We start from the raw sequence: 115,343 nt of genomic DNA, 5'->3' as shown, positions 1-115,343 counted from the left end.
AAGGTGGTGGACGTCTGGACCAAGGCCACCCAGGACATCTCCAACGAGATGACCAAGGAGATCTCGCACGAGGTCATCGTGGACCCCAGGACCGGGAAGGAAGAGATCAACAGCAGCTTCAACCCGATCTACATGATGTCCACCTCGGGCGCGCGAGGCAACCAGGACCAGATGCGCCAGCTTGCGGGCATGCGCGGCCTGATGGCCAAGCCCTCGGGCGAAATCATCGAAACGCCCATCACCTCGAGCTTCCGCGAGGGCCTCGACGTGTTGCAGTACTTCAACTCCACCCACGGCGCGCGCAAGGGCCTTGCCGACACCGCGCTGAAGACGGCGAACTCGGGCTACCTCACCCGCCGCCTGGTGGACGTGGTGCAGGACGTCATCGTCAGCGAGCTTGACTGCGGCACCGTGGACGGCATCGAGATCGGCCACTTCATCAAGGGCGGCGACATCAAGGTGCGCCTGTCCGACCGCGTGCTGGGCCGCGTGCTGCTGTACCCCGTGTTCGACCCCGAAACCCGCGAACTGCTGTTCCCCGAGAACACGCTGATCGACGAGGACGTGGCCCAGACCCTGGAGGCCGCGGGCATCAGCACCGTGACCATCCGCTCGGCCCTGACCTGCCAGAGCGAACGCGGCGTGTGCGCCCGCTGCTACGGGCGCGACCTTGCGCGCGGCCACCTCGTCAACATCGGCGAGACCGTGGGCATCATCGCGGCCCAGTCCATCGGCGAACCGGGCACCCAGCTCACCATGCGCACGTTCCACATCGGCGGCACCGCGTCGCGCGAAATCGAGCGGTCCAGCATCGTGGCGCAGCACCCCGGCCGGGTGATCCTGTCGCGCGTGAAGGCCGTGCGCAACCGTGACGGCCAGATGATGGTGCTCGGCAAGAGCGGCCAGATCGCCATCGTGGACGACCAGGGCCGCGAACGCGAAAAGTACATCCTGCCCAACGGCTCGCGCCTGAACGTCACCGACGGCACCGAGATCAAGAAGGGCGTCGTCCTGGCCGAATGGGACCCGTTCAACGAGCCGTTCGTCTCGGAAGTGGAAGGCACGGTCAAGTTCACCGACATCATCGAGGGCAAGACCTACCAGGAAAAGATGGACGACGCGACGCGCATGACCACGCAGTCGATCATCGAATACCGCACCACCAACTTCCGCCCGTCCATCTCCATCTGCGACGAGAACGGCGAACCCAAGATGCGCGGCGGCAACCTGCCCGCCACGTATTCGCTGCCCGTGGGCGCGCTGATCATGGTCAAGGCCGGGCAGGAAGTGCAGGCCGGCGACATCATCGCGCGCAAGCCGCGTGAATCGTCCAAGACCAAGGACATCGTGGGTGGTCTGCCCCGCGTGGCCGAGCTGTTCGAGGTGCGCAAGCCGAAAGACATGGCCGTGGTGTCCGAAATCGACGGCACGGTCACCTTCGCGGGCGAAACCAAGGGCAAGCGCAAGCTGGTGGTCACCCCCGAAACGGGCGAGGCCAAGGAATACCTGGTGCCCAAGGGCAAGCACATCACCGTTTCCGACGGCGACTTCGTGGAAGCCGGGGAACTGCTGACCGAAGGCCATCCGGAACTGCACGACATCCTGCGCACCAAGGGCGAGAAGTTCCTGGCCCGCTATCTGGTGGACGAAATCCAGGAAGTGTACCGCTTCCAGGGCGTGGGCATCGACGACAAGCACATCGAGGTCATCGTGCGCCAGATGCTGCGCAAGATCACCGTGCTCGATCCGGGCGGCACCAGCTTCCTGGTGGGCGAACAGGTGGACAAGGGCGAATTCCGCCAGGAAAACACCCGCGCCATGGGCGAAGGCCGCACCCCGGCCACGGCCGAACCGCTGGTGCTCGGCATCACCCAGGCCTCGCTGACCACCTCGTCGTTCATCTCGGCGGCGTCGTTCCAGGAAACCACCAAGGTGCTCACCGAAGCGTCCCTGCGCGGCAAGATGGACTACCTGCGCGGCCTGAAGGAAAACGTCATCGTCGGCCGCCTGATCCCCGCCGGGACCGGCTACCGCGAGTACGTGCATTCCGACATCTCCGTGCCGGAACAGAAGGAACGCCCGGACAAGTTCCTGGAAGACCTGGAAGAGAATCCGCTGCTGGTGGATATTTTCTAGGGGTTGCCGCAGGCTGGGAAGAGAAAGAAGAAAAAGAAGAGAAGACAGGGCCTCCGCTTTCGGGCGGGGGCCCTGTTTTGTTGTGCGATGGTAAGGGGGGAAGGGGAGGGGATATGTTGTGCCTTGTTGCACCCGGCTTCTACGAAGACAGTCGTGCCCTTTTGACCACGCCCGATTTCGTTATGCCTCCGGCGGGCAAGGGGCCATTAAGCGATGGCCCCTTGCATCCCCGCGCTCCAGGGGGGCTTCGCCACCCCTGGACCCCCAACGTATCCTGCACCGCATTCCTTTGCCGGGCAGCTTCCCGTCGGCCAAAGCGCCTCCGGGCGATCTGCCCGGCGGAATGCGATGTGCGCCTGACTCTCGTTGGCTTGGCGGAGCTTGGGCGCCTCTCCCACGCCCTCGTTGCGACGCATGTGCCGCCGTCAAGGCCCGGCGTCACACGCTTCTACGCGCGGAACACGGTCGATGAGCAGCCGAATCAATTCCACGGTCGCCTGCCTGTTTCAACAAAAAAAGCAACCCCTTCGCTTAAGCGCGGGAAACCTCCGTGCGGCGATACGCATCCGTAGCCGGAGATCGCCGCCGAGGCTTTGCGAGGCGGAAGCTCCGGCGTCGCGGATGCGCGCCGCAAGAAGAGTGGAGTAAAAGGCACCCAAGCTCTGCCATGCCTGCGGGAGTCATGTGCGCATTGGCGGCACCGGCGGCAGATCGCCCGGAGGCGCCCAGCGCCGGAGGGAAGCTGCCGCCGAAGAGACGCCGCGCGTGATACGTCGGGGGTCCAGGGGGCGGAGCCCCTTGGAACGCGGGGGTGCAGGGGGTGTTCGTTACAACACCCCCTGCCTGCCGGAGGCATAACGAGATCGAGCGTGGACTTGGTGGCTGACGTGTATTCGTAGAGGCCGCAGCCAACCGCGCGGCAGCCTTTCATCACCCCGCCGGGGGCATAACGAAATCGAACGTGGTCAAAAGGGCACGACTGTCTTCGTAGAAGCCGGGTGCAACAAGGCACAACATATCCCATCCCCTTCACCCCGCCGGACGGCGCCCCCCCGCCCCCTTCCGCCTGTCCAGTTCCTCGGTCAGGTCCTGCGTGGGCACGCAGCGCAGCATGTCGCGCAGGACGACACCGGCATCGGGCCGTCGACGGGCCTCGGTCTCGTTCTCCCTTGCGGCCGGCGCATGCTCGGCGAAGACAGGCCCAAGGCCGGTGACGATCCAGTAGGTATTGATGCCCAGCCGCGACAGCCGTATCAGCCAGTCCGCCGGGATACGGCCGTGCTTTCCGGCCTCGACGATGGCGGACAGCCTGAGGCCCAGCAGTTCCGCCAGCGCGGCCAGCGTCCGGCACCCGGTAGCCTCAAAGATACGGGCCAGTTGCGCCCTGGCATCTGGCCCGTAAAAGGAAGGAATCTCGCTCATGGCACGCTCCGGCATTGCGCGGTTGGCAACTGCCCGGAGCACGGAACGCCCGAAGGAACGGACGCCCGGCCGCAAAGGATTCCCGGAAGAGCAATTGCCGGGAGCTCGTAGCCGCCACAGGACGGTGGGATTATTCCCCCTTGCGGGGTATTGTATTCTCCGCACTCCCGACACGCGTGCATGAAGACGGCCGTGCCTGCTTGCGCATGCACAACCCCGCAGTGTCGGCGGCGGACCGCCTGTGGATAAAGGTGCTACGTACACCCGCCCGCACTATGCGGCACCCGGACGGGCGGCGTCAAGTGCCCGGAGCCGTTGGGAGATATGGCCGCGACAGCGAAAAAGAAGCGGAAGGAAAAGGAAGGGAACGGGAACGCTTCAGGTGGGAGCCAGGCAGGATGTCAGGTGGGATGTCGGGGGGGGGGATGCCAAGGGGACACGTTCAGGAGAGCGCCCAAGGGGGGATACCCCTGCCCCCCAGCGCAGCGTCCCCCCCACCCTAACCCCTGTCACCGTCTTGCCATCATTGCCCGGCTGTGCGAAAACGTGGTGCCTTGAGCGGGCATCCAAGACAAGGACACCGAATGCCGCCGCACTCCCAGCATCGCCGTTTCCGCCCCCTGCCGCACCGGCCCGCCCCGGTCCGGCCCTTCGACGCTGGCGTCCGGCCCGTGTCCGGCGGCCTTGCCGCGCCGCTCGTCCTGCTGATCCTGCTCGCCCTGTTCCTGCTGCCCGCGGCCAACCCGGCCCAGGCCGCGCCCCCGCGCCAGTTCGTGCTCGACACCTTCGCCATCGAAACCCGCGACGACACCCTGGTGCTGCGCCTGGGCGTGGGCGTGGACGACCCCGACGGCCTGCGCGACCTGCTCAAGGACGGCGCCGAAATGGAACTGCGCGGCACGGCCACGCTCACCCGCCGCCGGGGCGTGCTGCCCGACGTGACCCTGGCCGAAAAGGTCTTCGCGTGCGTGCTGCGGCACGACACCCTGACCCGCGAGTTCGAACTGCGCCTGGAAGGCCGCGAGTCACCCTGGCGCGACAAGAACCTTTCCCGCCTGCTGGAGGCCACCTGGAAACGCCTGGTGCTGCCCCTGGCCCCCATCTCCACGCTGGAAAAGGGCGAACCGCACCGCGTGTCGCTGGGCCTGTCCCTGCGCCACACCGACGTGCCGCCCTGGCTCTCGCGCACCCTGTTCTTCTGGTCTTGGGAGGTCGTGCCCGACGCGACCTTCACGCAGGACTTCACCTACTGACCCCCCGCCGCACCATGGCCCGCCGCACCGTGACGCCCGACCAGCCCTCCGGCCGCCCTCCAGACGGGCAGCGGCCGGATGACGGGCACCCTGCGGACAGGTACCCGCACGACGACCCCGCCTTTCCTCGCGTCATCCGGGTCAACCCCACGGACACCCGCGAACGCAAGCGCCGCCAGCGCGAAATCTACGTGGCGGCGGGCGTGCTGGTGGCCATGCTGGTGGCCACCTGGGTCGAACTGAACCTGTTCGGCGTCGATTCGTACATCTTCCTGGTCCTGCTGAACATCAACTTCATCCTGCTGCTGGTGGTGCTGTTCATCGTGCTGCGCAACGGGGTGAAGCTGATCCTCGAACGCCGTCGCCGGGTGTTCGGCTCGCACCTGCGCACCCGGCTGGTGCTGGCCTTCATGGCCCTGTCGCTGGTGCCCACGGTGATCATGTTCCTGGCCTCCAACCGGGTGGTGGGCACCTCGGTGGACTACTGGTTCAACAACCAGGTGGAGGTCTCGCTGGACAGCGCGCTGGACGTGGGGCGCAGCTTCTACACCGCCTCGGCCGACCGGCTGCGCGCGCGCGGCGAATCCATCGTGGCCGAGATCGCCGACCGCCACCTGACCTGGGGCGGCCAGGCCATGGACACGCTGCTGGAGCGCAAGCGCAAGGAATACGGCCTGTCGCTGGCCGGGGTGGTCACCCCCGGCCGGGTGGAGCAGAACTGGCACGCCCCGGCGGACCTGACCCCCACGTGGAAGGAGGCGCGCCGCAAGATCGCCTGGGACCAGGCGGCGGCGCAGCAGTACGTTTCCCTGCTGTGGAAGGGCGAAAGCGCGGACTACGTCTTCGGCGTGCTGGCCGTGGACGGCGGCCGCACCGGCTACCTGGTGGTGGCCGAATCCATCGGCGAGGGGGTGATGCTGAAACTGGAGCGCATCGCCCAGGGCTTTGACGAGTACAAGAAGCTGAAGACGCTGAAACGACCGCTGAAGGTCTCGTTCCTGTTCATCCTGGCGGTGCTCAGCGTGCTGATCATCCTGGGGTCCATCTGGTTCGGCTTCCGGCTGTCCAAGGAACTCACCGCGCCCATCCTGGCCCTGGCCGAAGGCACGGAGCGCATCGCGCGCGGGGATCTTGCCTTCCGGCTGGAGGACGCGGCCACCGACGAACTGGGCCTGCTGGTGCGTTCGTTCAACCGCATGGCCGAGGACCTTTCCGTCAGCCGCACCCGCCTCACCGACGCCAACGACATGCTGGCCCTGCAGAACGTGGAAATAGGCGAGCGCAGCCGGTACATCGCCACGGTGCTGGACAACATCGCCGCCGGGGTGGTCTCGTTCGGCCCGGACGACCGGGTGGCCACCATCAACGCCGCCGCCTGCGCCATGTTCGGGGTGGAGCCGGGCGACATCGTGGGCCGCGACCCCCGCGAATACCTTTCGCCCGAAGACGCGGCCATGAACCGCCAGATGCTGGACGAAGTGCGCGCGCGGCCCGGCCGCCGCTGGCAGAGCCAGGTGGACTCCGGCCAGGGCGACCACGCCCTGAAGCTGCTGCTCACCGCCGTCAGCCTGACCACGCCCGAGGGCGAGCACCGGGGCGCGGTGGCCGTGTTCGAGGACATCACCGAACTGGAACGCATGCAGCGCATGGCCGCCTGGCGCGAGGTGGCCCGGCGCATCGCCCACGAGATCAAGAACCCGCTCACCCCCATCAAGCTTTCGGCCCAGCGGCTGGAACGCAAGTTCGCCGACGCGGTGGGCGACCCGGTGTTCGGCCAGTGCACCGACCTCATCGTGCGCCAGGTGGAACACCTGCAACAGATGGTGGAGGAGTTCTCCGCCTTCGCCAAGCTGCCGGAGGTCACCCCCCGGCCCGGCGACCTCACCCCGCTGCTGGAGGAACTGACCGCCCTGTTCCGCAACAGCCACAGCAACATCTCGTGGACGCTGGACATCCCCGCGCCGCTGCCGGTGCTGCCCATGGACCAGGAAGCGCTGCACCGGGCCTTCCTGAACATCCTGACCAACGCGGCGGAAGTGTTGCAGGGGCGCGCTGACGGCGCGGTGACCATCACCGCCGTGCACAACACGGCCCTCAACCTGGTGCGGGTGGACGTGGCCGACAATGGTCCCGGCCTCACGCCCGAGGAACGTTCGCGCCTGTTCGAGCCCTATTTCTCGCGCAAGAAGGGCGGCACCGGCCTTGGCCTGACCATCGTCAAGTCGGTGGTGTCGGACCATCGCGGCTACGTGCGCGCCCACGCCGCCCCCGCCGCGCCCTCCGCGCCCGATCCGTCCCATGTGCCGGGCATGGCCGGTGCGGCTGCCGGAAGCGGTACCCCCGGCAGAGGCGCCCCCGGCAGCGGCACCGTTGTCACCGTCGAGCTTCCTGTGGCATAAGGGAATATATACCGGCGCCCCCTGTGCCGCGCGGGGCGCCTTTCCCTTTCGCGGCCCGGCGGGGTCAGTGCAATCCGGCCACACGCCACGGGAGTTCCCGCATGCACGTCGTCATCCTTGGTGGAACGGGATTCATCGGCTCGGCCCTCACCCGCGCCCTGCTGGCGCGCGGCGATGCCGTCACCGTGCCCTCTCGCGCGCCGCGTGCGCCAGGTACGCCCGGTGCGGGAAACGCGGGGGGCTTCAGCACCGCCACGTGGAACGGGCGCGACCCGGAACCGCTTATCCGCCTGCTGGAGGGCGTCCATGCGGTGGTCAACCTGGTGGGCGAAAACATCGCGGGCGGCCGCTGGACGCCGGAGCGCAAGGCGCGCATCGTGGACAGCCGCGTGGCGGCCGGGCAGGCCGTGGCCGCGGCGCTGGGGGCCATGAACGGCGCGGGGCTTCCGGCGGTGCTGGTGCAGGCGTCGGCGGTGGGGTATTATGGCTGCTGGCCCGACATGGCCGCCGCGCCGCGCTGCGGCGAGGGCGACCCGCCGGGGGCCGGATTCCTGGCGGAAACCTGCGCCCGGTGGGAGGCGTCGTCCGCCCCCGCGCAGGCCATGGGCGTGCGCCGCTGCATCATCCGCAGCGGGGTGGTGCTGGGGGCCGGCGGCGCGCTGGCGCGCATGCTGCCCGCGTTCCGGGCCTGGCTGGGCGGCCCGCTGGGCAGCGGCAGGCAGCCTTTTTCGTGGATTCACCTGGCGGACGAGGTGGGGGCCATCCTGCATCTGCTGGACACCCCGTCCTGCTTCGGCCCGTACAACCTTGCCGCGCCGCAGGCCGTGGACAACGCCGGATTCGCGGCGGCGCTGAACCGCGCCGTGGGCCGCCCGGCCTGGCTGCCCGCGCCGTCCGCGCCCGCCTTCGCCCTGCGGATGGCCCTGGGCGGACTGGCGGAAGAAGCCCTGCTGGCCGGGCAGGTGGCCCCGCCGGACCGGCTGGCCGACTCCGGCCATGCATTCCGGTTCCCCACGCTGGACGCGGCCCTGGCGGACCTGCTGGCCGCCTGACGCACCCGCGCCCCCGCGCGGAACCATACCCCGCACCGGGCCGGAGCCCGCCGCGCGGGGACGACACACCAACGCTCCGGAGCGGGCATGGCATATTGCAAGATACTGCTGGTCGAGGACGAGGCCGTTTCGGCGCTGGACATGCGCCGACGGCTGCGCTCGCTCGGCTACGGCGAGCCGGTGCTGGCCACCAGCGGCGAGGAGGCCGTGGAAAAGGCCCGGGACGAAAAGCCCGACCTCGTGCTGATGGACATCGTGCTCGGCCAGGGCATGGACGGCATCGACGCCGCCGGGCGCATCCTGGCCCACCATGCCGTGCCCGTCATCTACATGACCTCGCACGAGGACCCGGAAACCCTGCAACGCGCCAAGATCACCGAGCCGTTCGGGTACCTGCTGAAGCCCTTCGAGGACCGCGACCTGCGCACGTCCATCGAGATGGCCCTGTACAAGCACCAGATGGACCACGAAACCCGGCGCAAGGAACGCTGGTTCGCCACCACCCTGCGCTCCATCGCCGACGCGGTGCTCACCGTGGACCGCCACGGCCGCATCACCTACATCAACGCCAGCGCCGAAGCCATGACCGGCGCGGACCACCACGCCTGCATCGACCGCCATTTCGCCGAGCACGTGGACATCCGGCCCGATGGCGGCCACCGCCTCCAGGACCCCAACGACCTGCTGGGCCAGATGCCCCAACTCGCGCAGACGGCGCAGACGGCGCAGGCCACCGGGACAGGCTTCGGCTTCGCCGCCTCTTCCTTCTCCCCCCCGTCACACCTGTCGCACCAGCCGTACCTGTCACACCTGTCGCCGACGCCACCCGCCGCGCGGCCCGCCCTCCCGATCCAGCCGACTTCCCCGATCCAGTCCGCCCCCGCAGGGCAATCGGCCCCCGCAGGTCAATCGGCCATGACCGAAGCCTTCGTGCACGGTCCCGACGGCGCGGCCCACCCCGTGGAGATGAGCGCCTCGCCCCTGGCCGACCCGGACGGACGCCGCGTGGGCACGGTGCTGGTGTTCCGCGACATCACCGAACGCCGCCAGTCGGAAGAGGCCTTGCGCCGCAGCGTGGAAGACCTGCGCCGCACCCTGCGCCAGACCGTTTCCGCCCTGGCCACCGCATCGGAAAAGCGCGACCCGTACACGGCCGGGCACCAGTCGCGCGTGGCGGAACTGGCCCACGCCATGGCCGTGCGGGTGGGCCTTTCCGGCGAACGGCTGGAAGGACTGCGCGTGGCAGGCATGCTGCACGACATCGGAAAGATCCACATCCCTGCGGAAATACTGGCCAAGCCTACCCGCCTGACGGACCTGGAAATGGGCATCATGCGCACCCACAGCCAGGTGGGCTACGACATCCTGAAGGAAATCGAATTCCCGTGGCCGGTGGCCCAGATCGTGTTGCAGCACCACGAACGGCTGGACGGTTCCGGCTACCCCGAGGGCCTTTCCGGCGAGTCCATCCTGCCGGAGGCGCGCATCCTGGCCGTGGCCGACGTGGTGGAGGCCATGTCCTCGCACCGGCCGTACCGCGCCTCGCTGGGGCTGGGCCCCGCCCTGGCCGAGATAGCGGCCGGGCGCGGCACTCGCTACGACCGCAACATGGTGGACGTGTGCGTCAGCCTGTTCCACGACGGCTTCATCCTTTCCTGACCGCAACCTTCCCGAACCCGCCACCGGACACGCCATGCACGCCCGCATCCTGATCATCGACGACGAAGACGGCATCCGCTTCTCCCTGCGCGGCATCCTCGAAGACGAGGGCTTCGAGGTGCTCGAAGCCCCCAGCGGCGAGGACGGCCTGGCCCTGCTGGCCCGCGAGACCCCCGACCTGGTGTTCCTGGACATCTGGATGCCCGGCATGGACGGCCTGGCCGTGCTCGACCAGCTGCACGCCCAGCGCCCCGGCCTGCCGGTGATCATGATTTCCGGGCACGGCACCATCGAGACGGCGGTCAACGCCATCCGCAAGGGCGCGCACGACTTCATCGAAAAGCCGCTGTCGCTGGAAAAGGTGCTCATCGCCGCGCAACGCGCCCTGGAATACGGCGACCTGCGCCGCGAGAACGAAGCCCTGCGCGACAGCCTGCCCACGGCCCACGCCGACGAGATGAACGGCCGCTCGCCGGTGATGGAAACCCTGCGCGGCCAGATCGCCCGGGTAGCTCCCACCGACGCCTGGGTGCTCATCACCGGAGAGAACGGCACCGGCAAGGAACTGGCGGCCCGGGCCATCCACGCGGGCAGCCGCCGGGCCAGCCGGCCGCTGGTGGCCGTGAACTGCGCGGCCATACCGGAAGAACTCATCGAAAGCGAGCTGTTCGGGCACGAGAAGGGCGCCTTCACCGGGGCGGACGCGGCCAAGGCGGGCAAGTTCGAAATGGCCCACAAGGGCACGCTGTTCCTGGACGAGATCGGCGACATGAGCCTGAAGACCCAGGCCAAGATCCTGCGCATCCTGCAGGAGCAGCAGTTCGAACGGGTGGGCGGCCACCGCACCATGCGCGTGGACGTGCGGGTCATCGCCGCCACCAACAAGAACCTGGAGGACGAAATCGCCGCCGGGACCTTCCGTGAAGACCTGTACTACCGGCTGCGGGTGTTCCCCCTGCTGCTGCCCCCCCTGCGCGAGCGCGAGGGCGACGTGCCCCTGCTCATCGACCTGTTCGCCCAGCGCCTGGCCCGCGACTACGGCGTGCGCCCGGCCACCTTCGCGCCCGACGCCATGGAGGCGCTGGCGCGCTACCCGTGGCCCGGCAACGTGCGCGAACTGCGCAACTTCGTGGAACGCATGCTCATCCTGCACGCCGGGCTGGAAGTGACGCGGGCCATGCTGCCCCCGGAATTCCTGCCCCGCCGGGGCGCGGGCGTGGGCGGAGTCGCGGGAGGCGGGGCGGGAGCCGGGACCGCGTGCGCCGCCGGGGCGGCAGCCGGGCCAGGCCATTCACCGGACCAGTCACCGGACCAGTCTTCCGGGGGGGACCACCTGCCCGACATGGCCGCGCTGCTGGCCCCCGGCATGGACCTGAAGGCGGCCCGCGCCGCCTTCGAGGCGCACTACCTTGCCGCGCGCCTTGCGGAGTGCGGCGGCAACGTCACCCGGCTGGCCGAGGCCGTGGGCATCGAGCGCAGCCACCTGTACCGCAAGCTGAAGGGCTACAACATCCAGACGGCCGACTGACCGGGCTCCCGCCACGGGCACGCACGGCGGCGGCTCCGTCCACACCGGCCACATCGGGCACAGACGGGAGGCAACATGCACACGCTGGTACTTCTGCGTCACGGACAAAGCGCGTGGAACCTGGAAAACCGCTTCACCGGCTGGACCGACGTGGACCTTTCGCCCGAGGGCGAGCAGGAGGCCCGCGACGCCGCCCGCCTGCTGGCGGACGAAGGGCTGACCTTCGACGTCTGCCACACCTCGGTGCTCACCCGGGCCATCCGCACCCTGTACATCGTGCAGCACGAGATGGGGCTGTGCTGGCTGCCGGTGCACAAGCACTGGCGGCTCAACGAGCGCCACTACGGCGCCTTGCAGGGGCTGGACAAGGCGGAAACCGCCGCCCGCTTCGGCGAGGACCAGGTGTTCCAATGGCGGCGCAGCTACGACATCCCGCCCCCTCCCCTGCCCGCCGACGCCCCACGCAATCCGGCCGGGGACGCCCGCTACGCGGACCTCGCGCCCGACGTGCTGCCCGCCAGCGAAAGCCTGAAGGAGACCGTGGCCCGCGTGCTGCCCTACTGGCACGACGTCATCGCGCCGCAGGTGCTGGCCGGGCGGCGGGTGCTGGTGACGGCGCACGGCAACAGCCTGCGCGCCTTGGTCATGCACCTGGACGGCATGACCCCGGAGGCCGTCACCAAACTGAACATCCCCACCGGGCTGCCGCTGGTCTACACCCTGGACGCCCGGCTGCGCCCGCTGGGCCACCGGTACCTTGGCGACCCGGCCGTGGCCGAGGCCAAGGCCAGGGCCGTGGCGGCGCAGGGCGCGGCGCGGAAGTAGCGGGCGCAACGGAAGGAACGGGCGTCGACCGCGCGGGGAGCGGGCGCGCACGGCTCGCCACGTCCCGCAGACCGTGCCATGCTTGCGGGCGGAGCATTCCGGCGGGCCATCCTCGCCCATCGCTTACATTGACAAGCCCCGCACGCGTACCTACCGTTCCACACCGCGCACGGCGCGAAGACACACTCACAGGCCAGCGCCCTCGGCGGGGGGAAGCATGCCGCAAGGAGCACGCATGGCGAGCAACATCAACCTCAAGCTCAAGCAGAAGCAGTACGAGAGCACCGTCGTCGAGTTCATCAACGAGAAGAAAGGCTACTTTCTCGTGGTGAGCGACGACCAGAACTTCATCTCCCTGCTGCGCAACACGGTGGCCAAACATCTCGCCATTGCCACGGATGCCCTCTCGGTGGTCACCAATACGGACTACATCATCAAGTCCATCCGCGACGTCTCCCTGCGCAAGAAGAACGTGCTGGTGTTCATGGAGCGCATGCTGGAAGGCCGCGACACCGGCATCCTGGTCCGGCAGGTCAAGAACGCCTACTCGGACGTGAAGATCATCATCCTCACCGGCGAGACGGAGCGGCAGCGCCTGGTGCTGCTGCACGAAATCGGCGCGGACAACTTCATCAGCAAGCCCATCTCGGTGAACACGCTTATCGAGAAGATCGCCTTCACCATCAAGCCGCAGGGCAAGCTGGGCCAGCTCATCGACACGGCGCGGGCCATGGTGCAGCAGGGCTCGCACGAAAGCGCCCTGAAGGTGTGCCGCAAGATACTGGAACTGAAGCCCAACAGCGCCGCCGGGCTGCTGGTCATGGGCGACGCCTACCAGGCGCTGGGCAAGATGGACCGCGCCCGCGAATGCTTCGAAGAGGCCAGCCGCAACGCCGACCTGTACCTGGAACCGCTGAAGAAGCTGGCCGACCTGAACAAGCAGATCGGCGACAGCGAAGCCCAGCTGGGATACCTGGAAAAGCTGGACCGTCTCTCGCCCCTCAACGTGGAACGCAAGGTGGACATGGGCGAAATCCACGTGGAGATGGGCAACCAGGAAAAGGCCGAGGAACTTTTCGAACTGGCCGTCACCCAGGCCACGCGCGAGGCCATGGCCTACATCGGCGACATTTCCGAACGCATCGCCAGCATCTACAGCGAGCGCGACCCGGAACGGGCGGAACGCTTCCTGCGCAAGGCCCTGGACGCCAAGGGCGACATGCTGGACCGGGGGGACCTGGGCACCTTCAACCGCCTGGGCATCGCCCTGCGCAAGCAGGGCAAGTGGCGCGAGGCGACCATCGAATACCAGAAGGCCCTGCGCATCGCGCCGGACGACGAAAACCTGTACTACAACATGTCCATGGCCTTCGCCGAGGGCAAGGAATTCCGCGATGCGCGCGCCAACATGCTGAAGGCCATGACCATCAACCCGGAACTGCCCCGGCGCGACAAGACCATCGCCTTCAACATGGGCCTGGTGTTCATGCGGGCGGGCGGGCGCGACTATGCCGAACGCTGCCTGCGCGTGGCGCTGGAGATGGACCCGGATTTCGACCTCGCGCGGCAGGCCCTGGCACGATTGGGGCAATCATCCTGATGGATTGCCCGGTCAATCCGCGTTCGACCCACGGATCGATCCACCGATTTCATGGGGGGCCTGCAAGGGTCCCCCTTTTTGCGGGTTGCAATCCGGACTGCTTTTCCATATGCTGATATCCTGATTTACTGAAACGGCGCACCGCGCCACCAACGGAGGATAGCAAGATGGCGAGTTTCAAGGTGAACAAGACGATCGCGGAAATCAACGAGCGCATCCGCCAGGGCAAGGCCGTGGTTCTGAATGCCGAGGAGATGACCGAGGCCGTCCGTCGAATGGGCAAGGAAAAGGCCGCCCGTGAAATCGACGTCGTCACCACCGGAACGTTCTCGCCCATGTGCTCCTCCGGGCTGCTCTTCAACATCGGCCAGCAGGATCCGCCCACCCTCAAGACCGCCAAGGTCTGGATGAACGACGTCCCCGCCTATGCGGGCCTGGCGGCCGTGGACGCCTACCTGGGCGCCACCGAACCCACCGAGGACGACCCCCTGAACAAGGTCTACCCCGGCCGGTTCAAGTACGGCGGCGGGCACGTCATCGAAGACCTGGTGCGCGGCAAGGCCGTGCACCTGCGGGCGGATGCCTACGGCACCGACTGCTACCCGCGCAAGTCGCTGGACAAGAAGATCACCCTGGCCGAACTGCCCTACGCGCACCTGCTGAACCCGCGCAACTGCTACCAGAACTACAACGCGGCCGTGAACCTGACGAGCCGCATCATCTACACGTACATGGGCCCGCTGAAGCCCAACCTGCGCAACGTCAACTTCGCCACGGCGGGCCGCATCTCGCCGCTGTTCAACGACCCGTTGTTCCGCACCATCGGCCTCGGCACCAGGATATTCCTGGGCGGCGGCACGGGGTACGTCATCGGGGCGGGCACGCAGCACGTGGCGGCGCCCAAGCGCAACGAACGCGGCCTGCCGCTGACCCCCTCGGGCACCCTGATGCTGAAGGGCGACCTGAAGGGCATGAACGCGCGCTTCCTGCGCGGCCTGTCCTTCCTGGGCTACGGCTGCTCGCTGGCGGTGGGCGTGGGCATTCCCATCCCCATCCTGAACGAGGAAATCGCCTGGTTCACCGGCGTGGACGACAGCGACATCCAGATGCCGGTCAAGGACTACGGGCACGACTACCCCAACTGCCTGCCGCGCATCATCCAGCACGTGACCTACGAAGACCTGAAGAGCGGCGAGGTGGAAATTATGGGCAAGAAGGTGGAAACCGTGCCCATGACCAGCTACCCGCTGTCGCTGGAAGTGGCCGACATCCTGAAGTCGTGGATCGAGAAGGGCGAATTCCTGCTCACGGAGCCGGTGGAGTTGCTGCCTTCCGCCTAGGGGCTGCCTCCAAATTGCCCTTTCGCCCGTTGGCTACGTCAAACTTCGCCTGCCATGTCGGTCGAATACGATAAGAGTATACTCCCTCATGGCAGGCTCGTTTTCCTTGCCAACGGACGAAATGCCTGCTTTGGAGACACCCCCCTAGTTACGCATACGAACTGAACAGCCCGCCGGGTGCGCGCCAACGACGCGCATCCGGCGGGTTTCGTTTTCCGGCCTCGCAAGGGCTTGCCGCGCGGCGTGGAAGCACTACCTTCTGCCTTGCCCAAGCCATCCTATCCCCCAGGCACGCCGCATGACCACCACCCACACCCCACGCCCCGACACCGCCCCCGACGCCCGGCCGGACGCCCGGCCCGACGTCCTGCCCCACATCCTGCGGGACATGCTGGCCGCCATGCCGGAACTGGCCGTGGCCCTGTCCGGCGGGCTGGACAGCCGCTTCCTGACCCATGCCGCGCTGCTCGCCGGGTGCCGCGTCACCGCCCTGCACGTCACCGGCCCGCACATGCCCCCCCGCGAAACGGCGGAGGCCCGCCGCTGGGCCACGTCGCGCGGGGCCGCCTTCATCACCGTGGCGCTGGACCCGCTGACCATCCCGGCCATCGCGGCGGGCGACCGCGACCGCTGCTACCACTGCAAGCATGCGGCCTTCACCGCCCTGCTCGCCCAGGCCGCGCCCCTGCCCCTGTGCGACGGCACCAACGCCGACGACCTGACCGCCCACCGTCCCGGCCTGCGCGCCCTGCGCGAACTGGCCGTCCGTTCGCCCCTGGCCGAGGCGGGCCTGTCCAAGGCCGACATCCGCGCCCTGGCCGCGCGCACCGGCATGGACCGCCCGGACCAGGCCGCCCGGCCCTGCCTGCTCACCCGGCTGGCCTACGGCATGCGGCCCGACGCGGCCACCCTGGCCCGGCTGGCCGCCGCCGAAGGCGCACTGGAAGACCTTGGCCTGTGGGACTTCCGCCTGCGCCTTGCGCCGGACGCGCCGCCCCGCCTGCAAATCGGCCCGGCGCACGCGGAGCGCGTGGAACCGGCGGGCGACGGCAGGCGCGACGACCTGCTGCGGGTGCTGGCCCGGCACGGCTTCGGCGATGCCGCCATCGACACGGGCGGCCCGGTGAGCGGCTACTTCGACCGCTGACGCCCCGCCTGTCCGCATGCCCTGCCCCGGCCGCATGTCCCGGCCGCGCAGCACTGGACAAAACCCGTGGTTCGCGGTAGGTGGTCCCTCTTATCTCACGCGATTTCACGGAGGAGTCCCATGGCCCACAAGAAGATCGAACGCAAGAAGGAACTGGACCGTCGCCGCCAGCGCCGCGAAAAGCGCCTGAAGCAGCGCGTGCGCGAAGCGAAGGCCGCCGCCAAGTCCTAGGCATCCAGGTTTTTCGTTCCGCCGCAAGAACGCCCCGCGCTTCGCGCAACGTGCCCATGGTGGCGCGTCGCCCGAGGCGCGTGTGCTTCCTGCGGTGCGGCCCGCCCCACGTGCCCGCGCCTGCCCGCCGCATTGCAAGCGGCATGCACCGGGACGCCGTGGCGGTTCATGCAGCATCCGGAACATATACCTCGCCATGCATGCAGCACCAGGCAGCGGGCATGGCGGTGACCACGCCCCGCCCGCCGCACGGCGCCACGCCGCCGTGCATGCCGCCCGTGCTCCATCGCATGGCCTTCCCGTTTGACAAACGCGTACGACGCTGTTTAGGCTCGTGCATCACGCGTAGGTTCTGCAAGGAGGGTAGCATGCCCATCTACGAATATCGTTGCAGCGACTGCGAGCAGATCTTCGAGGAATGGCTGAAGACCTTCGACGAAGCCCCCCGCTCCTGTCCGGTGTGCGGCGGCCGCGCCGACCGCATCGTCTCCAACACCAGCTTCGTGCTCAAGGGCGGGGGCTGGTACGTCACCGACTACGGCAACCGCTCGTCCGCCGATTCGCATGCCGGGACGGGGGCGGAAGCCTCTGCCGGCGATGCCGGGTCCAATGGATCCAATGGTTCCGGCGGGTCCAATGGATCGGGCGGGTCTAACGGATCGGGCGGCAGCCCGGACAACGGCGCCGCGTCGAGTACGGCCGCGTCGTCGGGTGAAAGCCCGGCCAAGTGTGCCTCGGCCGCCCCGTCGGGCGGCTGCGCCGCCGCGTCGGCCACGGGCTCGTAGCAACACCGGGGCAGCCAGCAAGGCTGCCCCTTTTCACGACCGGGGCACGGCCCGCGCCGCGCGTCACCGCACGCCGTTGGAGCGCCCCCGGCGTCGCACGCCGCACGCCGACAACGGACATTCCGGCCGCCCCGGCGGCCCCATGCAACCGCACCAGCACAGCACCAGCAAGGAAGCCGCGATGATCGACCGTTATTCCCGCCCCGAGATGGCCCGCATCTGGACCCTCGAAAACCGCTTCCGCGCCTGGCTGGACGTGGAACTGGCCGTGTGCGAGGCTTGGCACCGCCTGGGCGTCATCGGCGCGGACGACATGCGCGCCATCCGCGAAAAGGCCGACTTCGACGTGGACCGCATCCTGGAGATCGAACAGGAAACCCGCCACGACGTCATCGCCTTCCTCACCGCCCTGGAAGAAAAGGTGGGTCCCTCGGCCCGGTTCATCCACCTGGGCTGCACCTCGTCGGACATCGTGGACACGGCCAACGGCCTGTTGCTGGCCCAGGCCGGCGAACTGATCCTCAAGGGCTTCGAACGGCTGCTGGGAACCCTGGAAACCCTGGCCCTCGCCAACAAGGGCCGCCTGTGCATGGGCCGCACCCACGGCATCCACGCCGAACCCACCAGCTTCGGCCTGAAGATGGCGGGCTTCCACGCCGAGTTCCAGCGCCACGTGGCCCGCTTCCGCGACGGGCTCGCCAGCGTGCGCGTGGGCAAGATTTCCGGCGCCGTGGGCACCTACGCCATGCTCGACCCCCGCGTGGAGGCCATTGCCTGCGAAATCCTGGGCCTGGCGGTGGACCCCATCTCCACCCAGGTCATCCAGCGCGACAGGCACGCCCACTTCTTCACCGCGCTGGCCCTGGCCGCCGGCGGCGTGGAACGGTTGTGCGTGGAACTGCGCCACCTGCAACGCACCGAAGTGCTGGAGGCCGAGGAAGGCTTCGCCAAGGGGCAGAAGGGCTCGTCGGCCATGCCGCACAAGAAGAACCCCATCTCGGCCGAGAACATGACCGGCCTTTCGCGCCTGATCCGCTCCAACTCGCTGGCCGCCATGGAAAACATGGCCCTGTGGCACGAACGCGACATCAGCCATTCCTCGGTGGAACGGGTGATCATGCCCGACTCCACCATCCTCATGGACTACGTGCTGCACCGCCTGTCGGGCCTGCTGTCCAACCTGCGGGTGATCCCCGGGAACATGGACCGCAACCTGGCCGGTTCGTACGGGCTGTACTACTCGCAGCGCGTGCTGCTGGCCCTGGTGGAATCGGGCATGGCCCGCCAGGAGGCCTACGTGATGGTGCAGCGCTGCGCCATGCAGAGCTGGGAAACCAGAAAGCCCTTCCCGGACATGGTGCGGGCCGACGCGGACATCGCCGCGCGCCTCGCCCCTTCCGTCCTTGATGAACTGTTTGATCCCGGCTACTATCTGCGCCACGAAAACCTGATCTTCCAGCGGGTGTTCGGCCGCAGTTGAGGTCCGCGCGGCCGCCCGGCTCCGGCCCTGCCGGATTCCGGCGCCATGCCCACCCGCCACCACCAAGGATATCCATGAACGACCTTCGCATCCGCCTGGCCCGCCTGCTTGTGGAAAAATCATATCGTGAGGGCGATTTCACCCTTACCTCGGGCCGCAAGAGCGACTACTACTTCGACTGCAAGCAGACCGCCCTGCACGCCGAGGGCTCATGGCTCATCGGCTCGCTGTTCAACGATCTTTTGCGCGACGTGCCGGTGGTGGGCGTGGGCGGCATGACCCTGGGCGCCGACCCGCTGATTTCCGCCACCACGGTCATCTCGCACGAGCGGGGCCGCCCGCTGGCGGGCTTCATCGTGCGCAAGCAGCCCAAGGGGCACGGCACCGACCAGTACGTGGAGGGCCTTGCCAACTTCGCCCCCGGCGACCCGGTGGCCATGCTGGAAGACGTTGTCACCACTGGCGGTTCCCTGCTAAAGGCTTGCGAACGGGTGCAGGCCGCCGGCCTGCGCATCGTGGCCGTGTGCACCGTGCTCGACCGCGAGGAAGGCGGCCGCCAGGCCATCAGGGATGCGGGGTACGACCTGATCTCCATCTTCACCCGCAAGGAACTGGTGGAAGCCGCCCGCTCCTAGACGGATTTTCCGCCCGGGGCGTCCGGCGCATCCGGCGCGTCCGGCTCATGTCCGGTTCATGTCCAGCCCATGTCCAGACAACCCGGCCAGCCCGGTCCACACCGGCAGTTCCGGCAGAACAGCGAAAGGCCCCGGCGGCCAGCCCCCACCGGCACCGCGCCACCACGGCGGCCGCCGGTCGTTCCCAGGGGGGCACGCAGCATATCCGCCGTCCCGACGGATCACCGCGCCCCCGCACGGGGCGCACAGCCCGCGCACCGAGATGCATCGAAGCACCATCCGCACCCTCCACCGCCTGCTGCCCGCCGCTGCCCTGCTGCTTTCCCTTTTCTGTCCCCTTTCCGCCGCCGCCGACGGCTGGCGCGTGCGCATCCCGGACGACCCCGGCACGCCGCGCCGCCTGGTGGCCGTGGACAAGGAAGACCAGAAGCTGCACATCTACGAACGCCACAGCCCGCTCAAGCTGGCCGCCAGCTACGTCTGCACCACCGGGCAGGCCGCGGGCGACAAGCAGACCGCCGGCGACCTGAAGACCCCCGAAGGCATCTACTTCGTGGTCAACAGGCTGTCCGCCGGGCTGGACATGGAGATGTACGGCGGCATCGCCTACACCCTGAACTACCCCAACCCCGTGGACAAGCTGCGCCGCAAGACCGGTTCCGGCATCTGGATCCACAGCAAGGGGCACGACATCGTCCCGCGCGAGACCAAGGGCTGCATCGCCCTGAACCGCGCGGACATCGACAGGGCCGGCAAGCTGTTCGCGCCCGGCACCGCCGTGGCCGTGGCGGGCGACGTGGGCACCGACGCCTCCCCCTCCAGGGAGGACAAGGCCACCGCGCGCAAGCTGGAGGACAAGGTCAAGGGCTGGGCCAGGGCGTGGGGCTCGCGCTCGCCCGCCATGTTCGACTATTACGACGCCGACGCCTACACCGCCGCGCAGGACGAATCGTTCGCCGCGTTCCGGGGCCAGAAGGAACGCCTGTTCAAGCAACTGGCGTGGATCCAGACCTCCGTTTCCGACGTGCAGGTGATGCAGGGCCCCGGCTACTGGGTGACCTGGTTCAACCAGTACTACCGCGCCCCCAACATGACCACCGAAGGCATCCGCCGCCTGTATTGGCAGCCCGACAGAAAGGGCGAGTACCGCATCGTGGGCATGGAATGGGTGCCCGCCGACGTGGGCATGGAAGCCAACTATCTTGAAACGGTATCGCCGCAGGTCACCGCCTTCGTCGAAAAGTGGCGCAAGGCGTGGGAACGCGGCGACGTGAAGGGCTACATCGCCTGCTACGCCAACGACGCCGAACAGGCCCCGCGCAAGGGCGCATCGTCCATCCGCCAGCAGAAGCAGGAACTGTGGCGCAAGGCCAAGCCCGCCAGGGTCCAGTTGAAGGGCCTGCGCATAGAGGCCGTGGCCGGCGGCGTGCGCGCCGACATGACCCAGGACTACCGCGACGCCACCGGCTACTCCGACCGGGGCGTGAAGACCCTGCTGCTGCGCCAGGACGGCCAGGGCTGGGAAATCGTCAAGGAAGAATGGAGTCCCGCCGCCCGATGATGACCGACGAGAAATACAGCCTGCTGCTCATGCGCGACGACTGCCGCGTGCGTCGCCTGCGCGTGAGCCCCCTGGCCCTGCGGCTGCTCACCATTTCGCTGGTGCTGCTGCCGCTGCTGGCGGCCTTCGGGGTGTGGGCCGGTTTCTCGTTCTGGCAGGCCAACCGGGCGCTGGTGGGCCAGAACCAGTCCCTGGACCGCGAGTTGAAGGAAGCGCGGGTGGAACTGGAGCGCCTTTCCAACCTCGAATCCCTGCTGCGCGGCAGCGACCCCGAGGAACTGCGCGCCCTGCTGGGCAGCGCGGCCCTGGCCTCGCCCCCCGCTCCCGCCCCGACCCCCGCCAAATCCGGCGACACCAACGGCGCGGGCGACGGGGTGGTGGCCGCCCCCGGCCAGACATCCGCCCAGACGTCCCCCCAGATATCCGGCCAGCCGGGGGGCGGCACCGCCGACGCGGCCCCCGCCCAACCCGCTTCTCCCGCCTCTCCCGTCTCCCCAAACGGGGCCGACGCCCGCGTGCCCGACGCGGCCAGCCAAGCCGTGGCCGCCGCCGTGGCCGACACCCCCGGCGAGGCGCGCGAGGCCCTGAGCACCGGCGAGGCCCGCGTGGACAACCTGGCCGTGCGCCACGGGTCGGGCAAACGGCTGCGCATCAGCTTCGACCTGACCAACCCGGACCCCAAGAAGCAGCTGACCGGCCAGGCCATGCTGTCCGTGCAGGCCGCCGACGGGCGCACCCTGCCCCTGAAGGTGGAACCGGACACCACCCGCTTCCAGATCTCGCGCTTCAAGAAGATCGTCACCTCGGCCCCGCTGCCCGAAGGGGTGGCCCCCACCGACGTGCAGACCCTGGTGGTGGAACTGGAAGCCGAAGGCCGGATCATCTACCGCGAACAATACCCCGTGCCCGCGCCCGAAAAATAGTCCGCCTACAGTCCGCCTGTCGGGCCCCCGCCCGCATTCCCGCATCTGTCCATCGGCCGCCCTCCTGGCGGCCGTTTGCGTTTCCGGCCGTGGCGCGTGCCGCCCCGGTTTTCCGTACCCGCGCCATCGCGTGCGCGGCCACGCGAGCCCTGCCCCCGCCGGACGCACGACCGCCCGGCATGCGCGGGGCATGCCGGGCGGCCATCATCTTCATTCCGTATGCGTGTTGCGGCCCGTGCGGGTCACTCCCGCAGGGGGGCGTCCCCGCCGTCCGGCCCCACCAGCGGCTGGCGGGCGCCGGGCTCGGCGTCCCGGTCGCGGAACCCCGGTTCCCCATGCCCGTTGCCGTTGCGCCCTTCCGCCGGGCGCACCGCGTCCAGCACTTCGCGCACCGTGTCCAGGGCCTGGCCGCGTTCCTGCGCCAGGCGCTGCCACTTCTTCTTCTCCTTCTTCAACGCCTCCACGGTCTGCAACAGGTCGCGCACGGTGTGCGCCGGGTAGCCCGGCGTGGCGTGCGCGCCCCGGCGCAATTCCTCGTCGTTGCGCTGGCGGATGGCTTCGAGCTGGGTGGCGTTCAGGATCACGGGGTCACGGGTGGAACCGTGGGCGGTTCCGGGTTGGGGCCGGTTGCGGGCCGCGCGGCCCCCGCGTGAACGGGACGCCGCGCGGCGCTGGTCGTCGTTTGCTACTCCACGGTGGCGGGCTCGGGCAGCCTGGTATCCGCTTCGGTCGCGGGCGCGCCGCAATCGCAGAACGAGCCCATGCCGTATTCCACCCGCTCCCTGTATTCCTGCTGCTTGCCCAGGTTCCAGCGGCTCACCGGACGGTAGTAGCCCACCACGCGGGTGTACACTTCCGCCTCTTCCCCGCACTCGGGGCAGTTCAGGTGTTCACCGCGCAGGTAGCCGTGGGTCTGGCACACCGAGAAGGTGGGCGTGACCGAGATGTACGGGATGCGCGTCTTCTGCATGGCCTTGAGCAGGTAGTTCTTCACCGAGGCCTCGTCGGGCGCGGCCTCGCCGAGGAAGGAGTGGAACACCGTGCCGCCGTTGTACAGGGTCTGCAACTCGTTCTGGTGCTCCAGCGCGGCGAACACGTCCTCGGTGAAGCCCACGGGCAACAGGGTGGAGTTGGTGTAATAGGGGGTGTCCCCGCCCGAGGTCATGATGTCTTCGTACAGGGCGCGGTCGATGCGCGCAAGGCGGTAGCAGGTGCCTTCGCCGGGCGTGGCTTCAAGGTTGTACATGTGCCCGGTCTCTTCCTGGAAGCGCACGGTCAGTTCGCGCAGGTGATGCAGCACGCGCTTCATCAGGCGCAGCCCGGCCTCGGTCTCGATGCCCTTGCCCAGCAGGTTCAGGCACGCCTCGTGCCCGCCGATGAGCCCGATGGTGGAGAAGTGCCCCGCGTAGCCGTTCTTGAGGTAGCGGCGCGAGAACGGGAACATGCCCGCCTCCAGCATCTGGGTGCACAGCTTGCGCTTGAATTCCAGCGCGTCGCGGGCCATTTCCGCGTACTCGGTGATCATGTCCAGGAAGTCTTCCTCGCCCTGGGCCAGGTACGCGAACTTCGGCAGGTTCAGGGTGACCACGCCGATGGAGCCGGTAAGGTCGCCCGAGCCGAACAGGCCGCCGGTGCGCTTGCGGATTTCGCGCAGGTCCATCTGCAGGCGGCAGCACATGGAGCGCACATCCTCGGGGTTGAGGTCCGAGTTGATGAAATTCTGGAAGTAGGGCGCGCCGTACTTGGCCGTCATGCGCAGCAGCATCCTGCCGGTGTCGGTGTCCCACGGAAAGTCGGGGGTGACGTTGTAGGTGGGGATGGGGAAGGAGAAGATGCGCCCGTCGGCGTCGCCTTCCAGCATCACCTCGATGAAGGCCCGGTTGAACATGTCCATCTCGGCCGCGTACTCGCCGTAAGTGGAGTCCTGGTATTCGCCGCCGATGATCACCGGCTCGTTGGCGATATGCCTGGGCGGGGCCATGTCCAGGGTGAAGTTGGTGAACGGGCTCTGGCCGCCCCAGCGCGAGGTGGTGTTCAGGTTGTACACCAGCTTCTGCACGCCCTGCTTGACCTCGTCGTAGCTCAGCTTGTCGTGGCGGATGAACGGGGCGAGGTAGGTGTCGATGTTGTTGAAGGCCTGCGCGCCCGCCCATTCGTTCTGCAACGTGCCCAGGAAGTTGACGATCTGCCCGCAGGCCGCGTCGAAGTGGCGCGCCGGGGACGCGCAGCAGCGCCCCTTGAGGTTGAAGCCTTCCAGCAAGAGGTCGCGCAGGCTCCAGCCCGCGCAGTACCCGGCCAGGCCGAAGGACAGGTCGTGCACGTGGAAATAGCCGTGGGTGTGGGCCAGGCGGATTTCCTCGGGGTACTTTTCCAGCACGTAGCGCGCCTGCACCGACCCGGCCATGTGCAGGATGAGCCCCTGGAACGAATGGCCCATGTTGGAGTTTTCGTTGACGCGCCAGTCGGACCGGTCGAGGTAGCTTTCGATCATCCGGGCCACGTCCAGGTAGGCCTCGTTCTGGCTGCGCAGTTCGCGGCGCTTTTCGCGGTAGATGATGTACCGCTCGGCCACGGCGTACAGGCGGGCTTCCATCAGCACGCGCTGGACCAGGTCCTGCACCTGCTCCTGCTCGGGCATGTCCACGCCGTCGAGCTTGGCCTCCACCCGCTGCGCCAGGCGCTTGCCCAGCAGGGGGTCCTTGATGCCGCTGGCTTTCAGGGCCTTGTTGATGGCGTGGCCCACCCGGTCCACGGACCAGGTTTCCACGCGGCCGTCGCGCTTGCGAATATGTTGGGGCATGGGCAATGGCTCCCGGACGGCGGGCCGACGGATTTCCGCGCGCCAATGGCGCACGGCGGCGGGCCGCCCGTGGTCGGGCGCGTCGCGGGGGTACGTCGGTAACGTCCCCCGGCGCGCGGCGTGTTCCGTGAATCTTCTTGAGTCCGTTCCGGGCATCCGCGTGCCCGTGGCGGCAAGAAGCGCTCCGGCCAGGTCTTCTGGCTCTCCCCCGTCCGGCCCGCCTTCCCGGCGCGGGCGGAACCCGGTGCCAGTGGCGCTGCGGCGGCGGGGCGGCGAACGGCGGGGTTCGCGCGCCCGGCCCCGTGGGCGGACGTTGCGCGCCAGGCGCGCGGGGATCACAGCGGCGGGACCGCTCCGGTTTCGCACCGGATTCCCTTTGCCGGAGATCCTTGAAAATCTTCGTGACTGTTTTTTGCGGGGCGGCGCGGCCCTGCGGCGCGCGTCGCCAATGCCTTCAGCATGTAGCAAAACCGGGTGCCGGGTTCAACAGCCGAACGCGCCGCCGGTGGTCCAAAGCGGCCCCCACATGGCCCGCAGCCCTTGCCGCCCTAGGCGGAAAAAAAGCTCCCCGCCGGGGTGCGCGCCCCGCCCAACCCGGCCTGCCCGCCACGGGGTGCGCCCCCGCACGAAACGGCGACCAGCCCGGAACCAACCCTAAAGCCCACGCGGAATCCGCCGATAGGCGTCATGAGGCGTGGTGCTTCCACCCGCCGGGGAGCGGACGTGGCCCACAAGTCGCTGAACACCATGCTGGTGGAATATTCGCTGCAACTCTTGCAGCAGGACATGCTGACCAACTCGCTGTTCATGGGCGGGTCCGTCGGCAGGTCGCTGCGCGACATGCTGCTGACTGAAAACCAATCGCGGAAGGTTACGGATCCCACCGCCGCCGCGCTCACCGGGCGGTTGCGCTCCGACGCGGCCATGCTGCGCCAGGCATCGAACAACGTGTCCGAGGCCAAGTCCATCGTGGACCTGGCCAATTCGGCCGCCGCGACGATCAACACCTCCCTCGCCCGCATGAAGGAACTGGCCAACGGCGTGGCCACCGGCACCATGACCTACGCCGCCGTACAGGCGGAATACAATTCGCTGGCCTCGCAGATCACCCAGACCGTGGCCTCCACCTCGTACAACGGCATCGCGCTGCTGGACGGTTCGGCCTGGGCCTCCGACGACCGGGTCACCGCGGCCGGCGGTTCGGGCAACATCGCGATCCAGTCCGGCACCGGCAGCTTCACCCTGGCCCTGTACGACTTCTCGTCGTTCAAGAACGCCTTCGCCAGCACCCAGATCGACACCGTGGGCAAGGCCGCCGCCATGGTCACCACCCTGTCCGGGCACATCACCACCGTGGGCACGGTGGCCGCCAACTACGCCGCGCGCTCCACCAACCTGGACAGCCAGGCCGCGGCGCTGGCGGCCCAGGCCGACATCATGGACACCGCCGCCGCCACCCGCGCCAAGGCCAACGAAAACCGCTCGCTGGAAGAACTGGTGCTGGACCTCCTGCTGCGCGAAACCGGCACCATCACCGACAAGGAGGCCTGAGCCGCACGCTCCCCGGATTGCCGCGTCCTTCTCGGGCAGGCGGCCCGGCGCCATCGCCCTCCCGTCATCGGCAGCGCCACTCTCGCCCGCAACATGGCCGGAGACTCCCCGGCCTCCCGGCCCGCGCCACTCCTTGCGAACCGCCTTGATATCCTAGGCAGCCCCCACCGTTCCGTTATCGCCGCGCTACATGATGTTACGAAATGTAACTTGTGGGCCGCCGCCGTTGACTTCGCACGGCTTCGGCGCGATATGCGCCTCGAGTGCCGGTATGTCCGGCACGTGCGGCCCCGTCGCGGATCCCGGCCACTGCCGGAACCACGCGGGACCGCATGTTCACCGACTCCAGCCGCCCTGTCCGCGGCGTACCCACGGTTTTCATGAAGGAGACCGACATGCTGAAGAAAACGACCTCCCTGTTCGCCTCGCTTGCCCTTGCCGCCGCCGTTGCCCTGCCCGCCCTTCCCGCGTTGGCGGACGACGCCACGCCCCCCGACGGCCGCCCCGACCTGCGCAAGGAACACAAGGACGACCGGCGGAACCACGGGCCGGACAACCGGCAGGACCAACGCATGGAACGCAAGGACGACCGCAAGGATCACCGTGACGACCGTCGGGATGATCGGCGCGACCAGCACATGGAGCGCAAGGACGGCCGCCGGGATGACCGCATGGAACGCAAGGACGACCGGCGCGGCCAGCATGACGGCCGCAAGGACGACCGCCACGATCAGCGTGATCAACGTGACCGGCGTGACGACCGCAAGGACGGCCCCGACAATCGCCCCGACGCCCACAGGGACGATCGCGGCAACGACCGTCCCGTGCCGCCCGCTGCCGCCCAATAGCGCCCGGACGTGCCGTTCCCTGAACGGCACATGTTGACGACGGACAGGGGCCGCCGACCTTCACCGGTCGGCGGCCCCGCATCGTTGCATGATCCCCGGGCCGCCCCCGTCGCGTCCCCCGGCCCGGTCCCGCGCATCCCCCGCCGCCACGCCCCCTGGCGGACGTCTTGCCAGCCGCCGCGCACCATGCGAAAAGGCGGCGGCCATGCGGGGCGCGCCCCCGCGCACCTCCAACCGGAGCCTTCCCATGCCCGCGCCCTTCGCGCTGCCCGTGCCGGTGGTCACCGTCGGCCTGCTGCTGCTCTCCAACGTGTTCATGACCTTTGCATGGTACGGCCACCTGAAGTTCAGGGCCACGCCGCTCATGGTGGCCATCATGGCGAGCTGGGGCATCGCCTTCTTCGAATACTGCCTGCAAGTGCCCGCCAACCGCGCCGGATACGGCCATTTCAACGCGGCGGAACTGAAGACCATCCAGGAGGTCATCTCGCTCTCCGTGTTCATGGTCTTCTCGGTGCTCTACCTGGGCGAGCCGATGAAGTGGAACTATCTTGTGGGGTTCGGGATGATCGTGCTGGCCACGTTCTTCATCTTCAAGGAATGGTGAGCAGGGAATCGGCGGCGTCGCCCGTTTCGCGGGCGCCCGACAGCTCACCGGACAGGCCACCGGGCAGGTCGCCTGACGGCTCGGCGGCCCACTCCACCCGGTTGCGGCCGCCCGCCTTGGCCCGGTAGAGCGCCCTGTCCGCCTCGCGCAGCAGTTCGTCGGCCCCATCACAGGGCGGGGTTGCGGCCACGCCCAGGCTCAGGGTGACGGAAAGCGGCCCGGCGGCGGTCAGCAGCGGCGCGGCCTGCACGGACACCCGCAGCCGTTCCGCCACGGCCATGGCCTCTTCCGGGGCGGTGTCCGGCAGCAGCACGGCGAATTCCTCGCCGCCGATGCGCCCCACGGTGTCCACGTCGCGCACCTCTGCCCGACAGATGGCGGCCAGGGCGCACAGCACCTCGTCGCCCACGGCGTGTCCCCAGGTGTCGTTGACCCGCTTGAAGCGGTCCACGTCGATGGAGACCAGGGCCAGCGGGGTGCCGTAGCGGCGGTGGCGCTGCACCTCGTGCTCCAGCGCCTCCAGGAACCGCCTGCGGTTGGCCAGCCCGGTCAGCCCGTCGGTGGTGGCCAGTTGGCGCAGCCGTTCCTGCGCCTCGCGGTGTTCGGTGGTGTCGGTGATGATGCCGCAATAGACGATGCCCGGCCCGTCGACGCACCCGTCGGGCAGTTCCGAGCATCCGGCGGGCAGTTCCGGGCCTCCGGCGGGCAGATCGGGGCACCCGGCGAACGCCCCGGCGCGGCGGTCGGGCAGGCCGTCCGGCCCGTCGGCGTGCACGGGCCTGGCCTCGCCCCGCCACCAGCGCACCTCGCCGCCGGGCAGCACCAGCCGCCCTTCGAACATCCAGTCCCCGCGCCGCTCCGCCGCGTCGCGCAGCGAAAGTTCCCACACCGTGCGGTCCGCCGGGTGCACCGGCAGGGTCCGCCAGTCCCGCAGCAGCAGTTCGGGGTCAAGGCCCAATGTCTCGCGGCTGCGCGGGCTGACGTAGGTGAAGCGCCGGTCGCCGGGCGCCTCGCGCCATTGCAGCACCACCCCCGGCACCGTGGCCGCCAGGGCCCGCAGGCGCGTTTCGCTGGCGCGCAGTTCCTCCACCATGCGCCGGGGGGCGGTGACGTCGCGCCCCACGCCGTAGATCAGCCCCTGTTCGGGCACGAACGCGAAATTCCAGGCTATCCAGCGCCACGAGCCGTCGCGGCACAGGTAGCGGTTCTCCGCGTTGGTGATCACGCCGCGCTCGCGCAGCAGGTCCATCCCCTGCATGGTGGCGGCCCGGTCCTCGGGGTGCACCAGCGACACCCACGGGCGGTCCAGCAATTCCTCCTTGGACCAGCCCAGCACGTCCTGCCACGCGGGGTTCATCTCGCGGAGGTAGCCGTCCATGCCGCCCACGCACATCAGGTCGGGCGACAGGCTGAACAGCCGCCGCCGGTCCTCCTCGGCGCGCCTGCGGGCGGACACGTCGCGCACGATGCCCGCCACCCGCAGGGGCAGGCCGTCACCGGCGCGTTCCACCACCCTGCCGGTCTCCTGGATCCAGCGCCACGCGCCGTCCGCGCCCCGCACGCGGTACTCCGTCTCGTACCGGGGCGAGAACCCGGAAAGATGCCGCCGCCGCGACCGTTCCAGCCCCGGCAGGTCGTCCGGGTGGACCAGGGCCCGCCACGACTCCATCATGGGGGCGCACTCCACCCGGCCAAGGCCCAGCACTTCGCCCCAGCGGGTGTCGCAGCCCACCTCGTCGGTGACCGCGTGCCAGTTGAAGCTGCCGATGCCCGCGCCGTCCATGACCATTTCCAGGTGCTGTTCGCTGCGGCGCAGGGCTTCCTCGGCCCGGGTGCGGTCGGTGATGTCGTGGATGATGGTGTACAGCAGGACGCGTTCGAACAGCCGCACCGGCACGGCATGGGCCTCGATCTCGCGCACCTCGCCCGAAGCCAGCCGGTGGCGCGAGACGAAGCGCGTCAGCCGCCCCGCGCGCAGGTCGGCCAGCCGCCGGGCCTGCTCGTCGCCGGGCAGCGTGCTGATGGCGTGAATGGTCATGCCGCACAGCGCCCCGTCCGGGTAGCCGTAGAAGGCGGACGCCGCCGGGTTGGCCTCGATGATGCAGCCCGTTTCCGCGTCCACCAGCAGCATCACCGCCGAATGGTGCCGGAACAGTTGTTCGTACAGCGACACGCCGGGAGACAGGGACGCGGGAAGGCCGCAGGAGCGGGTCGTGGAAGGGCCGCCGGGAACAGGCGAGGGGGCGCGCCGGGACTTCCGTCCCCCGCCGCTGCCGATCCCGGACGTGCCGGGTGCCTGCCGCCTGTTGCCATGCGCCATGTGCCGCCCTCCCTCTGCTCCCGTATTCCATGACCTTTCCGGGGAAGATGCGCAAACCCGTTAGAATGGCGCCTGGCGCGGGCAGGCGCCGGATGCGGGCCGGGCGGGGCGGGACACCCCGGAACGCAGGGCGCGCGGGAAAGGTCCCTCCCCCGCGCGCCATGGTATCGCGTTGTTCCGGGCGACGCCTATTCGACCATCACGAATTTGCCACCCTTCACCTGCAACATGACCATGGAATCCTCGCCCAGTCCGTTGTGGTCCTGCGGCCCCAGGTTGAACACGCCGCTCACGCCCACCAGGCCCCTGGTGGCCTCCAGCGCGTCGCGCACCTTTGCCGGTTCCGTGCCCACCGTGCGCATGGCCTCCACCAGCAGCAACAGGGCGTCCCAGGCGTAGCCGGAGTGGGTGTTGAGGGGGTATTGCGCGTCGTACTTGTACTCGTCGCGGTACAGGCGCACGAATTCGGCGATGACCTTCTTCTGCGGGTCGCTGTCGGGCAGGGCTTCCCAGGTCATCAGCTTGGTGGCGGGCATCAGGTCGCCTTCGGCCGCCTCTCCCGCCAGCCTGATGTAGGCCGGGTCGGGCAGGCCATGGCATTGCAGCAGGGGCATGGTCAGCCCCAGGGCGTGGTGGTTCTTGGACACGATGGACCCGGCGGGGCCGATGGTCCAGCAGATCACCGCCTGCGGCCCCTTGCCCGCCAGCGCGGTGAGCTGGGTCTTCATGTCCACGTCGGTGGGCTTGAACTGCTCGGCGCCCACGATCTCGATGCCGTATTCCGGGGCCAGCGAACGCAGCCAGCGCTCGCCGTCCTGCCCGAAGTTGTCGCCCGAAAGCAGCAGGGCCACCTTGGTCAGGTCATGCTTCTTCAGGTGGCCCAGCACCTTGCGCACCGCCGTGGACGACCGCTGGGGCGACTTGAAGACGTGGCGGGCGCTGCCGAAGTCCATGTTGCCCACCTTGCCTTCCATGATCACCGGGTCGCCGCCCACGGTCATCACCGTGGGAATGCCGGCGGACTCGATCTGGCGCTTCACGGCCATGCCCTCGTCGGTGCGGGTGGGCCCGATGACGGCCACCACCTTCTCCTCGCTGACGAAACGCTTGAAGGTCAGCACCGCCTTGGTGGGGTCGCCCTCGGTGTCGCCCAGCACCAGTTCGATGGGCCGACCGTTGATGCCGCCTTCCTTGTTCACCTTGTCCACGAACATCTGGGCCACCAGCTTGGTGGGGGCGCCCACGGGCGCGGTGGGGCCGGACAGGGCGAAGAACGCGCCGATCTTCACCGGCTCCGCCGCCTGCGCGACGGCGGCGGACAGCGCGGCAAGAGACAGCGCGAGAGGGGGCAGGGCGGCCACGCCCAGGCGGCGCGCCGCGCGGAACATGCGTGCGAAGGTCATGCGAATCTCCTCTCCCATGCGACGTATGGGGCGGCGCACGGGTGCATGGTTGCGCGCCGTGCCGGGATCACGGAGCCCCGGCGGCGCGAAGGGAATCATTGCTTCTTCGGGGCGGCCTTGCCCGCAGGGGACCGGACCGGGGCGATATCGGGGGCGATACCGGGGGCGATACCGGGCGCGGCATCCGCCCCGCCGTCCGCCCCGCCATCGGCCCTACCATCCGCCCCGCCCTCAGGCTGACGCAGGGTGTCCAGCACCGCCTCGCCGCCGTGCAGCACGTGGGCGCGCATGGCCTCGGCGGCTCCAGCGGCGTCGCCCGCCTCGATGGCGGTCACGATGCGGGCGTGGTCGTGGTCCGACCATTCCCCGGCTTCGCGCAGGGGCACCAGCGCGCGGATGATGCGCTCCACCACCCCTTCGATCTCGTCCAGCAGGCGGGCCAGCAGCATGGAGCCGCCCGCAGCCCGCAGCAGCAGATGGAATTCGGCGTTCAGCTCGGCCAGCCGGGCCACGTCGCCCCCGGCCGCCGCCGCGCGAAAGGCGGCAAGATTGGCGCGCAGGGCTTCCACCTGTTCCGGCCCGGCCCGGCGCGCGGCCAGCGCGGCCACGCGCGATTCCAGCAGGGCGCGCACCTGCACCGCCTCTTCCACCTCTTCCGCGTCGAAGGGACGCAGCACGTAGCCCCCGGCAGAGCGCTTCTGCAACAAGCCCTCCTGCTCCAGCCGGTGCAGGGCCTCGCGCAGGGGGGTGCGGCTGATGCCCAGTTCCGCCGCCAGGCGGTCTTCCACCAGCCGCTGGCCGGGCTCCAGTTCGCCGTCGATGATCATGCGCTTGAGCATGCGCGTCACTTCCTGCCCCAGCGACTGCTTGACCAGTCTCGCCATCAGTTGCCCTCCTGCATGACGCTGCCGTCCGCCATCCCGGCCGGTGTCCCTGCCTCCCCGTTGACCGGGCCAAGGAACGCCTCGCGCAGCAGTTCGTCGGAAAGTATCTCGGCGGAAGTGCCGGAAAACCGGATCTGCCCGCTGGTGATGATGTACCCCCGGTCGCAGATGGCCAGCGCGCCCAGCGCGTTCTGCTCCACCAGCAGCACCGAGCAGCCCATGGACGGCAGGTCGCGCACCACCCGGAAGATGGCCGCTGTGACCTTGGGCGCAAGGCCCAGGCTGGGCTCGTCCAGCAGCAGCAGGCGCGGCCGGGCCATCAGGGCGCGGCCCATGGCCAGCATCTGCTGCTCGCCGCCGGAAAGATTGCCCGCGGGCTGGCCGATGCGCTCGCCCAGCACCGGAAACAGGTCCAGCATGCGGGCCAGGTCGTCGGCCACGGCGGCGCGCCCGGCGCGGCCGCCCTTCTTCAGGCGCAGGTAGGCGCCCATTTCCAGGTTTTCGCGCACCGAAAGCTGGGTGAACACCCGCCGCCCCTCGGGCACCTGCACCACCCCGGCGGCCACGATGTCCGCCGGACGGGCAGGCAGCGGCGCGCCGTCCAGCAGGATGGACCCCGACGCGGGCCGGGCCAGGCCGCTGACCAGCGAGAGCAGCGTGGTCTTGCCCGCGCCGTTCATGCCCAGCAGGCACACCGCCTCGCCCGCGCCCACGGAAAGGGACACGTCGAACAACACCTTCGCGCCGCCGTAGGAAAAGGAAACGTCGCGCAACTCAAGCATGCAGGCCGAACTCCTCGCCCCCGCCAAGGTAGGCGTTGACCACTTCCGGGTTGCGTTTCACCGCGTCGGGCGCGCCCTCGGCGATCTTGGCGCCGGAGCACAGCACCACCACGGCGTCGCTCACGCGCATGACCAGCGACATGTCGTGCTCGATGAGCAGCACCGCCACCCCGCGTGCGCGCAGGGCAAGGATCAGGCCGCCCATCTCGTGGGTTTCCGCCGGATTCAGACCCGCCACCGGCTCGTCCAGCAGGATCATGCGCGGGCCGCCCACCAGGGCGCGGGCCAGCACCAGCCGCTTCTGGTCGCCGTAGGGCAGCAGCCCGGCGGGTTCGTCGGCCCGGCCGGAAAGGCCGGTGAAATCCAGCGCCTGCATGGCCGCGTCGCGCATGGCCCGCTCGGTGCGGCGCACCCCGGGCAGGCGCAGCATGCTGGACAGCATGCCGGTGCGCACGTGGCCGTGCAGCCCCACCATGACGTTTTCCAGCAGGCTCATGGAACCGAACACCCGCAAATGCTGGAAGGTGCGCGCAAGCCCCAGGCGCGGCAGACGGTGGGCGGCCATGCCGGTGATGTCCCGCCCGTCGAAGGCCACCCGGCCGGAACCGGGGCGCACCATGCCGGTCACGCAGTTGACCAGAGTGGTCTTGCCCGCGCCGTTGGGGCCGATGAGCGCGGTGATGGCCCCGGCTTCCGCCGTGAAACTGGCCGTGTCCAGCGCGCGGATGCCGCCGAAGGCCACGGAAAGGTCGCGTACCTCCAGCAGGCTCACGGCCGGGCCTCCCCGTTCCGGGGCGCGCCCGGTGCATCGGACGTATTGGGCGGCGCACCGGGCCGCTTGCCGCCCCCCGCGCCCTTTTTCAGCATGTCCCGCAGCCACGGGGAAACCCCGCGCGGCATGAAGATGAGCATGAACAGCAGCAGCGCGCCGAAGATGAGGTCGTGGTGCTCCTCGAACACGCCCAGCATCTGGGGCAGCACCGTGAGCAGAAGCGCCCCGGCCAGCCCGCCCCACAGCGAGCCCATGCCGCCGATGAGGCACATGGTCACGAACTCCACGGACTTGAAGATGTCGAAGGTCTTGGGCGCCACGATGCCCAGGTAGTGCGCGTGCAGCGACCCGGCCAGCGAGGCGAACACGGCGGACAGCACGAACACCTGCACCTTGTAGCTGGCCGTGGGCACGCCGCAGGCTTCCGCCCCCGGCTCGGAATCGTGGATGGCCCGCAGGGCGCGGCCCACCGGCGAATGGACAAGGTTGCGCGCGGGGATGAGCAGCAGCAGCGCCACGCCCCAGGCCAGCCAGTAGAACGAGCGGTCGGTGTCGAACGAAATGCCCGCCACGGCCAACGGCGGCACGCCCACGAAGCCGCTGGAGCCGCCGGTGACCTCGCTCCACTGCACCAGGATCACGTCCACGATAAGGTTGAAGCCCAGCGTGGCCATGACCAGATAGTTGCCCTTCAGGCGCAGGGTGGGCACGCCCACCACGGCGGCGGCCACGGCCACCCCGCAGGCGGAAACGCCCATGGCCAGCCACGGGTCCACCCCGTGGGCTGCGGAAAGGATGGCGCTGCCGTAGGCCCCCATGCCGAAGAACGCGGCATGGCCGTAGCTGATCTGCCCGGCATAGCCCATCAACAGGTTGAGCCCGGTGACCACGATGAGGTTCACCGCCACCACGTTGAGCACGGTGAACTGGTAGCCCGACCGCAGGGCCAGCGGCAGCAGGGCCACGGCCACGGCCAGGGCCAGCCATCCGCGCGCGAAGCGCCGGGCCGGGGGGGTGAGCAGCGGATGGCGGCCGGGGTGGGCGGCGGGGCCGGTTCCGAGAAAGGTCATGCGCGCCTCCCGGTGGTGCCGAACAGCCCCTGCGGCCGCACGAACAAGACGAGGATGAGCAGGCCGAACACCAGCACGTCGCGGTAGGCGCTGGTCACGTAGCCAGCGCCGTAGCTTTCGAACAGCCCCAGCAGCACCCCGCCCGCCACGGCCCCGGCGAAGCTGCCGTAGCCGCCCAGCACGGCGGCGGCGAAGCCCTTCAACCCCAGCATCAGTCCGATGTCGTACGAAAGCGACGTGATGGGCGTGATGAGCATGCCCCCAAGGGCGCCCAGCGCACCGGCAAAGGCGAAGGACAGCGTGGTCAGCCGTTCCACCTCCACCCCCATCAGCCGGGCGGTGCGCGGGTCCGCCGCCGCAGCGCGCATGGCCTTGCCGGTCACCGTGGCGCGGAAGAACCACGCCAGCGCCGCGATGCCGCACAGGGTCATGCCCATCACCCACAGGTTCTGCGGGGTCAGCACCGCGCCCAGCAGGCGGAAGGGCACGTCGGGCGACAGGGGCGGCAGGGCCAGGGGCAGCTTGCCCCAGCCCTGCTTCATCAGGCCGCGCATGAGCGTGGACGCGGCCATGGTGATGAAGATCAGGATGATCATCTGGCGGCTGCGGGCCGGGCGCAGGCACACCCGCTCCACCAGCGCGCCCGCCAGGGCCACGACGGCGATGGTGGCGGGAAAGGCCGCGAGGACGGGCAGCCCCTGGCTTGCCAGCAGGGAATACAGCACGAGCCCGCCAAGGCTCAGGAAGTCGCCCTGGGTGAAGTTGACGATGCCCGTGGCGTTGAAGATCAGGCTGTAGCCCAGCGCCAGCAGCGCGTAGACCGACCCGGTGGTCAGCCCGCTTGCGGTGTACTGCGCGAGGGCGTTGATGGCGTCTGGTGGCATGGAGATATGCGTCCGGTTACGGGGAGGGGGAGGCGGCGTGGGCCGGAGCTAAAAAAACGGCCGCGCGCACGGGCGCGGCTGTTGCTGCATACCGTATACAAAATACGAAACAGGGTCAATCCGGAGCCGCACCATCCGCGCATTGACATGGCAATCCAATGTGGACACACAGAAAGCAGGGTCCCGTCCGCGCGCGGCGCGGCCGAGCCGACAGGGAGCCCTTCCGCCGCGTTGTCGCCGGTGCCCCCCTTCCCCCAAGGTTCCACCCGCCAAGGAGCCGACCATGCCGTCACCGCTGCCCCCGTCCCCTTCCCGGCCCACCCGCCAGCCCTCCTCCCGGCCACCCTCCCGCCCCGCCCTCCGGCTGGCCCGGCGCGTGGTGCGCACCTCGTGCCGGGGGTGCCACGGGGTGTGCCAGGTGCTGGTGCATCTGGACAAGGCGGGCAACCCGGTGCGCGTCACCGGCGACCCGGACAGCCCCACCAGCCGGGGCTACATCTGTCCCAAGGGGGCGGCGGGGCCGCAACTGGTCGCCCACCCGGACAGGGTGCGCCGTCCCCTGCTGCGCACCGGGCCGCGCGGCGCGGGCCAGTGGAAGGAAATCGGCTGGGAGGCGGCGCTCACCCTCATGGCCTCCACCTTCGACCGGGTGCGGCGCGAATCCGGCCCGGAATACATCGGGCTGTGCCAGGGCACGGGCCGCCCGTACACCGAATTCACCGGGCGGTTCATCCATGCGCTGGGCTCGCCCAACTTCGTCACGCCGGGGCACAACTGTTTCCTGCCGCGCGTCATCGCCTCGTCCATCACCATGGGCTGGCTGCCCGTGGCCGACGTGTACGGCCACGGCGGGGCCATGCCCGCGTGCGTGCTGGTGTTCGGGGCCAACGCCATGGAAACCGGGGCCGCCGACGGCATGTGCGGGGCCATGATGCGCCGCGCCCTGCGCGGGGCGGAACAGGTCATCGTGGCCGACCCGCGCCGCACTTCCGCCGCCCGCGCGGCCACTCGCCACCTGCAACTGCGCCCCGGCACGGAAGGCGCGCTGGCGCTGGCCCTGCTGCACGTGATCATCGGCGAAGGGCTGCACGACGCGGACTTCGTGGACCGGCACTGCACCGGCTTCGCCGAACTGGCCGACCACGTGCGCGCCTTCTCCCCGGAATGGGCAGCGCCCGTCACCCGCGTGCCCGCGGAAGACATCCGCGCCGCCGCCCGCACGCTGGCCACGGTGAAGCCCGCCTGCCTGCTGTGGGGCAACGGCATCGACACCAGCGTCAACGCCTTCCAGACCGGGCGCGCCCTGCTGCTGCTCATGGCCGTCACCGGCAACCTCGACGTGCCGGGCGGCATGGTCCACTGGGTGCCCCCGCCGGACATCCGCTGCAAGTCCCCGCTGGAAAACAAGAAGGTGTTGGGCATGCACCTGCTGTCGCCGGAGCGGAAAGCGCGCATGATCGGCGCGGGGCGCTTTCCCTTCGGGCCGGGCTGCCACCAGCCCAGCTTCTGGCAAGCCTGCGTCAGCGGCGAACCGTACCGCCCTCGCGCGGTGTGGCTGGTGGGCACCAACCCCATGCTCACCGCCACCCGGGGCGACGTGATCGAAGCCGCCCTGCGCGACCACGTGGAATTCAGCGTGGTCTCCGACTTCTTCCTGACGCCCACGGCCCAGCTGGCCGACCTGGTGCTGCCCGCCGCCCACTGGCTGGAGCAGGACGACGTGGTCTACTTCCACAAGCTGTGGTGCGTGCTGGCCCGGCGCAGGCTGGCCTTCGGCCCGCATTCCGGCGAGGTCCGCGACGACCGGGCCGTGATCCTGGACCTGGCCCACCGCCTGGGGCTGGAAGAAGCCTTCCCGTGGCCGGACTGGGACGCCTACCTGGCCTGGCTGCTGGAACCTTCCGGCATGGATTTCCGCGCCTTCGCGGAAAAGGGTCTGGTGCTCGGCCCCATGCGCTACCGCAAGCACGAGACGGACGGCTTTCCCACCCCCAGCGGCAAGGTGGAACTGCGCAGTTCGGTCATGGCCGGGGCGGGCCGCCCGCCCCTGCCGGTGTACGTGGAGCCGCCCCTGTCGCCCGTGTCCACGCCGGAGGTGGCGGCCGAGTACCCCTTCATCCTCATGTCCGGGTGCAAGGTGCTGCCCTTCTTCCATTCCGAGGGGCGGCAGATCGACGCGTTGCGCCGCCTGCGTCCGGAACCCCGCGTGGCCGTGCACCCCGATGCGCTGGCCCGCCTCGGCCTTGCCGACGGCGATGCGGTGCGCGTGGTGTCTCCCTACGGGCAGGCGCGCTTTCTGGCCGCCGCCGACGACGCCCTGCCGCCCGACGTGGTGCAGGCCGACCATGGCTGGTGGTTTCCCGAACGGGCCGGGCCGGACCACGGCTGGCGCGAAAGCTGCGCCAACCTGCTCTACGGGCACGACCACTTCGACCCGGACAGCGGCGCGGAACCCCTGAAGTGCGGGCTGTGCCGCATCGAGCGGGCCTGACGGGCGAGGACACCGGGAGCGGACGGCGGACGTGATGCGGCGCGGGGGGCATCAGCGCGGCGTTAGAAAACGGCGCGGCCCGTTGCGCACGCGGCGCGTCCCGCGCTACACTGGCGGCAATCCGCCCCTGGCGGCCGCCCCGCAACGCGCACCCCACGGACCGTTCCATGCCCACGCCCGGCCACAGGCTCTCCGCTCCCCTCGCCGTCACCCTGGCCGTGGCGGCCGCCGCCCTGCTCATGCTGCTGGGGCTCTGGCTGGCCGCCCGCGAATTCAGCGAGCGCACCGTGGTGGAGCAGGGGCAAAGCCTGCGCGAACGGCTGCTGCTGCGCGTGGCCCCGGCCATCACCGCGCTGCAACTCACCGGCGACCTGCTGGCCTCGGCCGCGCCGGACCGCCCCACTCCGGCGGACGCCAGGGAGCTGGTGCTTTCCTCGCTGGACAACAACCCCGGCGTGGACGCGGCCACGGTATGCGACGGCGCGGGCCTGCTGGCCACGGCCGTACGCGCCAACGGCGGCATGCTGCTGCACGTGCGCGGCCCGGTTGGGCCGGTTGGGACGGACGGCGCGCAGCCCGCCCGCTGGCAACGCATCCACACCGACGCCACCCCGCCCGGCCCCGGCACGCCGGTGGACCCCGCCATGGGCGAACTGTGCCAGCGCATGGCCATGGCGGCCACGCACCCGCCCCGCGGCGTGCCCGACGCTTCGGACGGACAGGTCCCCGCCCGGCGAGTAGCCCCCGCCTGGACCGACGTCCACCCCCTGCCCACCACCAAGGGACAACAGACCATGCCGGACGGCCAGGCCGGGGAGACCGCCGGGCCCGCCCCTGCCACTGCCCCGGCCACTGCTCCGGCCATGGTCATGACCGCCGTGGTCGACGCGAGCGGCCGGCAGCCCGGCGCGTCCCCCCGCTACATGGGCTACAGCTTCCGGCTGGACGGCCTGCTGGCCTCCATCGCCCTGGGCCTGCCCGGCGATACGCGGGTGCTGGTGATTTCGCCGCGCGGCGTCGACAGCGGGCCGCACGACACCATGACCCTGGCCGACGACGGCGACCCGGTGCGCAAGGTCGCCCTCGACACCTGGCGCCAGGCGCACATGCCGCGCGACACCGCGTTTTCCTTCCGCGTGGACGGCACCCTCTGGCAGGCGTCCCTTTCTTCCCTGACCTCCGCCGACACCCGCACCTTCGCCGGGGTGGCCATGCCGCAAGGGCTGCTGTTGCGCATGCTGCTGCGCGACGCCACCATCCCCCTGCTGTTGGCCTGCGGCGGGCTGGCGCTGCTGCTGGGCGCGTGGTGGGTGCATGCCCGTCGGCGCACGATCGGCGCCGGCGAAGCCCCCCTGTCGGACGAGGCCCTGCGCGACCTGCTGGCCGGGGGCGAAAGCGACCGCCTGGAATTCAAGTCCACCCTGCGCCACAACCTTTCCAGCGGCAAGCACGGCAAGGAGATAGAACTGGCCGCCCTGAAAACCGTGGCCGCCTTCCTGAACACCGACGGCGGCACCCTGGCCGTGGGCGTGGACGATCAGGGACAAGTGCTGGGCCTTGCGCCCGACGGCTTCGAGGACGCCGACCACCTGCTGCGCCACTTCAGCGCGCTGCTGGCCCAGCACATCGGCGTGGAGCACCAGCCCCACGTGCGCTTCACCGTGCGGGTGCTGGACGGCAGGCAACTGCTGCTGGTGGAATGCGGCAAGGCCGTCGAGCCGGTCATCCTGCACACCGGCAAGGAAGAGGAATTCTACGTCCGCATGGGCCCCACCAGCCGCAAGCTGGCCCTCTCGCAGGTCATGCGCAGGCTGCGCGGCAACGGCTCGACGCAGGAATGACGCCCGGCGGCCCGCGCCCCTGCGCCCCCTCCGGCGCACGCAGCCGTCCCCATCGCCCGAATTGACCGCCCACACCACTTCCCGTATCCTGCCGCATCTTTCTTCGCGTCCCGGACGGACCGCCTGAACGGCCGCCGGAAAACCCCCAGCAGGAACGCACGATCATGAGCGATCACAACGCCAGCGAGCCCGACCGCAAGGCCGAGCCGGGTCTCGATTTCATCCGCGCGCTGATTACGGCGGACAACGCCAGCGGCCGCTTCGACAACCGGGTGCACACCCGCTTTCCCCCGGAACCCAACGGCTACCTGCACATCGGGCACGCCAAGTCCATCTGCCTCAACTTCGGGGTGGCGCGGGAATTCGGCGGCAAGTGCAACCTGCGCTTCGACGACACCAACCCGCTGAAGGAAAGCCAGGAATACGTGGATTCCATCCGCGAGGACGTGAAGTGGTTGGGCGGCGACTGGGAAGACCGCGAATTCTACGCCTCCGACTATTTCGAGCAACTCTACCTGCACGCCGAGCAGTTGATCCTGGCGGGCAAGGCCTACGTGGACAGCCTGTCGGCCGACGAAATCCGCGAGCATCGCGGCACGCTCACCGCCCCCGGCACGGAAAGCCCCTACCGCGACCGGTCCATCGAGGAAAACCTGGACCTGTTCCGGCGCATGCGCGCGGGCGAATTCAAGGACGGCGAACACGTGTTGCGCGCCAAAATCGACATGGCCTCGCCCAACGTGGTCATGCGCGACCCCACGCTGTACCGCATCCGCCATGCCCATCACCACCGCACCGGCGACGCGTGGTGCATCTACCCCATGTACGACTACACGCACTGCATCTCGGATTCCATCGAGGGCATCACCCACTCCATCTGCACACTGGAGTTCGTGAACAACCGCGAACTGTACGACTGGACGCTGGACACCCTGGGCATCTACCATCCGCAGCAGCTGGAGTTCGCCCGGCTGAACCTGACCTATACCGTACTGTCCAAGCGCAAGCTGATCCAGCTTGTGGAAGGCGGCTACGTGAACGGCTGGGACGACCCGCGCATGCCCACCATCAGCGGGCTGCGCCGCCGGGGCGTCACGCCGGAGGCGTTGCAGGACTTCTGCGCGCGCATCGGGGTTGCCAAGGCCGATTCGGTGGTGGATTTCTCGCTGCTGGAATTCTGCATGCGCGAACACCTGAACGCGGTGGCCCCGCGCGTGATGGGCGTGCTGGACCCCATCAAGGTGGTTATCGAGAACTACCCCGACGGGCAGGTGGAAACCTTCGACATGCCCTACCACCCGGAAGACGCCGCACACGGTTCGCGCACGGTGCCCTTCTCGAAGGTGCTGTACATCGAGCGCGACGACTTCCGCGAAGACCCGCCCAAGAAGTACCACCGCCTAGCTCCCGGCGCGGAGGTGCGGCTGCGCTACGCCTACTACATCACCTGCCGCGAGGTGGTGAAGGACGCGAATGGCGACATCGTGGAACTGCGCTGCACCTACGACCCGGCCACCAAGGGCGGCTGGTCGCAGGACGGGCGCAAGGTGAAGGGCACCATCCACTGGGTGTCGGCCGCGCACGCCCTGCACGCGGAAGTGCGCCTGTACGACCACCTGTTCTCGGTGGAAAACCCCAACGCGGCGGAAGACGGCAAGACCTTCGTGGACTACCTGAACCCCGATTCGCTGAAGGTGGTCACCGCCATGCTGGAACCGGCCCTGGCCAACGTGGCCCCCGGCACGCGGGTGCAGTTCGAGCGCATCGGCTACTTCTGCGCCGACAAGGACGGCGCGCCCGGCAAGCCGGTGTTCAACCGCACCGTGGGCCTGCGCGACAGCTGGGCCAAAATAGAGAAGAAGGAAGGCGCGTAACCAGCGCCGACCGAAGACAGAAGAATACACGACACCCCGGCGGGAGCCATCCCGCCGGGGTGTTTCTGTTTGGAAGCGAGGAGAACGGACGGATGGCGCGGGACGCGCCCGCGCTAGGGGCTGTTGCTAACTTAGGATTTTCGTTCGTTGGCAAGGAAAACGAACCTGCCATGAGGGAGTATGCGGCAGCCGTTATGCGAGTTTTCGAGCATTACGGATGGCGACCGCATCGCGCTCTTATCGTATTCGACCGAGCCTTAGCCGTTAGGTGAGCGAAGCGAACCTTACGGATAAGGACAGCAGAGCTATGGCAGGCGAAGTTCGACGAAGCCAACGGGCGAAAGGACAATTTAGAAACAGCCCCTACGCCGTCTCCGCGAAGGCCGCGTGGGCGGTGATGTCGCCCTGCGGCAGCCGGTCGCCAAAGCGCACGGCCAGCACGTACTGGCCGGGCACGCCCGGATAGCCAAGGCCCGGCACGCGGGCGAAGCCGAATCGGGCGTAGTAGCCGGGGTCGCCCACCAGCACCACGCCCAGGGCTCCGGCCTCGCGCAGGCGGCGCAGCGCCTCGCGGATCAGGGCGGAGCCGATGCCCCTGCCCTGCATGGGCGGCAGCACGCCCACCGGCCCCAGCAGGTACCATCCAGCGGCGTCCGCCCCCACCACGGCGGGGGAAAGAGCCACGTGGCCCACGGGTTCGCCGTCTACCTCGGCCAGCAGGGACAGGGTCAGGTCGCCGCTGGCGCGCAGCCGTTCGACGATGCGATGTTCGGTGGGTTCCGCGCCGGGGGCGTGCATGGGATGGCCCTTGAAGGCCGTGTATTCAATGTGGATGATCGCCCGGCTGTCCTGTTCGTTGCCGGGGCGTTCGTCTCTGATGTGCATTGCGTCACTCCTGAAGTACGGCGCGCGACATGACGGACGCGGGCCGGGCAGGCTGCCCGGCTGGCGCACGACCGCCATGCGGCGCGCATGGCGAATGATCGGCCTGGAAACGTCGGAAGGATGGTTGCGGGACGAAAGCAAAGACCACCACCCGATGGCATCGGACGGAATCGGCAGGGCGGGATGGAGCGGAGCCGGGTGACGGCCCCGTGCGGGCAGCCCCCCCCTCAGACGGGGGACGGCATGCCGTCGCGCCTACCGGGAACGGCTTTCGCCAGCGATTTGCCAGCAATTTACCCGCAACCGGGGGGCGACATTCTCTGGTGCGAATCTCTGCAAAAAAACCTCGGCGCGTGCGCCAATCAACATGAGAACGTGTGCCGGACGGACCACGCCGCAGCCGCCGGGGCAGCGCGCGGAGCAATCCGCCGGGTGTCCGATGCGGACGGGCGGAGCATACCGCGTATTGCCCGAGCGGCAAAGCCCATTCGGGACGGGGCGGCGCAGCCCTTCAGGCATGCGGACGGGAGGCTCCGGCGCGTTGCCGGCATCAATTCCCCGTGCATTTTTACGACATTGCGCGCAAGGAATAAAAAGTGCGCCACCCTCGCGCATTTCTCGTTGACATCCGGGGGCCTGCCGGATAGATACACAACCTCGTTGTTGGGCTGTCGTTCAATTGGCAGGACGGCGGATTCTGGCTCCGCTAATCTAGGTTCGAGTCCTAGCAGCCCAGCCAACATGCGTTCCCATCGTCTAGCCTGGCCTAGGACAACGGCCTTTCACGCCGTCGACGGGGGTTCAAATCCCCCTGGGAACGCCACCACGCCATCAAGGGGTCACGGTTCGCCGTGGCCCCTTTTCGCGTATCCCCCCGTAGCGCACGCCGTATCGCCAGGCGACGCCAACGGGCGTGCACGCAACAGACGCCCGCACACCGCGCGGCATGCCGGAATCCGCTCCCCCTCTCCTCCCGGCCGCCCGCGCACAAGCAGGAGGCCCCATGGTGTCCCGCGCCAACCAACCCGAGATTCCTTGTCAGGCAACTTGGACAACGCGCCGTCCCGAGGACACATGTCGGCACGCTCGTTGCTTGTGGCACCACCTATCTAGAGCTCCAGCTTCGCCAGCAACCAGGCAGCCACGACGTTCGGCGTTGTCTGGCCGCCCCCTTGTGCGGCAGCCCACAGTATCTCCGCATCCGCCACGGTGATGGTGTCCGACGCTATGACCACCGGCGGCGCGTCCTGCGCCGCTGCCGCATCCTCCTGGGCCAGCAGCGCGTACACCGCATCCAGTTCCTCCTGCGCGGGCGGCGGGCAGGTCAGGTTCCACACGGCAATGGCCACGTCCCAGTCGGTTTCGTCGTCGCACCCCAGTTCCCACGCCCCTTCGGGGGCATCGGGGAACAAACGGCACAGCGCCTCGTGCATGCGTGCATTGTGCATCAGCGTACCCTCTCCATGGTCAGCCTGGTTTGCCCAGCAGCGCGCAGCAGCGTGCCCGCGACCGAACACGTGACATACACCGTCACGACGGACCCGGCCGCCAGCGTCTGGATATGATCGACAGCCACCTGTCCGATACTGGGGCTGTAGCCGGTGGCGACGGTTTCACCGTCAATACGGATTTGCATCGTCCACGTTCCACCCCCGGTTGCGGAGGCGCATGCCGCCCCGATGCGGTATGTCCCGGCCTCCGGAACCGTCATCTGGAAAACATCCGAGCCCGAACGCCAGTCCATTGCCCCCACGGACAGGGTGCTGGCTCCCGCCAGTTGTGTTGCCGTGGCCGCCGCCAGTGATTGCGTGGTGCCGTCGGTGGATGACATGCAGCAGAATTTCCCCGCGCTGGGACTCATCACGGCGGCCAGCGCATCAAGGTGGTCCAGCACCTCCGTCAGGTCCACCGGCTCGGCGGCCATGGGCGCGTGGTACGCCTTGATGCACGACACCACGGCCACGTTGCGGGGGCGGTTCTCGGAACCGTTTTCCGTATCGCCCGCATAGTTGGTATTTACGGTAATCTGGGTCCGGTTCGTACTGAGTGCGGACCATCGCGGCGTCGAGGAGGTGTTGTCCGAACCGGTAACGGTGTAATACGGACCAATGGAATGCCTGTGGTATTCCATCTGGTCGGCCTGCGCGCTGCCCGGCTCGCGCCCGGCGTCCACGCCGCGCCCAAGGTCCGCCCCGCGCCGGAACTCGCCGCGCAGGTCGGGCAGCGTGGCGGTGAGCGCCTCGGGGTCGCCGGTCAGGTAGGTCACCAGGTCCGGGTACGCCTCCCGCGTCACGACTTGCCCGGCGCAGACCAGAAAGCCCACCGGCACGGTGTTCACCGGAAAGTCCAGAATGGCCCCGATGGGCACGAACGCTGCGGAGGCCAGCACGTCCTGCCGTGCATCCGCCACGGCCTGAGCCACGCCCTCGGCGGCGGCCTCGGCAGCAACGCGGGCTGCCTCAGCCGCATCCCGCGCCGCCCCAACTCCAGCCTGCGCTTCCTCGGCGGCCGCCTCCGCCTCTTCCGCCCCCATTCTGGCCGCCTCCGCCTCCTCGGCGCTGGCCGCAGCAGCCCCACGGGCCGCCAGCAGTTCCTGCACCAGGTCATTCCGGTCAATGGAATCGTCCGGCGGCGTCTGCACGCATCGCCCCACCTCTTCGGTCAGTTCCTGGGCGATGGCCACCAGTTTGTCGAAGTCCGTCTCCACGGTACGGCTCGGAAACTTCCCACCTTCCGGATACCGCGTCTCCTGCTTGCGCGCCGTGCGGCGGCGCAGCACCAGCTTCAGCCCGGCGGCCGGTGGCGCGGCAAACGTGGCCGTCCCGCCGTCTTCGTCCTGGGCGCCGGACACCGCGTAGCCCGTCGTGATCTGCGTCTCCACGCCGAACTGGTCCACGGTGCTCACAGCCACATCGCCCTGGTCGAAAAAGAAGAACGGCAGGGGGAATTCGGTCTGTGTCCCGTCCGTCAGGTATACGACCTTCGTCTGCTGCCCGGTAATCATCTGAAACCACCTCCGCGCCGCACCACCTTGCTGGGCGTCAGGTCCACCGGCCCCAGTTGCAGGTACGTCTGGTTGTATTCTTCCCGCAGTTTCCGTTCCGACCGGGCCAGCGTGCCCGGCGAAAGCGCCTCGCGGATGTGGAACAGCAGCAGGTAATCCAGGGCTCCGCGCGTGTACCACAGGTTGATGAATGGCGTGCTGTTGATGCCCAGCCGTAGCGCGTCTTCCCCGGCCCCCTCCAATTCACCCCGCACCAGTTGCCCGGAAATGGGCAGCACCTGCGAGGCCAGCGTGGGCAGCGGCCCCAGCAGGGCGCTGGCCGCCTCGGAACCGAACCGGTTCTTCACGCCCAGGGCGTAGTCGCCGAAGATGCCCAGCCCGCCGCTCTGCACGACCGCCGCCATCCACGTTTCCGGCTTCATGGGGTCACGGGGCTGCCGTCCCTTGGCCAGGTCCTTGGCGGTTATGGCCACATAGCCCATGAGCACCGACCCGGCCACGGCGTGCACCATACCCGGCATGTCCGCCAGGATGCGCTGCTCGTGCCCGGCCCGCTGCCAGCGCATTTCCCGCAGAAAGCGCTGGCCGTACACCGCGCTGAACGACTTGAACTGAAGCACGCTGCGCAGCACCTCGCCCACCACCGTGCCGGGCCGCGTGCCCTGGTACATCAGCGCCCGCGTCTTCTCGTCCGGCTCCAGCACGGCGTACCGGGTCTCATCGGCGTAATAGCCCATCACGTCGGTGGCCAGGTCGCGCCGCAGCCGGTCCAGTTCCCGCGCCCGCCCGGCCTCCCACGCGGCCACCGCATCGGCATGCCTGGCCTCGGCCAGCGCCGCCCGCGCGGCAAACTCCGCGTCGCTCTCCCCGCTGGCCTTCCTGGGTTCCCTGTAGCCCGGCCTGCCCGACTCGTCCCACGCCCCGCGCAGCAGATGCTCCACGTCGGCGTCGCCCAGATCGAACGCCCGTTCGGGCACCACGTAGCGCCTCCCGTCCGGACCAACCTGCACCAGGCGGCGCATCAGGTCCCAACGGTCCTCCAGGCCGTGCCTGCGCAGGTTCGCGGCCATGTGCGCGTCCAACTCGCGGAACGGCGTCTCCGCGTGTTCCGCCAGCCGGTTGGACAGATAGTGCGTGTAGGCGGCCTTGTGCCCCTCGGTCCACGCATCCAGGCCGGAGTACCGGAAGAACGTGTTCATCCAGCGGGTCATGCCCCCGCCGGGGTCGCCCTCCAGCATGCCGAAGCGGTCGTGCAGGTTCCGCACAAAGCCGTCCGCGTACACCCCCAGCGCCCGGCCCAGTTCCTTCTGCTCCGGGCTTGCCAGGCGTTCCAGCCGCATGTCGAACGCCAGCCGCCACGCGGACAGCAGGTTCTCCCCGTTGTGGCGCAGGTTCGCGGCCTTCACGAACACGTCAGCAAACGCGGAAAGCACCGCGCCACCCAGCTTGGCCATGCTGATGACGCCGCGCGCCCCGGCGGCCATCCTGGCCATGCTCACGTTGACGGGGCCGTCCAGTTCCCGCGCCAGTCGCACCGTGTCGCGCTTCATCTGACGCACCCGCTTGTTGGCGGCGGCCACGCTGTCCATGTCCAGCTTGTCGCCGAAGTGCTTTGCCAGCGGGTTCAGGCTGGCCACGGGCCGGGCCGTGGCGATGTAGCGCCCGTCGTCGTACAGTCGCACCTCCGAAAGGTCCGACCACGCGAACATGGCCGTCAGCCGCTTGTTGACGCCGTACAGCGCGTCCGACTCGAACTCGACGCCCGCGATGGTGATGCGGCAACGCCTGGGGGTGACCTCCCGCCGCCACAGGAAATGCCGGTCAAGGTCGGCCTGTTGCGCCTCGCTGAACCCCGGCCCGCGCCCCTCGTCGAACACCTCGCGGATGCTCCGACCGGGCCGCGTGGGGTGCTCGCGCCGGGCGTGCCATTCCACGTACAGGGCAAGAATGCGGCCCACGTCGTCCACGGTGGGCACCCATTCGTTGTGGCGGGCCTTGTGCCACCGCTCGTTGCGGTGCAGGTGCGCGGGCTGGTCGTCTATGCAGCGCCCCCGGTAGCTCGGCAGGATGCGGGCGCACTCCTCGTTGAACGAACCCCAGAACCGCTCGATGACCTTGGTGCGGCCCTGGTAGGGCAGCGAATGCACCACGTCGATGCCCAGCCGCACGTACAGCCCGTCCAGTTCCGCAAGGTCGCTGCGCTCCGAAAAGAACTTGTTTTTGAACGCCTTGCCGTTGTCCAGGTAGACCACCTGCGGGCACTTCCCCAGGTTCAGGATGCTCATGCGCAGCGCGGCGGAAACGGCCACGGTGTTCTCCGTGGGCATGATCTCCCAGCCCACCGGCATGCGGCTTGCCCAGTCCTGCCAGCCGATCAGGGTCATGCGGCAGGGCTTGCCCGTTTCCGGGTGCAGCACGTCGAAGTTCAGCACGTGCCCGTCGGCGAACAGCACGTCGCCCACGCGCAGAATGCGGTCGTCACGGTTCAGGTACGCCCCCACCTTGTCGGCCAGCGCCTTTTCCCCGTCGCGCCGCAGCACCACCAGGTCGTGGTGGTAGCTGTCGAACCGCTCGAAGAACCGCCGCACCGACGCATAGCTGGGCACGTCCAGCCCCTGCCGTTGCAGCACCAGTTCCATGGCCCGGTAGGCCAGCGTCATGGATGGCCGGTTGGGCGTCAGGTACGCCGCCAAAAACGCCGCCTCCGCGTCCGGGCCTATCTGCCCCAGTCCCTTCTTGCGCCCGTTGGCCCACCCGCCGCGCTTGTCGGCCAGAACCTCCATGTCCTCGCCCGCCTCGCGCAGGGCCTTGTCCCAGCGGTACAGGGTGGGGCGGCTCACCTCGCCCGCCGCCTCCATCACCTCGCGCGGCAGCAGCGTGCCGCTGCGGTAGGCCGCCAGAAATGCCTCCGTCGCACCCTTGCCGCTTATCCCGCGCACTTTCTGCCGCACAATGGTGGCCCGCCACTCGGCAACAACCCGGTACCGGGCGCGCGCCACGCGCCATGCCCAGTCCGGCACCACCACATCGCTCACCCGCGCCACGGGCGGCGCGGCGGCCTCCGCCTGCCGGGCCAGCGCCACGGTCAGCGCCGCCCGCGTGGCCTCCGGCATCGACGCCACCAGCCACTCGTGCCCGCCGCCACGGCCAGCGCGGGGCCGTGATGCCCACCCCTCGCGCTCGGCGCGCATTTGTATTGCGCGATCTGTGCGAGAGAGGAGTTGGGCCAACTCCTGTGCGGTGAATGTCTCTTTCAGTGCTGCCATATTCATTGCCGCCGTGGAGGTCTCTGCCCGTGCCCCACGGTGCAGTTAGTAAACGTCGTCAAGACCGGGGCCGAAAATCGAACCGTCCGGGTCAACAATGGCCTGCAACAACATCCTGTAGTTGTGCGGAATGTTGTACTTTTCCATGGTTTCGTGTATGGCGCGAAAATGCTTCTTCATCGTGGCGTCAGCATTCAGCATTTTGCACATGTCGTCTGTCCGGGGGCCTACCCATGAGCGAAAATCAAGAGCCTGATCCGTACAACCTTGATCAGTATTTTCCGCCCACTGCACAACGGGACGCGACGTTTGACCCCTGCTGCTCCGAACACCTTCCCCCCTTTCTGGGGCGGAAGAGGATTCCGACGGAATTTGGCCCCCTGTGCATCCGCAAGGCGTATCTGTGCCTGCGTTGTGGCAAGCGCACCGTGTTTGCACTGGAGAAGCACCAGGCATTTTCTGCGAAGATGGAAGACCATCCCAATGGGCGCATCCAGCCCGACAAATGCATAGACAGCATGGCGCACAGTGCGGGGTGGGTCGTGACGCGCGCCGAACTGCGCGGCGAATCCGTCTGTTACATGCTCTGCCCGGCCTGTGTTCGGTCGGACATTGTGCGCTTTCAGCGCCTTGAGCAGCTTTTCTGCGGCAAGTAGCCATCACGCCACCCTCCCTTCCGTTGCGTCCGCCCCGCAGACCTTCGCGGGGTCGAACAGGTACTTCTCCGGCACGCCCGCGTCGCGCAGCGCCTGCAACACCTTCGGGCTGTGCAACCTGCCGTTCACCGTGTTGGAAACGGCCTGGTTGCAAACGCCGATCTGGTCGGCCAGCGCCGTCATGGTCAGGTTGCGCCGTTCCAGTTCCTCGCGGATGCGGAAACGCACCTGCGCCCGTGCCGCTCCGCACTTCCGCCGCATCTCAACACTCATATGTCGCCCTCCAACTGCCTCTTGCGCTTGCGGGCCGCCCGCTCTTCCAGGCACGCCCGACCATAGTCCCGCAGCCGTCTGTCCTCTTCCGTCATCACGTCCAGCCCCATGGCGCGCAGCAGCACCCGCAGCGCCCCCGCGTCGCCGGTCGCCCGGCAAAACGCCACCACCGCCAGCAACGACGGGGTGTGGTCCCGGTCGCCTGGCGCCAGCCACTTGTCCAACGTGTCCTTGCTGATGGCCCTGGTGTTGCCAGCGGTCAGCCGAATCCCGGCGCTTGCCGCGATCTGGTTGATGCGGTCCACCAAGCGCTTGCGCCCGTCCTCGTCCTGACCGGCGGCAACGTTCATGGCCGCGCGCACGGCAGGCACAAGGCCCGCCAGCGCACTGTCGTTGCCGCCATCAAAGAGGGAACATTGCCGCATGTCGTTCGCCGTCCGCTGGGGTGGTGGGCCAACGTCCAATCACTATCTGTTCATGGACGTTGACCCTTGGTTGCGGGCGGTTTAGGTAGGGTTAGCGATAATCTTTCCTACGCCCGCAAGTCCGTTTTATAGACTTTAGCTAGGCACGGCAAGCCAAAAAGTACTTCGCAGTTCGATTTTTGCGCTATTTTGGCTAACTCGACGTGTTTTATAGCTATTTTAGCTATGACGGACTTCGGAGTTAGTTTCGGAGTTCTCAATGGACAACGCGAAATTGTTTGAAGAGAAGTTAGCCAGAATATTTGCTGCTACCCAAGCTAAAGGGGATACGGCGTTAGCTAACATTCTTGGGATAAAGCCACCGTCCGTCGCTGCTGCAAAAAAACGCCAGCAGATACCCACCGGATGGGTTGAAACCATTGCGGAAAAGTTCAATGTTTCAGCAGACTGGCTGTTCTTCGGTCGCGGGCCAATGCACCCCGGAGAGCCGTCCGGCCAGGCAACCCTGCCCGGCGCGGAGGTCGCGCGCAGACTGCTGGCGTCCCGCGCACAGCCCAACGCGCTCGATGCGCGCCCCCTGTTCGAGGGCACGGAACCCGACTGCGACATGGTGCTCGTCACCAAGGTAAAGGCGCGCCTCTCCGCTGGCGGCGGCAGCCTGGAGGTCAACGGGGAATCCGTGGGCCGCTATGCGTTCCGCTCCGACTGGCTGTGCCGCAAGGGTTCACCAGCCCAGATGGTGCTCATGGATGTGGTCGGCGACTCCATGGCCCCCGACATCCAGAACGGGGACATGGTGCTCATTGACCAGGGCAAGACCGAGATCATCCCCGGCGCGATCTACGCTGTGGGCATCGACGAGGGTGTGTTCGTCAAACGGTTGAGCCTGCTGCCGGGCCGCCTGGTCATATCCAGCGCCAACCCTGCCTACGCCCCCATAGAGGTTCACCGCGAAAGCCAGGACATGGAAAGCATCCGCGTCATTGGCCGCGTCCTCTGGTGGTGCCGCGAGGCGCACTAGCACCGCATTTTTCAGGCTGTTTTTGTGTCGAATCAGACACGCAACACACGTGCGCCAGGCAACGCCGGAACGGACGGGAAAAACGGAGCCGCAGCGGGCAGGCGAGCCGCGAGAAATCTTACCTTGCATGAAAAAACCGGGCCGAAGTCCGCGATGAAATCTCATCTTGGAATTCGACCCGGTTTTCGCGCGACAATCCGACGAAACCCGCACCAGTCCTGCTTTCGTCGCGCATTCGTCCTATTCGATCAAGGCGCTTCCTCGTGTCTCAACTCTCCTGACCCCTAACACATGGACATCGCCGCCTTTTTCGCCGCCGAAGTAAAGCCCGCCTTGGGCTGCACCGAACCAGGGGCAGTGGCCCTTGCCGCAGCCACCGCCGCGCGCCATCTGCCCGCCCCGCCGGAGCGCATCCACCTGCGTCTTTCGGCCAACATCTACAAGAACGGCCAGTCCGTGGGCATTCCCGGCGCGCAGGGGTTGCGCGGCAACATGCTGGCCTCCGCACTGGGCGCCCTGGCGGGCGACGCGGGCATGGGCCTGCAATCGCTGGCCGCCGTCACCCCCGGCGACGTGGCCGCCGCCCGCGCCCTGACCGAACGCGGCGCGGTGACGCAGGAGATCGTGCAGGACGTGCCCACGGTATACGCTGAGGCGGAACTGTACCGGCCCGGCCATCTGGTGGTGGCCGTGGTGGCGGGGCGGCACGACCGCGTGGCCGAGGTGCGCCACAACGGACAGGTGGTCTACCGCGCGGAAGACGCCCTGGGTGGCGACAGCCTGCCCCCGTACATGGCCGACCTGCAACGGGCCGCCTTCGACGACCTGTGGGCCTGGGCCGACGGAATCGACGACGCCCTTGCCCGCGACCTGCTGCGCGGTGCGAAGATGAACCTGGCCGTGGCCGAACAGGGCCTGACCAGCCCATGGGGCCTCGCCGTGGGGCACACCCTGGGCCATGCTCTGGGCATGCCCCTGCGCGACGGGGACTGTACGGACACCTGCGCGCCGGATATCGGCGCGCGGGATTTGGGGGCACGCGTGAAGGCCACCACGGCTGCCGCCGCAGACGTGCGCATGGCCGGGGCCAACCAGCCGGTCATGAGCAGCGCCGGTTCCGGCAACCACGGGCTTACTGCCATCATTCCCCCGGCGCTGGCCGCGCGCGCCTGGGGACGCAGCGATGCGGAACTGGCCCGCGCGCTGGCCCTGTCGCACCTGGTCACCGGCGCGGTAAAGGCCCGCACGGGCCGCCTCACCCCGCTGTGCGGCTGCGCCGTGGCCGCCGGGGCGGGCGCCGCCGCCGCGCTGGTGCGCCTTGCGGACGGCACGCCCGCGCAGGCCGAACAGGCCGTGGCGCTGGTGTTTTCGTCGGTCATGGGCATGATCTGCGACGGGGCCAAGGGCGGCTGCGCGCTCAAGGTGGGCACCGCCGCCGCCGAAGCCTGGAGTGCGGCGCAACTGGCCCTGCACGGGCCGGGCATGACCGGGGCCGAAGGCATCGTCTCGCCCGATTTCCGCGCCTCGCTGCGTTCGCTGGGCGAGGTGTCCAGCCTGGGCTTCGCCGCCGTGGACGTGGCCATCATCCGCCTACTGGAGCGCGGCGTGCAATAGGGCGGTACCCCGACCCGCATCATGGAAACATCGCAAGATCGGCCCGACGCATGGCGACGGGCCGATCTTGCGTTTGGTCATGACAGGGGGGTGTGGCGGTTCGGCAAAAGACCGGCCCGCGCACCACGTCATTCCGACCAGTGGGCCGCCCTTTCCACCTTGATGATGCGGAGTTTCCCGTTCTCCTTCCCAAGAAACACAAGAAGGGGCGTGTATTCCGGCTTGTCTCCGGCGAAGTTCACGGAGACGACCGTGACGGAATCGTTGATGGCTATTGCCTTGTAGACGTGAATAGTTTCGAGCCACTCCTCATTGGGGTCCTGGGAATCCAGGAAATAGTCCACCCAGTAATTTCTCCTGTCCAGTTCGATGAGGTTCCTGCGTACCGTACTACTATATACATACCGATATATTTCATTATTCTTCAAAGGATCATTGCTGAACAGTATTGCTTCCCGCATATACCACTGATAAAAATTGTAAACAAATTTTTCAGGGCTACCTGGCAACTCGCCTTCACTCTTGCGCAATGATGCACAACCGAACATCAAGGCAACTACAACTACAATTACGTATTTTCTCATTTACCTAGTCCATTGATATATTATACAAAATAAAACGGAACAACACTTCAAGCCCCGCGTACACTCTGCGCTACATCACCTTCAATGCCTTTCACATAAAAGGATATACATCCATAACCTTGAATATTTTCAATGCACCCCCATATCGCTTCACCAAAGCAACGACATTTCGCCTCTCTCGCTCCAAAACAAACTCTACAGGCACCATAAAAACGCCACCGCCAATTTCTACCGCCTTCTTCACCTCGGTAGCAGCACCGTCCCACCACGCCCCATAGCTGCCAACCTTCGTGAAATAATATATTCCTGACGTATCCTTGCGGACATCATCAACCAGCATTCTTGCTACATATTTATGGATTTCATCCCTTCTCTCCGCCATATCACTGCCACTATTTTTCGCAAAATACCACTGATAGAAATCATGTACCAGTTGTTCTGGCGTCTTCTCCGTGCAGTAGCCATCGACTGCATGAAAAATCAGCATCGATACCAGCAGAGCAATACAATATATCCATCTCCACGTCTTCATTTCATCCTCCGATAAGCTCGCACATCCCCCATCAACACAACAGATACTTTCAGGATAAGGTGCGTACTCCTGAACATACTGCATCAACCCGACAGAAATACCACAGGCCGCCTTTTCGCCGGAAGCGAACGAAATCCAAGGGCGCCATGAGAGAACACAAGGCCGAGCCATGGCGGGGAGCACAGCGGATTCCGCCAGAGCGTGTCGAACATACCGCAAAAGCTCAAGGATAGTCTTGACACGACCGGGCAGAAGAAGGACACAAGGCGCAATGTCTGCCAGGACACCAACACTAATTCAGCATAATCACATGACTATCATGATGTAGTCTCAGCTCCCCCCTCATGTACACCCCTTCTACTCCAGTCATGGATCTTATTATGACGATCACTGATAACACAAAAAAAATCATCACTATACTATGTATATTCTTGTCTGAAATGTTTATCTGGTACTTTTTGGATATTTTTAAAGATGTAAGTATTTTTTATACATACATATTCATTATTTTTTGGACATCAATACTTCTTACCACAGCAGTAAATACAAAAAAAGAGAATTACATAAATAAAATTATTTCATGCATAATGATATATTCTGTTTTTTTATTTATGGCATTTATGTTTACGTCATGGTCACACAACATCACCGGTGGCGACAATGTGAGGCCAGATTTATTTCTATTTAAAAAGAATGAACATACAGAAATAGGTTTTCGAGGTTATTTTTCTGGATACATGCAATGCATCTATTTACTTATACTGTACAATCGAATAAAAAAACAGACACGCTAAAAAACGACTGTGGCTACTTGCACAGCACCAGAAACGGCACGCCGACATCGTTGCCCCCCCCTCCGCCTCTCCCTCCGCCCCTCACACAACGACGAAGGGCGCCCCCGATGGGCGCCCCCCTGCCAGTTCTGGCTGTCATGTCCTGTGAAGGATATCCAAGGCGAAACCATGTCTGCAACGCGCCGCGCGGGCGGTGGCTTCGGGCGTCGGGCCCCCGGAAAGGGATTCGCCTGTCCGGAACATCCCGGACGGCCTTTCCCGGCCCGGCGGGCGCGCCGTGGGAAATCGATCCGGCGCGCGCCGCATGCCGCCCGCGCGGCACGTCATGTCCTTCTCGCGGGCGGGGACCTACCCGGCCCCCGCCTTCCATCCATTCCTCTCCATCCGCCCTACTGGGCGGCGGAAACCAGCTTCTTCTGGCCGTCCCACACCTTGTCCGCCTTGGGCAGGACAGGGATGTACCTGAACCAGACGTGCGTCTTCATGTGCTCGGGGTCCTGTTGCAGCTTGCGGCTGTGCTTCAGGATGGGCGGCACGATCTTATGGATGTCGCCCGCCAGGTCCTTGGAGATGGCGAAGCCGGTGGCCTCGCTGGCCAGGTCCACGGCCTGCTGGCTGTACTGCTGCGAAGAGGCCAGCGTATCCAGCGCCTTGGCCGGGTTGTGGAAGCCCACGCTGTTCTCGGCCGATACGTAATCCCAGAAGAACTGGCCCTTGCGCACCATTTCGCGCGCCTGGATCATCAGTTCGTCATAGTTGGCGGGCTTGGCGCCCTGGAATTCCGAGGCCAGGCGCACGGCCTCGTGCGCCTTCACGGACAGGTCCTGGGCCTTCAGCAGTTGGTCGAAGGTCCGCTGCTGGCTGAACAGCACGCGCGAGCGCAGGTAGTCGGGGCTCTTGTCCGAATGGCACTGGCGGCAGGCGCGCAGGTCCGGGTCCTTCAGGGGCGAGGTCCACCAGTGGCCCGAGATCTTCTTCTTGTCGTCGGTGCGGGTGTAGCCCATGTGGCAGTCGGCGCAGGAAACGCCCGCCGCGCCGTGCACGCCGTTCTGCCACATTTCGTATTCGGGGTGCTGGGCCTTGATCATGGGCGTCTTGGACACCGGGTGCGTCCAGTCCACGAAGTTGCCCTCGAAGCCCTTGGCCTGCGAATTGCCCGCCGTCTTGTAGTAGGCGTACATGTCCTGCGGGTCGTAGCCGTCCGCCCAGGGGAACACGGGCTTCTTGGCGACGCCCTTTTCCTTGTCCTGGAAGTAGTATTCCACGTGGCACTGGCCGCAGACCAGCGAACGCTTCTCGTTGCGGGTCAGCGTCGCCCAGTCCTTGCCCTGCGCCTTCAGCTGGTCCTTCAGCGGTTCGCTGTACAGGCGCAGTTCCATGGTCTGCGGGTCGTGGCAGTTGGCGCAGCCGATGGTCTCGTCCTTCATGTCGATCTTGTCGCGGAACTCGTTGACGTCCTTGGCCCAGAAGTCGTCGCCGTACTGCTTCACCCAGCCCATCATCTTGGGGGTCTTGCAGTTCCAGCAGGTGGCGGGCAGGCCGCCCTTCTCGGCGTAGGTGTTGATGCGGTCGATGTGCAGGAAGTCTTCCAGCGCCTTGGTGTGGCCGCGCGCGTTGCGGTACTCGTAGCTGAACGGATAGCCCAGCCACAGGTTCTTCAGGTACGGCTGGGCGTGCTTGTAGCCTTCGGGCAGCGGATCGACGTTGTCGTTCTTGTTGAACGGCACCGACCCGTTGAATTCGGTCATCACGGTGCTTTCGTCGTTGCGCTCGTAGCTGGCGTACTGCTGGGGAAATTCCGCCTTGAACGCGCTGCTGCGGGTTTCTTCCACCGCGATCTTGGTCTTGAACACCGGGGTCTTCAGTTCCGGAACGTCGGAACAGCCCGCGAGAACGAAGGGGACCAGCGAGACGGCAAGCAGCAGGGCCCCCCTGCGGGCCATGCCGCGCACCGTGCGAAGCGACAGCTTGTCATTCCTCAGATTATCCATCGGCGACCTTCCTTGTGCTGATCGGCGTCATGCGCATGTGCTGGACGTTGCGGTGGCAGTCCACGCAATAGGGTTTGGTATCCATGCTGGCCACCTGCGTGTTGGTCATGGTGTGGCATGCCTTGCAGTTGGCGTTGACCACGTCCTTGGTGGACTGGCCCGAATGGATCACGTCGTCCGGTCTGCCCAGCGTGTTCATGTAGACGTCCCTGGCCCCCGCCGCCGCCTTGAAGGGCAGCTTGGCGGCAAGGTTGTGCGGAGCGTGGCACTCGTTGCAGTCGAGCTTGGCGTGCGTGGACGCCTTGTGGGTCAACGCCGCCTCCTGCATGATGTGACAGCTCGCGCAGAACGGACGCCGGTCCGTGACCTTCATGCCGAAGCCCGCCCCCGCCGCCAGCACGACCCCCAGGGCCGCCCCGACGACGATGAGCCGCAGCCCCGTTCGTCCGTTGCGAGGTGCTTCCTCTGACATTTCCGCCTCCTTGCTGTGGAGGGCGCCCACCCCGTCCGCATGCGGCCGGGGGTTCGCACCTCCGGGTGCATCCGTGCCCGCGCCCGTTCAGCCCGACGGACGCGCACGGCACTTGGTGAGGCCCGGTCTTCAAGACCCGTGCCGTTACGTGAAATCCGGCACATCCGCCTGTTCAAAAATAATTTCAGTGTGTTGTCCGTTGCTGCAAAATCATCGACGGTGAAATGGGCCTTGCGCTTGTCATATTTACATGACAAGTAGACAGAAAAATCTGACCGAGTCAGACTTTTCAGACTGTTCCGACTCCGCACAGGGGGACGCCCCATGACGCAACACCAGGCACAACCCGCGCCACGACCCGCCAGCGAAACCTCCGCTGCCTCGCCGGGCCGGACGGCAAGAGGCCTGCGGGCCCGGTTGCGCCGCAAGCGCCCGGCCCTGCGCTGGAACATCCAGACCTTCATCGGCCCGGCGGTGCTGGTGGCCCTGTGGGGCGTGCTGCTGCTGGCCCTGTACCAGTGGAACGCCCGCAACGAGGCGGCCCACGTGCGCGAACTGGCGCTGCTGCAAGCCCGGGCGTTCTTTTCGCAGATCGTCTCCACCAGGGCCTGGAACGCGGCCCACGGGGGCGTGTTCGTGCAGACCAGCGAACTGGGCCAGCCCAACCCCTGGCTGCCGCCCGACCAGCGCACCCTGATGGCCGCCGACGGCGCCCTGCTCACCCGCATGAACCCGGCCTACATGACCCGCCAGATCTCGGAATTCCTCACCACCAGCCAGGGGGTGAGCTTTCGCATCACCAGCCTGCACCCCCTGCGGCCCGAAAACGGAGCCGACCCGTGGGAGGCCGAGTCGCTGCGGTCCTTCGGCCTGGGCGAACGGGAAACCTTCACCCTGGTGCAGCCCCCGAGCGACGAACACCCCCACGCGGCAACGGCAGGCGCCGCCGGTGCGGACACCCGGCACGGCCCCAGCTTCCGCTACATGGCCCCGCTGATGACCGACCAGACCTGCCTGGGCTGCCACCGCACCGCCGACGACACCGTGGGCGGGTTGCGCGGGGGCATCAGCGTGTCCATCGCGGCCACGCCGCTGCTGGCCCTGGAGCGCCAGCGCCTGGACCAGATGGGGATGGCCTATGCCATCATCGGGGTGGTGGGGCTGCTGGGCATCGGGGGGGCGTCGTTGCAGGTCAGCCGCAAGAAGGCCCTGGCAGAGGCGGCCAACCGCATGAAAAGCGCCTTTCTGGCCAACATGAGCCACGACATGCGCACCCCGCTCACCGGCATCATCGGCATGGCCGAACTGCTGTCCGGCTTCCAGCCCGGGCAGGAGGCCGACGCGGACGACCGGGAACGCCGGACGGACCGGGGGGCCGGAGTCCGCGCCGCGCCCGCCGCGCCGCCTCCCGCCGGTGCATCCATATATGAGGATACCCCCGCCGCCGAACGCCAGGCCCGCTACAACGAATACCTGGGACAGTTGCGTTGCGCGGCCGCCAACCTTCTGGAAATCGTCAACGACATCACGGACTTCTCGTGCCTGGAATCGGGCCGGATGCGCCTTGCGCCGCGCACCTTCCGGCTGCGCCCCGCGCTGGAGGCGTGCCTGGGGCTGTTCCGCTTCGCGGGCGAACGCAAGGGGCTTTCGCTGTCGCTGCACGTGGCGGAAAACGTGCCCGACGCACTGCTGGGCGACGACTTCCGGCTGCGCCAGGCCCTCGGCAACCTCATCGGCAACGCGGTGAAGTTCACCCGCGCAGGGGGCATCGCCGTGGTGGTGAACCTGGTGCCGGAACCCGCGCCGCACCGCCCCCCCATGCCCGCCGGACCGGCCTCGGCCGGGGCGGCTCCCCGCAACGTGCTGCTGCGTTTCGCCGTGGTGGACACGGGCGTGGGCATTCCGGCGGAGCAGCAGGAATCCATCTTCGAAAGTTTCGTGCAGGGCGAGGCGGCCAGTTCGCTGTGCCTTGGCGGCACCGGGCTGGGCCTTGCCATCTCGCGCGAGATCGCCCGCATGCTGGACGGCGACATCGGCGTATCCAGCTCGCCGGGCACGGGCAGCGAATTCTGGTTCACCGCCCGGTTCACCGTGGCGGGTCCGCCCGCTGCCGACGGCGACGCCACGGACGGTGGCGGCTCCCCCGGCATGGGGCTTGCGGCGTGGACCGGCACCCCCGAGGCGCGGAACGCCTGCCTTGCGGCCCCAATGGCGGCGGAAGCCGACACCGGGCGGCGGGGCCAGACCGGGCCTGCGGAACAGCCCGGCCCGGCCGCCGCACCGCTCCGGCTGCTGGTGGCCGACGACAACCCGGTGAACCGGCTGTTCATGCAGGACGTGCTGCGCGGCGCGGGGCACCAGGTGGCCGTGGCCGTGGACGGGACGCAGGCCCTGCGCCTGCTGGAGGAATTGCGGCCGGACCTGGCCCTGCTGGACGTGCGCATGCCCGGCTGCGACGGCACCGAGGTGGTGCGCCGCCTCCGTACCGGCGAAGTGCCGGGGGTCGCGCCGGACATGCCGGTGCTGGCCGTCACCGCGTCGGCCGTGGGCCGCGAGAGCGCCGCCCTGCTCGGCGCGGGCATGACCGGCTGCGTGTGCAAGCCGCTGACCGCCGCCATGCTGCTCGCCGCCGTGGCCGACGCCGCCGCCGGGGGCGCCCCCCTGGAATGCCCCGGAACCGGCGGCTACGCGGCGGGCATGCACCACTGGCGCGAACCTGCGCCCCAGGACGAACCGGCGCCGCCCGCCGACACCGCGCCCACGGCCAATGCCCTGCCGGGCGGACCGGCGGAAAAGGCGATGGATGGTCCGGGCGCGCCCCCTGACGGAGCCCCAGACAAAATCCCAGACGAAATCCCGGACGAGATCCCGGATGAAATCATGGACGAGGCCGCCGCGCTGGAGGCCCTGGACGGCAACCTCCCCCTGTTCGTGAAACTGTGCCAGGCATTCCTGGACGAGGTGAACGCCCGGCGCGTCGCCCTGGTCACCGCCGTGCGCGAGGACCGGCGGCAGGACGCCCTGCGCGAGGCGCACGCCCTGCGCAATTCGGCGGGCATGCTGCGCCTTTCGGCCCTGCACCGCCTGTGCGACGCCATGGAAAGCGCGGCGGGCCGCCCGGCCGGATCGCCCGGCGGGCACCTCGGCGGCCTGCTGGATCAACTGCTGCCGATGCTGGACGCGGGCGTGGCCCGCGTGCGCGCCGTCACCGCCGCCGGGGCGCACGGCACGACCGACAGCACCGGAACCACCGGCACGTCCGACAAAACCGGCACCGCAACGCCGGGGACCGCCCCGGTTAAGGAGACGCACCGCTGATGGCCCGCATACTCGTGGTGGACGACGAGGCCATGGTCCGCACCATGCTGCGCGAGGTGGCCGTGGGCATGGGACACGAGGCGCTCACCGCCGCCACACTGGACGAAGGGTTGCGCCTTGCCGCCACCGCCGACCCCGACGTGGTCTACCTGGACGTGCTGCTGCCCGACGGCAACGGCCTGGCCCACGTGACCACCTTCGGCCGCCTGCCGTGCGCCCCGGAGATCATCGTGGTCACCGGCTTCGGCGATGCCGACGGCGCGGAAACCGCCCTGCGCCACGGGGTGTGGGAATACCTGCAAAAGCCCCTGCGCGTGCAGGACATCACCCTTTCGCTGTCCCGCGTGCTGGCCTACCGCACCGGCCGGGCCCGGCGCGGACTGGGCAACGGCCACGGCGCCCCCCCTGCGGCGCACGGCGGCAACGGCCGGGACGCGGCGGCCCAGACCACGCCACCGGCCGCCCCGCAGCCTTCCCCCCTCTACCGCGAGGGCATCGTGGGGAACAGCCCGGCCCTCGACGCCGCGCTGGAACTGATGGCCGAGGCGGCGGCCAGTTCGGTCAACGTGCTGGTGCTGGGCGAAACCGGCACCGGCAAGGAACTGTTCGCCCGCGCCGTGCACCGCAACAGCGCGCGCGCGGCGGGGCCGTTCGTCACCCTGGACTGTGCGTCGCTGACCGAAAACCTGGTGGAAAGCCAGTTGTTCGGCCACGTGCGCGGGGCATTCACCGGCGCGGACCGCAGCCGCGACGGGCTTCTGCGCCTGGCCCACGGGGGCACGCTGTTCCTGGACGAAATCGGCGACCTGCCCCTGTCCATCCAGGGGGCCTTCTTGCGGGCGCTGGAATTGCGGCGGTTCCGCCCGGTGGGGGCCAGCAGGGAGGTGGAGAGCGACTTCCGCCTGGTGGCCGCCACCAACAAGGACCTGCACGAAATGGTGCGGCTGGACATGTTCCGCAGCGACCTGCTGTACCGGCTGCGCGGCCTGACCATCACCCTGCCCCCGCTGCGCGAGCGCGCGGAAGACCTGCCCGGCCTGTGCGCCTGGGCGGTGGACCGGTTCTGCCAGCGGCACGACCTGCCCCCCAAGTTCCCGGCCGAAGACTTTCTGGAGACCGTGGCCAGCTACCCGTGGCCGGGCAACGTGCGCGAACTGGTGCACGCCGTGGAGCGCGCCTGCGCCGCCGCCCGTGACGAAACCACCCTGTACGCGCGGCAACTGCCCACGGAAATCCGGGTGCGGGTGGCCCGCGACAGGATGGACGGTCACGCGGCGTCCGCCCCGCCAGCCCCGCCAGCCCTGCCAGCCCCGCCAGTCCCGTTAGTCCTGTCCGCCCCCCCAATCCCCCCAATCCCGCCAGCCTCGCCAATCCCGTCAGCTCCGTCCGCCCCCGCGCCGGGTGCCGCCCCCCCGACCCTGCGCGCCCACAAGGCCGACGCGGAGCGCGCCTACGTGGCCGGCATGCTGGCCCACTGTCGCGGCGACATCCGCGAGGCGGCCCGGCTGGCGGACGTCTCGCGCGGGCACTTCTACGAACTGCTCAAGAAGCACGGCTTCGGAAAGGCCGACTGACGGGCAGGGGCCGGGCGCCCGTCCGGCCTCCCGCACCCCGCCCCGGCGGGGCTTCAGCGTGCCCGCCCCGCCCCATCATCGTGTCAGCCCACGCTTTTTACCTATCTTGAAGATATTTTTTTCCACCCCTCCATGACGGCAAGCCCCCCTTCCGGCGCGGAGCGGGCAACCGGAAAGGGGGCAATACGGAGCCTGCCACGAGTGGGGGGGAACCCGTGACGATTGCCACGTTACGCCCCCCAGAGTCAGGTATCCATTATTTTTGCATCTTTCCCATGAAATGACTTTTCATGCGAAAATCACGTAAAAATTCTCGCGTTATCCACCTTTCTTCCTGCATATCGGAATTGTGACACGGTTTATGTGTTCTTCACCGCCCTGTTGCATGGCCATCGGCATACCCGCAGACCGTGCAGCATGGCATGCCAGCACAGTGCATGCCCCCCTGGCGCATCCCGGCATGCCTTTCGGCCCTCCCCTCCCTGCCCCGCCCGGCTCGGCGAAACCGCAAAATTTCCCTCAAAAACCTGTGGGCGTTGTAACTAACCCTATTGCGCACGACGGCCAAAACAATGTAGTGTTGTATGCAGTATTGCCGTAAAAGCAGAAAGTGCGGGCAGATCCGCGCCGAATTTTCGGAATCAATACGCGCTCTCCGTTCCGCGTGCACGGTGGGGGGCCCAACGAGGAGGACTGTCATGAAGGAAAGGAAATCGCAAAAACGGCGCTGGCTCGCGTTCTGCGCGCTGGCCGCCGTGCTGGGGCTTGCGCTTGGGGGGCCGGCGCAAGCGCAGGAAGTGACGCTGAAGGATTCAGTCGTCAACACCCTTGAAACGCATCCCCGCCTCAAGGCCTTCCAGGAAAACCGCCAGGCCGCCGAACACGACGTTGACCGCGCGCGTGCCGGCTGGTTCCCGCGCCTTGACGTGCGCGGCGGCGTAGGCGTGGAGCAGTACAACGACGTCTCCACCCGCAACTCGGGCCACGAAAACGACTGGTACGACCGCAGCGAAGGTTCGGTGACCCTCAGCCAGACCATCTGGGACGGCCTGGCCACCGCCAGCCGCGTGGACATCAACAAGAACAAGCTGGGGTCGGTGGACAACCGCCTCATCGACAACGCCGAAGCCCTCGGGCTGGACGCCGTGCTCGCGCACATCGAAGTGCTGCGCCAGCGCGAAATCGTCCGCCTGTCCGAGATCAACGTGCAGCAGCACGAGTCCATCCTGGGTTCGCAGCAGGAACGTTCGCGCATGGGCGCGGCCAGCGTTTCCGACGTCACCCAGACCCAGGGCCGTTTGGCCCGCGCGCAGTCGACCCTCATCGAAGCCCGCAGCGCGCTGCAGGTGGCCGAAGCTGCCTACTTCCGCCTGACCGGCCAGATGGTGCCCGAAACCCTGGGCCCGGCGGAAGCGCCCACGGCCACCCCGCCCAGCGTCGACGCCGCCCTGGCCGACAGCCAGTCCAGCAACCCCAAGGTGCAGGCGCTGATCTCCGACGTGCGCACCTCGGAAGCGGAAATCGACCTCGCCAAGTCCGGCTACCACCCCGTGATCTACGCGGAAGTGGGCCCCACCTACAAGGACCAGGTGGAAAGCAGCCGTACGTATGAATGGGGCACCGCGGCCATGCTGCGCATGAACTGGAACCTGTTCAACGGCGGCGCCGACATGGCAGCGGTGAAGGGCGCCTCCGCCCGCTCGCGCCAGAGCCGCCAGGAACTGCAGAACCAGATCGACGAACTGGGCCGCGAAACCCGCTCCACCTGGACCCAGATGCTGTCCGCCCGCGAACAGCAGCGCTACTTCCTGTCGGCCATCGACTACAACGTGCAGACCCGCGACGCGTACATGCAGCAGTTCCTGGTGGGCCAGCGCAGCCTGCTGGACGTGCTGGACGCCGAAAACGAACTGTACAGCTCGTCCATCCAGGAAGTGACCTCGCGCATGAACGATGCCGGGGCCCAGTACCGCCTGCTGGCCCTTGGCGGCAAGCTGCTGGACAGCCTGGGCATCGACCGCGACGCCCTGCGCAAGAACACCGAGCAATAGCCGCTCCCGCAGAGAACGGCATACCCGAAGGGGCCGGTCCACAGGACCGGCCCCTTTTTGCGTGGGCAAGGAACCATGCGGGCCGGAAGGCAAGGGACCTGTCACGGAAGGAGCGAGAGAGGCTCCGCGAAGTGGGACGCCGGGCGTCGCGCCCCTGCGGGGCAGCGGGCCGCGTAATGCTGCCACACTCTTGACTGGTCCATATGCAAGGCCCGCATGCAGCATGGAGAGCCTTGCGCGCACCTTTAAAAAGTGATCAATACTTGACTTTTTGGCATAAAAATCTATTTAAGTCAAAAATACATCACTTTTCATTGGAGCACACATGGATGCCTTCGAGATCGGCATGGCCATCAGAAACGCCCGGAAGGAGCGACGAGTCACCCAGGCAGCCCTCGCGCAGGCTGCGGGACTGTCCCGCGAAACCCTGATCCGGCTCGAAAAGGGAACCATCCACGACCTCGGGTTCAGGAAGCTGATCCGCGTTCTGGAGGCCATGGATTTCGAACTGCATGTCCGCCCTGCCGGGCACCTGCCGGTCCTTGGCGAAACCATGGAGGACGACCATGCTTGACGTCTGGGCCGGAGACGCCCCGAGCGGCATACTGAACCGCCATGGGCAGCGGGAGTGCTCCTTCACCTACCGGCCGGGAACCCAGCCCGGCGGAGCCGTATCGGTCATGATGCCGCCCCGGCCGGAAAGCTGGCTGCACCACGGGCTGCACCCCATTTTCGAGCAGAACCTGCCCGAGGGAGCGCTGCGACTCTGGTTCGATACCGTGGTCGCGAAGACCCTGCCCCGGTACGACGACCTGGAACTGCTGCGGCTCACCGGGCGTTCCCAGATCGGCCGCCTGCGCTACACCACACCGGGCGAGCCGTTGCCCGGACAGCCGGAACAACCGGGTCAACCGGACCGGGGGGACGACATGCCCGCCGTCAGCCTTGGCGACATCCTGTGCGCCAAGGGCACGGAAAACCTCTTCGAAGACCTGATGCGCATGTACGCCCTGCACTCCGGGCTCTCCGGCGCGCAGCCGAAGGTCATGGTCCGGGCGGCGGAGGCGGATCGCGCGGGGGCCGAACCGGCCCGGCTGACCGTGCGGATGCCCACCCACATCGTGAAGACCTGGCAGCCGGGGGAGTTCCCCGAGCTTGCGCTCAACGAAACCCTGTGCATGCTGGCGGCCGCCCGCGCCGGTCTGCCCGTGGCCCGCACCGAGATGTCCGATGACCGCCGCTTCCTCGTGGTCAGCAGGTTCGACCGCAACCCTGACGGCAGCTTCAAGGGGTTCGAGGATTGCTGCGTCCTGCTCAACAAGTCGGCCCGGCAAAAGTACACGGGCTCGTACGAGCAGGCGGCCAGGGCGCTCCGGACCTTCGTGGTGGCAAGAGCCCGCCCGGCGGCCCTTGCGCAGTTCTTCAGGACGGTGGCGCTCTCCGTGGCCATCCGGAACGGCGATGCCCACCTGAAGAACTTCGGCATCGTCTATGATTCGCCGGCCACCCGCCAGGGGACCATGGCTCCGGCTTTCGACCTTGTCACCACCACGCCATATCTCCCGCAGGACGCCATGGCGCTGGCCATGAAGGGCACCAAGCGCTGGCCGGACAGAAAGACCCTTGAGGAGTTCGGGCGCACGGCGTGCGGGCTGAATGCACGGGAGGTGGGCAGTTGCCTTGAGGATGTCGAGCACGGGGTTTCCCGGACCATGGAAGACCTGAACGTCCGGATACGGGATGAACCGGCGTTCCGGCATGTGGGGCGCGCCATGCGCGCGGCATGGGAGGCGGGATTGCAGGCTTTGACCCTGCATCCCGGCGGAAATGCCTCCTCCCCGTCTGCCTGAACACGACGGCAGCCTTTCCGGGCACGGCGGCGGAAAGGTACGGGCGTATCACGCAATTGCCACGCCCCGCACCAGCCCACCCCGCCCACCACACGCCACACCACGCAAGACGCCCCGGCCGAGGCCGGGGCGTCCGTGTGTTTCATGGTCTGCCGCCGGGTGGCGGCGCGCCGGTTAGCTGTTTTCGGTGACGATCTTGTGGTTCAGGATGTGCTGTTCGATGGCCTGCAAGGTGTCGTGCACCTGGCTGGCATCCATGCCGTTGAACACGTTTTCGATGACCACGGTCTGCGTCTGCGCGCCATGGTGCAGCGTGAGTTGGGCGTTGTTGCTGTCCGCACCGCTCATCTGCACCAGGTTCAGCTGGATACCGGCGCTGCCGCCATCGCTGTCGAGCAGCACGTCGGCAAATCGCAGCACGTCGCCGTCGCCGATGCTGAAGTCCTTCACCACATCATGGACACCGGCGGTGAAGTCTTCCGCGTTCCACACGAAGGTGTCCGCGCCCGCACCGCCGTACAGGGTATCCTCGCCCTGTCCGCCCACGAGGATGTCGTTGCCGGCATCGCCGTAGAGGGTGTCGTCACCGGCATTGCCGTGCAGGATGTCGTGCCCGGCGCCACCTTGAATGGTGTCGTTGCCGTAGTTGCCGAAGATGACGTCGTCGCCGCTGCCGCCGGTCAGGGTGTCGTTACCGGTACCACCGAGGTGGAAGTGGTCACTGGAGCTGCTGTGCACATCCCACGTTTCATTGCTGGCCGAGAGCTGCGTGCCCGCGTCGCCGATATGCACGTTGAGGGTTGCGTAATCGCTGTCGGAGGTGCCGGTCAGCTTGTACACGAAGGCGTCGTCGTGCCCGGCCGCCGTACCCGCGTTGGCGTGGTACTCGTACTGGCCGTAGGCGTTGATGCTCAGCGTGCCGTAGTCGCCCGTCACGGTATGGAACGCGCCGTCGTTGGCGATGGCCACACCGTTCACTTCGGTGATGAAGGCGGTCTGCCCGCCGATCTGGTCGGCGAATTCCGCCGCCGAGGCGTCGGTGACCACGTTGCCCACGATGGAAGCAGCGGCCGAGACCAGCATCACGTCGTCGATGAACACGTTGAGGCCGCCACGGTTGCTGCCGGGGCCGCTACCACCGGATCCATCGGCCACACGGATCGTGACGGTGTAGTTGCCGGACTGGGTGAACGTGTGGTTGAAGGTCTGGTTTCCGGAGCCGGCAGCATTAGCCGGAGCGGTGAAGATCGTGGTGGAGTAGTCGCCGCTGGAACCGCCGCTCCTGTTGATCACGATTTCGAAGTAGTCCTGGTCGTGAGTGCCACTACCGGAGGTAGGCACGGCACGCCAATCGAAGGTCAGCGTCTGGCCTGCGACAATCCCATTGAAGGTACGCTCGGCCGTCGCGTCATCGGCACTGTTGCTGGTGCCGAGCGTGAGCTTGAGTTCGCCTCCTTCGATGCTCACGTTTTCACGGTTGGTCCATCCGTCCCAATCGCTGCCGCCGCCGTTGAAGTCGCTGATCAGCGTCGAGGTCGGAGCCGGCGCATTGACGTAGTTGTCGTGCGCATCCAGTTCGGCGGGCCGCAGGTTCAGGGTCAGAGCCGCATTGGCCAGCGAACCGTCGGCGTCGCTCACCTGGTAGCTGACGATCTCCGTTCCGGTCGGGGTTGCGCCCGGCGCGAACACGTAGCTGCCGTCGTCGAAGTCCACGGTCAGGATGCCCTTGCCCTCGCCAAGGTTGATGGCGACCTTGTGGTCGGCGTCGGCATCAGCGATGGTGTAGGTCTTGTCTATTCCGTCCTCGGTCACGGTCACGCTGTGCAGATGCAATCCGCCGTCCGCGCCCACCGTGTTGCCGGCGACCTCGTTGGTCAGCAGACTGCCGATAACCGGCACAGTGGCCAGCAGGTAGTCGGCCAGGTCATCCATGTCCGTGATCAGGTCAACCACGTTGGCGTTGCTGTTCGTGCCACGTTCCCAGCCCACGGGGTTCAGTTCCGTGGTGCTGGTGATGCCGGTGCCCATGCCGAAGGCGTACACCATGTCGATGGGCGAGCTTTGCAGGAAGGCCTCCCACGCCGCCTGCTCGGTGGAGTTCACCGCATTGCCGCTGGGGTACGGTTCGCCGTCGGACAGGAAGTACACCACCGAATTGTCCGCCGGCGGCAGGCCGCTGGACAACTGGCTTGCCACCAGAGCGAGCGCGCCGTCGTAGTCGGTGTTGCCGCCGTCATCCAGACCGTTCAGGATGTTCAGGGCCTGCGTCAGCGCCGTGGGACCGGTCAGCCAGCCCTCATGGCTATGGGCGCTGCTGTCGAACCACACCAGCTTCACGTTCATCGCGCCAAGGGAGCCGTAGGCCTCAAGCAGTTGCTCGATGGCGTCCTTGGCAAGGTCGAGGCGACTGGCATTGCCGGGGGCGCTGCCGTTGGCGTCGTCGCCCATGCTGCCGGACACGTCGAGCACGATCACCACGTTGTTGGTCATGCCGCCGGTGTAGTCGTCCACTTCCGAGATGGCCGACGGACCGTCGTCGTTGATGGTCAGGTTCACCGTGCCGGTGGCCGGGGTAGTCACGCCGTCGTTGGCCACCACATGGATGCCGTTCACGGTAACGGGCGTCGAGCCGTCCGCATGCGCCAGCGGGTCGATCAGCTTCGCGGTCACGTCCACGCCGGTGGCGCCGCCGCCGGACAGCGAGAGTTCGATGGCCGAAACGCCGCCGATCTTGCCGATGAGATGGCCGCTGCCGTCGATGCTCCACACGATGTCGCCGTTCAGACCCGTCACGCTCGGCGGCGAGGCGAGGCTGAAGCTGTAGTCGTCCGCGTCCAGCCCGGCGGACCCCGGCGTGAACGACAGGTGCGCAAAGGCGCTGTCGGTGGCGCCGCCCTCCGCGTCCACGTCGTCAAGGCCGAGGCTGATCGCCTCGCCGGCGCTGGGTGCGGTGGACGCGAGCACCGAGATGTCCAGTTCCTTGGTGATCACGTCGCCGTCGCCGTCGATGACGCTGAACTGGAAGTCCAGCTTGCCGTCGGAGAGGTTGAGCTGCTTGTACTGGATGAAGTCATATTCACCGGTGGTGGGCGTCAGGTGCAGTTCGAAGGCCAGTTCCGCACCGGGGCCCGTGCCCACGTAGCCGTGGATGGAGGTATCGGTGATCACGAGGTTCACCGCTTGGCCCGCTGCCGTCATGATGGCGGTTTCGTCGGTGCCGCTCAGCCACATCTTGCCGGGGCCGTCCGCGCCGAACACCACGTCCAGTTCCCCGTGGCCGTAACCCACCGGAGTGGAGTCCACGGAGTCGAAGGTGATGGACTTGATGTAGTAGTCGCTGTTGTCGCTGGGGCTACTATTGCCGTTGTCCAGCGCCGTGAACACCATTCTGTCGAACGGGCCTTCGGAGATGTTGAACACCACGTCGGCCTCGCCCGAGCCGCTCACAGCCGAGAAGGTGCGCGTGGCTACCAGGTCTTCGCCCCGATAGAACTTGACCACGCCCAGTTCGGTGGGCTCCTCACCGTAGAACTTGCCGAGGTTCACGGTTGCGCCCAAGGCCAACTTGCCGCCAAGATCGATCGTCAGCGTTTCCGAATTCCCGTTGATGTAGTCGATTTCGGGGAAACGGCCGCCCGCCACGCCAGCGCCGTCGCTGCCGTAGTGCACGGCGGCATCGTCGCCATTCGCGTCCTTCGCGGTGATGGTGACGCCCCACGCGGAACCGGGTTCAGCGGTCAGGTCCAGCGTGCCTGCCTGGATGAAGCCGGGGATGTCGGTCCCCGTGATCACTTCACCCGTCTCGTCGGACGCCATGGGCGCGTCGTCCAGCACGTTGACGTGCAGCGTGCCGCTGGCCGGGGTGCCGAAGCCGTCGGTGATGGTGTACGGGATGTCGAGTTGCAGCATGTCCTCGACGCCGCGGTCGGAACCGGTGGTCCCGCGGACGTCGTTGTCCGGGTGGTCGATGGGACCGGACAGGGTCACCTTGTACGCGCCGTTGTCGATGTCGGTCAGTTCGACGCGGATCACTTCCTCGCCGCCAGCCTTGCCGATGAGGGTATGGCCGCCGTCGGCCAGTTCCCACGCCAGGGTTTCGCCGCCGGACTTCAGGTTCCACAGCACGTTGGTGGTCGACGCATCGTCCACGTCGGTTTCCGAAGCCTGCGCCCCGGGCAGGTTCCACGTGAACCCGCCCTGGCCGCCGTTGCCGAAGCTGTAGGTCAGATGGCCTTCGTGGAGGGTATCCACGGGCACGTCGTTCACGTGCGTGCCGTCGTACAGCGGATTGACGACGTCCAGTTCGTCCTCGGCCACCTGCGCGAACTCGTTTTGTGCCGTGGGAGCCTTGTCGTTGATATCGACGGTTACCGACGCGGTGGATTCCGCGTGGTTGTTGCTGCTGTCAAAGCCGCTGCCGGAGAAGTTGGTTTCATCCGCGGTGGCCTTGACGCCGAAGGTGGCGGTGCCGGAATCGGCCTCGCCCTTGTAGGTGAAGGAGATGTCCTTGCTGAACGAGCCGCCGGTCACCGTCCAGGTGATGGTGTTGCCGACGACCGTGCCGCCATGGCCGGGATCCACTACGAAGCCCTCGGGGATGGTCACGGTCACCTTGTGCGTTTCGGAACCGTCGGCGGTGTCGCCGAAGGTCGCTTCCACGCGCACCTTGCCGGGCTCGCCGTACTGGTACGACGGGTCGATATCATTGGGGTTGGTGTCGGAATCGATGTGCGTGATGGACACCACGGGCTTGTCGGCCACGGCGTCGATGACCACGGTGCCGGTCACGGTCTTGCTGCCGGTGTCGCCGCTGCTGGGGTCATGGAAGTTGGCCGTGACCTTGACCGGGATGTCCGCGTCGCTGTTTGGCGCGGTCTTGATGTACAGCTTGCCGATGTCCGACGCCTTCACGGTGACGGAATCGCCCCAGCCATCGATCACGTATTCCTTCGCGCCGGGGCCGTTGCCCACCACCAGCGTGAACGCCACGCCGTTGAACTTCACCACCACGTTGTCGAGCACTTCGTTGTCGGCGGGGTTGAAGTTCACGGTGAGCCTGGTCGGCTCGATGGTCGTGTCGCCCTGGTGCGCATCGGGCATCCAGTCTTCGTAGCCCTTGCCAGACACCTTCACGGTGCCGTCCGCGCCGTCCACGATCACCTTCACCGAATCGAAGGTGTAGGCGGTGTTGTTGGTCGGGTCCCATTCCACGCCGCTGGTGTTCACTTCCTTGGCGATGGCCACGGTCTTGAACCAGGTGGTGTAGCGGTCGTCGGTGTCGGGCACGCCAAGGGTAAGGTTCTTGACGGCATTACCCGCATTGTTCGGGTCCACCTCGTAGACCATGTACTTCACGCCCTCGATCCACTGGACCTTGCCGCCCGGAGGGTAGTCCCAGCCGGACTTCATCTCGATGCCGAGGTAGTGCTTTTCCGAACCGTCCAGCACGTCGCCGAACGTGGCGGAAAGCTTCACGTTCATCGTGCCGTCGGGATCGGCCGCCGAGGGATTGTGGATATGCGGCCCGCCCGGTTCGTCCACGTACTTGACGGAGGCGTCGAGATTCACCGGCTTGTCGGCCACCGCGTCGATATACACGGTGTGGTGCACCGTCTTGGTGGCGGTGTCGCCGCTGTCCGGGTCGTGGAAGAGGGCGGTGACGGTCAGCTTCACATCCACGTCGCTGTCCTTCTTGGGCATCAGCGTGACGCGGTCGATGTCTTCCGCATCGATGGTGTAGACGCGCTTGCCGTCGACCCACTCGAACTCGGCTTCTTCCCCGCCCACCAGAATCTTGGCGCCCTTGGTCCCGACCATGATCTGGACCTTGTCGAGCACTTCGTCGTCATCGGGGGTGAACTTGAAGTTCAGGTCGATGTCCTTGAGCGACGGCCACGAATCGTTGACGAACGCCTGCGGGTCTTCGTAGCCGATATGCTGGCCGGTGACCACGAAGGAACCGTCGGCCGGGGCCACTTCCACGGTGACGGAGCCGAGCACCAGCGAGGTGTCGTTGACGGTGGTCAGGCTGCCGTCCGCGTCGGTATCCACGGCCAGCGCGCCGGTGGTGAAGTGTTCCTGGTAGTCGTGGTTGTTGCCGTCGTACTTGTCACCGCCATGGCCGCCGCCGAAGGACGCGAGGGAGGGAACCGGTTCTTCGCTGCCCTGGCCCGGCTGGTAGGCTTCATCCGGCGGATACATGACCAGGGTGACCGACTTGGTGGCGGTCTGATGGGTCAGGCCCTGTGCGTCGGTGTAGAAAGACGTGCCGACGATGCTCTCGTCGCCCGCCGGGAACACGTAGTAGGTGGCGCCGGGATCGATGCTGCTGCTGTCGATGGAGGCGTAGTTGTCCAGCAGGAACTGGCCGGTCACCTCGTAGCTTTCCAGCACGGTCAGGTCGGTTTCGTCGCCGGAATCGGGATAGATGACCTTTTCGTAGGTCCAGCCAGCCTTCTTCTCGATGATCAGGTAGTGCTGCTCGGAACCGTCCTGATAGTCGCCGAAGGTGGCGGACAGGGTGATGTTCACCGCACCCTGGCCGTCGTCGGGAAGCTCGGGGTCGCCGGGGTTGCCCGCGGTCAGCCCGTCGCCGTTGGGCGCATCATGGCTGCCGGGCCTGCCAAACCGGGCGAGCATTTCCATGGCCTCTTCCTCGCCACCGGGAATGCTTTCGAACGGACCGTAGGTGACGGTGGAACCCAGTTCCAGGGGCTGGTCGGCCACCGCGTCCACCACCGCCGTGAAGCCGAACGGCACGGTGCCGGTCAGGCCGGAGTCGGGGTCGGTGATGCTGGCGAAGCCGGAGAGCGGAATGTCGGTCCCGCTGTCCGCGTTGGGCAGCAAGGTGACGTTGCCGATGTCCGCCGCGGCGATGACGTAGTTGCCCGCGCCGTTGGGCAGCACTTCCACGCCGCTCACCAGCAGGTGGCCATCGATGGGACCGATGAAGGTGATGGAATTCAGCACTTCGTTGTCGTCGGGCGTGAAGGTGAAGCCGAACGCCGCGGCGAAGGCTTCGGTGAAGCCAAGGTGCTGGTTGGGCTGCCAGTCTTCGAACGCGCCCAGGTAGGTGCCGGGGGGAACCTGATCGGGGTGCAGGGGAACTTCGCCGTTCTGCCCCGGAATCTCGGTGCTGATGCCCGTGGTCAGGCTGACCAGCAGCGTGCCGTTGGCGGGGTCGGTGAGTCCTTCATCCTCGATGCCCGCCAGAGGGGTCACGCCGAAGGTGCCGGTGCCCAGCGGGTCCAGGCGGTCCACGCCGCCGATGAGGTCGCCGGCGTTGTCGTCGTAGTCGCCCACGCCGCCGCTGCCCGCGGCCGCGCCCGCGCCGGGACCGGCGGCGGGCAGCAGGTCTTCGCGCAGGGCCGCGAGGAACGCGTCGCCCGGCAGCGTCTGGCCGTCTTCAAGGTTGAAGGCGGGCAGCTGGTTGGATTCGAACAGGCCGAAGAAGTTGGAAAGGACGATGCGGCCGCCGTTCTCGAACAGGAACACAAGGTCCTGGCCGGACTGCTCCAGTTGCGCCGCTTCGGACGGAAAGCCCATGTCCAGCGCCGCACCAGCGATGTTGTCGATGACGATCTGCTGGTTTGCCTGCGGTTCGGTCAGCTGGATGTGGCGGGCCGCCGATGCGGCACCTGCGGTGGTGGTGTTCTGCGTAACCATGGCTATCTCCCCATGTTGGCGAAGGCGCGCTGCGCACTCCGACCTTGCGTTGTGCGGGAATGCCGTTCGGAATCCGATTCCGGGCGCGCCCCGCCTGCGTTCAGCCTGTTATCCGGTGTGCCGCGTTTCCGTCCGGCTTTTCCGGAATCCCCAAACCCATCCGTAACTTCGTTCCGGGACTGGCCTGCCATCCATGTTTTATTCAGGAATGTCAGGGTTTTTCTGCGTCTCTTCATGCTCGCTCCCGACAATCCGGCCGTGTCCGGACAAGCCGGATTCGGGAGTGCGACTAACGACTGTTTTGCAACGGCGATGCCAACCCGATTAGCCCTGTATTACAGGCGTATTACGAAGATATTCCGATGCATCGCCATCCGGATTGCCCGGATGGGGCGGATGAGGCGGATGAGGCGGATGTGCCGGGTGAGATGGAGGAGATGGATGAGACGGATGCACGAATGTGGGGGGCGAGGGTGGCAGGATGCGCCCCGCCGCCAGCCCGACCGGCCCCACAGGCCCGACCGGTGAGGTCGCTTGACAGCCTCGCCGCGCCGGGCCTATCCATCTCCATTCAGGTGTCCCTGGGACTTGATAGGGAATCCCGTGCGAATCGGGAGCGGACCCGCCGCCGTAAGCCCGCGAGAACGCCTGCTCCCCCGAGCGCCACTGGACCACGGTCCGGGAAGGCCGGAGCAGGTCGGGCAAGCCGGAAGACCTGCCTGACGCGTCATCGGCCATGCCCGGAAGGCAACGGGGCTTTTGCCCTTCCGGGACCGGCGGCCACGTTCCGCGCGCCCGCGCACCCCATTCCGTCGCACCGCGCCCGGCACATCCGCCGGGCCCGCCGGACGCATGGGGCCGTGCCGGGCCGCGTCCCCGGTGCCCGCCGCCTCGCCAATTGCCCGCCTGCCTCTTCGGAGGTCCCCATGCTTCACGTGCCTGCCGGCATGCCCGCCACGCGGCGGGATGCCCTTTCGCGCGCCCTTGCGACGCCCCCCCTCTCCCGCATCCTGCCCCTGCCGCTGCCCCTGTCGCTGCTGGCGGCCCTGCTGCTGGCCCTGTGCCTGTCCCTGCCCGGCGCCGCCCTGGCCGGTCACGGCGGCGAACCCGCCCGCAAGGACGGCATCCTGCTGGTGGCCTTCGGCACCACGGTGGAAGAGGCCCGGCCCGCGCTGGACAACATCGAACGGCTGGTGCGCGCCGCCCATCCCGGCGCCGAAATCCGCTGGGCGTGGTCGGCCCGCAAGGCCCGCGCCTCGCTGATCAGCGAAGGCAAGCCCGCCGCCTCGCCCCAGCAGGCCCTGGCCGACATGGCCGAAGAGGGCTTCACCCACGTGGCCGTGCAGTCGTTCCACACCATCACCGGCGAGGAATTCCACGGCCTGCTGGCCACCGCCAAGGCCATGGAAGGGCTGCCCAAGGGGCTGACCCGCATCGCCGTGGGCCTGCCGCTGCTGGCTTCCACCGACGACGCCGAATCCCTGGCCGTGGCCCTGAAGTCGCTGCTGCCCAAGGAACGCAAGCCCGGCGAGGCCGTGGTGTTCCTGGGTCACGGCAACCCGCACCACCCCGCCGCGCTGAGCTACCCGGCCATGCAGTTCTACCTGACCAAGGCCGACCCGCTGGCCTTCGTCGGCGTGGTCGAGGGTTCCCCCTCGTTCGACGACGTGGCCAGGGCCCTGGCCGAACGCAAGGTGCGCACCGCGTGGCTGGTGCCGCTGATGGCCGTGGCCGGTGACCACGCCCATAACGACATGGCCGGTGACGATCCGGAATCGTGGGCCTCGCAACTGCGCGAACGGGGCATCACCCCGCGCCCGGTGCTGCGCGGCACCGCCTCGTCCGACTCCGTGGCGGCCATCTGGCTGCGCCACCTGGACGCCGCCCTGAAGCAGCTGGACCAGTCGAACCAGTAATGCACAACGCCACCGCGCCCCGGTCCGCGCCGCATCAGGCGGGGGCCGGGGCCGCGCGGCCGCGCCGCGCCCTTCGCAGCATCCTGCTGGCCGCCCTGCTCTGGGCGGCCACGGCAGTGCTGGCCTGCCTGTTCGGGCCGTTCCGCATTCCCGTGGACGACGTGCTGCGCGCGCTGGCCGAACTGGCGCTGCCCGGCGCGCTCACCGGCGGGGCCGACGCCGCGCCCGACGCCACCCACATGCTGGTGGTCACCCGCATCCGCCTGGCCCGAGTCTGTCTGGCCCTGCTGGCGGGCGGCGGGCTGGCCGTGGCGGGCACGGTGTTTCAGGGGGTGCTGCGCAATCCGCTGGCCGACCCGTTCACCCTGGGCGTGTCCGGCGGGGCGGCCTTCGGCGCGTCGCTGGCGCTGACCCTGGGCATCGGCCCGCTGGCCGCGTGGCTGGCCCTGCATCTGCCCGCGTTCGCGGCGCTGTCGCCGCAGGCCCTGCTGCCGCTGGCCGCGCTGGCCGGGGCGCTGGCCTCGCTGGGTGCGGTGCTGCTGCTGGGCGGCGCGGCGGGCGGCGGAACCTTTCGCCGCGAAACCGTGGTACTGGCCGGGGTGGTGGTGTCCACCGTGCTCTCGGCGCTGGTCTCGCTGGTCAAGGCGCTGGACGAGGAATCGGTGTCCAGCATCGTGTTCTGGATCATGGGCAGCTTGCAGGGGCGCGGTTGGGCGCACGCGGCGGTGCTGCTGCCGTGGCTGGCGCTGGGCCTGCTGCTGGTTCTGCCGCGCTTCCGCGAACTGGACATCCTGGCCCTGGGCGACGTGCAGGCCCGGCAACTGGGCATGGATACGGCCCGCGTGCGCCTGCAACTGCTGGTGGGCGCCAGCCTGATCACGGCGGGCTGCGTGGCGGTGAGCGGGGTCATCGGCTTCGTGGGGCTGGTGGTGCCGCATCTGGCGCGGCTGCGCCTGGGCGCGGCCCACGGGCCGCTGCTGGCGGCAGGCTGGTTCGGGGGCGGCGTACTGCTGGCCTGGGCCGACGTGCTGGCCCGCACCCTGCTGCCCGGCGGCGCGGAACTGCCCGTGGGCGTGGTCACGGCGCTGCTGGGCGGGCCGTTTTTCTGCCTGCTGCTGGTGCGCGGCGGACGCGGCCCGGCAGCCCGGACGGCGGCCGCGGCGGCGGAGGGCGCGCCATGATTGAACTTTCCCGCGTGCATGCCGGGTACGGCCGCCGGACCGACTCCCCCGGCGGAAGCGACGTGCTGCACGGCGTGTCCCTGTCCGTGGCCCCCGGCGAGTTGGTGGGCCTGCTGGGACCCAACGGCAGCGGCAAGACCACCCTGCTGCTGGTGCTGTCCGGCGTGCTGGCCCCGCGCTCGGGCTCGGTGACCCTTGACGGCGCGCCCCTGCACCGCATGCGCCCGCGCGAGCGCGCCCGGCGCATCGCCGCCGTGCCGCAACGGCCGGAGCACATCCCCGATCTGGACGCCCTGTCGCTGGTGCTTATGGGCCGCTACCCGCACACCACCCTGCTGCGCGGCTACGGCCCGGACGACCATGCCGCCGCCGTGGCCGCCCTGCGCGACACGGGCTGCGCCCACCTTGCGGCGCGCGGGGCGCGCACCCTGTCCGGGGGCGAACTGCAACGGGTGCTGCTGGCCCGCGCGCTGGCCCAGGGCGCGGACACCCTGCTGCTGGACGAGGCCACGGCCGGGCTGGACGTGGCCCGCGCGCTGGACATCCTGGACCTGCTGCACGCCCGCCATCTGGCCGGGGCGCGCATCGTGGCCGCCGTGCACGACCTGAATCTGGCCGCGCTGTACTGTACCCGGCTGATATTCCTGAAGCACGGCCGCGTGGTGGAAGACGGCCCGGTGGACCGCACCTTCACCGCCGCCGTGCTGTCCGAGGTCTACGAGGCCCCGGTGGTGGTCCGGCCGCACCCGGTCACCGGCGCGCCGCAGGCCAGTTACATGCCGGGTGTGCCGCTTTCGAAACCTGCATCGTCACTGTCCGGTTTTTCCGGACACGCTTCTCCCCTTTCCGCAACGCCCCCGGAGCCGTCCGGCGTGTCCGGAATTTCCGTACAGACTCCGCCCCTCCCCACGGAGGCACAGGATGACTGACCGCATGCATCCGTCCGTTCACCAGCACGCCACGGTCCCGGCCACGGCGCGCCCCCTTCGCCCCGGCCGGACGCTGGCCGTGGCCCTGCTCCTGCCCCTGCTCCTGCTGACCGTGCTTCCCGCCGCCCGCGCCGGGCAGCCGGACGGGCCGGTGTCCGTCACCGACGACACCGGGCGGGAGGTGCGCCTGCCCCATCCCGCCCGGCGCATGGTGGCCCTGTACGGGGCGTTCAACGAACTGCTGGCGGCCATGGACCTGACCGGGCGCATCGCCGCGCGCACCGCCGCCGACGAGGAACCCGCCGCCATCCGCCACCTGCCGGTCATCGGCACGCACATGCGGCCCAGCCCGGAAATGGTGACCGCCGTGGCCCCGGACCTCGTGCTCCAGATGGAGGGCCGCCGCGAGGCGGGCGAGGCCGTGGAAGGCTTGCGCGCGCTGGGCATTCCCGTGGCGGTGTTTCGCGTGGGCTCGTTCGACGAACTGTTCGGCGTGCTGCGCCGCGTGGGCGTCCTGACCGGCGAACCGGACCGCGCCGCCGCGCTGGAAGCGGCCCTGCGCGCCCGGCTGGACGCGGTGGCCGCGCGGGTGGCAGACCGCCCCCGGCCCACGGTGTTTTTCGAGGTGCGCCACCCCAACCTGCTGGCCGCCGGAGCCGACTCCATCGTCACCGACATCATCGCCCGCGCGGGCGGCCGCAACCCCGTCACCGCCCAAGGCCGGGTGGCCCGCCTGAGCGAAGAGGAATTGCTGCGCCTGAACCCCGACGTGTACCTGCTGCAACGCGGCCCCATGAACCCGGAACCGGAGCCGCCCGCCACCCGGCCCCACTACGCCACCCTGTCCGCCGTCCGGAACGGGCGCGTGCTGGGCGTGGACGAGGCCCGCTACTCCCGCCCCGGCCCCCGCGCCGTGGACGCCGTGGAGGAGCTTGCCCGGTACCTGCACCCCGATGTATGGGCTCCCACCCCGGCCACGACCGCGCCGACCGCGCCGACCGCGCCATAGCATCCTTCAAGAGGTTTTCCATGCCCGCCCCCAACGACGTTTCCCGCCCCGCCCCCAACGCCGCGCCCGCCGCCTGCGGCACCCTGTACGGCATCGGCGTGGGCCCCGGCGAACCGGACCTGCTCACCCTGCGCGCCGCCAACGCGCTGTCGCGGGTGCGCGTGGTGTTCGCCGCCTCGTCCACGCGCAACGACTACTCGGTGGCGCTGGACATCGCCCGGCCCCACCTGCCCGCCGACGCGCGCATCGAGGCCCTGGGCTTTCCCATGACCCGCGACAGGGCCGCCCTGGCCGCCGCGTGGGAGGCCAACGCCCGCGCCGTGGCCGACACCCTGCGCAAGGGCGAGGACGCCGCCTTCCTGACCCTGGGCGACCCGCTGATCTACTCCACCTTCGGCTACCTGCTGCGCACCCTGCGCCGGGTGGCCCCGGACCTGCCCGGCGACGCGGTGCAGGTGGTGCCGGGCGTCACCTCGTACCAGGCGGCCGCCGCCCGCACCCGCACCATCCTGTGCGAGGCGGACGAAACCCTGCTGCTGGTGCCGGGCGTGAACGGCATGGACAAGCTGGCCGCCGACGTGGCCGGAGCGGACAACGCCGTGATCCTGAAGGCGTACCGCAAGTTTCCGGAAATCCGCCGGGTGCTGGCCGAACAGGGCGCGGCGGAACAGGCGGTGTTCGTCTCGCGCCTGGGCCTGCCGGGCGAGTTCATCGCCCCCTCGCTGGCCGAGGCCCCGGACGCGCCCCACTACCTGACCCTGCTGCTGGTGCCCAAGGCCCGCAGCGGCAACGAGACCGGCGAAGCGTAGCCCCCCGGTTCCCCGTTCCGTTCCCGCAACAACGACGGGCCGCCCGGCATCGCCGGACGGCCCATTCCCGTGTGCATCATAATATATGGATGGTGCGCCGCTTGGGGTTGTTTCCAAATCAGGATTTTCGTTCGTTGGCAAGGAAAACAAGCCTGCCATGAGGGAGTATACTCTTCTCGTATTCGACCGACATGGCAGGCGAAGTTTGACGTAGCCAACGGGCGAAAGGACTATTTGGAAACAACCCCTACCCCTGCTTCAACTGCTCCACCAACTGCCGCAACTCCTGCCCCATGCGGGCCAGCTCGGCCACGGCCTGCGCCGACTGCTCCATGACTTCCGCCGTCTCGGCCGCGATGCGGTTGACCTCCTCGGTGCCCCGGTTGATCTCCTCGCTGGCCGCGGACTGTTCCTCCGCCGCCGTGGCGATGGCCCGCACCCGGTCGGCCGTTTCCTGCACCACGGTCACGATCACCCCCAGCGCATCCCCGGCCATGGTGGCCAGTTCGGTGCTGCGGCCCACGGACATGGACGCCTCTTCCATGCCCTGCACGTTCTCGCGCGACGAGCCCTGGATGGCCCGCACGGCGTCGCCCACCTCGCGGGTGGCGTTCATGGTCTTTTCGGCCAGCTTGCGCACCTCGTCGGCCACCACGGCGAATCCCCGCCCGGCGTCGCCCGCGCGGGCCGCCTCGATGGCCGCGTTGAGCGCCAGCAGGTTGGTCTGGTCCGCGATGTCGCTGATCACGTTCAGGATCTGCCCGATGGACTCGGCCCGGTCGCCCAGTTCGTGCAGGCTGCCCCGGAGCAGGGCGGTCTTGTCGTTGACGTCCTCGATGGCCTCCACCACCGAGCGCACGATGCCCTCGCCGTCCTCCGCCTGGCGGCGGGCCTTTTCCGCGTTGTCGGCGGCGGACGAGGCGTTGCGGGCCACCTCCATGACCGTGGAGTTCATCTCCTCCATGGCCGTGGCGGTTTCTCCGGTGCGTTCGCGCTGCACGTCGGCCCCCCGGCTGGCCTGCTCGATCTGGGCGGCCAGCTGCTCCGACGCGGAGCCCACCCGGTCCACGATGACTTCCAGCCGCGCGGCGGCCTGGTGCATGCCCTCGCTCCTGGCGCGTTCCGCCTCGGCGCGGGCGGCCTCGGCCTCGGCCATGGCCCGGCGGGCCTGCGCGCCCTGCTCCTCGGCCTCGCGGGTCTTCTGCTCCGAGGTGGCGATCATGTCCTTCAGCCGGTCCACCATGGTGCGCAAGGCGGTGGCCAGCGTGCCGATTTCGTCCGAGCGGGCCAGGTCCAGCCGCCGCGAAAGGTCGCCCCCGGCCACGGCGCTGGCGAATTCCACGCCCTTGCCCAGCGCGTTGGCGATGTTGCGCACGATGAAGAAGATCACCGTGCCCACCAGCACCAGAATGACCGTGGTGGCGGCCACGCTGACGTTGCGGATGGCCGCCACCGGGTCGCGGATGTCGCTTTCGTCCACGGTGACGCACATGATCCATCCGGTGGAGGGTTCTTCCATGAAATAGGCGAACTTGGTGATGCCCTGCCAGGGGTAGGCGATGCTGCCGGTGCGTTGCGCCAGCACCTGCTTGCCCCACTCCAGTTCGCTGATGTCGGTCTTGAGGATCAGCGAGGCGTCGGGGTGGACGATGATCTTGCCGGTGCGCGCCACCAGGAAGGCATAGCCGGTCTTGCCGATCCTGATGGGATTGATGAACTCCTTGGCATACCTGGCAAGGTCCACCGAACCGTACAGCACGCCCGCCACCTTGCCGTCCACCTGCATGGGCGCGGCCACCACGATCACGGGGGTGTTGGTGGTCATGCTCATGAGTGGCTCGGACACGGTGGCCTCGCCCTGCATGCCGCGCTTGAAGTAGTCGCGGCCGGAGCGGTTCTCCTTGCCCACGGATTCGTCCAGGTTGCTGGCCGCCACCACGCCGTCGGGCCCCAGCACGTTGACCACCTGGTACACGTCGTAGGTGGCCACCACCTGCCGCAACGCCTCGTTGGCGCGGCGGACGGCCGCGGCCCGGTCGGGGGCGGCAGGATCGCCGCCCGGCGGCGTCCGCAGCACGTCCAGCAGCACGTTGCGCGAGGTCTGCGTGGCGATGTCGCCGCGCTGGTCCTGAATGCGCCTGCCGAGTTCGCCCACGGCGGCGCGCACCATCATTTCCGACTGGGCCTTGATGGCGCTGTGCAGAGCGTTTTCCGACACGGAATAGGACAGCCACGAAGACACGGCCATGCCCGCCAGCACCAGCCCCAGCGTCGGCACGAGGAAGCGGTTGCGAAGATTCCAGCCCATGGAGCACCTCGCCCTGTTGCAGCCCTCCCCCGAGAGCATCGCATCAAAGCCCGAGTGTGCCAGCATACCATGCCGGCCGGGCAGGCGATAGCCCCGCGCCGTAAAAAATACTGCGCGGAAAACGGGATGGGGCCGGACGCCGCGTCAGGAACGGGTGGCGGCCATGGCGTCCAGGCTCCACGCGGTGGCCCGCGCCAGCACGTCGCCCATGGCGGTCTCGAAGGCTTCGGCCACCTGCGGCAGGCCGGACCCGGCGGCGGGGCAGTCACGCCCGATGGCGGTGAAGGCCACGATGCGCCCGGTCTTCAGGTCCACCAGGCGCAGGGCCAGTTCCACCTCCACCGTGGGCGCGGACGCGCCGCCCACCATGCGGGTGTTGAAGCGGCGCAGGTCGCTCATCAGCCGGTAGTCGGGGTAGATGCCCGCCGATTCCTCGGCCGCGCCGTCCAGACGCCCGTTCCGCTCGAAGGCTTCCACCAGCAGCCGCTGCACCAGGCGCGGCGCGGGGCTGGTCCACTTGGCCCCGGCATAGTAGCGCACCTCGCGCCCGGTCACGCCCCCCAGGACAAGGGCGATGCGGTCGGTATCCAGCATGCGGCTGGTTTCCGGCAGGGACACGGCCAGTTGCAGGGGCAGCGCGCCACCCGCACCGGGCGCACCGGGCGCGCCGGGCGCGGGCATGGCCGGGGCCAGCAACAGGTGGGTGGGCGCGGGGCCGGGGTCCAGCACGCGGGCGCAGCCGGACAGCGCGGCCAGCAGCAGGCAGGCCAGCGACAGCGAAAGCAGCAGCCCCCGGCGGGCGGAAAGAGGCGCGCGCCGATTGAATGCGTACGGGGCGAATGCGTACGGGTCGAATGCGCGCGTATGGGTGGCGGGCATCATCGGGCATCATACTCCGGTACGGGGTTGCCGAACAGGAAGCGGCGGGGGTCGCTTTCCACCTTGTGGGCCAGCCGGTCCAGCGTGGCCACCAGTTGCCGCGCCTCGGCCAGCAGGCGGCGCATGTCCTCCAGCCCTTCGCCGGAAAACTTGGCCACGCCCGGCTCGGCCCGGGCCACCAGCCCGTCCATGCGCCGGGCCATGTCGCCCACGGCGCGGGTGGAGTCGCGCAGGTCGGTGCGCAGGTAGTCGCGCATGTCGCCGGTGGCGTTCTCCAGCCCGGCGGAGGCGTTGGCCAGGCGCCGGGTGGTCACGTCCAGGTTGCCGATGATGCGGTCCATGGCGTCGGCCCGCGCGGCAAGGCGCGCCGTGAGCATGTCCAGCGATTGCAGGGTCTGGGCCAGGGCCCGGCGGTTCTCGTCGTCGGCCATGCCCGCGATGCGCTGGATCAGTTCGCGGCCGTCGGAAACCACGGCGGGCAGCCCGGCGAACAGGGCTTCCAGCCGCGAAAGCTGGGCGGGAATCACCGCCACATCCTCGCCGTCGTGCGGCTTGAGCAGCGGGCTGGTGGCCGTGCCGCCGGAAATCTGCACCACGGTCACCCCGGTGATGCCGCGCGCCTCCAGCGAGGCCATGGAATCTTCGCGCACCGGGGTGTCGGCCGCGATCTCGATGCGCACCTTGACCCGGCCGGGGTCGGTGGGGCTGATGGTGATGGCCTTCACCGTGCCCACCTTCACCCCGTTGAACAGCACGTCGTTGGCCACGCTGAGGCCGGAAACGTGCCCGGTGAAGTTGATGTCGTACTGCACCAGGTTCACGCCGCCGCCGCGCCCGGCCGTCCACAGGATGAAGGCCAGCGCCCCCACCACGGCCATGAGCGTGAACACCCCGACCAGTACGTAACTGGCTCTGATTTCCATGCGTTCTCCCTTGGAAACAGCCCCTAGCGTGTCCCGTCCGGGCCGCCATGCCCGGCGTGGCCGGACACCCCGGCGGCCACGCGCCCGCGCGGTCCGGTGAAATATTCGCGCAGCCACGGGTGGTCCACCCGCAGCAACTCGCCGATGGCGCCCACGGCGTAGATGCGCTTCTCGGCCAGCACGGCCACCCGGTCGCACACGGCGTACAGCGAATCCAGGTCGTGGGTGATCATGACCACGGTAAGCCCCAGCGCGGCGCGCAGGTCGGCGAGCAGCGCGTCGAAGGCCGCCGCTCCGATGGGGTCCAGCCCGGCCGTGGGTTCGTCCAGGAACACCACAGCCGGGTCCATGACCAGCGCGCGGGCCAGCCCGGCCCGCTTGCGCATGCCGCCGGAAAGCTCGGACGGGTATTTCAGCGCCGCCTCCGGCGCCAGGCCCATCATGCGCAGCTTCATGGCGGCCACGTCGTCCATGGCGTCGGGCGGCAGGTTGGTGAACTCGCGCAGGGGCACCTTGATGTTCTCGATGACCGTCAGCGAGGAGAACAGCGCCCCGTCCTGGAACAGCACCCCCCACTGGCGGCGCACGGCGCGGCGCGCGTTCTCGTCGGCGCGGGTGATGTCCACCCCCAGCACGCGCACGTCGCCCGCCTGGGGGCGGCGCAGGCCAAGGATGGTGCGCAGCAGCACGGACTTTCCCGAGCCGGATCCCCCGATGAGCCCCAGCACTTCGCCGGGCTGCACGTCCAGGTCGAGGTTCTCGTGCACCGTCACCGGGCCGAAGCGGTTGGCGATGCCCCGCAGCGAGATGATCGGCGCGCCCCCCACCCTACACCCCCAGCGACATGAACAGGATGGCGAAGCCCGCGTTGGCCACGATGACCAGGAAGATCGACTCCACCACCGCCTGGGTGGTTAGCCGGCCCACCGACTCCGCGCTGCCGGTCACCCGGAAGCCCTGGAAGCAACCCACGATGCCGATGATCAGCGCGAAGAACGGGGCCTTGACCAGCCCGGTGACGAAGTTGGTCAGCCGGGTGATCTCCTGGAAGCGCACGGCGAACGCGCCGGGCGAGATGCCCAGCGACAGCCACGAGGCGATGCCCCCGCCCAGCACGCCCATGAAGTCGGCGATGAAGGTCAGCACCGGCAGCATCAGCACCAGCGCCACCACGCGGGGGATCACCAGCACTTCCATGGGGTCCAGCCCCATGGAGCGCATGGCGTCCACCTCTTCGTTGGCCACCATGGCCCCGATCTGGGCGGTGAACGACGAGCCGGAGCGGCCCGCCACGATGAGCGCGGTCAACAGCACGCCCAGTTCGCGCAGGGTGGAGACCTCGATCAGGTTCACCACGAACACCTGCGCGCCGAAGCGGGTGAACTGCTCCGACCCCATGTACGCGGTGACCAGCCCGATGAGGAAGGTGAGCAGGGCCACGATGGGCACGGCCTGGATGCCGGTCTGCTCCATGTGGTGCACGATGGACACCCAGCGCAGCCGCCACGGGCGCGCCACGGACGCGGCCAGCGAGACCAGGAACATGCCCAGGAACCCCACGATGGAGCGGGCCTGCTCCAGTTCCTCGACGATGGAGCCGCCGATGGCGTGCAGCGCGCCCAGCACCGGCGAAACGCGGCGCTCGCGCGGCACCACGGAAATGTCGATGGCCCGAACCCGGTCCAGCAGCACGGACTGGCCGGGATCGGGCACGCGCCACGCCACCTGCGCCCCCGCCGCCGCCATGTTGGCCGCGGCCCGGCACAGCAGCTGCGCCCCGGCGGTGTCCAGGCGGGTCACCCCGGAAAGGTCCAGATGCACCACGGGGGCATCGCCCTGCACGCCGCAACTCTGGCATACCTCGGCGCAGCGGCGCAGCAGCCGGGCGGTCATGCGGCCGATGGAGCCCACCTCCCACGCGCCGGAAAAGGTGAACACCTGTTCGCGCGCGCAGGCTTCCGCCGCCCCGCCGTGGGCCGCGTCCATGTCCGGCGCGGCGGGCGCGCAGGTCAGCCCCGGCTCGTGCGGCCCGGCATGGGCGTCCGGGTCGGGACGCCGGTAGTCGCCCTTGAGGGTGGGTTCCCGGAACGGGGGGACGGTTTCGCGCATCGGGTCAATCTACCACGCCCCAAGGACAGCGCCAAGGGCTGCGGACCGGACGGGACCCGACGGGACTGGGCGGAACTGGACGGAACTGGGCGGGGCCGAATGGGGCCAAGGGGAGATGGAAGGGGGGCGGAGGGAACGCAAGCCGACATGCGCGCCGGACCGGAGAGCGGCCCGCGAACCGCGCCGCGCCATGCAGCCCGGCGGCAGCCAAACGCCAAGAGCCGCGCGGCCCGAGTCCGCGCGCACCATGCGAACCTTCGATGGCGACTCTCCGATGGCGGCGATGCGACGGCGACGGCTATTCCACGTCGTCGTCGTACCACTCGTGCTCGTAGCCGTCGGTGAGCTTGTAGCTGCGCACTTGCAGCAGCAACTCCCCGTCCTTTTCGCGCACCGTGCCCACGATCTCCACGTGGGCGTTGATGTGCGCCGCAAGGTCGGCCCCGGCACCGCGAGGGACGATGTGGAACTCGGTATCCCCGGCGGCCACGGCCACCTTGGCGGCCATGTCGTCGTGCCCCTTCAGGGTGAGCGGCACGATGTACCCCTGAATAGTCCTGATGCCTTCCATGGTGTTCACAAATGGCTCTCGCGCGAACGGGAAAGGGTCCGCCTTTCGGACCCACACAACACTGCGGAATATTACCCCTTTCCTGAAAACGCAAGCGTTTGGTGGGACCCGGTGTGCAAAAAATTTCCCGCGCGGAAAATTGCGTGCTATTCCATGATATTACATGTTCAATATTTCACGCGCCATGGCGCGGCGGGCAATCCCGGCCTGCCGGAACCGGTCTTGGGAGTTGTTTCCAAATTAGGATTTTCGTTCGTTGGCAAGGAAAACGAGCCTGCCATGAGGGCGTATGCGGCAGCCGTTATGCGAGTCTTCGAGCATTACGGATGGCGACCGCATCGCGCTCTTATCGTATTCAACCGAGCCGTAGCCGTTAGGCGAGCGCGCAGCGCGAGTCTTACGGATAAGGACAGCAACGCTATAGCAGGCAAAGTTTGACCGCGTTGCGCTCGATGCCCGTAAAGCTCGCAAGCTCGCTTAACGGGCACGCTTCGCGCCCTTCGGGTCGGTCAGCCAACGGGCGAAAAGACAATTTAGAAATAACTCCTAGATCCTGCGTCCCAGATACGCGGTATCCACGCCGTACAGGTGCGACGCCTGCGGCGCGGATTCCCCGTTATCCTCGTCCACCACCGAATAGCCGGTGACGTCAAGGGTGAAATAGCCGTCCTCGATCTGATTGGCGATGCCCGTCACCACCACTTCCAGCCCGTCCAGTTCCAGGTCGGTGACGCCCCGCAGCAGAAAGATGCGGTCGTCCATGGTTTCCAGCAGCGGGCCGTCGTCGGTGACCACCACCACGCCGGTCACCACCACCTCGGGGGTTTCCGGCCCCATGGTCATGCCCGCCGCGTGGGCCGCCGGGCTCACGAGCATCCAGTTCGACAGCAGCACCAACAGCGACAACAGCACCATGGCCGCAACCGCAGGCAGCCTGCCGCCCGCGCGCGCCGCCGCGCCGCGCATTCCTTCCTCCGTCCGCGCCATCATGATCCGGCCCTCTTCCTTAGACATCCGCAGACATCCGCCACGCCCGTCCTGCACGGGCTCTTTCCCTTCCGTCCCGTCCCGGCCGCAGTCCCCCGGAATCTCACCCCGCCGCATCCACCACCACGAAATCGCGCACCGTGAACAGCAGCCTTCCGTCGCGCGCCGCCAACCGGCCCGTGGCCGTCACCTTGCGGCGGCACAGGGCCAGCAGCGCCGGATGGTCCGCCACGTTGCCCACCACCAGTTCGCGCTCGCGGTCGTCGGCGATGAGCACGCCCGAAACCTCGTAATTCTCGCCCCAGGCATCCGGCAGCACGTAGCCGGTGACGGACACCAGGGATTCGCCGCCCCGGACCGGCTGCCGGGCCCCTGCCGCGCCAACGGCGCTGGCGGGCTCCCCAAGGCCCTCGGGAAGCCCGCCGCCCAGGCCGGGGACAGGGTGTTCGGGTGCGGCGGGCACAATGGCCGCGCCACTCCGGTCCTTGTGCGGGTGCTGCCGGGAATCCATGCCGCGCGCAGAGCACTTTCCGCGCCATATCGCCAAGTTGGCGCTGTTTCTAGACTTTTTGTATAGGCACGTCAAAAACAGGAATTTAAAATTCCTGTTTTTGCGGGTTGGCCGATCAATGCCCCCCGGATTCTCCGCCAGCCTGCCATTTCCGTATGCAATGTTTTATTGTATCATACTGTGTATAAATAACATATACAATAAACAGAACTTAAAATTCCGATAACCATAAACAAGACCTCGGAATTCTCCTTTCTTCACACCCGGCCCCCCCCGCCATAACGCCGCGCGCCGGTCACGGAAGAAATCCCGTGCCCGGCGCGCGAAAGAACAACTTAGAAACAGCCCGCTAGCCGCGCAGCTTGTAATCCTCCTTGCGCAGCCCGTGCCGGGTCATCAGCTTGTGCAGTTGCCGGGTGGTCACCCCGGCCAGCGCGGCGGTGCGCTGCACGCTGCCCCCGCACTGGGCCAGCGCCCGCTCCAGGTAGGCCCGCTCGAACACGTCCACCGAGCGGCGGCGCGCCTCGGCCAGGGGCAGGGTGGTGTCCACGGTGGCCAGCCGCCCGCCCCCGCCGGGGCCGAAGAATTCCGCCGGAAAGCTGTCCGGCGTGAGCACGTTGCTGCTTTCAAGGATGCACGCCCGCTCGATGAGGTTTTCCAGTTCGCGCACGTTGCCCGGCCAGTCGTAGCCCATGAATGCGTCGATGACCTCCGGGTGGATGGACCGGATGTCCTTGACCATCTGGGCGTTGTAGCGGCGCACGAACAGTTCGGCCAGCAGCAGCAGGTCTTCCTTGCGCTCGCGCAGGGGCGGCACGTCCACGGGAAACACGTTGAGCCGGTAGTACAGGTCGCGCCGGAAGCGCCCCTGCGCGCACAGCGCGGCCAGATCCTCGTTGGTGGCGGCGATGACCCGCACGTCGGCCCGCAGCACCGCCTCGCCCCCCACCCGCTGGTAGGCCCGGTCCTGCAACACGCCCAGCAGCTTGATCTGGGCCGACTGGCTGACCGTGCCGATTTCGTCCAGAAAGATGGTGCCGCCCTCGGCGATCTCGAACTTGCCCGGCTTCTTGCGCACCGCGCCGGTGAACGCGCCCTTCTCGTGGCCGAACAGTTCGCTTTCGATGAGCGTGTCCGGAATGGCCCCGCAGTGCACGCTGATGAACCGCCGCGAACGCCGGTTGCTGTGGTTGTGGATCAGCCGGGCGATGAGGCTCTTGCCGGTGCCCGTCTCGCCCGTAAGCAGCACGGTGCTGCGCGTACCCGCCACCAGCCGCACCTTGTCGAACACCTCGCGCATGCGCGGGCTGTTGGTGTGGGCCAGGTCCACCGCGTCGCCCGCCCAGTGGCGGTCGCGCAGGTAGTCCAGCTCCGAGCGCACCAGCGCCGATTCGTGCAGCTTCTGGGCGACAAGGCGCACCTCCTCCTCCAGCAGGGGGTACGACAGGTAGCCCCCGGCCCCGGCCTGCACCGCGTCCACGGCGTGGCGCACGGCGTCGGCTTCAGCCAGCACGATGATTTCGGCCGAGGGCACCCGGCGCTTCACCTCCCACACCGCCTCGTGCAGCACCCGGCGCGAGGGCTCGCGCCCTTCCAGCAACAGGCCGAGGTCGATCATCACCATGTCCAGCGCGCGGCCGGTGGCCTGGGCCAGCGCCTCCGGCCTGGTGCGGCAGGGAATGACCGTGACGTCGCCGGAAAAGCTGGCGCGCAGCACGTGCAGGGCGTCTTCACGGGGGGTGACGGCGAGCAGGTATTTCATGCGATCCTCGTTGCCCTTCCGCCTATGGGAAGCCGGGCCGGAGCGCAAGCCCCGCGTGGGGGCTGCACGGGCGGCCCCCCTCCGGCTTTACAAGCACGGGGCCGCGCGGCTAGGCTGCGCCATCGTCCCCGTGCCCCCGGCGGCCCGCCGCCGGGACATCCGCCCACCCGCATCGCAGGAGCGCGCCAATGGCCCAACGCACCGCCATCATCCCCGCCGGGGCCCCCGCCCCGGTCGGCCCCTATTCCCCCGGCCTCGCCTGCGGCGGGCTGCTGTTCGTCTCGGGCCAGTTGCCCGTGGACCCGGCCACCGGAGCCTTCGTGGAAGGCGACATGGGCGCGCGCGCCCGCCAGTGCCTGCGCAACGTGCAGGCCGTGGCCCAGGCCGCGGGCGCGGACCTGGACCAGGTGGTCAAGGTCACCGTGTTCCTCACCGACCTGGCCGACTTCGCGGCCATGAACGCCGCCTACGCGGAATTCTTCGCCGCGCCCTTCCCGGCCCGTTCCACCATCCAGGTGGCGGCGCTGCCGCTGGGCTCGAACATCGAGATCGAGGCCATCATCGATCTCCCCTGAGGGATATCCCCTGACGGGCAGTTCCTGACGGACCTCCCCCGATGCGCCCGCGTCCGGCGGCCCCACCGGCAACGGTGCTCCGCCGGGCGCGCATCCCCCGGTCCTCCACACTCCGTGCCGCCCGCGCAACTCGCCATATCCCCAGACATTTCCCGCCGCCCGGCTCCGGCCTCCCCCCACGCAACCAACGTCCACTTTTTCCGGACAACGCGCATTTCCCCCAGGCATCCCCCATTGACCTCGCCGGATGATGGGGATATTCCCCTTGTTCATGAAAATGATTTTCAACTTCAAAGCAGCGGACAGGATATCCGTCCCTCCTTTCCGCCGGGGCGTGCCTCCTTCCGGCAACGCGGGGAACGCGCCATGCTAAGCACCCTGCTGCACCAGTTCGCGGAATCGCTCGGCAACGCCATCGACGCCAAGGACGCCCACACCCGCTCGCACTCCGAGGAAGTGGCCCTGGCCGCCTTCCTGCTGGCGCGGGCCATGGGGTTTTCCCCGGCCGACGCCGACCGGGTGCACGTGGCCGGGCACCTGCACGACATCGGCAAGATCGGCGTGCCCGACGCCGTGCTGCTGAAGGCGGGCACCCTGTCCCCCGAGGAATGGGAGCACATGCGCGCCCACCCGGTCATCGGCGCGCGCATCGTCAGCCCGGTGGCGGACCTGGCCGACGAGGGCGTGGCCGCCATGATCCTGCACCACCACGAACGGTGGGACGGCCGGGGCTACCCGCACGGCCTGCGCGGCGAGGCCATCCCCCTTGGCGCGCGCATCATCGCCCTGGCGGACAGCCTGTCCGCCATGCTCCAGCACCGTCCCTACCGCCCGGCCATGCATTTCGAGCAGGCCGAGGCGGAACTGCTGCGCTGCTCGGGCAGCCAGTTCGACCCGGCCGTGGTGCGGGCCTTCGTGACCGTGCGCGACGAACTGCACCGCGCCTTCAGCACGCCCCATCCGCCCCGGTCCGAACTGGGCGGCGCCGCCGTCGCGGCCTGCGCGGTGGCCGCCTGCTGCCGCCACGGCCACGACGCCCCCGCGTTCTCCGGCACCGGCCACGCCCTGCCGTCCGAAACATCCGCCACCACGGCGGCAACGCCCAACGGCCCGGGCGGGGCGGGCACGGCCGACCCCGTCCGCCGCAACGACATCACCGCCCCACGGAGCGCCACATGGGAAGACACGTGGGAAGACGGTCGCGCCGCTCCGCGCGGCCTGCTGATCCCGGTGCCCGCATGAACCACACCCCCTCGTGCAATACCGATGCCGCCAACGCCGCCCGCACCACCGACCGGACCTCCGCCGCAAGCATCGTCGGCCTGCCCCTGGCCACCCCGCGCTGGCTGCGCCGCCTGATCGACGCCTTCTGGCGCGGCGTGGACGCGCTGAACCCGCGCACCCGGCTGGCCATCGCCCTGTTCCTGGTGGTGGTGGTGCCCGCCGGGGTGCTGCTGCACCACCTGGAATCGCAGGGCCACGCCGTGCTGCCCGGACTGCCGCGGGCACTGCCCGTGACCGTGTTCGAGGATGCCGTCCTGGCCGTGGCCCTGTACCTGGCCGGGGCGCTGGTGCTGTGCATCCCCGTGGCCGGGCTGATCTGCCGTTTCGTGCTCATGCGCGACATCCACGCCATCAACGCCTTCTGCCTGGCCCTGCGCGAAGGCCGCCAGCCGCGCCCCCTGTCGCTGCCCAACGAGCAGGAGGACGAGCACGACCTGCTGCGCCTGAAGCGCAACCTGGAGTGGATGGCCCACCTGGTGGCCAGCCGCGAACGGCACCTGATGGCCCGGCTGGAGGCCACGGACAGCCGCGCCCGGCACATGGAGGAACTGGCCGTGCGCGACGCCCTGACCGGCCTGTTCAACCGCCGCCACTTCGAACGCCGCCTGGCCGAACTGGCCGCAGAGGCCCGGCTGCGCCCGCCCTTCCACCTGATGCTGGTGGACTGCGACCGCTTCAAGGCCGTCAACGACACCCACGGGCATTCGGCGGGCGACGAACTGCTGCGCCTGCTGGGCGACGTCATCGCCGAGGCGGTGCGCGTGGGCACCGACACCCCCTGCCGCATCGGCGGCGACGAGTTCGGCATCCTGTTCGCCTGCCCGGACGAGAATTCCGTGCGTGCCGTGGCCGAACGCATCCGCCACCGCTTCGCCCAGTGCCAGAACCACGGCTGCACCCTGAGCATCGGCATCGCCCGCTACCGCCAGCAGGGCGAAGGCCGCGCCGACGCCGCCTGCCAACTGGCCCCGGTGACCGACGCGGGCAACGCCGCCAGTGCGGGCGAGGGCGCGCCCCTGGCCGTGCAGGCCATGGTGGCCCGCGCCGACGGCGCCGTGTACGCGGTGAAGCGACGGGGCGGCAACGGCATCGCGGTACGGTAGCTACGGTAGCAATGGCCGTTGGCCCCTCCCGTCCGCTTTCCCCCTTGACCGGGTGTAACCAAGATGGTTACAGTCTCCTCATGATCCGCAGCTTTGCGCACAAGGGTCTTGAAGACCTCTTCTACGACGGCGCCACCAAAGGCGTGCAGCAGAAGCATGTGCGCAAGTTGCTCGACGTTCTGGACCTTCTCGACAACGCGCGCGAGGTCCGGGACATGAACTTTCCCGGTTCGGGCCTGCACCCGCTCAAGCGGAATCTGGCCGGGCATTGGGCCGTGAAGGTATCCGGCAACTGGCGCCTGACATTCCGCTTCGAAAACGGCGATGCCCATATCGTGGACTATCAGGACTACCACTAGGAGAACCGCCATGCGTACCCGCACCAGAAAGCCCACGCACCCTGGGGGAATCCTGTTCAGGATGCACATGGACCCGCTGGGCATCACCATCACCGAACTGGCGCGGCGCCTGGGCATTTCGCGCAAGGCGCTTTCGGCCATCGTCAACGAACGCGCGTCCGTCACGCCGGACATCGCCCTGCGCCTTTCCCGCGCGCTGGACACCACGCCGGAACTCTGGCTGGGCATGCAGCAGGCGTACACCCTGTGGGAAACCGCCAATACCCGGACGGAATGGCGAGACGTGCAGCCCATCAAGGCGGCCAACGCGTAGCCTTGCGGACGGAAACACCCCGCCGATGCGCTGCATCGGCGGGGTGTTTCGTCATGAGCCCATTCGTATCGCCGGTTTCGTCGGCGTGTCCACCTGTCCGTATCCGTGTGTCCGCGCCCGCAACCGGGCTACGCCTGCGGTTGCGTGACGGCCCGCTCGTTGCCCAGCGCGCGCCCCATCTTGCGTTGCAGCCAACGGCTCAGCCTGTCCAGGTACATGTAGTACACCGGGGTGATGTACAGGGTCAGCAGCTGCGACACCATCAGGCCGCCCACCACGGCCAGGCCCAGCGGCCTGCGTTCCTCGGCGCCCGCGCCGAAGCCCACGGCGATGGGCAGCGCGCCCATGAGCGCGGCCATGGTGGTCATCATGATGGGCCGGAAGCGCACCAGGCAGCCGTGGAAGATGGCGTCGGCCGGTGCGCGGCCCTCCACGCGCTCGGACTCGATGGCGAAGTCGATCATCATGATGGCGTTCTTCTTCACGATGCCGATGAGCATGATGATGCCCACGAAGGCGTACAGGTTCAGGTCGTACCCGAAGAACATCAGCGTGAGCAGCGCGCCCATGCCCGCCGAAGGCAGGCCCGAAAGGATGGTCAGCGGATGGATGAAGCTCTCGTACAGGATGCCCAGCACGATGTAGATGACGAACACCGCCAGGACCAGCAGCACGGCCATGCCCTGCAACGAGTTCTGGAAGGCCTGCGCCGTGCCCTGGAACGAGCCCACCACGTCGGCGGGCAGCAGGGGCGAGGCCACCTGCTCGACCTGCGCCACCCCCTCGCCCAGGGCCACGCCGGGCCGCAGGTTGAAGGACACGGTCACCGAGGGCAACTGGCCGGAATGGTTCACCGACAGCGGCCCCACCCCTTCGCTGAGGCTGGCCAGGGTGTCCAGCGGCACCAGCATGCCGGAATTGGCCCGCACGTACAAAAGCGGCAGCACCGAGGCGTCGCGCTGGTATTCCGGCAGCAGTTCCAGCAGCACGGCGTAGTCGTTGGTGGGCGCGTAGATGGTGGACACCTGCCGCGAACTGAACCCCGACTGCAACGCCTCTTCGATGCGCTGGGCCGATACGCCGAGGGCCGCCGCCTTGTCGCGGTGGATGGTCACGCGCACCTCGGGGTTCTTCAGTTGCAGGTCGCTGGTCACGTCCTGCAACCCGGGCAGGGTGCGCATGCGTTCTTCCAGCAGGGGGGCCACCCGGTACAGTTCCTCGGTGTCCGGCCCCTGGATGGTGTACTGGTACAGGCTCTTGGTGGTGCGGCCGCCGATGTTGATGGACGGCGGATTGGACACGAAGGCCTGGATGCCGGGCAGGGTGTTCAGTTTCGGGCGCAGCCGCTGGATGACCTGTTCCGGGGTTTCCTTGCGCTCGTGGCGGTCCTTCAGCATGATCACCAGCCGCCCGGCGTTGCCGCCAAGGTTGGGACCGCCCGCGCCCACGATGGAGGTGAACGAGGCGATGGCCGGGTCCTCCGCCAGCACCGCGTGCAGGGCGGTCTGGTTGCGCACCATGGCGTCGAACGAGATGGACTGGTCCGCCTCGGTGAAGCCGGAAAGCTGGCCCGTGTCGCCGCTGGGCAGAAAGCCCTTGGGCATGACCACGAACAGCCAGGCCGTCAGCCCGAACACCCCCAGCGACACCAGAAAGGTCATGAAGTGATGGCGGGTGGTGAAGCGCAGGGTGCGCTCGTAGATGTGCAGCAGCCCGTCGAAGAACGCCTCCAGCGCGTTGTACACGCGGCCGTGGCGCTCGGCGCCGTGCGGCTTCAGGAAACGGCTGCACAGCATGGGCGTGAGGGTCAGCGAAACCACGCCCGACAGGCCGATGGCCACCATGATGACCACCGAGAATTCGCGGAACAGTCGCCCCACCACCCCGCCCATGAACAGCACGGGGATGAACACCGCCGCCAGCGAGATGGTCATGGAGATGATGGTGAAGCCGATCTCCTTCGAGCCGTCCAGGGCCGCCTGCATGACCGGCTTGCCCATTTCCTTGTGGCGCACGATGTTCTCGAGCATGACGATGGCGTCGTCCACCACGAAGCCCACGGCCAGGGTCAGGGCCATCAGCGACAGGTTGTCCAGGCTGTGCCCGAACACGTACATCAGCGCGAAGGTGCCCACCACCGACATGGGCAGGGCCAGGCTGGGGATGACCGTGGCCGACAGGCTGCGCAGGAACAGGAAGATCACCAGCACCACCAGGAACACGGTGAGCACCAGGGTGAACTTCACGTCGTCCACCGATTCTCGGATGGTCTGCGAGCGGTCGTACATCACGTTCAGGTGCACGGACGCGGGCAACTGCCGCTCGAACGAGGGCAGGAGGTCCTTCACCGCGTTGACCACGGCCACGGTGTTGGAGCCGGGCTGGCGCTGCACGGCCAGCACGATGCCGCGCGTGTCGTTGAACCAGGTGAACTGCTTGTCCTGCTCCACGCTGTCGATGACCCGGCCAAGCTCGCCCAGGCGCACCGGCGCGCCGTCGCGCCAGGCCACCACCATGGGCCGGTACGAGGCCGCGTCGAACAGCTGGCCGCTGGCCTGGATGTTGCGCGAGGTGTGGTCGCCCTGCAGGGTGCCGGTGGGCAGGTTGACGTTGGAGTCGGCGATGGCCGTGGCCACCTCGTCCAGGCCAAGGCCGCGCGTGGCCAGGGCGCGCGGATCCACCTGGGCGCGCACCGCGTACTTCTGCGAACCGTACACCTGCACCTGGGCCACCCCGGCCACCATGGAGATGCGCTGGGCCAGCATGGTGTCCGCGTATTCGTTCACCTGCGACAGGGGCAGGGTGGGCGAGGTGAGCGCGATGTACAGGATGGGCTGGTCGGCGGGGTTGACCTTGCGGAAGTAAGGCGGCGTGGTCATGTCGTCGGGCAGGCGGCGCTGCGCCTGCGAGATGGCCGACTGCACGTCCAGCGCGGCCGCGTCGATGTCGCGGTCGAGGGCGAACTGGATGGTGATGCGGGTGCGCCCCAGCGTGCTCGACGAGGTCATGGAGTCGATGCCCGCGATGGTGGCGAACTGGCGTTCCAACGGGGTGGCCACGGCGCTGGCCATGGTTTCCGGGTCGGCCCCGGAAAGCTCGGCCGTCACCTGGATGGTGGGAAAGTCCACGTTGGGCAGGTCGCTGACCGGCAGGTTGCGGTAGCCCACCACCCCGAACAGGAACATGGCCAGCATGACCAGACAGGTGGTCACCGGCCTGCGGATGAAGAACGCCGCGATGTTCACTGGCGCGCCTCCGCCGGGGCCGCGCCCTTGCCGCCGGATTCGACCTTCTGGCCGGGCTGGCCGGGCTGGCCGGACGGAGAGGACTGGGCGGCGGGAACCTCACCGGCGGGGGCCTTTTCCTCCACCACCGCGCCGGGGGTCAGGCGCAGGTGGCCGTCCACCACCACCCGCTCGCCCTCGGCCACGCCCTCCTCCACCACCACCAGGCCGCCGTACGCAAGGCCGGTGCGCACCTTGCGCAGTTGTACGGTGTCGTCCCGGCCCACCACGTAGGCGAACAGCCCCTGGCTGCCGGTCTGCACCGCCTGCGAGGGCACCACCACCACGCCGGGCAGGATGCCCAGTTCCACGTACACGTCCACGAACTGGCCGGGCCACAGCACCCGCGATTCGTTGGCGAAGGTGCCGCGCATGCGGATGGTGCCGGTGGCGGTGTTCACCGCGTTGTCCACGAAGGTCACCGCGCCGCGCGCGGAAACGGCCGTGCCCGTACCGGGACCGCCGTCGGCCTTGCCGCCTTCTCCCGTGCCGGGGCCGGGCACCCGCGCCTCCACCGGCACGCCCCCGGCGGCCATGCGCGCGCGGGCGGCGGCCAGGTGCATTTCCGGCAGGGCGAAGCCCACGTAGATGGGCTCTATCTGGTCGATGACCACCAGCACCGTGTCCGCCCCGGCCCGCACCATGTTGCCCTGGTCCACCTTGACCTGCCCGGCGCGACCCGACATGGGCGCGGTGATGGTGGAATACGAAAGCTGCACCCTGGCCGTCTCCACCGCGGCCTCGTCGGCGCGCACCGTGGCCCGCAGCGAATCGGCCGTGGAGCGGTACTGCTCGAACTGCTCGCGGCTGACGTAGCCGTCGGCCACCAGGGTTTCGAAACGGCGCACGTCCTCGTCGGCCTTGGCCAGCAGCACGCGGTCGCGTTGCAGCCGGGCCTGGGCCTCGTTCAGGGCGGCCTCCAGGGCCCGGCGGTCCACCGAGAACAGCAGGTCGCCCTTGCGCACGTCCTGCCCTTCCCTGAAGTGCACGCCCACGATCTGGCCGTCCACGCGCGACTTCACGGACACCGTGGCGTAGGGCTCCACGTTGCCCACGGTGCGCACCACCACGGGCAGGTCGCGCTTTTCGGACAGGGCCGTGGTGACCGGCACGGGACGCTTCTGCTGCTTGGCCTTGGCGGCGTCGTCGCCGCCGGAACAGCCCGCCAGCGCGGCCAGCAACGGCAGCAGGACCGTCAGTGCGATCAGTGCGCGCAGGGCGCGCAGGGCCGTCACGAAGGGCGCCACGCTCCGGGCCGGCGCAGCGGGAGACGGGGCAACGGTGCTGGTCCGGAATCGGGGTTTGGACTGGACGTCGGTGTTCATGCGGGGTTCCGTTGGCGGCTGGGAGTGGGGGTGGTGGATGCGGCGCGCGACGTCGCGTCGTCGGGGGATTCGGGCTGCGGGGCGCGCAGTCGCTCGCGCAGGGCGGCGATGCCCGCCAGGGAAAAGGCGGTGATATGTTCCTCCAACTCGTCGAGGCTGGCGGCATCGTACGAAATTTCCGGGTACAGCAGCGGAATGACGTTCCGCGCGAAGTGGTGGTGCAGGCTCTGCCCCACCACGCTCAACGCGCACAGCGCCACGGCGCGGCTGCGCTCCTGCTCGCCCAGCAGTTCGCGCACCGTTTCCGCCAGATAGCCCGCCCGCGTGCCGATGACCTTGCCCACGATGTCGCCGATGACGCCGGTGGGGTCGGTCATCTCGCGGATGAGCAGCCGATTGTACCATTCCGGCCGGCGCGAGCCGCGCGTGCGGTGCAGTTGCGAATGGATGAAGGCGCGCAGCCGGACTTCCGGGTCGGCCGGAGCGGACGCCGTGCCGGAACCTTCGCCGGGCGTGGGCACGGGCGTGCCGGGTCCACCCGATGCGCCCGATGCGCCCGATGTGCCCGATGTGCCCGATATATCAGACAGGCCGGATTCACCGGACGGGCCGGACGGGGGCAGCGCGGGCTCGGGAAAAGGTTGCAGCAACACCGCGCGGTACAGGCCCTTCTTGTCGCCGAAGTGGTACTTCACCAGGGCCACGTTGACGCCCGCGCGCCGACATATCTCGCGCAGCGAGGCGCGGTGGAAGCCCAGTTCCGCAAAGGTCTCGCCCGCGGCGGCCAGGATGCGCGCCCGGCTGTCCGGGGCGTGGCCGTCCTCCACAGGGTGGTCCGGCGGATGGTCCGGCGGACGGTTCGGGGCCGGAGTGGCGGAACCCCGCGCGGACGCGGGCGTGCCCCGGCTGCCATCCATCGTGCGCGAGCTGCGCCGAGGGGTGGCGGGAGTTCTGCGGTCCGGCAGGACGTCGTGCATGAAGTATCCGGAAGGGCGCGGCCACGGGGGCCACGGCAAAAAGGGAGCGGCCCGGGCTGGCGGGCCGTGTGCGGGCCCACGGGAGGGGCCGGGTATCTCCGGTCTTCTCCGGAGGGCGTTCGGCCTACTTAAACGAGTGTTTAAGAAAGTCAATAGGCCGTCAACGCATTGTAATACATGCCCATCTGCGGAACCTTCGCGGCGGTTCCACCCGGCGGCCCGCTTGTGCCCGTTCGTCACATGCTCCGCAGGCCGCCTTGCCGCGCCCATGACCCGGCGCGATGCCCGTTTCCGCCCCCCGAGCCGCCAGCGGCAACGGATGCGGACCGCCGCGCGGACCGCCGGGTCCGGTCGGGTCCGGCCGGGTCCAGCCTGATCTGGCCCCCGAAACGCGCGGCCCCCCTCTCCGCACGCCGCGCAGGACAGCATCGCCCACGCGTCCGGGCCTCCCCCCCTTGCCTGCCGGTGCGACCCCGTCCGACCCCGTCCGACCCACGCTGGCCCCGTCTGGCCGCACCCGCGCCGCGCCCCCTGCGGCACAACGCGCATTCCGGAACGTTCGCGCACCCCCGATCACCCGCCATGCTTGCGCAAATAAAAGCAATGCTAACATAAGAGACCTGCGCTAATTCCTACCTGCCAATTGGACTGTGCGACCAACCACCTGTACTCCCTTACAATTCCCTTGACGTTTCCGTGTTGGCGGGACATAGAATCCGTGCGGGAATCCAAGGGCCCATGCCTGTAGGGGCATGCAATCCGTGAGCGGCGACATCCACCCGGAGGTGTCGCAGCTCTCCTTTGTCCTTTGTTACGAGGTGCGTATGCTGGACACCCTTGTCTTCGGAAGCGTCGTGTTTCCACTCTTAGCTGCCCTGGCGGTCTATTTCGTCAGGGGCGACGCCGCGCGCAACATCATCGTCCCGGTATCGGTGGCGATAACCGCCGCGGCGGCGGTGGGACTGGCGGGCCTCGGCTCGTTCTCCTACTCGCCCCAAGCCATTCTTGGCATCAGCCTCAACGGCCTGATCACCGTCCTTGATTTCGCCCTGCTCGGGTTCATCTTCCTCATCGCGCTGCGCATGGGCCACCTGCTCATCATGGGGCTCACGGCGCTGCAGGTGCTCGGCATGGTCTATCTGGACTTCTTCCTGATGGACCACGGGGCGCAGGTCACCGGCTTCTACGCCGACAGCCTGTCGCTGACCATGGTGCTGATCATCTCCATCGTGGGGGGCCTGATCTGTTTCTACGGCCTCGGCTACATGAAGGAACACGAGGAACACCTGCATCTCGCCAAGAGCCGCCAGCCGCGGTTCTTCTTTTTCATGTTGCTCTTCCTGGGCGCCATGAACGGCCTGGTGCTGGCCAACAACCTGTCGTGGATGTACTTCTTCTGGGAAGTGACCACCCTGTGCTCGTTCATGCTCATCGGGCATGACGGCACCGACGAGGCCAAGAAAAACGCCACCCTCGCCCTGTGGATGAACATGGCGGGCGGCGTCGCCTTCGTGGCCGCGCTCATGTTCCTGCAGAAGAGCGCGGGCACCCTTTCGGTGCAGGACATCCTGGCCCAGGCGTCCGCCCCGGGCATGAAGACCGCGGCGCTGCTGCTGCCCATGGCCTTCCTGTGCTTCGCGGGCTTCACCAAGGCCGCGCAGGTGCCCTTCCAGAGCTGGCTGTGCGGCGCCATGGTGGCGCCCACCCCGGTCTCCGCGCTGCTGCACTCCTCCACCATGGTCAAGGCGGGCGTGTATCTGGTCATCCGCATGGCCCCGGCCTACCAAGGCACCATGCTGTCCGCCGCCGTGGCCATCTTCGGCGCGTTCACCTTCATCACCACCTCCGCCCTGGCCGTGGGCCAGAGCAACGGCAAGAAGGTGCTGGCCTACTCCACCATCGCCAACCTGGGCCTGATCATCGCCTGCGCGGGCATCAACACCTCGGCCGCCATCGCCGCCGCCGTGATGCTGATCATCTTCCACGCCATCTCCAAGGGCCTGCTGTTCCTGTGCGTGGGCGCCATCGAGCAGAAGATCGGCTCGCGCGACATCGAGGCCATGCGCGGCCTGTTCAAGGTGATGCCCCGCACCGCGGTGATCACCGTCATCGGCATCGTGACCATGATGCTGCCGCCCTTCGGCATGCTGCTGGCCAAGTGGATGGCGCTGGAATCCGCCGCCACCGCCACCGCCGCCATGCCCCCGCTGGTGATCATGCTAGCCCTCGGCAGCGCCCTGACGGTGCTGTTCTGGGCCCGCTGGGCCGGCGTGATGCTGGGCTCCACCATGCCGGGCGAAAACCCGCCCGCCGAACACCAGCCCTTCTCCGTGCGCCTGCCGCTGCTGCTGCTGGCCGCCGGAGCCGTGGGCCTGTCGCTGCTCTCGCCCTTCGTCTACAGCATGCTGGTGGCCCCGGCCACGGCCCTGTACGCCAAGGCGTCCGCCTACACCGTCTCCATGGGCGTGTTCGAGAACAACGCCGGCGTGTTCGCGGTGTACCCGCTGTTCCTGCTGCTGGGCGTGGGCTTCGTGTACGCCCTGCGCGCGGCGAAGAAGGTCGGCCCCGAAGCGGCCAGCCTGCCCTACATGGGCGGCTCGCAGCGGGTGGAGAACGGCAAGATCGGCTTCAACGGCCCCATGAACGGGTTCGTGGAGACCGCCGCGGGCAACTACTACCTGGAAGCCCTGTTCGGTGAATCCAGGCTGTCCAAGTCCATCAACGTGATCGCCATCGTGCTGCTTGCGGTCATGCTCGGGGGGGTGCTGTAATGTTCACGTTCGTCGCCGCTCTCATCGGGCTTGCCCTCACCCCGGTGCTCGGGGGCCTTCTGGCCGGGGTCGACCGCCGCGTCACCGCCCGCCTCCAGTCCCGCTTCGGGCCGCCCGTCCTCCAGCCCTTCTACGACGTGCTGAAGCTGCTGGGCAAGGCGCCCATGGTGGTCAACTCGTGGCAGGTCATGTCGGCCTACATCTACGTGATGTCCTCCGCCCTGGCCGTGTTCCTGTTCTTCATGCAGGGCGACCTCTTGCTGCTCTTCTTCGTCATGACCATCGGCGCGGTGTTCCAGGTGGTGGGCGCGCTGTCCGTGCCCTCTCCCTACGCCCAGGTGGGCGCCCAGCGCGAACTCTTGCAGATGCTGGCCTACGAGCCGCTGATCATCGTGGTGTTCGTGGGTATCTCCATGGCCACCGGCAGCTTCAAGATCGCCGACGTCTACGCCATGGACACGCCGCTGCTGCTCAGCATGCCCTTCCTGTTCATCGCGCTGGGCTACGCGCTGACCATCAAGCTGCGCAAGTCGCCCTTCGACATCTCGGCCTGCCACCATGCCCACCAGGAACTGGTGCGCGGCGTGCTGACCGAATACTCGGGGCCGCACCTGGCGCTGCTGGAAATCGGCCACTGGTTCGACGTGGTGCTCATCCTCGGTCTGTGCTCGCTGTTCTGGCACACCAGCATCGTCGGCATGCTCGTCCTGCTGGTGGTGACCTACGCGGCGGAAATCCTGATCGACAACATCTGCGCGCGCATGACGTGGCCGTGGATGCTCAAGAACGCGCTGGGCGTGGGTCTTGTGTTGTCGGTGTTCAACCTGCTCTGGCTCTACGTCAGCTAAGGGGAGGAGGCGATAATGGGTCTGCTTGAGAACTGGATCAACAAGGGCCGTCTGAAGTCCCCGTGGGTCGTGCATTTCGACTGCGGGTCGTGCAACGGCTGCGATATCGAGGTGCTGGCCTGCCTTACCCCCGTCTTCGACGTGGAGCGTTTCGGCATCATCAACGTGGGCAACCCCAAGCATGCCGACGTGCTGCTGGTCACCGGCACGGTGAACCACCGCAACAAGAAGGTGCTGAAGAACATCTACGACCAGATGCCCGACCCCAAGGCCGTCATCGCCATCGGGGCGTGCGGCACCTCGGGCGGGGTGTTCCGCGAGTGCTACAACGTGGTGGGCGGCGTCGACCAGGTCATCCCGGTGGACGTGTACGTGCCCGGCTGCCCGGCCAAGCCCGACGCCATCATCGACGGCGTCGTCACCGCCCTGGACGTGGTGAAGGCCAAGCTCGGCCTTGGCGAGATGCCCAAGGTGACCGTCATCGACTAGGCCGCACGGCGGGGTGCCCCGCCGACGTCCGCGCCGTCCTTCCGCACTCCGTGGACGGGACGGGCGCGAACCCTCAAGCGCCGGAACGACCGGCGAGCCCCGGCACGGGGCAACGAGGACAGCAATGCCCACGCACAGCGAAATACTGAACGCAACGCCCATCGCCGCCGACGCCGTGGTCGCGCAGGCCAAGAGCATGTTCGACCAGGGCTACCGCCTGGTCACCATGTCCGTGGTGGACCTTGGCGACGGCAACGTGGATATCTTCTACCACTACGACAAAGAGAACGAGATGACCCACTTCCGGCTGACCCATCCCAAGGACCAGCCGGTGCCCAGCATCTCGCCCGTCTACTTCGCCGCGCTGCTGGTCGAGAACGAGTCGCGCGACCACTTCAACCTGCAGTTCGACGGCCTGGTGCTGGACTTCAACCGCACCCTGTACCTGGACGACGAGATCACCTCGACCATGTCGGCGCCGTTCTGCAAGATCTCCACCATCCAGAAAAAGGATTAAGAGGTAGGTCTCATGTCCCGCACCATCATTCCTTTCGGTCCGCAGCATCCGGTCCTGCCGGAACCCCTGCACCTGAAACTGGTCGTCGAGGACGAGACCGTCGTTGAAGCCGTGCCCGCGCTGGGCTACGTGCATCGCGGCCTCGAAACCCTCGCCAGCATCCGCGACTACAACCAGATGGTCTACATCGTGGAACGGGTGTGCGGCATCTGTTCGTGCATCCACGCCATGTGCTACTGCCACGGCCTTGAAACCATGATGAACGTCGAGGTGCCCGACCGCGCCAGATACCTGCGGGTGATCTGGTCGGAACTGCACCGTATCCACAGCCACCTGCTGTGGCTCGGCCTGTTCGCCGACGGCTTCGGCTTCGAAAGCCTGTTCATGCAGTTCTGGAAGATCCGCGAGCGCGTCATGGACATCAACGAAGCCACGGCGGGCAACCGCGTGGTCATCTCGGTCAACGTGGTGGGCGGCGTGCGCCGCGACCTCGACAAGACCCAGCAGCGCTGGATCCTCGACGAGTTGGACAAGCTCGAAAAGGAACTGCGCCAGCTGATGAAGACCATGCTCGACGACTACACCGTGAAGAAGCGCACCGTGGGCATCGGCGTGCTGACGGGCGAGCAGGCCCTGCAACTCGGCGCGGCCGGCCCCACCCTGCGCGGCAGCGGCGTGGCCCTGGACGCCCGCCAGCTTGGCTACGCGGCCTTCGGCGAACTGGACTTCGAGCCCGTCACCTCGCCCGAGGGCGACTGCTGGGCCCGTACCAAGGTCCGGTTCATGGAAACGCTGCAATCCATGGATCTCGTGCGTCAGGCCATTTCGCGCCTGCCCGACACCGAACTTGCCACCAAGGTTCCCGGCAAGCCCACCGGCGAGGTGGTCTGCCGCGTGGAACAGCCGCGCGGCGAGCTGTTCTACTACCTCAAGGGCAACGGCTCGAAGAACATGGAGCGGGTACGCATCCGCACGCCCACCTTCGCCAACATCCCGCCGCTTCTGGCCATGCTGCCCGGCGCGCAGCTTGCCGACGTGCCCATCGTGGCCCTGACCATCGACCCGTGCATCAGCTGCACCGAGCGGTAAGCAAGGAGACAAGACCATGTACATGCTCAGCAACGTGCTGCGGAACATCATGGGGAAATATTCCACCCGGCTCTACCCGTTCGAGACGCGGGCGCCGTTCGAGGGGTTCCGCGGCAAACTGGTCAACAACATCCACGACTGCATCTTCTGCAAGAGCTGCCAGATCAAGTGCCCCTCGCAGTGCATCACCGTGGATCCCAAGGAAGGCGTCTGGGATTGCGATCCCTTTGCTTGCGTGTACTGCTCGGTGTGCGTCGATGCGTGCCCCACGCACTGCCTGTCGATGGAGAACAACCATCGCAAGCCCTCGCCCAGCAAGTTCGTGGTGAGCCTGAAGGGCACGCCCAGAAAGTCCAAGAAGGCCGAAAAGAGCGCCGACAAGCCTGCCGAGGCCGCCGCTCCCGAAGCCTAGACGAACGTGACCGCGTGTCCGGCACGGCGAATGCCGGACGTGCGGCTGCCTTGAGAGCTGACCGGGAAGCGGGGAGAAACGACCCGGAACGGAAGGGGCGTGGCGCAAGCCACGCCCCGCTCTGTTTCGGAAGGTGCAGGTGAATCAGGGCTGGGCGGTCTGCCCGCAGCCCCGCGACGTTTGCACGACTAGACGCCATCCCCGTGCACGGTTTGCCGGGGCGGCGGCCGGAAGCCCGAAAGGCTTTTTCCGCCTCTTCCGCCCTACGGGGAACCCCAATGCGCCCGCCGTGCACAGAGTGGCGTCAGCCCGCCCCTCCCGCCTTCCCCGCATGGGGCGCCAGGACATAGCGCGTGGAAGGCCCCTGGCCGTCCTTGGCCAGCACGTTCTTCTTCACCATGTCGTGCAGGTCATGATTGGCCGTGCGCACCGGCAGCCGCCCGCCGATGCAGTCCTGGTACTCCTGCCGGGTGATGGACCCGCGCGCGAGGACGCGCTCGTAGGCCTGCTGCTGGCGCTTGTTCAACGCGTGCCTGACCGGTGCGGCAACTCCGTCGTGCGGGGCATGCTCCCCGGCCTGCGCCGCATCATCCAGGGCATGGGCGACGTACTCCGCAGGCAGTCCGGCGTCCCCCCCGTCCGGCAGGCCGTCCCGCCCGGCGCTCTCGGGTTGCCGTGTTCCGGAACCAGCCATCCGGCCCTCCACGCCACCCCGCCGTCCCGGCCTCGTTCCCGCATCCGCTGAAGACACGCGCCCCGCATCCCCTTCGAGCACGATGTCCTCGGCCTGGATGATATTGCTCTCGGCCATCACCGCCGCGTTGGTGATACGGTTGATGAACTCGCGCACGTTGCCCGGCCAGTCGTGCCCCATGAGCTTGTCGATGGCACCGTTGCTGAAACCCAGCCCCTGCTTGCCGACCTTGCTCTCGGCGTCCACCAGGCAACGCACGGCCAGCAGCGGAATGCTTTCCTTGTGTTCACGCAGGGGCGGCGTGGACAGGGTAATGACCTTGAGCCGAAAGTAGAGGTCCTCACGAAAGGCCTTTCGCTCGATGAGTTGCTCCAGGCTCACGTTGGTGGCGGCGATGATGCGCACATCCACGTCGATTTCCGTATCGCTGCCCAGCGGCTTGATCTTCCGCATGGCCACGGCGCGCAGCAGCGCCTGCTGCACCTTGGGCGAGGCGGTTTGTATCTCGTCGAGGAAAAGCGTGCCTCCATTGGCGTTGGGGAAGGCGCCCTTGCGTTCATTCTTGGCCTCGGTGAAGGCCCATTTCACATGGCCGAACAGCGTGTCGAGCAGCAGGTTTTCGTCCAGGGCGCCACAGTCCACGCAGATGAACGGCCCGCCGGAGCGGCGGCTGTGACGGTGGATGGCCTCCGCCGTAAGTTGCTTGCCGGTGCCGGTTTCGCCCACGATGAGCACGTCCACGTCCACGCGCGCGGCCTTCAGCACATCGTTCTTCAGTTGCTCCATTTTCGGCCCCAGGCCGCAGAACTCGGGCAGGTCGCCCTGCAATGCCTCCGCTATCTGCGCTTGCAGCAGGTCATCGATGACGGCCTTGCGCCGCATGTTCACGGCGCGCAACGCCTCGTCCTTGGAACGGATGAGTTCGGACTGATAGCGCATGCGCTCGATCATCTTGTTCACCGCGTCCCTGAGCATGCCCGTCTCGTACCCGGAATGCGGGATGTCCACCGGGGTCATTTCCTGCGAGGCCCACGCGGTGCTCACGGCCTGCGTCATCTTGAGGATGGGATTCGCGGTGACCCGGCTCACCAGATAGACCAGCGCGGTGATCAGGGCGATGGTGCACAGCGTGATGAGCAGCATGATGTCGATATGGCGGTAGCCCGCGGTAAGCGTAAGCTGGCTGCGGTCCAAGGTGGCCACGCCGGCGTACACCACCGGGTCCCGGCCCGGGCGCGGGGTGAACCGGACGGGCGCGTAGGCCTGGATGCAATCGCGCGGGATGCCCATCTGGGAAGTGGTCTCGGTGAAATCGGCGTCGGTGAGGGTCGCCAGTCCGGCCCGGCCCTCGTTCACCTCGCGCACCATCCTCCAGAACTGCTTGTGCAACGAACTGGGCCGGAACGCACAGGAAATATAGGGGTTGCCCAGCGTCCCCTCGAACCCCGCGCGCGCGAGATACGTGGCCAGGGGCGGGTCCGGCTTGTCGATATCCTCGGACTGGAACAGCTCCCAGCCATCCATGTCGAACATGAAACTGTACAGTATTTCGTCGCTGGGCTGCACGCCCCGCAACGGCGACTGGGCCGAACTGTAAAGGGAAAGGACATCACGGAGCTGCCGCACGTCGAGGGCCAGGATCAGATGGCCTTGATCGCCCCCGGGCGTGGCGTACGGCGTGGCCATGCGGATGACCTGGGAAGATACCTTGCGGTTGGGATTGGCTTCGGAGGGGAAGGGATACTCCACCTCCATGACCGGCGATATCCAGACTTCACCGGGTTCCAGCGGGGGCAGCTTTTCGATGAACAGGAACGGGTTGGGGTGGATCTTGTCCAGCCTGTTCTCCGGCAGGCTCAGTATCTCGCCATCGTTGATGACAAAGAAGGTGTGGCCACTTTCCTTTTGCGAGATTTTGGCAAGCTCGCAATATTTCGTGCCGGAAATGGCCAGCCGCCGTTCCAGAAAACCCCGCAGAAACCTGTCCGCTCCCACCTGCTGCTCGGCGATGAGCAGATCCTGCCTGCAATGCCCCAGGAAATCCTCGACCTGCTTGGCCATGGCCTGGGTCTGGATGGCCGCTATGCGCTCCAGCCCCGTCTGGATGAACGTGTTGGAGAGGAAATGGGTGAGGTAGCCGGTGACCGCCAGGGTGAGGACCACGGGGGGCAGCAGGGCCAGCATGAGCTTGCCCTTGAGGGTCAGGTCCTTGAACCAGTTGAACGTATTCCAAAGACTTTCAAAAAGGCGCAGCCTCATATCCGGCATTGCTAAAACTCCTTCTTGAAATCCGGCTGGTTGGAACCACGATCACGCCTCTCTTGCGATATCTCATGCCAGAAGCACCGTCAAGCCATTTCCCGCAACCATGTATAAATACAGAAAATAGCCTTTATCTCGCCATGCTGTTTGCCAATCTTCGAATGGTCTGGAGTTTGCTCTTCTTGCGAGAAGGTGGACCTGCAATCCCTTGGAGCACACCCCGAAACAACGTGTCGGCATGGCGCCGGGCGGAAACGGGACAACCCCATACCTTCGGAGGAGTACATGTACAGGAAACTGGCCAAGCTGGGCGGGCTGGCGGCCCTCGTGCCCATGCTCGCGCCATCGTCGCTCTGGGCGGCGGGTGGCAAGGCGGCGGAACTTGTGGTGGTGGCGGATACGCGGGTGCTCACTTCACCCGTGAACCGGTACTTCGCGGACCTCTACAACACCGACATCCTGATCTTCGCCGTGTGGGCCGTGGTGCTTACCTGCCTGCTGGGGTGCATTCTCGGCATCGTCATGGACCGCATCATGGTGGCTACCGGCATCGACCTGACCAAGCGCAAGATCATCGAGCACTAACCGGACCAAACCACCAGGAGTGAACTAGACATGGAATGGTTGTACATGCACATGCCCATCTCGGGCGTGAACATCCTGTGGCCCGGTCTTGTGCTCATCGGCTTCTCGGTGGGCGTCATCGGCGGGTTCTTCGGCCTGGGCGGCGCGTGGATGGTGACCCCCGGCCTCAACATCCTGGGCTTTCCGATGGCCTTCGCCATCGGCACGGACATCGCGCACATCGCCGGCAAATCCATGATCTCCACGATCCGGCACTCCAAGTTCGGCAACGTGGACTACAAGCTCGGCATCGTCATGCTTGCGGGCACCATGGTCGGCATCGAGATCGGCGCGCAGATCGTCATGCATCTGGAACGGATCGGCCTGGTGGGCAGCGTGGTCCGCTGGGTGTACGTGGTGGTGCTCGCGCTCATCGCCTTCATGGTCTTCGCCGACTACGCAAAGGCCGCTGGCAAGCGCAAGCGCGGCGAACTGGGCGAACACGGAGCGGAGGGCATCACCTGGTACAAGACCATGCACCGCATCAACATTCCGCCCATGATGCACTTCCGCGAAGCCGGCATCACCTGCTCCATGTGGCTGCCCATCGTGGTCAGCCTCATCACCGGCGTGCTGGCCGGTTTCCTGGGCATCGGCGGCGGCCTGCTACGCATGCCCGCCCTGGTCTACCTCATCGGCTGCCCCACCCACATCGCCGTGGGTACCGACCTCTTCGAGGTCATGATTTCCGGCCTTTACGGCGCCTTCACCTACACCCTCAAGGGTCGCATCGAGATCGTGGCCGTGTTCGTGATGCTCACCGGGGCCGCCATCGGCGCGCAGATCGGCACCGTGGCCACCAAGTACGCCAAGGGCTCCGGCATCCGCATCGCCTTCGGCCTCGCGGTCCTCGCCTGCATGGTTTCCATCATCCTCAAGCAGAACAACATGAACTCCGCGGCCGCCGTGGTCATCCTTGGCGCCATCGGTCTCATCTGCCTGTGGATATGCAAGATCATGTTCGCCGGCGCCGCCAACGAACTGCGGACGAAGCACGCCGGCATGGCCGCCAACTGACACCCGCCGGACAACGATGCACACGCAATACGGAGTGAAGAAATGAGGAAATTCACCATCTTCATCGCAGCCGCGCTGTTTTCCGGCCTGCTTGCGACAGCCCCGGCCTTCGCCGCCGAAGTCATCCAGGGCAAGTGCCTGGAAAACAACGTCGAGGCAAGGACCATCACCATCGAGGAATACGACATCAACTTCGACAAGGACTACAAGTTCGGTCACCCCACCGGCATCAATACCACCGTGGACGTGTCCACGGCCAAGGTCGGCATCGACCCGGTGCCCGGCGACATCCTGCGCATCGCGTACGAAGCCGGAAGCGGCAAGAAGGTTGCCCTGAAGGTGATGAACATCACCAAGCAGAACCTGATGAAGAAGTAGCCCCTGCCCCCGGCCCGCCCCCGCCCCCCTTGACCGCATCCTCACGGGGGCGGGCCATTTCCACCATTCCGGGCACGCACAAGGAGCGGCGCATGAGCAGAACTTCGTACAACCTGAAGCAGGCACTGGTGGTGGTGGCGCAGGACGTGCTGCTGCTGGCGGAACTGGCCCTGGCCATCTACCTCGGCCACCAGGACCCGGAGCAGTTGTCGGGAATCTTCCTGCGCACCTTCATTCCCCTTGCCGTGGTCACGGTCTTCGCTTCCCGCCGAGTGATCCGCCGCCTGGCCGACGTGCCTCCGCCTTCCGCTCCCACGGGAGCCTAGCATGGACGGGCTGCCGCACGCCGCGCGCCTGGCCCGGCGTGACGAACTCGCCTGGAAGGGCCTGACCCTGGCGAGCAGAAGCCTGCTGCTGCTCCTGATCCTGGCCCTCATGGATACCGTGGCGGGGGGCTTTCTTGGCAGGACACCGTTGCAGGTGGTGCGCGGCGAGGAGGAATACCTGACCGCCAAGCTGGCCAGGCCCGTGGACGTGGGGTCGGGATTCGCGCTGGAGACAGGCCCGGAGGATGCAGGCAGGCTTCTGGACTACCGGACCGACGCCGTGGGCCTGTCGCTGACGTTCGTCGAGGTGGCCGGACGCGACTGGCGGGCCCTGGCCAGGGTGGAGACGGGCACGCCCACGGGCATCTACATGTTGCAGGTGTTCCGCCGTGGAGACCCCGCCGCCGAGAAGGAACCGGTTCACGACCTGCGCGTGTTCAGCGACCAGGCCGCCGCCAATTCCGTGGCTCCCACGTTCTGCCAGCGGCAACTGGGATTCCCGCCGTTCTACATCCTGTTCGGCATCATTCCTCCGCTGACGGCCTGCTTCTACCTCAGCTTCAGGATTTCCGGCCGCAGGCTCGGCGACCTCGCCGCGCAGGGCATTGCCCCCATCTATCGGCTGACGCGGCGCAAGCAGCACTGGGAGATGTTGGTGGGCCTTGGCGCGGAACACGGGGTCACGGTCGGCAGCAGGCTCGTCATCCTGAACCGGCACAAGAACCCCGTGGACGAGGCGGAAGTGGACAAGGTGGAGGCGGACACCTCGCACGCCATACTGCCGTTGGACAGCAACATCCGCCCCGACTACATGGTGATGCTCAAGCCCTGGTCCTGAGCGGAACGACGGCCGCGCCCGAAAGGACGGACAGGGCGGCAAGGCGCGGGCACCATGCACAACGGGCATTGGCGGATCAGCAGGGCCGCGTCCAGATGACCGTGAAACACCTCGAACAGGCCGGACTTGTCCACGCCGGCGCCGGAGACAAGGCCCGTGTAGTCGGTCACCGCCGTCATCTCCACGGTGGGAACGTTCACGCTGAACTGCCCTGTGGAGGCGATGTCCACCCGGCCGGGAATGGTCGTCACGTTGGTCGCCATGGGGGTTCCTCCTCCCCTTCCGGGGGTGCGGGGTGCGCCGCGCCGGGCCGCCGCGATCCGGCCAACGTATCGTTCCCGCCTACTTCACCAGCCGCCACAGCCGCACGTCGGCCGGGCCTTCGAAGACTTCGGCCGCCGCCTCGCGGAAGGCCAGCAGGTCGGGCGTGGCCAGGTGGGCGTCCAGGGCGTCCCTGGATGTCCACTGCTCGATGAAGGTGAAATTGCGCGGCTCGTCCAGTTGCTGCTGCGCCTCGTAGCGCAGCATGCCTGCATGACGCCGGGTGGCGGCCACGATGCCCGCGATGAGTTCCGCCGCGCGGGCTTCGCGGCCGGGGCGGGCGGTGAGCATGGCGGTGACGGCCACGGGGTGATCGGCTTCGGACATGGGCGGTGCTCCTTGGGCTGCTTCCGGTGATCTGGTGATGGCCCCGCCGGGGACGTCGCGCCCACCAGCAGGCCATGGCGCACTGTGGCTCAATGGACACGTTCCGGCAAGTACGCACCAAAAGGATACTGTTGACCCACGAAAAAACGGCGGGATCGCTCCCGCCGTCCCGGCTTCGTCATGTGCAAAGATACGGCGCTCAGGCTGCCCGGCACGGCACCGGCAGGTAGGGCAGGTCCACCAGCCGCGCGTCCAGCGGAAAGCGCACGCCGTCCAGCCTGCGCGCCACCAGGGGCCGCACGCCCCGGCACACGTCGCGGGCCTCGGCAAGATGATCGCTGCCGATGGGGTCGATGCCCGTCACCGCCGACCCGTACGGATCGCGCAGCACGTCCACCACGGCCCGCATGCTGACGTCGATCATGTCGCGCAGGTAGGCCCGGTCCGCCGCATGGGGCATGACCCGGTGCATCAGGCGCAGCGAACGCCGCCACGACTGTTTGCCGCTGACGGCCAGGCTGCCCCGGAACAGCCGCTTCTTGAAGGCGAAGGGCCAATGGCCGCCGTGGGTGGCCTGGAGCAGGGTGCGGTCCGCCGCGCCGTTGGGCAGGCGGAACAGGCTGGCGGCCTCGGCCGCGTCCCATTCCACCATGCGGTCGGCCTGCAGTTCGATGTACACGTGGCTCAGTTTGCCGGTGCCGGGGGTGCCCCCCAGCAGCGTGGGCACGTAGTGGTTGTGGGCCACGGTGTCGGCGGCGAGGTGCGAAAGGTAGCCGCAGGCGTAGGCGTGCAGGCGCGGGGTGTCCGCCGCCTGGTACAGGGCGTGGCCGGTGCTCCAGTTATGGCTGTGGCCGGGGGTGACGGTGCAGCCCTTGCCGATGAAGATGTCGGCGGAAAGGCTGCCGTACAGGAAGGCGTCCGGGTGGGCCAGCAGGGCGGACCCCACGGCGGCGGGCAGGAGCGAGGCGTTCTGCAGCAGCCAGTGCGCGGCCACCATGTGCACGCCGGGACCCCAGGCGAAGGCCGCGTCGGGCAGCAGCACCACGCACAGCACCGCCAGCACGGCGCAGCACGCCCACGCCAGGGATGTTCCGAGGGCGGACGCGCCGCCACGGACATCGCGGGGACGGAACGAGAGGCGAAAACCGGTATCGGATGCGCCCCGGCCGCGCGGCATGCCGCACGAAACCGGGCGCGGGAGAGGCGTATTCATTCCGAAGGCTACCTTCCGGGAAAACTGCGTTGCGAGCCCCCTTACTAATCCCCCTGCGAGGGGTGTCAACCCCGTGCCTGTCCCCCGCCAGACCGCCCGGCGTGCCCGGACGCGCCTTCGCAACATTCCGTCATCATTGCATTCCGCACATTCGCCAACCCGCCGTGCGCCGGTGCGCCCGGCGATGGCCGTTCCTGCGCCGCGAAAAGCGCCATGATGCCGGTGGGCTGCAAAACCCGTCCGCGCGCGGTGTCAGGTGATTTTTCCGGTGGAGAACGGCGGACGGCGGGGACCGTCCCTACAGATAGGGCGAAAACAGCCAGCACACCGCGTCGCGCAGGCGCACCGGCATGCTGCGGCCGGTCAGCGATTCGGGCGTCACCTCGCCGGACATGGCGCGCACCGCCTCGAAGTGGTGCCCCAACTGGCGGGCCACGGTGGTGTCCAGCACCTCCACCGTCAGCTCGAAGTTCAGGCGCAGGCTGCGCGGGTCGATGTTGGCCGAGCCCACGTGGGCGTAGCAGCCGTCGATGAGCAGCAGCTTGGTGTGGCAGAACGGCGGCGGCTGGTAGTACACCCGCACCCCGCTTTCCAGCAGCGAGGGCAGCATGTTGCGGGTGGCCCAGTGCACGAAGGGCAGGTTGTTGCGGCCGGGCAGCACGCAATGCACGTCCACCCCGCGCAGGGAGGCGGCGCGCAGCCCGCTGATCATCTCGCGCGAGGGCAGGAAATAGGGAGTCATGATGTGGATGGACCGCTCCGCCCCGGCCACCACGCCCGCCAGCAGGTCGTGCACCCGCTCGAAGCCGAAGCCGGGGCCGTCCAGCACCATGCGGCACAGCGAATCGCCGCAGGGCTCCTCGCGCACCGGGGGGCCGGGCGCGTATTCGCCGGTGACGAAGCCCCAGTCGCGCAGAAAGGCTTCCTGCAACTGGGCCACGATGGGTCCGCTGAACAGGAAGTGCAGGTCGGTGACGCAGCGGGTGCAGCCCTGCGCGGCCATGTGGTTCTGGGCGATGTTCATGCCCCCGGTGAAGCCCACCTTGCCGTCGCAGACCAGCACCTTGCGGTGGGTGCGCAGGTTCACCGAAAGCTGCGGCGGCACCAGGTGCGGCGGCAGAAAGCGCTCCACCCGCACCCCGCGCCGGGCCAGGCGCCGCCACGCGCGCGGCCAGTGGTACAGGCCGCCCACGCCGTCCACGATGACCCGCACGTCCACCCCGCGCGCCACGGCCTCGGCCAGGGCGTCCACGAAGCGCTGGCCCGCGTCCCCGGTGCCGAAGATGTAGGTGGTCAGGAAGACGCTGTGCTCGGCGTTGTCGATGGCCTCGAGCATGGCGGGGTAGGCTTGCTCGCCGTTGTGCAGGGGCTGCACGTGGTTGCCCCCGGCCAGGGGGCGGCCGGTGACCGCGTAGCCCACCCTGGCCAGCCGCTCGTAGCGCGGAGGCACGATGCCCGAGGGCATGGCCCCCGGCGGCTCGTAGCGGGCCGGTCCGCCGTGCAGGCGGCCGCCCTCGCGCAGGCGGCGGGTTTCCGATTCTTCCAGCAGGCGGGCGGCGCGGCTGTGCACGCGGTTGATGCCGAACAGGAAATAGAGCAGCGGCCCGGCCACGGGAAAGGTCAGGCACACGGCGATCCAGCCCAGCGCCGCGCGCGGGTCGCGCTTGTGCAGCAGGGCGTGCCCCGCCGCATACACGGACACCCCGTACATGGCGGGAATGAGCACCCATTGCAGGATGGTCAGGGTGGCCGCCGGGATGGGGGTCATGCCGCACCCCGCCGGACTGCGGCGCGGCGGCGGGCCGGGCCGGAAGGGATGCGTTCCGGCCCGCGCGGCGAGTGGCAGGTATTCCGGACCATGCGGGAGCGACTCCTAGGGATTGGTTCCAAATTAGGATGGCTCTAGACCATCAGGTCTTTGTTTTTTGCTACCAGCCGTTTCATTTCGGCAATGAGTTGGGGCAGGGGCTTGTTGTAGCGCCATTCACATTCTTTGAGGTGTAATTCGAAGTTCCTCTTCACCCC

At 67.9% G+C, this 115,343-nt stretch carries 88 protein-coding genes, 2 tRNA genes, 2 pseudogenes and 1 riboswitch (1 of these 93 running past the window's edge); of the genes and pseudogenes, 52 read left to right on the top strand and 40 right to left on the bottom strand.

The features are described from left to right. Positions 1–2,136: the 3' portion of a DNA-directed RNA polymerase subunit beta' gene (gene rpoC / locus V6B97_RS04055; protein WP_333505216.1), read on the top strand. The gene continues 2,022 nt to the left of window position 1, outside the view; only the last 2,136 of its 4,158 coding nucleotides appear in the window; its start codon lies beyond the left edge, outside the window; it ends in the stop codon at positions 2,134–2,136. 1,029 nt (positions 2,137–3,165) lie between these two features. Here rpoC and V6B97_RS04050 read toward each other — a convergent pair. Beyond that, on the bottom strand, positions 3,166–3,558 hold the full coding sequence (locus V6B97_RS04050) for a helix-turn-helix domain-containing protein (protein ID WP_333505215.1): 393 nt from the start codon (positions 3,556–3,558) through the stop codon (positions 3,166–3,168). Between the two features lie 584 nt (positions 3,559–4,142). On the opposite strand from V6B97_RS04050, the gene V6B97_RS04045 reads away from it, so the two are divergent. The 14 genes from V6B97_RS04045 (at position 4,143) to V6B97_RS03980 (ending at position 21,976) form a co-directional block, all read left to right on the top strand. Further along, the gene (locus V6B97_RS04045; protein WP_333505214.1) at positions 4,143–4,811 is read left to right on the top strand and encodes a DUF4390 domain-containing protein; all 669 of its coding nucleotides are present in this window, start codon (positions 4,143–4,145) and stop codon (positions 4,809–4,811) included. 14 nt (positions 4,812–4,825) lie between these two features. Next, the gene (locus V6B97_RS04040) at positions 4,826–7,210 is read left to right on the top strand and encodes a sensor histidine kinase (protein WP_333505213.1); all 2,385 of its coding nucleotides are present in this window, start codon (positions 4,826–4,828) and stop codon (positions 7,208–7,210) included. Between the two features lie 101 nt (positions 7,211–7,311). Continuing rightward, on the top strand, positions 7,312–8,262 hold the full coding sequence (locus V6B97_RS04035) for a TIGR01777 family oxidoreductase (RefSeq protein WP_333505212.1): 951 nt from the start codon (positions 7,312–7,314) through the stop codon (positions 8,260–8,262). Between the two features lie 87 nt (positions 8,263–8,349). Continuing rightward, entirely contained in the window at positions 8,350–9,921 is a 1,572-nt protein-coding gene (locus tag V6B97_RS04030) for an HD domain-containing phosphohydrolase (RefSeq protein ID WP_333505211.1), read from the top strand. A 34-nt stretch (positions 9,922–9,955) separates the two neighbouring features. After that, a complete protein-coding gene (locus tag V6B97_RS04025) occupies positions 9,956–11,449 on the top strand; it encodes a sigma-54-dependent transcriptional regulator (RefSeq protein ID WP_333505210.1) in 1,494 nt (497 codons plus the stop codon). 75 nt (positions 11,450–11,524) lie between these two features. Continuing rightward, a complete protein-coding gene (gpmA, locus tag V6B97_RS04020; protein WP_333505209.1) occupies positions 11,525–12,274 on the top strand; it encodes a 2,3-diphosphoglycerate-dependent phosphoglycerate mutase in 750 nt (249 codons plus the stop codon). 235 nt (positions 12,275–12,509) lie between these two features. Then, positions 12,510–13,874 (top strand): tetratricopeptide repeat protein, encoded by a 1,365-nt coding sequence (locus tag V6B97_RS04015; protein WP_333505208.1) that lies wholly within the window; start codon positions 12,510–12,512, stop codon positions 13,872–13,874. Positions 13,875–14,041: 167 nt separating this feature from the next. Then, positions 14,042–15,214: a homocysteine biosynthesis protein gene (locus tag V6B97_RS04010; RefSeq protein ID WP_333505207.1), complete on the top strand. Its 1,173-nt coding sequence runs from the start codon at positions 14,042–14,044 to the stop codon at positions 15,212–15,214. 298 nt (positions 15,215–15,512) lie between these two features. Further along, positions 15,513–16,361: an ATP-dependent sacrificial sulfur transferase LarE gene (locus V6B97_RS04005; RefSeq protein ID WP_333505206.1), complete on the top strand. Its 849-nt coding sequence runs from the start codon at positions 15,513–15,515 to the stop codon at positions 16,359–16,361. 599 nt (positions 16,362–16,960) lie between these two features. Beyond that, positions 16,961–17,377, top strand: a complete 417-nt coding sequence (locus tag V6B97_RS04000) for an FmdB family zinc ribbon protein (RefSeq protein ID WP_333505205.1) — start codon at positions 16,961–16,963, stop codon at positions 17,375–17,377. 181 nt (positions 17,378–17,558) lie between these two features. Then, positions 17,559–18,857 carry an adenylosuccinate lyase gene (gene purB, locus V6B97_RS03995; protein WP_333505204.1) on the top strand — a complete coding sequence of 433 codons (1,299 nt, stop codon included), beginning with the start codon at positions 17,559–17,561 and terminating at the stop codon, positions 18,855–18,857. A 74-nt stretch (positions 18,858–18,931) separates the two neighbouring features. Beyond that, a complete protein-coding gene (gene pyrE / locus V6B97_RS03990) occupies positions 18,932–19,492 on the top strand; it encodes an orotate phosphoribosyltransferase (RefSeq protein WP_333505203.1) in 561 nt (186 codons plus the stop codon). A gap of 262 nt (positions 19,493–19,754) precedes the next feature. Further along, entirely contained in the window at positions 19,755–21,053 is a 1,299-nt protein-coding gene (locus V6B97_RS03985) for a L,D-transpeptidase family protein (protein WP_333505202.1), read from the top strand. After that, complete coding sequence (locus V6B97_RS03980) at positions 21,032–21,976, top strand: hypothetical protein (protein WP_333505201.1); 945 nt, start codon at positions 21,032–21,034, stop codon at positions 21,974–21,976. The genes V6B97_RS03985 and V6B97_RS03980 overlap by 22 nt, the downstream gene beginning before the upstream one ends. 242 nt (positions 21,977–22,218) lie before the next feature. On the opposite strand, the gene V6B97_RS17395 is transcribed toward V6B97_RS03980, so the two are convergent. Continuing rightward, complete coding sequence (locus tag V6B97_RS17395) at positions 22,219–22,560, bottom strand: hypothetical protein (protein WP_434755028.1); 342 nt, start codon at positions 22,558–22,560, stop codon at positions 22,219–22,221. A 101-nt stretch (positions 22,561–22,661) separates the two neighbouring features. Then, positions 22,662–24,776, bottom strand: coding sequence for a ribonucleoside triphosphate reductase (locus V6B97_RS03970; protein ID WP_333505200.1), 2,115 nt, complete (start codon positions 24,774–24,776; stop codon positions 22,662–22,664). A 687-nt stretch (positions 24,777–25,463) separates the two neighbouring features. Between V6B97_RS03970 and V6B97_RS03965 the strand changes: the two genes are divergently transcribed. The 3 genes from V6B97_RS03965 (at position 25,464) to V6B97_RS03955 (ending at position 27,782) form a co-directional block, all read left to right on the top strand. Further along, the gene (locus V6B97_RS03965) at positions 25,464–26,327 is read left to right on the top strand and encodes a flagellin N-terminal helical domain-containing protein (RefSeq protein WP_333505199.1); all 864 of its coding nucleotides are present in this window, start codon (positions 25,464–25,466) and stop codon (positions 26,325–26,327) included. A gap of 395 nt (positions 26,328–26,722) precedes the next feature. Beyond that, positions 26,723–27,175, top strand: coding sequence for a hypothetical protein (locus V6B97_RS03960; protein ID WP_333505198.1), 453 nt, complete (start codon positions 26,723–26,725; stop codon positions 27,173–27,175). A gap of 247 nt (positions 27,176–27,422) precedes the next feature. Then, the gene (locus tag V6B97_RS03955) at positions 27,423–27,782 is read left to right on the top strand and encodes a DMT family protein (RefSeq protein WP_333505197.1); all 360 of its coding nucleotides are present in this window, start codon (positions 27,423–27,425) and stop codon (positions 27,780–27,782) included. Here V6B97_RS03955 and V6B97_RS03950 read toward each other — a convergent pair. From V6B97_RS03950 to V6B97_RS03920, 7 genes are all read right to left on the bottom strand, one after another. Then, the gene (locus V6B97_RS03950) at positions 27,769–30,102 is read right to left on the bottom strand and encodes a PAS domain-containing protein (RefSeq protein ID WP_333505196.1); all 2,334 of its coding nucleotides are present in this window, start codon (positions 30,100–30,102) and stop codon (positions 27,769–27,771) included. The genes V6B97_RS03955 and V6B97_RS03950 overlap by 14 nt on opposite strands. A gap of 188 nt (positions 30,103–30,290) precedes the next feature. Then, positions 30,291–31,505: an ABC transporter substrate-binding protein gene (locus V6B97_RS03945; RefSeq protein ID WP_333505195.1), complete on the bottom strand. Its 1,215-nt coding sequence runs from the start codon at positions 31,503–31,505 to the stop codon at positions 30,291–30,293. A gap of 95 nt (positions 31,506–31,600) precedes the next feature. Continuing rightward, a complete protein-coding gene (locus tag V6B97_RS03940) occupies positions 31,601–32,389 on the bottom strand; it encodes a GntR family transcriptional regulator (RefSeq protein WP_333505194.1) in 789 nt (262 codons plus the stop codon). Further along, a complete protein-coding gene (locus V6B97_RS03935; protein WP_333505193.1) occupies positions 32,389–33,171 on the bottom strand; it encodes an ABC transporter ATP-binding protein in 783 nt (260 codons plus the stop codon). The genes V6B97_RS03940 and V6B97_RS03935 overlap by 1 nt, the downstream gene beginning before the upstream one ends. Next, positions 33,164–33,943: an ABC transporter ATP-binding protein gene (locus V6B97_RS03930; protein ID WP_333505192.1), complete on the bottom strand. Its 780-nt coding sequence runs from the start codon at positions 33,941–33,943 to the stop codon at positions 33,164–33,166. Before V6B97_RS03930 ends, V6B97_RS03935 begins: the two co-directional genes overlap by 8 nt. Further along, entirely contained in the window at positions 33,940–35,013 is a 1,074-nt protein-coding gene (locus V6B97_RS03925; RefSeq protein ID WP_333505190.1) for a branched-chain amino acid ABC transporter permease, read from the bottom strand. The genes V6B97_RS03930 and V6B97_RS03925 overlap by 4 nt, the downstream gene beginning before the upstream one ends. Then, a complete protein-coding gene (locus tag V6B97_RS03920; protein WP_333505189.1) occupies positions 35,010–35,897 on the bottom strand; it encodes a branched-chain amino acid ABC transporter permease in 888 nt (295 codons plus the stop codon). Before V6B97_RS03920 ends, V6B97_RS03925 begins: the two co-directional genes overlap by 4 nt. A 283-nt stretch (positions 35,898–36,180) precedes the next feature. Between V6B97_RS03920 and V6B97_RS03915 the strand changes: the two genes are divergently transcribed. The 3 genes from V6B97_RS03915 (at position 36,181) to V6B97_RS03905 (ending at position 42,103) form a co-directional block, all read left to right on the top strand. Further along, a complete protein-coding gene (locus V6B97_RS03915) occupies positions 36,181–38,388 on the top strand; it encodes a molybdopterin-containing oxidoreductase family protein (protein WP_333505188.1) in 2,208 nt (735 codons plus the stop codon). Positions 38,389–38,555: 167 nt separating this feature from the next. Then, positions 38,556–40,229 (top strand): ATP-binding protein, encoded by a 1,674-nt coding sequence (locus V6B97_RS03910; protein WP_333505187.1) that lies wholly within the window; start codon positions 38,556–38,558, stop codon positions 40,227–40,229. A 164-nt stretch (positions 40,230–40,393) separates the two neighbouring features. Beyond that, positions 40,394–42,103: a glutamine--tRNA ligase/YqeY domain fusion protein gene (locus tag V6B97_RS03905; RefSeq protein WP_333505186.1), complete on the top strand. Its 1,710-nt coding sequence runs from the start codon at positions 40,394–40,396 to the stop codon at positions 42,101–42,103. 363 nt (positions 42,104–42,466) lie between these two features. On the opposite strand, the gene V6B97_RS03900 is transcribed toward V6B97_RS03905, so the two are convergent. Beyond that, positions 42,467–42,988 (bottom strand): GNAT family N-acetyltransferase, encoded by a 522-nt coding sequence (locus V6B97_RS03900; protein ID WP_333505185.1) that lies wholly within the window; start codon positions 42,986–42,988, stop codon positions 42,467–42,469. Positions 42,989–43,652: 664 nt separating this feature from the next. On the opposite strand from V6B97_RS03900, the gene V6B97_RS03895 reads away from it, so the two are divergent. Together V6B97_RS03895 and V6B97_RS03890 are read left to right on the top strand one after the other, a co-directional pair. After that, positions 43,653–43,727 (top strand) — tRNA-Gln (locus V6B97_RS03895). 6 nt (positions 43,728–43,733) lie between these two features. After that, positions 43,734–43,811: transfer RNA gene (locus V6B97_RS03890), tRNA-Glu, on the top strand. A gap of 286 nt (positions 43,812–44,097) precedes the next feature. Here the strand turns inward: V6B97_RS03890 and V6B97_RS03885 are convergent. Genes V6B97_RS03885 through V6B97_RS03870 form a run of 4 tightly spaced genes read right to left on the bottom strand, consistent with a single transcriptional unit; the run spans position 44,098 to position 49,438 of the window. Next, positions 44,098–44,436 (bottom strand): XkdW family protein, encoded by a 339-nt coding sequence (locus V6B97_RS03885; protein ID WP_333505184.1) that lies wholly within the window; start codon positions 44,434–44,436, stop codon positions 44,098–44,100. Continuing rightward, on the bottom strand, positions 44,436–45,992 hold the full coding sequence (locus tag V6B97_RS03880) for a tail fiber protein (RefSeq protein ID WP_333505183.1): 1,557 nt from the start codon (positions 45,990–45,992) through the stop codon (positions 44,436–44,438). Before V6B97_RS03880 ends, V6B97_RS03885 begins: the two co-directional genes overlap by 1 nt. Further along, a complete protein-coding gene (locus V6B97_RS03875) occupies positions 45,989–49,258 on the bottom strand; it encodes a DNA-binding domain-containing protein (RefSeq protein ID WP_333505182.1) in 3,270 nt (1,089 codons plus the stop codon). The genes V6B97_RS03880 and V6B97_RS03875 overlap by 4 nt, the downstream gene beginning before the upstream one ends. 45 nt (positions 49,259–49,303) lie before the next feature. Further along, a complete protein-coding gene (locus V6B97_RS03870; RefSeq protein ID WP_333505181.1) occupies positions 49,304–49,438 on the bottom strand; it encodes a hypothetical protein in 135 nt (44 codons plus the stop codon). A gap of 53 nt (positions 49,439–49,491) precedes the next feature. On the opposite strand from V6B97_RS03870, the gene V6B97_RS03865 reads away from it, so the two are divergent. Beyond that, positions 49,492–49,914, top strand: a complete 423-nt coding sequence (locus tag V6B97_RS03865) for a hypothetical protein (protein WP_333505180.1) — start codon at positions 49,492–49,494, stop codon at positions 49,912–49,914. Positions 49,915–49,917: 3 nt separating this feature from the next. Here V6B97_RS03865 and V6B97_RS03860 read toward each other — a convergent pair whose 3' ends face one another. Next, complete coding sequence (locus V6B97_RS03860; protein ID WP_333505179.1) at positions 49,918–50,142, bottom strand: helix-turn-helix domain-containing protein; 225 nt, start codon at positions 50,140–50,142, stop codon at positions 49,918–49,920. A 41-nt stretch (positions 50,143–50,183) separates the two neighbouring features. Next, positions 50,184–50,612 (bottom strand): hypothetical protein, encoded by a 429-nt coding sequence (locus tag V6B97_RS03855; RefSeq protein WP_333505178.1) that lies wholly within the window; start codon positions 50,610–50,612, stop codon positions 50,184–50,186. A gap of 259 nt (positions 50,613–50,871) precedes the next feature. Between V6B97_RS03855 and V6B97_RS03850 the strand changes: the two genes are divergently transcribed. Both V6B97_RS03850 and V6B97_RS03845 read left to right on the top strand, forming a co-directional pair. Further along, positions 50,872–51,633 (top strand): LexA family transcriptional regulator, encoded by a 762-nt coding sequence (locus V6B97_RS03850; RefSeq protein ID WP_333505177.1) that lies wholly within the window; start codon positions 50,872–50,874, stop codon positions 51,631–51,633. Between the two features lie 291 nt (positions 51,634–51,924). Then, complete coding sequence (locus V6B97_RS03845) at positions 51,925–53,247, top strand: L-cysteine desulfidase family protein (protein ID WP_333505176.1); 1,323 nt, start codon at positions 51,925–51,927, stop codon at positions 53,245–53,247. A 128-nt stretch (positions 53,248–53,375) separates the two neighbouring features. On the opposite strand, the gene V6B97_RS03840 is transcribed toward V6B97_RS03845, so the two are convergent. From V6B97_RS03840 to V6B97_RS03825, 4 genes are all read right to left on the bottom strand, one after another. After that, a complete protein-coding gene (locus V6B97_RS03840) occupies positions 53,376–53,831 on the bottom strand; it encodes a DUF3828 domain-containing protein (RefSeq protein WP_333505175.1) in 456 nt (151 codons plus the stop codon). Positions 53,832–53,922: 91 nt separating this feature from the next. Then, positions 53,923–54,363 (bottom strand): hypothetical protein, encoded by a 441-nt coding sequence (locus tag V6B97_RS03835; RefSeq protein WP_333505174.1) that lies wholly within the window; start codon positions 54,361–54,363, stop codon positions 53,923–53,925. 1,183 nt (positions 54,364–55,546) lie between these two features. Then, positions 55,547–57,100 carry an ammonia-forming cytochrome c nitrite reductase subunit c552 gene (locus V6B97_RS03830; RefSeq protein WP_333505247.1) on the bottom strand — a complete coding sequence of 518 codons (1,554 nt, stop codon included), beginning with the start codon at positions 57,098–57,100 and terminating at the stop codon, positions 55,547–55,549. Between the two features lie 40 nt (positions 57,101–57,140). Beyond that, positions 57,141–57,620: a cytochrome c3 family protein gene (locus V6B97_RS03825; protein ID WP_333505173.1), complete on the bottom strand. Its 480-nt coding sequence runs from the start codon at positions 57,618–57,620 to the stop codon at positions 57,141–57,143. Positions 57,621–57,944: 324 nt separating this feature from the next. Between V6B97_RS03825 and V6B97_RS03820 the strand changes: the two genes are divergently transcribed. The 5 genes from V6B97_RS03820 (at position 57,945) to V6B97_RS03800 (ending at position 66,413) form a co-directional block, all read left to right on the top strand. Continuing rightward, complete coding sequence (locus V6B97_RS03820; RefSeq protein ID WP_333505172.1) at positions 57,945–60,938, top strand: response regulator; 2,994 nt, start codon at positions 57,945–57,947, stop codon at positions 60,936–60,938. Further along, on the top strand, positions 60,938–62,512 hold the full coding sequence (locus V6B97_RS03815; RefSeq protein ID WP_333505171.1) for a sigma-54-dependent transcriptional regulator: 1,575 nt from the start codon (positions 60,938–60,940) through the stop codon (positions 62,510–62,512). Before V6B97_RS03820 ends, V6B97_RS03815 begins: the two co-directional genes overlap by 1 nt. Before the next feature lie 698 nt (positions 62,513–63,210). Next, positions 63,211–64,563: a TolC family outer membrane protein gene (locus tag V6B97_RS03810; RefSeq protein WP_333505170.1), complete on the top strand. Its 1,353-nt coding sequence runs from the start codon at positions 63,211–63,213 to the stop codon at positions 64,561–64,563. 325 nt (positions 64,564–64,888) lie between these two features. Then, positions 64,889–65,137, top strand: a complete 249-nt coding sequence (locus V6B97_RS03805; protein ID WP_333505169.1) for a helix-turn-helix domain-containing protein — start codon at positions 64,889–64,891, stop codon at positions 65,135–65,137. Then, on the top strand, positions 65,130–66,413 hold the full coding sequence (locus tag V6B97_RS03800; RefSeq protein ID WP_333505168.1) for a type II toxin-antitoxin system HipA family toxin: 1,284 nt from the start codon (positions 65,130–65,132) through the stop codon (positions 66,411–66,413). Before V6B97_RS03805 ends, V6B97_RS03800 begins: the two co-directional genes overlap by 8 nt. Before the next feature lie 174 nt (positions 66,414–66,587). On the opposite strand, the gene V6B97_RS03795 is transcribed toward V6B97_RS03800, so the two are convergent. After that, complete coding sequence (locus V6B97_RS03795; protein ID WP_333505167.1) at positions 66,588–74,078, bottom strand: VWA domain-containing protein; 7,491 nt, start codon at positions 74,076–74,078, stop codon at positions 66,588–66,590. A gap of 556 nt (positions 74,079–74,634) precedes the next feature. Continuing rightward, positions 74,635–74,815, top strand: a riboswitch (cobalamin riboswitch). Positions 74,816–75,004: 189 nt separating this feature from the next. On the opposite strand from V6B97_RS03795, the gene V6B97_RS03790 reads away from it, so the two are divergent. The 5 genes and pseudogenes from V6B97_RS03790 (at position 75,005) to cobI (ending at position 79,922) form a co-directional block, all read left to right on the top strand. Further along, positions 75,005–75,994: a sirohydrochlorin cobaltochelatase gene (locus V6B97_RS03790; RefSeq protein WP_333505166.1), complete on the top strand. Its 990-nt coding sequence runs from the start codon at positions 75,005–75,007 to the stop codon at positions 75,992–75,994. Beyond that, on the top strand, positions 75,994–77,175 hold the full coding sequence (locus tag V6B97_RS03785) for a FecCD family ABC transporter permease (RefSeq protein WP_333505165.1): 1,182 nt from the start codon (positions 75,994–75,996) through the stop codon (positions 77,173–77,175). The genes V6B97_RS03790 and V6B97_RS03785 overlap by 1 nt, the downstream gene beginning before the upstream one ends. Before the next feature lie 77 nt (positions 77,176–77,252). Next, positions 77,253–78,104, top strand: a pseudogene (locus V6B97_RS03780) (ABC transporter ATP-binding protein); the annotation flags it as partial. Continuing rightward, positions 78,097–79,113: an ABC transporter substrate-binding protein gene (locus V6B97_RS03775; protein WP_333505163.1), complete on the top strand. Its 1,017-nt coding sequence runs from the start codon at positions 78,097–78,099 to the stop codon at positions 79,111–79,113. The pseudogene V6B97_RS03780 and the gene V6B97_RS03775, both read left to right, overlap by 8 nt. A gap of 20 nt (positions 79,114–79,133) precedes the next feature. Then, positions 79,134–79,922, top strand: coding sequence for a precorrin-2 C(20)-methyltransferase (cobI, locus tag V6B97_RS03770; RefSeq protein ID WP_333505162.1), 789 nt, complete (start codon positions 79,134–79,136; stop codon positions 79,920–79,922). 247 nt (positions 79,923–80,169) lie between these two features. Here the strand turns inward: cobI and V6B97_RS03765 are convergent, their stop codons facing one another. From V6B97_RS03765 to V6B97_RS03725, 9 genes are all read right to left on the bottom strand, one after another. Beyond that, complete coding sequence (locus tag V6B97_RS03765; RefSeq protein WP_333505161.1) at positions 80,170–82,230, bottom strand: methyl-accepting chemotaxis protein; 2,061 nt, start codon at positions 82,228–82,230, stop codon at positions 80,170–80,172. A gap of 144 nt (positions 82,231–82,374) precedes the next feature. Next, complete coding sequence (locus V6B97_RS03760; protein WP_333505160.1) at positions 82,375–83,109, bottom strand: ABC-type transport auxiliary lipoprotein family protein; 735 nt, start codon at positions 83,107–83,109, stop codon at positions 82,375–82,377. Continuing rightward, positions 83,109–84,032, bottom strand: a complete 924-nt coding sequence (locus V6B97_RS03755; RefSeq protein WP_333505159.1) for an MlaD family protein — start codon at positions 84,030–84,032, stop codon at positions 83,109–83,111. The genes V6B97_RS03760 and V6B97_RS03755 overlap by 1 nt, the downstream gene beginning before the upstream one ends. Before the next feature lie 23 nt (positions 84,033–84,055). Then, the gene (locus V6B97_RS03750) at positions 84,056–84,859 is read right to left on the bottom strand and encodes an ABC transporter ATP-binding protein (RefSeq protein WP_333505158.1); all 804 of its coding nucleotides are present in this window, start codon (positions 84,857–84,859) and stop codon (positions 84,056–84,058) included. A gap of 1 nt (position 84,860) precedes the next feature. Beyond that, the gene (locus tag V6B97_RS03745) at positions 84,861–86,141 is read right to left on the bottom strand and encodes an ABC transporter permease (protein ID WP_333505157.1); all 1,281 of its coding nucleotides are present in this window, start codon (positions 86,139–86,141) and stop codon (positions 84,861–84,863) included. 298 nt (positions 86,142–86,439) lie between these two features. Continuing rightward, a complete protein-coding gene (locus V6B97_RS03740; protein WP_333505246.1) occupies positions 86,440–86,712 on the bottom strand; it encodes a hypothetical protein in 273 nt (90 codons plus the stop codon). A gap of 546 nt (positions 86,713–87,258) precedes the next feature. Then, positions 87,259–87,702 (bottom strand): hypothetical protein, encoded by a 444-nt coding sequence (locus tag V6B97_RS03735; RefSeq protein WP_333505156.1) that lies wholly within the window; start codon positions 87,700–87,702, stop codon positions 87,259–87,261. 100 nt (positions 87,703–87,802) lie between these two features. Further along, positions 87,803–88,210 carry a hypothetical protein gene (locus V6B97_RS03730; protein ID WP_333505155.1) on the bottom strand — a complete coding sequence of 136 codons (408 nt, stop codon included), beginning with the start codon at positions 88,208–88,210 and terminating at the stop codon, positions 87,803–87,805. 349 nt (positions 88,211–88,559) lie between these two features. Next, a complete protein-coding gene (locus V6B97_RS03725; RefSeq protein ID WP_333505154.1) occupies positions 88,560–89,972 on the bottom strand; it encodes a sigma-54 dependent transcriptional regulator in 1,413 nt (470 codons plus the stop codon). Between the two features lie 188 nt (positions 89,973–90,160). On the opposite strand from V6B97_RS03725, the gene V6B97_RS03720 reads away from it, so the two are divergent. The 5 genes from V6B97_RS03720 to V6B97_RS03700 all read left to right on the top strand — a co-directional run bounded on the left by V6B97_RS03720 (position 90,161) and on the right by V6B97_RS03700 (position 93,606). After that, a complete protein-coding gene (locus V6B97_RS03720) occupies positions 90,161–90,547 on the top strand; it encodes a Rid family detoxifying hydrolase (RefSeq protein ID WP_333505153.1) in 387 nt (128 codons plus the stop codon). Positions 90,548–90,913: 366 nt separating this feature from the next. Then, positions 90,914–91,789, top strand: a complete 876-nt coding sequence (locus tag V6B97_RS03715; RefSeq protein WP_333505152.1) for an HD-GYP domain-containing protein — start codon at positions 90,914–90,916, stop codon at positions 91,787–91,789. Then, entirely contained in the window at positions 91,786–92,934 is a 1,149-nt protein-coding gene (locus tag V6B97_RS03710) for a GGDEF domain-containing protein (protein ID WP_333505151.1), read from the top strand. Before V6B97_RS03715 ends, V6B97_RS03710 begins: the two co-directional genes overlap by 4 nt. Positions 92,935–93,014: 80 nt before the next feature. After that, positions 93,015–93,293 carry a type II toxin-antitoxin system RelE/ParE family toxin gene (locus V6B97_RS03705; protein ID WP_333505150.1) on the top strand — a complete coding sequence of 93 codons (279 nt, stop codon included), beginning with the start codon at positions 93,015–93,017 and terminating at the stop codon, positions 93,291–93,293. Positions 93,294–93,303: 10 nt separating this feature from the next. After that, positions 93,304–93,606, top strand: coding sequence for a HigA family addiction module antitoxin (locus V6B97_RS03700; protein WP_333505149.1), 303 nt, complete (start codon positions 93,304–93,306; stop codon positions 93,604–93,606). A gap of 128 nt (positions 93,607–93,734) precedes the next feature. On the opposite strand, the gene V6B97_RS03695 is transcribed toward V6B97_RS03700, so the two are convergent. From V6B97_RS03695 to V6B97_RS03685, 3 genes are read right to left on the bottom strand one after another with little or no spacing between them, the layout of a single operon-like run. Further along, a complete protein-coding gene (locus V6B97_RS03695) occupies positions 93,735–96,851 on the bottom strand; it encodes an efflux RND transporter permease subunit (protein WP_333505148.1) in 3,117 nt (1,038 codons plus the stop codon). Continuing rightward, positions 96,848–98,215, bottom strand: coding sequence for an efflux RND transporter periplasmic adaptor subunit (locus tag V6B97_RS03690; RefSeq protein WP_333505147.1), 1,368 nt, complete (start codon positions 98,213–98,215; stop codon positions 96,848–96,850). The genes V6B97_RS03695 and V6B97_RS03690 overlap by 4 nt, the downstream gene beginning before the upstream one ends. Continuing rightward, positions 98,212–99,192: a CerR family C-terminal domain-containing protein gene (locus tag V6B97_RS03685; protein WP_333505146.1), complete on the bottom strand. Its 981-nt coding sequence runs from the start codon at positions 99,190–99,192 to the stop codon at positions 98,212–98,214. The genes V6B97_RS03690 and V6B97_RS03685 overlap by 4 nt, the downstream gene beginning before the upstream one ends. Positions 99,193–100,016: 824 nt before the next feature. Between V6B97_RS03685 and V6B97_RS03680 the strand changes: the two genes are divergently transcribed. From V6B97_RS03680 to V6B97_RS03655, 6 genes are all read left to right on the top strand, one after another. Beyond that, positions 100,017–101,963, top strand: a complete 1,947-nt coding sequence (locus V6B97_RS03680; RefSeq protein ID WP_333505145.1) for an NADH-quinone oxidoreductase subunit 5 family protein — start codon at positions 100,017–100,019, stop codon at positions 101,961–101,963. After that, positions 101,963–102,811: a respiratory chain complex I subunit 1 family protein gene (locus V6B97_RS03675; RefSeq protein ID WP_333505144.1), complete on the top strand. Its 849-nt coding sequence runs from the start codon at positions 101,963–101,965 to the stop codon at positions 102,809–102,811. The genes V6B97_RS03680 and V6B97_RS03675 overlap by 1 nt, the downstream gene beginning before the upstream one ends. A 15-nt stretch (positions 102,812–102,826) precedes the next feature. Further along, complete coding sequence (locus V6B97_RS03670; RefSeq protein ID WP_007524163.1) at positions 102,827–103,300, top strand: NADH-quinone oxidoreductase subunit B family protein; 474 nt, start codon at positions 102,827–102,829, stop codon at positions 103,298–103,300. Between the two features lie 124 nt (positions 103,301–103,424). Next, positions 103,425–103,817: an NADH-quinone oxidoreductase subunit C gene (locus V6B97_RS03665; RefSeq protein WP_333505143.1), complete on the top strand. Its 393-nt coding sequence runs from the start codon at positions 103,425–103,427 to the stop codon at positions 103,815–103,817. Between the two features lie 12 nt (positions 103,818–103,829). Then, positions 103,830–104,906, top strand: a complete 1,077-nt coding sequence (locus V6B97_RS03660) for a hydrogenase large subunit (protein WP_333505142.1) — start codon at positions 103,830–103,832, stop codon at positions 104,904–104,906. 16 nt (positions 104,907–104,922) lie between these two features. After that, positions 104,923–105,318, top strand: coding sequence for a 4Fe-4S dicluster domain-containing protein (locus tag V6B97_RS03655; RefSeq protein ID WP_333505141.1), 396 nt, complete (start codon positions 104,923–104,925; stop codon positions 105,316–105,318). Between the two features lie 304 nt (positions 105,319–105,622). Here V6B97_RS03655 and V6B97_RS03650 read toward each other — a convergent pair whose 3' ends face one another. Continuing rightward, entirely contained in the window at positions 105,623–108,280 is a 2,658-nt protein-coding gene (locus V6B97_RS03650; protein ID WP_333505140.1) for a sigma 54-interacting transcriptional regulator, read from the bottom strand. Between the two features lie 279 nt (positions 108,281–108,559). Between V6B97_RS03650 and V6B97_RS03645 the strand changes: the two genes are divergently transcribed. The 5 genes from V6B97_RS03645 (at position 108,560) to V6B97_RS03625 (ending at position 111,457) form a co-directional block, all read left to right on the top strand. After that, positions 108,560–108,859 (top strand): DVU0150 family protein, encoded by a 300-nt coding sequence (locus V6B97_RS03645; protein WP_333505139.1) that lies wholly within the window; start codon positions 108,560–108,562, stop codon positions 108,857–108,859. A gap of 30 nt (positions 108,860–108,889) precedes the next feature. Beyond that, positions 108,890–109,915, top strand: coding sequence for a sulfite exporter TauE/SafE family protein (locus V6B97_RS03640; RefSeq protein ID WP_333505138.1), 1,026 nt, complete (start codon positions 108,890–108,892; stop codon positions 109,913–109,915). A 42-nt stretch (positions 109,916–109,957) separates the two neighbouring features. Next, complete coding sequence (locus V6B97_RS03635) at positions 109,958–110,293, top strand: hypothetical protein (RefSeq protein ID WP_333505137.1); 336 nt, start codon at positions 109,958–109,960, stop codon at positions 110,291–110,293. Between the two features lie 92 nt (positions 110,294–110,385). Then, complete coding sequence (locus V6B97_RS03630; protein ID WP_333505136.1) at positions 110,386–110,619, top strand: hypothetical protein; 234 nt, start codon at positions 110,386–110,388, stop codon at positions 110,617–110,619. Between the two features lies 1 nt (position 110,620). Continuing rightward, positions 110,621–111,457: a hypothetical protein gene (locus V6B97_RS03625; protein WP_333505135.1), complete on the top strand. Its 837-nt coding sequence runs from the start codon at positions 110,621–110,623 to the stop codon at positions 111,455–111,457. Here V6B97_RS03625 and V6B97_RS03620 read toward each other — a convergent pair. From V6B97_RS03620 to V6B97_RS03600, 5 genes and pseudogenes are all read right to left on the bottom strand, one after another. Continuing rightward, a complete protein-coding gene (locus V6B97_RS03620) occupies positions 111,427–111,720 on the bottom strand; it encodes a hypothetical protein (protein ID WP_333505134.1) in 294 nt (97 codons plus the stop codon). The two genes, V6B97_RS03625 and V6B97_RS03620, sit on opposite strands and share 31 nt — an antisense overlap. A 79-nt stretch (positions 111,721–111,799) precedes the next feature. Further along, positions 111,800–112,105, bottom strand: a complete 306-nt coding sequence (locus tag V6B97_RS03615; protein WP_333505133.1) for a putative quinol monooxygenase — start codon at positions 112,103–112,105, stop codon at positions 111,800–111,802. A 199-nt stretch (positions 112,106–112,304) separates the two neighbouring features. Continuing rightward, positions 112,305–113,318 carry a zinc dependent phospholipase C family protein gene (locus tag V6B97_RS03610; RefSeq protein ID WP_333505132.1) on the bottom strand — a complete coding sequence of 338 codons (1,014 nt, stop codon included), beginning with the start codon at positions 113,316–113,318 and terminating at the stop codon, positions 112,305–112,307. 298 nt (positions 113,319–113,616) lie between these two features. Beyond that, complete coding sequence (locus tag V6B97_RS03605) at positions 113,617–115,086, bottom strand: phospholipase D-like domain-containing protein (RefSeq protein WP_333505131.1); 1,470 nt, start codon at positions 115,084–115,086, stop codon at positions 113,617–113,619. 134 nt (positions 115,087–115,220) lie between these two features. Next, positions 115,221–115,343: pseudogene (locus V6B97_RS03600) on the bottom strand (IS1595 family transposase); the annotation flags it as partial.

It is taken from the genome of Nitratidesulfovibrio sp. 1201_IL3209 (genome assembly GCF_036763125.1).
Taxonomy (GTDB): Bacteria; Desulfobacterota; Desulfovibrionia; order Desulfovibrionales; family Desulfovibrionaceae; genus Cupidesulfovibrio.
This window is presented reverse-complemented; position numbering and strand designations above follow the sequence as displayed.

Excerpts from the sequence above, each read along its gene's own strand:
- V6B97_RS04050 (WP_333505215.1), bottom strand. The coding sequence starts at position 3,558 with ATGAGCGAGATTCCTTCCTTTTACGGGCCAGATGCCAGGGCGCAACTG.
- V6B97_RS04045 (WP_333505214.1), top strand. The coding sequence starts at position 4,143 with ATGCCGCCGCACTCCCAGCATCGCCGTTTCCGCCCCCTGCCGCACCGG.
- V6B97_RS04040 (WP_333505213.1), top strand. The coding sequence starts at position 4,826 with ATGGCCCGCCGCACCGTGACGCCCGACCAGCCCTCCGGCCGCCCTCCA.
- V6B97_RS04035 (WP_333505212.1), top strand. The coding sequence starts at position 7,312 with ATGCACGTCGTCATCCTTGGTGGAACGGGATTCATCGGCTCGGCCCTC.
- V6B97_RS04030 (WP_333505211.1), top strand. The coding sequence starts at position 8,350 with ATGGCATATTGCAAGATACTGCTGGTCGAGGACGAGGCCGTTTCGGCG.
- V6B97_RS04025 (WP_333505210.1), top strand. The coding sequence starts at position 9,956 with ATGCACGCCCGCATCCTGATCATCGACGACGAAGACGGCATCCGCTTC.
- gpmA (WP_333505209.1), top strand. The coding sequence starts at position 11,525 with ATGCACACGCTGGTACTTCTGCGTCACGGACAAAGCGCGTGGAACCTG.
- V6B97_RS04015 (WP_333505208.1), top strand. The coding sequence starts at position 12,510 with ATGGCGAGCAACATCAACCTCAAGCTCAAGCAGAAGCAGTACGAGAGC.
- V6B97_RS04010 (WP_333505207.1), top strand. The coding sequence starts at position 14,042 with ATGGCGAGTTTCAAGGTGAACAAGACGATCGCGGAAATCAACGAGCGC.
- V6B97_RS04005 (WP_333505206.1), top strand. The coding sequence starts at position 15,513 with ATGACCACCACCCACACCCCACGCCCCGACACCGCCCCCGACGCCCGG.
- V6B97_RS04000 (WP_333505205.1), top strand. The coding sequence starts at position 16,961 with ATGCCCATCTACGAATATCGTTGCAGCGACTGCGAGCAGATCTTCGAG.
- purB (WP_333505204.1), top strand. The coding sequence starts at position 17,559 with ATGATCGACCGTTATTCCCGCCCCGAGATGGCCCGCATCTGGACCCTC.
- pyrE (WP_333505203.1), top strand. The coding sequence starts at position 18,932 with ATGAACGACCTTCGCATCCGCCTGGCCCGCCTGCTTGTGGAAAAATCA.
- V6B97_RS03985 (WP_333505202.1), top strand. The coding sequence starts at position 19,755 with ATGCATCGAAGCACCATCCGCACCCTCCACCGCCTGCTGCCCGCCGCT.
- V6B97_RS03980 (WP_333505201.1), top strand. The coding sequence starts at position 21,032 with ATGGAGTCCCGCCGCCCGATGATGACCGACGAGAAATACAGCCTGCTG.
- V6B97_RS03970 (WP_333505200.1), bottom strand. The coding sequence starts at position 24,776 with ATGCCCCAACATATTCGCAAGCGCGACGGCCGCGTGGAAACCTGGTCC.
- V6B97_RS03965 (WP_333505199.1), top strand. The coding sequence starts at position 25,464 with ATGAGGCGTGGTGCTTCCACCCGCCGGGGAGCGGACGTGGCCCACAAG.
- V6B97_RS03960 (WP_333505198.1), top strand. The coding sequence starts at position 26,723 with ATGCTGAAGAAAACGACCTCCCTGTTCGCCTCGCTTGCCCTTGCCGCC.
- V6B97_RS03955 (WP_333505197.1), top strand. The coding sequence starts at position 27,423 with ATGCCCGCGCCCTTCGCGCTGCCCGTGCCGGTGGTCACCGTCGGCCTG.
- V6B97_RS03950 (WP_333505196.1), bottom strand. The coding sequence starts at position 30,102 with ATGGCGCATGGCAACAGGCGGCAGGCACCCGGCACGTCCGGGATCGGC.
- V6B97_RS03945 (WP_333505195.1), bottom strand. The coding sequence starts at position 31,505 with ATGACCTTCGCACGCATGTTCCGCGCGGCGCGCCGCCTGGGCGTGGCC.
- V6B97_RS03940 (WP_333505194.1), bottom strand. The coding sequence starts at position 32,389 with ATGGCGAGACTGGTCAAGCAGTCGCTGGGGCAGGAAGTGACGCGCATG.
- V6B97_RS03935 (WP_333505193.1), bottom strand. The coding sequence starts at position 33,171 with ATGCTTGAGTTGCGCGACGTTTCCTTTTCCTACGGCGGCGCGAAGGTG.
- V6B97_RS03925 (WP_333505190.1), bottom strand. The coding sequence starts at position 35,013 with ATGACCTTTCTCGGAACCGGCCCCGCCGCCCACCCCGGCCGCCATCCG.
- V6B97_RS03920 (WP_333505189.1), bottom strand. The coding sequence starts at position 35,897 with ATGCCACCAGACGCCATCAACGCCCTCGCGCAGTACACCGCAAGCGGG.
- V6B97_RS03915 (WP_333505188.1), top strand. The coding sequence starts at position 36,181 with ATGCCGTCACCGCTGCCCCCGTCCCCTTCCCGGCCCACCCGCCAGCCC.
- V6B97_RS03910 (WP_333505187.1), top strand. The coding sequence starts at position 38,556 with ATGCCCACGCCCGGCCACAGGCTCTCCGCTCCCCTCGCCGTCACCCTG.
- V6B97_RS03905 (WP_333505186.1), top strand. The coding sequence starts at position 40,394 with ATGAGCGATCACAACGCCAGCGAGCCCGACCGCAAGGCCGAGCCGGGT.
- V6B97_RS03900 (WP_333505185.1), bottom strand. The coding sequence starts at position 42,988 with ATGCACATCAGAGACGAACGCCCCGGCAACGAACAGGACAGCCGGGCG.
- V6B97_RS03885 (WP_333505184.1), bottom strand. The coding sequence starts at position 44,436 with ATGCACAATGCACGCATGCACGAGGCGCTGTGCCGTTTGTTCCCCGAT.
- V6B97_RS03880 (WP_333505183.1), bottom strand. The coding sequence starts at position 45,992 with ATGATTACCGGGCAGCAGACGAAGGTCGTATACCTGACGGACGGGACA.
- V6B97_RS03875 (WP_333505182.1), bottom strand. The coding sequence starts at position 49,258 with ATGGCAGCACTGAAAGAGACATTCACCGCACAGGAGTTGGCCCAACTC.
- V6B97_RS03870 (WP_333505181.1), bottom strand. The coding sequence starts at position 49,438 with ATGAAGAAGCATTTTCGCGCCATACACGAAACCATGGAAAAGTACAAC.
- V6B97_RS03865 (WP_333505180.1), top strand. The coding sequence starts at position 49,492 with ATGAGCGAAAATCAAGAGCCTGATCCGTACAACCTTGATCAGTATTTT.
- V6B97_RS03855 (WP_333505178.1), bottom strand. The coding sequence starts at position 50,612 with ATGCGGCAATGTTCCCTCTTTGATGGCGGCAACGACAGTGCGCTGGCG.
- V6B97_RS03850 (WP_333505177.1), top strand. The coding sequence starts at position 50,872 with ATGGACAACGCGAAATTGTTTGAAGAGAAGTTAGCCAGAATATTTGCT.
- V6B97_RS03845 (WP_333505176.1), top strand. The coding sequence starts at position 51,925 with ATGGACATCGCCGCCTTTTTCGCCGCCGAAGTAAAGCCCGCCTTGGGC.
- V6B97_RS03840 (WP_333505175.1), bottom strand. The coding sequence starts at position 53,831 with ATGAGAAAATACGTAATTGTAGTTGTAGTTGCCTTGATGTTCGGTTGT.
- V6B97_RS03835 (WP_333505174.1), bottom strand. The coding sequence starts at position 54,363 with ATGAAGACGTGGAGATGGATATATTGTATTGCTCTGCTGGTATCGATG.
- V6B97_RS03830 (WP_333505247.1), bottom strand. The coding sequence starts at position 57,100 with ATGGCCCGCAGGGGGGCCCTGCTGCTTGCCGTCTCGCTGGTCCCCTTC.
- V6B97_RS03825 (WP_333505173.1), bottom strand. The coding sequence starts at position 57,620 with ATGTCAGAGGAAGCACCTCGCAACGGACGAACGGGGCTGCGGCTCATC.
- V6B97_RS03820 (WP_333505172.1), top strand. The coding sequence starts at position 57,945 with ATGACGCAACACCAGGCACAACCCGCGCCACGACCCGCCAGCGAAACC.
- V6B97_RS03815 (WP_333505171.1), top strand. The coding sequence starts at position 60,938 with ATGGCCCGCATACTCGTGGTGGACGACGAGGCCATGGTCCGCACCATG.
- V6B97_RS03810 (WP_333505170.1), top strand. The coding sequence starts at position 63,211 with ATGAAGGAAAGGAAATCGCAAAAACGGCGCTGGCTCGCGTTCTGCGCG.
- V6B97_RS03805 (WP_333505169.1), top strand. The coding sequence starts at position 64,889 with ATGGATGCCTTCGAGATCGGCATGGCCATCAGAAACGCCCGGAAGGAG.
- V6B97_RS03800 (WP_333505168.1), top strand. The coding sequence starts at position 65,130 with ATGCTTGACGTCTGGGCCGGAGACGCCCCGAGCGGCATACTGAACCGC.
- V6B97_RS03795 (WP_333505167.1), bottom strand. The coding sequence starts at position 74,078 with ATGGTTACGCAGAACACCACCACCGCAGGTGCCGCATCGGCGGCCCGC.
- V6B97_RS03790 (WP_333505166.1), top strand. The coding sequence starts at position 75,005 with ATGCTTCACGTGCCTGCCGGCATGCCCGCCACGCGGCGGGATGCCCTT.
- V6B97_RS03785 (WP_333505165.1), top strand. The coding sequence starts at position 75,994 with ATGCACAACGCCACCGCGCCCCGGTCCGCGCCGCATCAGGCGGGGGCC.
- V6B97_RS03775 (WP_333505163.1), top strand. The coding sequence starts at position 78,097 with ATGACTGACCGCATGCATCCGTCCGTTCACCAGCACGCCACGGTCCCG.
- cobI (WP_333505162.1), top strand. The coding sequence starts at position 79,134 with ATGCCCGCCCCCAACGACGTTTCCCGCCCCGCCCCCAACGCCGCGCCC.
- V6B97_RS03765 (WP_333505161.1), bottom strand. The coding sequence starts at position 82,230 with ATGGGCTGGAATCTTCGCAACCGCTTCCTCGTGCCGACGCTGGGGCTG.
- V6B97_RS03760 (WP_333505160.1), bottom strand. The coding sequence starts at position 83,109 with ATGCCCGCCACCCATACGCGCGCATTCGACCCGTACGCATTCGCCCCG.
- V6B97_RS03755 (WP_333505159.1), bottom strand. The coding sequence starts at position 84,032 with ATGGAAATCAGAGCCAGTTACGTACTGGTCGGGGTGTTCACGCTCATG.
- V6B97_RS03745 (WP_333505157.1), bottom strand. The coding sequence starts at position 86,141 with ATGCGCGAAACCGTCCCCCCGTTCCGGGAACCCACCCTCAAGGGCGAC.
- V6B97_RS03740 (WP_333505246.1), bottom strand. The coding sequence starts at position 86,712 with ATGGAAGGCATCAGGACTATTCAGGGGTACATCGTGCCGCTCACCCTG.
- V6B97_RS03735 (WP_333505156.1), bottom strand. The coding sequence starts at position 87,702 with ATGATGGCGCGGACGGAGGAAGGAATGCGCGGCGCGGCGGCGCGCGCG.
- V6B97_RS03730 (WP_333505155.1), bottom strand. The coding sequence starts at position 88,210 with ATGGATTCCCGGCAGCACCCGCACAAGGACCGGAGTGGCGCGGCCATT.
- V6B97_RS03725 (WP_333505154.1), bottom strand. The coding sequence starts at position 89,972 with ATGAAATACCTGCTCGCCGTCACCCCCCGTGAAGACGCCCTGCACGTG.
- V6B97_RS03720 (WP_333505153.1), top strand. The coding sequence starts at position 90,161 with ATGGCCCAACGCACCGCCATCATCCCCGCCGGGGCCCCCGCCCCGGTC.
- V6B97_RS03715 (WP_333505152.1), top strand. The coding sequence starts at position 90,914 with ATGCTAAGCACCCTGCTGCACCAGTTCGCGGAATCGCTCGGCAACGCC.
- V6B97_RS03710 (WP_333505151.1), top strand. The coding sequence starts at position 91,786 with ATGAACCACACCCCCTCGTGCAATACCGATGCCGCCAACGCCGCCCGC.
- V6B97_RS03705 (WP_333505150.1), top strand. The coding sequence starts at position 93,015 with ATGATCCGCAGCTTTGCGCACAAGGGTCTTGAAGACCTCTTCTACGAC.
- V6B97_RS03700 (WP_333505149.1), top strand. The coding sequence starts at position 93,304 with ATGCGTACCCGCACCAGAAAGCCCACGCACCCTGGGGGAATCCTGTTC.
- V6B97_RS03690 (WP_333505147.1), bottom strand. The coding sequence starts at position 98,215 with ATGAACACCGACGTCCAGTCCAAACCCCGATTCCGGACCAGCACCGTT.
- V6B97_RS03685 (WP_333505146.1), bottom strand. The coding sequence starts at position 99,192 with ATGCACGACGTCCTGCCGGACCGCAGAACTCCCGCCACCCCTCGGCGC.
- V6B97_RS03680 (WP_333505145.1), top strand. The coding sequence starts at position 100,017 with ATGCTGGACACCCTTGTCTTCGGAAGCGTCGTGTTTCCACTCTTAGCT.
- V6B97_RS03675 (WP_333505144.1), top strand. The coding sequence starts at position 101,963 with ATGTTCACGTTCGTCGCCGCTCTCATCGGGCTTGCCCTCACCCCGGTG.
- V6B97_RS03670 (WP_007524163.1), top strand. The coding sequence starts at position 102,827 with ATGGGTCTGCTTGAGAACTGGATCAACAAGGGCCGTCTGAAGTCCCCG.
- V6B97_RS03665 (WP_333505143.1), top strand. The coding sequence starts at position 103,425 with ATGCCCACGCACAGCGAAATACTGAACGCAACGCCCATCGCCGCCGAC.
- V6B97_RS03660 (WP_333505142.1), top strand. The coding sequence starts at position 103,830 with ATGTCCCGCACCATCATTCCTTTCGGTCCGCAGCATCCGGTCCTGCCG.
- V6B97_RS03655 (WP_333505141.1), top strand. The coding sequence starts at position 104,923 with ATGTACATGCTCAGCAACGTGCTGCGGAACATCATGGGGAAATATTCC.
- V6B97_RS03650 (WP_333505140.1), bottom strand. The coding sequence starts at position 108,280 with ATGCCGGATATGAGGCTGCGCCTTTTTGAAAGTCTTTGGAATACGTTC.
- V6B97_RS03645 (WP_333505139.1), top strand. The coding sequence starts at position 108,560 with ATGTACAGGAAACTGGCCAAGCTGGGCGGGCTGGCGGCCCTCGTGCCC.
- V6B97_RS03640 (WP_333505138.1), top strand. The coding sequence starts at position 108,890 with ATGGAATGGTTGTACATGCACATGCCCATCTCGGGCGTGAACATCCTG.
- V6B97_RS03635 (WP_333505137.1), top strand. The coding sequence starts at position 109,958 with ATGAGGAAATTCACCATCTTCATCGCAGCCGCGCTGTTTTCCGGCCTG.
- V6B97_RS03630 (WP_333505136.1), top strand. The coding sequence starts at position 110,386 with ATGAGCAGAACTTCGTACAACCTGAAGCAGGCACTGGTGGTGGTGGCG.
- V6B97_RS03625 (WP_333505135.1), top strand. The coding sequence starts at position 110,621 with ATGGACGGGCTGCCGCACGCCGCGCGCCTGGCCCGGCGTGACGAACTC.
- V6B97_RS03620 (WP_333505134.1), bottom strand. The coding sequence starts at position 111,720 with ATGGCGACCAACGTGACGACCATTCCCGGCCGGGTGGACATCGCCTCC.
- V6B97_RS03615 (WP_333505133.1), bottom strand. The coding sequence starts at position 112,105 with ATGTCCGAAGCCGATCACCCCGTGGCCGTCACCGCCATGCTCACCGCC.
- V6B97_RS03610 (WP_333505132.1), bottom strand. The coding sequence starts at position 113,318 with ATGAATACGCCTCTCCCGCGCCCGGTTTCGTGCGGCATGCCGCGCGGC.
- V6B97_RS03605 (WP_333505131.1), bottom strand. The coding sequence starts at position 115,086 with ATGACCCCCATCCCGGCGGCCACCCTGACCATCCTGCAATGGGTGCTC.